Origin of the sequence: Herminiimonas aquatilis, assembly GCF_042665175.1 — a bacterium.
Taxonomy (GTDB): Bacteria; Pseudomonadota; Gammaproteobacteria; order Burkholderiales; family Burkholderiaceae_D; genus Oxalicibacterium; species Oxalicibacterium aquatilis.
On record NZ_JBHTCC010000003.1, the window covers coordinates 288,357 to 403,699 of the forward strand.

The window sequence follows — 115,343 nt, forward strand, 5'->3', positions numbered from 1 at the left end:
TTCGCCACGCGACATGACGATAAAGTTATCGGCCAGCTCACGCGCAAAATCGAAATACTGTTCGCACAATAAAATCCCGATATCGCCACGCTCGCGCAGCAGGCGAATCACGCGACCGATGTCCTTGATGATGGATGGTTGTATGCCTTCGGTCGGTTCATCCAGGATGATCAACTTGGGATCGGCCAGTAGCGCACGCGCAATCGCCAGTTGTTGCTGCTGACCGCCGGATAAATCGCCGCCACGTCTGTGCAACATTTCTTTCAACACCGGGAACAGTTCATACACTTCGCCGCGTATGGTCGAAGCCTTGCGGCCGGATTTGGTAGCCATCCCCATCAAGAGGTTTTCTTCCACCGTCAGTCGGGCAAAGATTTCGCGTCCTTGCGGGACATAGGCGATCCCGAGTTGCGCGCGTTGATGCGGTTTCAGTTTGGTGATGTCGCGGCCATCCAGCGAAACATTGCCGGCTGCCGTCGGCAAGACGCCCATCAGGCATTTCAGCAGGGTGGTTTTGCCGACGCCGTTGCGACCCAGCAGCGTCAGACATTTGCCTTTTTCCAGCGACAAGGACACACCACGCAAGGTATGCGCTGCGCCATAGTATTGATTCAATTGATCGACTTGCAGCATATTGTTTTCCCGTTCCTGTTTTCAGCGGCCCAGATACACTTCAATCACGCGTTCATCCGCCTGTACCTGCTGCATGGTTCCTTGTGCGAGTACCGAACCTTCATGTAGTACGGTGACCTTGCCGCCTTGTGCAATCTCTTCAACGAAGCCCATATCGTGTTCCACCACCATGATCGAATGCTTGCCGCGCAACTCGTTCAACAGCTCTGCGGTGCGCGCGGTTTCTGCATCCGACATGCCAGCGACAGGTTCATCCAGCAACAGTAATTGTGGTTCCTGCATCAACAGCATGCCGATTTCCAGCCATTGCTTTTGTCCATGTGACAGCAGGCCGGCGAGTCTATGTTCGCTGCCGTGCAGGCGTATCAACTTGAGAATTTCTTCGATCTTGCCTATTTGTTCGGAATTCAAGCGTGCAAACAAGGTGGTCTTGACGCGCTTGTCCATCTTCATCGCCAGCTCAAGATTCTCGAAGACGGTGTGGTGTTCGAACACGGTTGGGCGCTGGAACTTGCGGCCTATGCCGGCATGCGCGATTTCGTATTCGGTCATTTTGGTCAGGTCTATGCTTTGACCAAAAAATACCGTGCCAGAAGTAGGGCGGGTCTTGCCAGTAATGACATCCATCATCGTGGTTTTGCCGGCACCGTTAGGCCCGATGATGCAACGCAGTTCACCTACCGAAATATCCAGGTTCAGCTGGTTGATCGCCTTGAAGCCATCAAAGGAAACCGTGATGTCTTCCAGATACAGAATCGCACCGTGTGCGGTATCGACGCCTTCCGGCTTGATGCGACCGTAACTGACATCGCCTTCGCCCAGCTCGTTGTCTTCAAGCATGTGACCGGCGTGATCAATAGGATGCATGACCTTGTTAATGTTGCTCATGCTGCCTCCTCGGTTTTAGCGCGTTTCTTGAATTTCTTCGCCAGTCCCAGAATGCCTTGCGGCATGAATAGTGTGACCAGGATGAAAATCAGGCCCAGCGCGAACAGCCACAAGTCGGGGAAGGCGGCAGTGAACCAACTCTTCAAACCGTTGACAGTGAACGCACCTATGATCGGACCGATCAACGACCCGCGACCACCAACCGCAGCCCAGATCACCATTTCAATTGAATTGGCTGGCGACATTTCGGAAGGATTGATGATGCCGACTTGCGGCACATACAAGGCCCCGGCGATGCCGCACAAGACTGCCGACAAGGTCCAGACGAAAAGCTTGAACCACAGAGGGTTGTAGCCGATGAACATCAGGCGGGATTCGGAATCGCGTACGCCTTGCAGGACACGTCCAAGTTTGGACGTAACGATTGCGCGGCACAGGAATAGAGCGCCTAACAAGAACGCCAGTGTCACCAGATACAGCGCTGCCTTGGTCGATGGATCGGTGATCGTGAAGCCGAGTATGCGTTTGAAGTCGGTAAAGCCATTGTTGCCACCAAAACCGGTGTCATTACGGAAGAATAGCAACATGAAGGCGAAGGTCATCGCCTGCGTGATGATGGAGAAATACACGCCCTTGATGCGGGAACGGAAAGCGAAGTAGCCGAATACAAAAGCGAGTATGCCCGGCACCAGCACGACCAGCAGCATGGCAAACCAGAAGTGTTCGGTCATCCACCAGTACCACGGATATTCCTTCCAGTTCAGAAAGACCATGAAGTCAGGAAGATTGCTTTGATACACGCCATCACGCCCGATGGAACGCATTAGATACATGCCGTGCGCATAGCCGCCAAGTGCGAAAAATACGCCGTGCCCCAACGATAAAATCCCGGTGTAACCCCACACCAGATCAAGCGCCAGCGCCGCCATCGCGTAACACATGAACTTGCCTATCAATGCAATCGTGTAGCTGGAGATATGCAGCGCATGATCTGCAGGAAAAATCAGATTCAATACCGGCAGCAAGGCAAGAACGGCAGCGCAGAAGATGATGCCGCTCCATGCCGGGCGGGAAAAGAGCGCCGGTTTTGCCACCAGCGTCAAAGCGCCATTTGAATTCGAGATACTCATTCCACGCTCCTGCCTTTCAGCGCAAACAAGCCTTGCGGGCGCTTCTGGATAAAGATGATGATGAAGACGAGGATGGCGATTTTTGCCAGCACTGCGCCAGCGACAGGTTCCAGGAATTTATTGACTTCACCTAGGCCGAATGCCGCAATCACGGTGCCGGCTAATTGGCCGACGCCACCAAGTACCACCACCATGAAGGAATCGACGATATATCCCTGACCGAGGTCGGGACCGACATTGCCAAGCTGCGACAACGCGACGCCGCCGAGACCGGCGATGCCGCAACCGAGGCCGAAAGTCATCATGTCTATCTTGCCGGTCGATACGCCGACGCAATCGGCCATGCGGCGATTCTGCGTGACGGCACGTACGAATAAACCAAGTCGTGTTTTATTCAGGATCAGCCAAACCGCCAGCACAACAAATAATGCGAAGAAAATAATCACGATGCGGTTATAGGACAGCACCAATGATCCTAGTACGGTCACGCCGCCCGACATCCATGAGGGATTCGCGACTTCGACGTTTTGCGCGCCGAAGATGGTCCGCACGGTTTGCATCAGCATCAGGCTGATACCCCAGGTACACAACAGCGTTTCCAGCGGTCGGCCGTATAACCAGCGAATGACCAGTCGTTCCAGCAGGATGCCGACGGCGCCGGTCACGATGAAGGCCGCTGGCAGCGCAACCAGCAGATAGGCGTCGATCGCGTCGGGGAAGAAATTGCGGAAAAACAGTTGGCACAAATAGGTAGTGTAGGCACCGATCATCAGCATCTCGCCATGCGCCATATTGATGATGCCCATCAAGCCGAAGGTAATTGCCAATCCCAGAGCCGCCAGCAGCAGGACGCTCCCTAGCGAGATGCCATAGAACAGTTTGCCGACAAACTCTGTAATTGTCAGATGACGATTCAATGCTGTTAGCGTGCGCACGACTTCGATGCGGACTGCCTCATTCGGCTCGTTATACGTGCCGTCGGGATTCTTGACCAGCATGTGTTCCAGCACGGTTTTTAGGCTGGCGTTGGTCGTGCTCGCCAAAGTCTTAACCGCAGCACGACGCTGCTCGGCGTAAGGTGACTGCAGGTTGGCGGTGGCGACGACTTGCAGCAGAATCTGCTTGATCTCTTCATCGCCTTCTTTTTCAAGTGCCTTGTTGATCAGGGAGATTTGTGCCGGATCGGCACCTTTGAGCAAATCATTTGCCGCGCTCTTGCGCGTATCGCGATCGTCGGAAAACAGCTTCAACCCGGATAGCGCGGCTTGCACCACGCCTCGCAAACGGTTGTTGACGCTAATGCCTTCCGCATCATTGGGCGCAGGCGCAGTCTTGCCGGTGGCCGGATTATAGGCATCGGTGTCTTCGATGATCAGGACATCGCCGGCGGGTGTCGCGTACAGCGTATCGGTATCGAGCGCGGTCAGTATCTTGCGCGCATCATCATCGACCAGCGCGGCAATCTGGATGACGGCGGCGATGCGCGCATCCGGATCGTCGCCGGCGAGCGGCTTGAGCAAGGTCGCATCTATCGCGGCCTGCGCATGTACGCAGCAAGCTAACAAGGCTACTGCAAATAATTTTGGAAGAAGTGTCATGGTCTTTTCAATGGCCTGCAAGACGATGCATATGTGTCTGGCGTTTTGCGGGTGCAACTGGAACTCTACTTCTCGAATCTGTCGGACATCTGCACCGGATCAAAGTCTTGATACGGTGCAGTGCCACATTTTGTGAGCAGCACAATCAGTAACCGGAAGCATCAGTGATTAGCTGCATCCATTACTTTTCAGGCTTGTTGCTTACATTTTTTGCTTGCCTTCGTTACCGGCGATGTAGGGGCTCCAGGGTTGCGCACGGATGGTGGTCTTGGTTTTGTTGACGACATTGAACTGACCGTCAGCCTTGATTTCGCCGATCATGACTGGCTTGTGCAAGTGGTGATTGGTCGCATCCATGGTCAGTGTGTAGCCAGATGGAGCCTTGAAGGTCTGGCCCGCCATTGCTGCGATGACCTTGTCGGTATCGGTGGACTTGGCTTTTTCTACTGCCTGTTTCCACATGTACAAACCGACGTAGGTTGCTTCCATCGGATCGTTGGTGACGACCGTGTTCGCGTTAGGCAATTTCTTCGCGACTGCGTAGGCTTTCCATTTTTTGATGAAGGCTGCATTCACAGGATTCTTGACCGATTCAAAGTAGTTCCATGCCGCCAGGTGACCAACCAGAGGTTTGGTATCGACACCGCGCAGTTCTTCTTCACCAACCGAGAATGCAACGACAGGGACGTCGGTTGCCTTCAAGCCTGCATTACCCAACTCTTTGTAAAACGGTACGTTGGAGTCGCCATTGATGGTCGAGATCACCGCTGTCTTGCCGCCTGCTGCGAACTTCTTGATGTTAGCGACGATGGTTTGATAATCGGAGTGGCCGAACGGTGTATAGACTTCGCTGATGTCGCTGTCTTTGACGCCTTTGCTATTCAGGAACGAGCGCAGGATTTTGTTGGTGGTGCGTGGATACACATAGTCAGTGCCGAGCAGGACGAAACGCTTGGCGCCGCCGCCTTCTTTCGACATCAGGTATTCAGTCGCAGGGATCGCTTGCTGATTTGGTGCTGCACCAGTGTAGAACACGTTTTTCTCGAGCTCTTCACCTTCATATTGCACAGGGTAGAACAGCAGGCTGTTGAGCTCCTTGAAGACGGGCAAAACGGATTTGCGTGAGACAGAGGTCCAGCAGCCGAACACGACGGATACCTTGTCTTGCGAAATCAGCTGGCGTGCTTTCTCTGCGAATAATGGCCAGTTGGATGCCGGATCGACGATCACTGGTTCCAGCTTCTTGCCCATCACGCCGCCATTGGCATTGATCTCTTCGATCGTCATCAGCGCGACGTCTTTGAGCGAGGTTTCGGAAATAGCCATCGTGCCCGACAGGGAATGCAGAATGCCGACCTTGATCGTATCCGCGGCAAACGCAGCCGGGAGCCAGGATGAGGCGCAGAATGCGAATGCGCCTAGCGCTGTTGCTTTTAATAGTGTGCGACGTGACATTTTGGTGAGCTCCTAAAGTGAATGAAAAAATCAATACCAAAGACATAAAAACAAGCAATGCACAAACATGGAAAACAGCACAAAAAAACAGCAACAAAAAACAAACTTCAGATTCAAGTTCTTGATTCAAATCCCTACGTCAGTTCTTATTCAAAAAAACAGCAAATTCCAGACCATGCATTTGTTCGTCAAGCACTTGCGGAAAACTGACACAAATAACTAATACGGAAAACAATCATGCTTCCTCCCGACTGCCATAACGTTCACGTGCGGTCTGCAACATGAACAAAGTGATGCGTTTCACTTCGGCCTGACTCTCGGCGATGTGGCCGCAAATCATTTTTTGTGCGCCAGCGACATCCTTGGCAAAGATTTTTTTCAGGATTTCTGCATGCTCGCGGTAGGTCGCTTCGATGCGCGGCGCTTTGGTAAAGTCGAGGCGGCGAATGATGCGTATGCGCTCGGTGACGTCTTGATGGATGCGTACCATTTCATCGTTGCCGACGGCAGAAACGAGCCGTGCGTGAAAGGCCTCATCCAGCGCGGCAACCGTGGTTGGATCTGTCAGATATTCCGCTTCCGGAATCAGCCAGATATCACGCAAGGTCGCCAGGCGTTCGGTAAGGTCCTGTTCCACCAGCTTCGCGATGGCGTTGGTTTCCATCATGATGCGGATTTCATACAGGTCTTCGAAGTACTTGAAGTCGAAGGCACGCACTTGCCAGCCGCTGCGGAAGTTCACATCGACATAGCCTTCGCGCTGCAGCCAGAACAAAGCCTGACGCACAGGTGTCCGGCTGACTTGCATGCGGGTGGCGATATCGCCCTCGCTGAATTTGTCGCTAGGCAGCAAACGAAAATCGAAGATATCCGCTTTCAGTTGCGTATAAATCTGGATCGCCAGATTGTTCGCATTTTTTCCGGAAGAGGGCGGCGCTTTCAAATCGAGCATGATGGTTCCAGGTAAGAAGGGCGCTTGTTCAGCTTGTTCAATTCAGTTACTCAATCGAAACCAGCGGATCGCCGGCGTTGATCATCATGCCGGGCTGGCAATGGAAGCTCTTGACGATGCCGTCGTGTGGCGCCGAAATATGGAATTCCATTTTCATCGCTTCCAGTATCAATAGCGGATCGCCCATCTTGACCGTGCTGCCGGCTTCTGCGACCAGCTTCCAGACATTGCCGGTGATATCGGCCGAGACCACAGAACCGGTGAGCTCTGCCACATCGATGCTGATTCTTTCCACTTCGTGCGAACCGGCGTTGAAGCCTGCGCTGGCCCAATGCGCGACTTCGGTATCGAATGCGGTTTTCTGTTGCGCGCGGAAGGTCACCATTTCCGGTTCTATGCGTGCGAGGAATTCGTTGTACTTGCCGAGGTCGAAAATCTCTTCCTCGATCAAGACATTGCAGCGTCCTTCGCGGAAGTCATTGCGCAGTGTCGTGAGTTCTTCCTCGGAGACCGGATAGAAGCGCACCTGATCGAAGAAGCGCAACAGCCATGGCTTGTTGTCGACGAACATGGCGTGCTTCATGAACTTGTTCCAGATCGGCAGCGTGCGTCCAACCAGTTGATAACCGCCGGGTGAATCCATACCGTAAATGCACATGTAGACGCCGCCGATACCGACCGTGCCTTCAGCCGTGTAGGTGCGTGCCGGGTTGTACTTCGACGTCAGCAGGCGATGGCGCGGATCGACCGGTACTGCACAAGGCGCCCCAAGATAGACGTCGCCCAGACCGAGCACCATATAGCTGCTTTGATAAATGATGTCGCGCACTGCCTCATCCGATGCTAGGCCGTTGATGCGACGTATGAATTCGGTATTGCTGGGAAGCCATGGCGCGGTATCGCGCACAGACTGGCGATACTTGGCGACCGCGTCCAGCGTGGCGGAATCGTTGTAAGCCATAGGCAGATAGACGACGCGGCTCGATACCTGCATGGTTTCTATACCGGTCAGCGTGGCATCGGTTGCGACCAGTACATTCACCAGTTTTTTCTGGTGGATGATGCGGCTGTCGTAACGCACTTGCAGCGAACGCACGCCGGGTGACAGTTCCAGCACGCCTTCATGTGGATGCAGATTCAGCGCTTCCATCAAGGCATGGATGCGGAAGCGCAGGTTCAGGTCGAGAACGTTTTCGCCGTATTCGATCAGGATGTATTTGTCGCCAGCTTGACGAAAGACGGTTTTGGGGCGCCCTTGAGCAGCAGGTGCTTCAAACAGAATCGGTTCGCCGCGCTGTGTTGAAAGAACTGCTTCAGCAACGCCGCCTGCCCAATTTTCAATGAAGGCATCTTGTTGCTGCTCCAGTATCAGCGCGTCGTCAAAAGACATTTCGCGAAAGCGTATCTTGTCGCCCGGTTTGACCTGGCCGACTTTCCATAACTCGCCTTTGACGATGGTCGCGGCGCATACAAAGCCGCCCAGGCTGGGGCCGTCGCGTGTCAGGATGACCGGCATGTCACCGGTGAAGTTGATGCTGCCGATCGCGTATTCGCAGTCATGCACATTCGATGGGTGCAAGCCGGCTTCGCCGCCATCCGAGCGTGTCCATGTCGGCTTGGGACCATTCAAACGGATGCCGAGCCGATTCGAGTTGTAATGCACTTCCCATTCGCTGGCGAAGAATGTTTCTATCGATTCCGCGGTGAAGAAGTCAGGTGCGCCATGCGGGCCGTACAGCACTCCAATGTCCCAGGTTTTGCCATAGTTTGGAATCATCGAAACCGGTAAAGCAGCCGGCGCATACAGCGGCGCAGTGTCAGCCAGTGCAGGCAAGGAAGGATTCGCCAGCGGCAAAATATCTGCAGCACGCAAGGTGCGCCCGGCATGGCCGCCGAACTGGCCCAGCGCGAATGTCGCACGGCTGCCGAGATACAGAGGAAGGTCGAAGCCATTGCGCACCGCGAGATAGCTGCGGCAACCGCTGGTTGCCTTGCCTACCCGCAGGATCTGGCCGGCTCTGACGTCGATCGGCTTCCAGAAATCAACCGCGATGCCGTCCAGATCGGCCTTGGTGGGTGCACCGGTGAGCGCCACCACGGTGTCGCAATGAAAACGCAGCGTCGGTCCGAGCACCGTGGTTTCAATGCCTGCGGCTTGCGGATGATTGCCGACGATGCGATTGGCCAGACGGAATGCCCAGTCATCCATCGGGCCGGATGGCGGCACGCCGATATCCCAGTAACCGACACGACCCGGATAATCCTGCACCGTGGTGTAAGTGCCGCCGTCTATGATTTCCACCACGGCCGGGCGGTAATGAAAATGATCCAGATAGCGCGTAGAGACTTCGCCGGCTGCAAAGCCTGCGCTGGCCACCACCTGGCGCAGGTAGTCGAGATTGGTGGAAATGCCTGACAAACGGGTTTCGCTCAGGGCTCGCGACATCGCGGTAATCGCAGAGGCCCTGTCTTTGCCGTGCACGATCAGCTTGGCGATCATCGGATCGTACAGCGCCGACACTTCGGTGCCAGTCTCTACCCAGGTATCGATACGTGCGTTCGGCGGGAAATAAACTTCGGTCAGGGTGCCCGGGCTGGGGGCGAAATTGCGCAGAGGATTCTCTGCATAGATACGTACTTCTATCGATGCACCTACCGGTTCAATCAGGCGATCCAGCGACGGCGGCTTGCCGGCAGCCGTCAGTATCATCCATTCCACCAAATCGATGCCGGTCACGCTTTCAGTGATCGCATGTTCCACCTGCAGACGCGTATTCACTTCGAGAAAATAGAAAGCTTCCTTCTCGCTGTCGTAGATGAACTCGACAGTGCCGGCAGAACGATAGCCGACCGAGCGGCCAAGATTTTCCGCTGCCGCCCAGAGTTGGCGGCGTATTGTCTCTGGCAGATCAGGCGCAGGTGTTTCTTCGACTACTTTTTGATTGCGGCGTTGCAGGGAACAATCGCGCTCTCCGAGTGCGATCACGTGACCGCGACCATCGCCGAAAATTTGTACTTCGATATGGCGCGCTCTATCGACAAAGCGTTCGACAAATACGCCTGCATTCGAAAAGAATGATTGTCCCAGCCGTTGCACCGATTCAAATGCTGCGATCAATTCCGCTTCGTTATTGCAGCGGGTCAGGCCGATACCGCCGCCGCCCGCCGTGCTTTTCAGCATGACCGGATAACCGATGTCGGCCGCTGCATCCTGCGCGGCTGCCAAATTCGGCAGCAAGCCCGAACCAGGTACCAGCGGCACTTTCGCAAGCTCTGCCAGTTCACGTGCGGCATGCTTCAAGCCGAACTGTTCCATCTGCTGTGAAGTAGGGCCGACGAAGACGATGCCTTCCGCTTCGCATTGCGCAGCAAAGTCGGCATTCTCCGACAGGAAACCATAACCGGGGATGATCGCCTGCGCGCCTGTCTGTTTTGCTGCAGCGATAATCAGATCGCCGCGCAGATAACTTTCTGCTGCGCTCTGGCCGCCTAATGAAACGGCGACATCGGCCGCTGCCACGTGCAGGCTGTTGCGATCGGCGTCCGAGTAGACGGCGACCGACTGTATGTTCATCAGTTTGAGCGTGCGCGCGATGCGGCAGGCAATTTCGCCGCGATTGGCGATAAGGACGGTAGTGAACATAATGATCCCTGGTCAGTTTGTTATGGTTGTGCGGTCTTGTTCAGGCTGGCCAAATACGCCGCCCAGCCGCCGAATTCGGTGATGTCGTGTGCGCCAGCCAGGCCGGATGGTTCGCAGATAAACCCCTTGACTGTGCTGCCGTCAGCCAGCGTCACCGTGCCGATGCCGAGTGGCGCCGGTACACCGGCAACGAAAGAGCCGAATGCGGTCGATGGCACGTCCCACAGTTCGAGCTTGATTGCCGATCCGCTATCGCTGCGGACCAAACCAGGTTTTGGCGGTGTGGTATTGGCCAGTGCGTACAGGTGGTAGTTGTCTGCGCTGGTGGTACTGAGGACGAACTGCGCATCGCGGCTGGTCAGTTCATGATTCAAGGGCATGCCGCGCAGATGTGCACCGACCACGGCAACACGTATCATGTCGATGGACGTAGCATTACTTTTGATCGGTGCGGAAGGCGCGAGTGCGAGTCCGGTCGCGCCGCGTTTCAAGCCTGTGCCTTGATGCCACTGCGCAGCGAACACCGCAAGTGCCCGTTCCTGCCATGCATCGGCAATTAGTGTGATGCCGAACGGCAGGCCGTCCGGGCGCATGCTGGCTGGCACCGCGAGGGCACTCCAGTCCAGCAGATTGACGAAGTTGGTGTATTTGCCGAGATTGCTGTTCAGGCGCACAGGCTCGGCTTGCAGTTCGCTGATTTTGTAATGGGTAGGTGCAGTCGGCACGACCAGCGCATCAAATTGCGCGAGCAGGACGTCAGCCTTGCGTTTCAGGTCTGCCAGTTTGTACATCCCGATGAAGGCATCTGCCGCCGAAAAATTCTTCGCCTTGAAGATGATGTCGCGTACGACAGGATGGATATCTGCTTCATGTGCAGTGGCGAAGGCACGGATCGCCGCATACCGTTCGGCTACCCAAGGACCGTCGTACAAGAGTGCGGCGACTTCATCGAACAGCGAGAAATCGACAGGCACGCAGGTCGCACCTTGCGCTTCCAGTTGGTTGATCGCAGCGGTGAAAGCTTGCTCTGCCAGTGCATCGCCATAGAACTCAGGCTTGGCGGGAATTCCGAAGCGCGGTTTGGCTGGCAGGCTTTTATTTTTCGCTTCAGAAGGTATTGCACGCGATAAGCCATCTGTCAGATCGAGCTGCGCTGCCACGTCATAAACCATGACCGCATCTTCATTGGTCGTCGCGAAGACGGAGACGCAATCCAGCGTGCGGCAAGCGGGAACCACGCCTGTGTTGCTGAAAGCGCCGCGCGTAGGCTTCAGCCCGACAATGTTGTTAAGACCGGCAGGCACACGCCCCGAACCGGCGGTGTCCGTCCCCAGGGAGAACGGCACGATGCCACGGGCAACGACTGATGCCGAGCCGGAACTCGATCCGCCGGATACATATTCAGGATTGATCGTATTGGTCGGAATGCCGTAAGGCGAACGCACGCCAACCAGGCCGGTGGCAAACTGATCCAGATTGGTTTTGCCGATCACAATCGCCCCGGCATCCAGCAAGCGTTGGATGATCGTTGCATTCCGCGTCGGCGCATACGCAAATGCCGGGCAGGCTGCGGTGGTCGGCAGGCCTGCGACATCGATATTGTCCTTGGCAGCGAACGGCACACCATATAAAGGAAGACTGCTCAGATCGCCGTCGGCAGCTTTTAGCTGTGCCGCCAATTGCGTCAGGCGCGCATTCAGTGCCGTCTGGTCAATGATCGAGATCCATGCGGGATCGGGCGAGGGGAGTGAAGTGAGCAGGGCAGCCAGCAGTTCCGCAGGTTGAGCACCCGTGCGATAAGCGCTCTGCCATTCAGTAATTGTCCATCCGAGCATTTGGTATCCCTTCTTGTGTACAAGATGGGATATAGCAAAGGCCATGCCAATTGAACAAAACTCTGTGCGCGCCACTGTGGACGCGCTTTTAACGTATGAAGAGGGAATTTATCTGTTCAATTCCGCACCTGCATGGAGCGCATGCACAAGGCGAGGGCGAAGAGGGTGGTGCGATTTTGATGCAGGAGGCTACGCGCGATTCCTGTTAGTGCTCGATCTTTTCCAATGCCTTAGTCACGCTTTCTACAAGCTCATCTATCTGAAAAGGCTTTTTTAGAATTGCATGAACAGGCAAATCCCGTAGATCGCCGGGCAGAGCGCTCATCATGATCATCGGTATGCTGGAAGTGCGCTGGTCGGCGGATAAACGATGATAAAGCGCCATGCCATCCAGCCTGGGCATCATATAGTCACTAATGATCAAATCAATTTCATTTGATTTGACGACGTCAAGCGCCTGCTGGCCATCTTCTGCGATTAATACCGCATAACCATGATATTCAAGTATATTCGCGAGGACTTCGGCCAAAGCTAGTTGGTCGTCTACAACGAGGATGGTAAGTGCCATGAATGATGATTCCCATCGTTGATTCAACATTTCGCATCTTGCGTCGGAATCTGCATCACTAATAATGCCTTGGCAAAGGTAATCACACCGTGCGCTGCATCACATATGTGAATCACCTATGTGAATCATTCAGATATTTCCTTGATGAAGTCGTTTTTGAGAAACATGTGGTCCACCGGTCGAGCGGCAATAAGTTAAACAATGCCTCGATAAAAATGAAAGTAATAAATGCAAAAGTTCAACGCGACCAAAGAGCTTGCTGCTTTGATCAATGCTCACCAGGAAGCGCTGCTATCTTATTGGCGCATGAAAGTCCGTGAGTTACCCGCAGCCAAATCCTTGGACAAGCCGACTTTAAATGATCACATTCCTGTACTGCTGAAGGAATTAGCGGCCGCTTTGGCGCTTGCTGATGATGAAGCAATTATTACGCAAGTCACCGAAGGTTCATCGACGACGCACGGACTTCAACGTCTGGAAAATGGATTTGAAGTTGAGGAGGTTGTGGCTGAATACAATATCTTGCGCAATTGCATACACGAACTGGCCGAAAAATATGACGTGATACTGGTCGGTAGCGCAGTGCAATTCCTGAACAATACTTTGGACGCCGCCATTGCTACCGCCATTAAAGCGTATGTAATGCAGCAAGCCCTAGACACGCAAAGACGGCGCGAGGATTATCTTGCCTTCATCGCGCATGATTTGCGCACGCCATTAAATGCAATCATTTTGTCCTCACAACTTCTGGAAAGAGTGTGCTTGCAAGGCGATCCATCCGTCGACCGTATTAATCGCTCACTCAAAACCTTGCAGCGCAATGCCGGTTATCTCACTACGCAGATCAATAAGATACTGGAAGAGAACATCAATCTGGAAACCGAAACGGGCATTAAGCTGGAATGTCGGCGATTCGATCTTTGGCCACTGGTTGAGTCGCTGCTGCAGGATTTGCATCCTGTAGCAGGGTCAGGTAGCACGAACATTGTTAACAATGTTCCAGAAGACCTCGTCGTATTCGCCGATGCGTCTTTATTGCGCCGCGTGTTTCAGAATCTCATTGCCAACGCCATCAGGCATACACCGAACGGTGAAATAATTATCAGCGCCAACCAGATTGACGCGTTGGTAGAGTGTGCGGTTACAGATAACGGCAGCGGTATTTCGGAAGATCGAATCGGACAAGTATTTGAAAAGCTTGAAACCGAGAGCATGAATTTGTCTGATATGGGCTTAGGACTCACCATCTGTAAAACTTTTATCGACGCACATGGCGGAACGATCAGGGTGAACAGCGAGATTGGCAAAGGCGCACGCTTTTATTTCACGCTGCCGGATGCAGAACACTAACCCTGCGTTCAACATGCCAGTCCGCTTTATGTCTTGAATTCGACGACGGGATGCAAGCCTGCATCCAGGTCGGGGGGCGCAGGCCAGAAAAAAACCGGTACTCGATACCGTAAAAGATTTTAAAGCACCTGCCTTTGCAGGCAATTAGCTTATGCAAGAAATGCTGATTAAAGGGCTGTCGTTACCGATAGAAGGCTTCGACCTTGCCTTTTAATTTAGTCATCAAGGGATTGCCCTTGCGATCCAGCGCCTTGCCGGCCGGGACTTTAACCCATCCCTCGCTGATGCAATATTCTTCAACATCGGAGCGCTCTTTATCGTTCAGCTTAATGCCAACGTCATGTTCAAATATGGCAGCGTCGAAGTAAGGGCTGCGAGGATCGATCGAGAGTCTGTCGGGTAGCGTAGGGAGGTGTGCAGTATCGTTCATGCCCGCAATTATCAACTATAAGATTAAGCAAAACAAATTTTTTGTTACGCTTCGCCAATCATTCGTTAGCTGCTGGCAGTTGTATCCGCAGTCAAGGAGAGATATCTGCTCCTCTGATAAAAACTGCGATGGTTAAGACGCTTCATTAATATGCTTAAGTATCGGCTCCGGAGTGAGCGAAAGAATCCGGAACTAAACGCGCTTTTTTGACATCGCCAACTTCATGAATCAGATCTATCAGCGCACGTAGTCCGGCTGGTACGTGACGGTGACCAGAATAGTAAAGGCAAAGCCCTGGCATTGGCGCCATCCAGTCATCCAGGACGCGAATCAAGCGTCCGCTTGCCAAATCATCTGCAACGTACCATTCGGCCAGTTGAGCCAAGCCTATGCCTAGTCGAGCGGATTCCAGCATCATGATGGGGTTATCGAGCACGAGAGGCCCGGGTACATCTATGTTGAGAATATCGTTGCCTCGTACAAACTCCCAGGGCGATAAAATTCCGCTTGGAAGACGGGCGCGAATGCACGCATGCTGGGCGAGATCCATTGGCGTCGCAGGCTTGGGATGCCGGTCGAAATAGTTGGCAGATGCCACAACCACCATTGGGACATCTTCGCTGAGAGAAACGCGAATCATGTCACGCGGAACCCTCGGACTTAAACGGAGGCCGGCATCGAAACCTTCGGCCACGATGTCCACCAACCTTCCGTCTGTCACGATGTCGATCGTCATGCCGGGATATCGGAGCAAGAACGTCTGCATGATGGGTTGGAAGATCATGAGCGCTGCGCCAAGTGAACTGTTGATGCGTAAGGTCCCGCTCAGGCTCTTCTTTTGATCGCTGACGGCAATCATTGCATCCCGTATCTGTGTCACGGCGGGCTCAACCTGACTGACGAATTGCCGACCCGCTTCAGTGAGGGATACGCTGCGCGTAGTGCGGTGAAATAGCCGCGCACCTAACCTTGCCTCCAGACCTGCAACAGCATTACTGACAGCCGACGTAGACATATCCAATTCGACCGCAGCTGCGCGAAAGCCGTGACGTCTGGCTACGGCGAGCACCACTTCCAATTCTGTCAAACCACTTTTATTCATTGTTCCGATTTTCGAAATAACTCGTCCATATTTGACCATATTATCAAAACAATGGTTTGTCCCTAAACTTCAAGCATTAAGAACTTCAACAGCAAAAGTCGGGAGTTAAGGCCATGTGGAACATCAATCAGGCATACATTGGGGGTGCGTTTGTGCCCGTGCAAGGAACCGAGATTGTAGAAGTCATCAATCCGGCGACGGAACAGCTTATTGGCAATGTAACGCTGGCAAATCGGGATGATGCGAAGCGCGCAATCGCCGCCGCACAGTGTGCGCAACGAACGTTTGGCCGCAGTACCAAAGCTGAGCGCATCGACATGTTAAGGCGTCTTCAGTCTGCGGTGTTGGCGCGCACGGAGCTGATTCGGGAGACGGCTATTGAAGAATATGGCGCTCCTGTGGCTCGCGCCCAATGGGTCAGCCAATATGCTTCGCAGTGCTTTGCCAATGCCGCGCAAACACTGGAGCGCTATCAATTCGCACGACATGTAGATGCGACTACCGTCATCATGGAGCCGGTCGGCGTCGCGGGCCTCATCGCGCCCTGGAATAGTACCGCCGGCACGATTTGCAGCAAGCTGGCTTCGGCAATTGCAGCCGGTTGCGCGTCGGTCATTAAACCCAGTGAGTTGAGTCCTATCCAGACTCAGGTGGTCGCGGAGGCTCTGCATGATGCAGGTTTGCCAGCTGGCATCTTCAATATTCTGCTTGGTCGCGGTATGGATGTGGGTGATGAAATCAGTACCAGTCCTGGCATCTCAAAAATATCATTCACTGGTTCCACAGGGACCGGCAAGCTGATCGTCCGCGCGGGTGTGGACAGCATGAAACGGGTGAGCCTCGCCCTGACTGGCAAGTCCGCCGCCATCGTTTTGGATGATGCCGATCTCGCCAAGGCCATTCCTCTTGCATTGCATGCGGCCTTCATGAACAACGGTCAGGCTTGCGTCGCCGGTACACGCCTGCTGGTTCCGAGAAAAGATCTTAATGAAGTTATAGAACTGGTACATGACTTGGTCAGCGCTATGCGCGTGGGCGATCCGCGCGACCCGGCTACGCTCATCGGTCCACTCGTCAACCATGGCCAATATGAGCGCGTGCAACATTTCATTCGTCGCGGCCAGGAGCAGGGCGCTCGCCTGATTGTCGGCGGCGAAGGACGGCCGGACAATCTGGAAAAAGGTTACTTTGTAAGGCCTACCGTATTTGTCGATGTTCGCAATGACATGGACATTGCCCGTGAAGAAATTTTCGGGCCGGTGCTGTCTATCCTGACCTACGAGAGCGAGGATGAAGCGATCGCTGTTGCCAACGATTCTAACTACGGTTTGCAGGCGTATATTTTTTCGTCGCAACAGAATCGCGCCAGGCACATCGCGGCACAACTGGAAGCTGGCACTGTACTGATCAACCGCATTGGCCCCGACCTTCTCGCGCCATTCGGAGGCGTCAAGCAGTCAGGGATAGGCAGGGAGTTCGGCGTATTCGGTTTGGAAGCATTCCTCGAGCCGAAGGCTATCGTAACGGAATAGCCGGTGGTGTGAATCACTATCGGATATTGCGCATATCCGCCAAATCGTAATACGTGGAATTTATTCAGATCATCGTGCGTCAGACGTTAGAGCGCGACAACGCTCAGCTCACCTTAGCGAAGTGCATTTCTATTTATTTAGACACATTTTCTGAGATCACATTTCTTAATACTAGCCTGGCCTCCAGCCCGCCATCAGGGTGATTGCGCAAGGCCAGCGTTCCATTCATGGTGGCCGCGAGTTGCCGTGCAATTGCCAACCCCAAGCCTGATCCGCCAGTATCGCGATTGCGCGATGCCTCCAAGCGGTAAAACGGTTCAAATACTTTATCTAACTCCGTTTCAGGAATTCCGCTACCGTTGTCGCGCACTAAAATAACAATGCTACCGTCTGTTTCCGTTTCAATCGACAGTTGTGCCGCACCGGTATATTTGAGCGCATTGTCGACGAGATTGCCAAGAATCCGGCGCAGACCGTGAGGACGTGTCACTAATGATGTCTTGGCGCTACCGGTCAAGGTGACTGTGTGACCGACATCCTGATAATCGCCTACCAGACTCTCCAGCAGGGAATCAGGATCAATCCGACATGGCGTCTCTGGCGTACCAAACGAGGTACGTGCATAAGCAACGCCATCCCGCACCAAAACTTCCATCTCCTGCAGGTCGCGATTCATCTTTTCACGTTGGATCTCGTCGTCCATCATGTCAGCTCGCATGCGCATGCGGGTAATCGGCGTTTGCAGGTCGTGTGAAATCGCAGCGAGAATCTGCGTTCGTTCGGCCATGTACGCGCCGATGCGATCTTGCATGGAATTGAATGCCCGTGCTGCAAGCGTCACCTCAAGTGGCCCACTCTCTGGCAAGCGGTCCGTCTTCAGATCGGGGCCAAGGCCGTCGGCAGCATTCGCAAACCGCGCCAATGGGCGCGTTATCAGACGTACGCCTATCCATGTGAACACTGCCAGCAGCAACAGTTGCAAAGTCAGGACGACCGGCAACCATGGCGAAACAGGCAGGCCCGATGGCTGCATGTCGATTGTGAGCGGTGTGCCGTCACTGAGTTCAATATGCGCCTGGACGCGATCAGGGTGTCCAGGTACCGCGTTCGCAGTCACGCGATACTGCTTCCCGATTGCTTTTAAAAAGGAATCTGCAATCCGCTTCGATAATTTGCTGTCTGGTACATGACCGGATTCTCCCGCTTCCAGAGAAAAGCTGTAGGTGCGTCGTTCCAGCCGTGGAAGCCAGTCGGCTCGCTCGGCATTTGGCAGCCGATCGAGCAGCGCGACGGAACTGGCAACATCCTGCTCCAGATAGCCCAGCATGAGTCCGGTGGTAGCTTCGCGTCGTTCGTTGATGATGAGCCAGTACGACAAGGCATGCGCGGCAGCCAATCCGACGAAAAAAATCAGCGTCAGCCGCATGAACAAGGTGCGAGGCAAGCCCAGGCGCAGCTTCATCATGTCGGACCATCCATCACGTCCACTGCGGACGAGAATACATATCCCTCGCTGCGCAGGGTCTTGATATAGCGCGGTTCGCGTGCGTCATCGAGCAAACGCTGGCGCAAGCGGCTCACGAGCAAATCAATGGAACGATCAAACATATCAGAGTCGCGTCCCTGCGTGAGATTCAGCAATTGATCACGCGTCAATACGCGTTGCGGATGATCGAGAAAGACCCGCAGCAGCCGGTATTCGGCACCACTCAATGACACCATTGTGCCTTGCCGATCCAGCAAGTGACGAGCGACCGTATCAAGCTTCCAGTCGCCGAAGGCGATGAACTGCCCAGGCTCATTGATCTGCAGGTTGGGCGGCAGCATGCGCGCGCGCCGCAGTACGGAGCGAATACGTGCAAACAGCTCGCGTACCGCAAACGGTTTGGTCAAATAGTCATCGGCGCCCATCTCCAGTCCGACGATGCGATCCGTCTCTTCACTACGCGCTGTCAGCATCAAGACGGGCAACGCCCGCCATTTGCTGGCACGCAGCTCTCGACAGAGGGTAAGTCCGTCTTCTCCAGGCAGCATGAGATCGAGTATGACGAGGTCGAATTGGTGCTGCTCCAGCAACGCTCGCATCTGTCGCCCATTGGCAGCAACCGTGGCGCGCATGCCATTTTTTTCGAGATAGACGGCGAGCAGTTCACGGATCTCGCGATCGTCATCGACGATCAGGATGTGGTCAGTATTTTCCATTTTTAAATCTTAACTTAAGGCGGCAGGCACGCGATTGGCTGGAAGCCATCAGCGAACAGGTCAATGGGTTGGCGATTTCGGCCGTCATGCCACCGAACAAAAACGCCAAGGTTGCTAGAAAACGCTTCATAGGTGTTCTCCTTGAATTGGGATGTTGCCTTTATAACCCAGTGCACGCGTGACTTTGTATCGCAGTGTATCCGGCATGAGCGTCGATACAAAACATTGCACTAGCCCCTTTTTTTGACACATCCGGGATACGCACGGACGGTTAAATACGCTCATCCAACAAGGAGGATCGTATCGTGAACAATCTTATCGAAGCACCACTGGCTTTACTCGCAGGCGTATTGACCATCGCGTCGCCTTGTGTTCTGCCCATCCTGCCCATCGTTCTGGGCAGCACTTTGCAGCGCATCAATCGTACCCGTCCTCTCTTCATCGTTGCCGGTTTTGTTTTGACATTTGCCGCACTCGGCATGTTGCTGGCCAGTGCTTCCCGGCATGTAGTCATCGCGCATGAAACGCTGCGCCTCACCGGCATCGTCATGTTGATGTTGACGGGTCTGCTCATGCTGTGGCGACAACCTTATGAATGGGCGATGACGCGCGTCGGCGGCCTCCTGAATCGCGTTGGTCCCGCTGCAGGAACCAGCGATCACGGGAATCTTGGCGGTTTTCTTCTGGGCATGTCGCTCGGTGCTGTGTGGACACCCTGCGCGGGTCCTGTACTCGCCTCCATCCTGGTGCTCGTCGCCAAGGCACAAGACATCGGCTGGTCCGCCACCTTGCTCATTCTCTACGCAATCGGTGCCGGTATTCCGATGTTGATCATTGCCTACGGCGGGCAGTTCATCACCACCCGCGTACGTATTCTGGCTCGGCATACCCATAGGCTGCAACAGGTTTTCGGCGTACTGATTTTACTGACCGGCCTCGCCATTTACTTCCAGTACGACGTACTGATTTATGCATCGCTGGCTGACCTTTTTCCCACCTTGAAAGGATTCTGAAATGAAATCGAAAATTAAAACCATGCTGGCCATTACCGCGCTCTTTGCCGCAACCGCACATGCGGCTCCAGCCCCAGCCCTAGCTGATGCCACGAAGCAGACGCCCGAATTTGTCGGCATTGAAAAATGGCTGAATTCAGAGCCGCTGACCATGCAGCAACTGCGCGGCAAGGTCGTGCTAGTGGATTTCTGGACCTACACCTGTATCAACTGCATTCGTACTCTGCCGTACGTCAAGAGTTGGTATGAAAAATACAAGGATAAAGGCCTGGTGGTTATAGGCGTACATACGCCGGAGTATCCGTTCGAGCGTTCGACCGACAACGTGAAGAGTGCGATCAAGCGCTTTGGCATTACGTATCCGGTTGCGCAAGACAACCAGTACGCAACCTGGAATGCATACAGCAACCGTTACTGGCCGGCAGTTTATTTGACCAATAAAAAAGGACAGGTCGTCTACAAACATTTCGGTGAAGGCTCGTATCAGGAAACCGAAGCTGCAATCAAGGCCTTACTCGCGCAGCCGGAATGACATTCGTTTTATACACGGCGCCGTGTGGTAACGACGGCACAACACATATTATCTCAGCTGAAAGGAAGTCGTCATGAACAACATCTATAGAAACTTATTGAAGAGCACTTTCACCATTGCATTGGCCGCGTCAGGAGTAGCTCTGCCCGCAGCTTCCTTTGCTGGCGCTGCGTCTTCACCCAAGCCCACCATAGTTTTGGTGCATGGTGCCTTTGCCGAGTCGTCAAGCTGGGACGGCGTCAGCGCCAAGTTGATCGCCGACGGATACAAAGTAGTCGGCGCGGCCAATCCACTGCGTAGCGTAAAAAGCGATGCAGCATATATATCTGGCATTGTGAAAAACATCCCCGGGCCGGTGATCCTGGTTGGCCATTCCTATGGCGGCTCCGTCATCTCCACTGCAGCAAACGGCAATCAAAATGTTAAAGGCTTGGTCTATGTAGCGGCCTTTGCACCAGATACCGGTGAAACCGCAATTGGCCTGTCGTCGAAATATCCTGGCAGCACTTTGGGTTCTGCCTTGGCACAACCAGTCACTCTGGATGATGGCGGAAAGGATCTGTACATCGATCAGTCGAAATTCCGCGACCAGTTTGCGGCTGATGTGCCAGCTGGAAAAGCCAAATTAATGGCAGCGGCTCAGCGTCCTATTACGGAAGCCGCCATTGTCGAAGCATCTGGCGAGCCAGCATGGAAAAACATTCCATCCTGGTTTGTGTACGGCAAAGCCGATAAGAACATCCCGGAAGCTACATTGGACTTCATGGCTAAACGGGCCAATTCCCAAAAGACCGTCGCCATCAAAGGCGCATCGCACGTCGTGATGACATCACATCCGGTTGAGGTATCTCAGTTGATCGAAACAGCGGCCAAGGACGCGATTAAAAATACCAAGTAAAGCGCGATTCACGGGCGAAGAAATTTTCGTCCGTGAACACAAGCGATCCGACAGATGCAACCGTGATGAATCAATTGGTGTATCGAATCATCTTTTTGTATCCGTATGTATCAGCCCTTTTACAGATACACAGGCATACAAAACCCCGTGTTACAGACACAGCGAAGATACAAGCGCGTCTTAAAGTTTGTCCATGCGGATTGAAACGAAGCCCGCAATCGAACATGACTTTTCTTAATTGCCAAGCAAAAAACGTTTAATTTAAACAGGAGAACTACCGTGACCCAAACCACAAAAGTACTGTACACAGGCAAAACCCTTACATCCTCAGGTGGCCGTGATGGCTCCTCACAAAGTTCTGATGGTCGTCTCGACATCAAGCTGTCTTCGCCAGGTTCTGCTGGCAACGGTACCAATCCGGAACAACTATTCGCTGCCGGCTGGTCCGCATGTTTTATCGGCGCGATGGGACTGGCTGCCGGCCAATTGAAGATCAAACTGCCAGCCGATCTGTCCGTTGGTGCAGAGGTCGATTTGTGCAATGCGGACGGTGCTTACTTCCTGCAAGCGCGTCTGAATGTCAGCGTGCCGGGTTTTGAACGTGATGTGGTGCAGGCGTTGGTCGACGTAGCACATCAGACCTGTCCGTATTCCAAAGCCACGCGCGGCAACATCGACGTTGTGATCAATCTGATCTAAGTCAGCTATGTGCGCAGAGCTGCAGTAGAGCTCTGCGATAGCAATTCAATTCGACTAAGGAAATAATCGTGTCCAAAATTTCATCATCACTAACCCGTCGCAACTTTCTTGCTGGCGCCGCATTAGCCGGCGCCTCAAGCATGTTGCCGGGATCATTGTTTGCGGCAACCGCAGACAATTCGATCAGGCCGTTTCGCATCCATGTTCCTGAAGCAGCAATCATTGATCTGCGTCGCCGTCTGGCAGCGACGCGCTGGCCGGATCGGGAGACAGTCTCGGATCAATCCCAGGGCGTACAACTGGCAAAGCTCCAGCCACTCGTCCAGTACTGGGGAACAGAATACGACTGGCGCAAAGCCGAAGCGAAGCTGAACGCGCTGCCGCAATTCATTACGAAGATTGACGGACTTGACATTCAGTTTGCACATATCCGCTCACGCCATCCGAATGCCATGCCGCTGATCATGACCCATGGCTGGCCCGGTTCTATTTTCGAATTGCTGAAGACGGTGGGCCCACTGACCGATCCCACTGCTTATGGCGGACGCGCGGAGGACGCTTTTCACCTCGTCCTGCCCACCTATCCGGGTTACGGTTTTTCCGGCAAGCCAGCGAAGGGAGTCGAATGGACTCCTCCGAAGGTCGCCCGCGCTTGGCACGAACTGATGCAGCGCCTGGGATACAAACGCTATGTAGCTCAAGGCGGCGACTGGGGTGCAATCATTTCGGAAGTGATGGCAATTCAGGCACCCGCTGGATTACTGGGTGTCCACACCAACATGCCAGGTACTGTGCCCCCGGATGTCGTGCAGCTTGTCCGCACCCGTCAGCCGGTCCCGGCCGAGTTTTCCGCCGAGGAAAAGGCGGCCTATGCTTCACTCGATATCTTCTACAACCATGGTTTCGGGTATGCCGAGATGATGAACACTCGCCCGCAGACTCTTGGCTACTCGCTGGCGGATTCACCTGTCGGTATGGCGGCCTTTTTCTACGAGAAGTTTGCCACCTGGACCTATACCGGTGGGCAGCCAGAGCGGGCATTTACCCGTGATGAAATGCTCGACGATATTTCTTTGTACTGGCTCACCAACACAGGCACGTCGTCCTCTCGGTCCTACTGGGACGCTGCTCAACTGGGCGGCGGCCCCTTCACGGCCAGGGATGTCCCCAAGGTGCCCGTCGCGGTGACGGTTTTTCCAGGCGAAATTTATCAGGCGCCTCGGAGCTGGGCTACGCGCAACTACCACAACCTCATCTATTTCAACGTGGTTGAAAAGGGCGGTCACTTCGCAGCATGGGAAGAACCGGCGCTGTTTAGCGCAGAAATTCGGGCAGCTTTCAGATCCCTGCGCTGATTCCATTGCACTTGACTGCTACAAAAATCAGCTAGTGATAATTGAAACGCTAAGAAAGTACGGGGTTCGAGAGAAGTCCGTACTCCATTTCGTATTCATTAATTTACCAATCTCGCCCGTCGTGCGGATTGAGCGAAGAAACTTCATATGAATACCATCGACGGCCTTGCAATTGACGGTGGCATGTCTTCATCGCAATCAACCTTCAGGAGAAAGCCATGACTGAAACAACTAACTTTAAACGCAGACACTTCTTGAACACGGCAGCTCTCGGACTCGTGGCCGCACAAATGGGATTACTGACAAGCGCCAATGCTGCGTCTTCCGGCACCAGTTCCCTTAGTACCGCTGCAGGTATTTCACCGGGCACCAATTGTTTTTCAGATATCAAACAGATAAAAGCCGGCTTGCTTGATGTGGGCTACGTGGATGTTGGTCCAGCGCATGGTATTCCCGTGTTGCTGATACACGGCTGGCCGTATGACATTCATGCCTTTATCGATGTTGCACCGATCCTGGCCGCAGCCGGATATCGCGTCATCATTCCACACCTGCGGGGTTATGGCAGCACACGATTCCTATCGAATGACACGCTGCGCAATGGCCAGCAGGCGACGTTTACTGCCGATATGGTTGCCTTCATGGATGCGCTGAAAATCGATCAGGCCATTGTGGCCGGATTCGACTGGGGAGCCAGGATCGCCGCTACCTTGGCCGCTTTATGGCCGCAGCGTTTCAAAGCCTTGGTATCGGTCAGCGGCTATCTGATCGGCAGCCAGGAAATCAATCGCAAGCCGCTTTCTCCCAAGGCGGAGCTGCAATGGTGGTACCAGTATTACTTTGCAACGGAACGCGGCGAGCTCGGATACCGTGCGAATACCCATGAGTTTGCGCGCCTGATCTGGGAACTCGCTTCGCCGCAGTGGAAGTTTGACGATGCGACTTTTTTCCGTTCCGCAAAGTCTCTCGACAATCCGGATCATGTCGCCATTTCGATCAGTAACTACCGTTGGCGGTTGGGACTGGCACCAAGTGAAGCAAGGTATGACGAACTGGAAAAACAACTCGCCAAGTTTCCCGATATTAGCGTGCCTACCATTACGATGGAAGGCGATGCCAACGGCGCACCTCACCCAGATCCCAAAGCCTATGCGAAGAAATTTACTGGCAAATACGCACACAGATCGGTGAATGGCGGAATCGGACACAATCTTCCACAGGAAGCACCGCAAGCATTTGCGCAGGCGATTCTGGACGTGGCAAAGCTGATTTGAAAAGGACTTTCACTACCAAGGTGAATCGAAACGTTGCTGTGAACTGACAACCCGTCTTCGCGTAAGCAGGATCAGTTTGATCGTGGCAGTCGCCAAGTTGCTTACCCACGTTGCGTACTTTGACCTGGATTTTGTATCGCTATGTATCTATAGGTTTCTGCGATACAGAATCTTGCATAACTGCGTATTCGTGACACATGGCAGATACGACAGCTTGGTTGAATACAGGTACGTCATTGACGCAGCGATAGTGCATCAATGACCGGAACTATTTTATTTATCTGATAAGGAAACAATCATGACTCAAGACTCAAAAGTTCTGTACACCGGTAAAACACACACTACATCCGGTGGACGTGATGGCACTGCACGCAGCGCGGATGGTCGCCTGGATATCATGCTGTCTTCGCCAGGTTCCAAAGGCGAGGGCACGAATCCAGAGCAACTGTTCGCAGCAGGCTGGTCAGCCTGCTTCATTGGTGCAATGGGCAAGGCAGCTGGCAAAATGAATATCAAGTTGCCAGCTGACCTGACCGTCGATGCCGAGATAGATTTGTGCAATGCAGAAGGTGCCTATTTCCTGCAGGCCCGCCTGAATGTCAGTCTCCCAGGCGTTGAAAAGGACGTCGCACAGGCAGTCGTCGATGCAGCACATCAAACCTGTCCTTACTCCAAGATGACGCACGGCAATATCGATGTCGCAATCAACTTGGTCTAAACGGTACTGACGAACCTGCGCAATAGGTGGCGGGTTCAAAGAAAAGGGGGCCGGATCGTATCCAGCCTCGATTCATTTTTTACTCAAGATGCGCTCAGGTTCAACATGACTAAAAAAACCGCACTCGTGATACGCCACGTTGGATTCGAGGATCTTGGCAGCATGGCCAGTCCGCTTCTTCAGGCCGGATATCAGGTGGAATATATCGATTCGGCCGAGGTAGATTTGACCACCATCGATCCGTTCGCTGTCGACATTTTGTTGTCCTGGGTGGCCCGATCGGTGTCTATGATGGAGCCTCCTATCCCTTCATCACCCATGAGCTGCAGATACTCAAAAGTCGCATGGCGGCAGATATGCCGACAATGGGAATATGCCTCGGCGCACAGTTGATGGCACACGCGCTCGGCAGCCGTGTTTATCCCGGACCTGCAAAAGAAATCGGGTGGTCTTCGCTGAAATTATCTGATGCGGGAAATAACACTCCGCTTCGCCATCTGGAAGGGCATGCCGTATTGCATTGGCATGGCGATACGTTTGATCTTCCGGAACATTGTGATTTGCTGGCCTCTACCGAAATTTACAGAAATCAGGCGTTCGCTCGCGGAACGAAAATTCTCGGCCTGCAGTTTCATCCCGAGGTTGTGGCCACCAAGTTCGAAAGCTGGCTGATTGGTCACGCATGCGAACTCGCTGCCGCGAAAATCAGCCCGCAGATTCTGCGAGCAGAAACCCTGATGCACGGCAAAGGGCTTGCACAGGCAGCCGACCTTCTGTTCGCTGAATGGCTGTCGAAAATTAGATAGACATCTTCATGCAGTAGCGATTTTGGTGCCGCTCAGGCCAATAAGGGATTGGCGTCATCGCTTACTGGATAAGTATCGTCAAACAAGAGGCGCGCGACATTCGCTGTCGGCGCAAAAGCGGACACTCAATTTTTATTCCCGTCCTCAGATGAAGGTGAATGGGCTGGTGGCCGTACTGGGGAAGAGGGAAGGCTTGCGGTAGCAAGCCTTTAGCGAGTATTTAAAGCAAGCGACAGGCAATGTTGTCACTCGCTTTTATATTAGGCCCTGGAAATGTTCTCAACCTGCAGTTCAAGTTTGGCCTTCAGGTCCGGATCGAGTTTTAATTCTTTTGCCAATTGATCCAGATAGGCACGTTCCATGAAGGTTTCCTCATCGACGATGAGTAAGCTCGCCAGATACATCTCGGCCGCCATTTCCGGCGTGCTGGATGCACGCGCCACCGCGGCTGGATCAAGCGGGCGGGTCAATTCTTCATGCAGCCAACGCTGGTCGCTCGCTTCTTCCGAGAGCTTCGCCATTTCCTGTTCGAGCAACTGCGTTTCTTCAGGCCCGATATGACCATCTGCCTTGGCAGCACCGATCATGGCAATCAGAATTGCCGAACTGTGTTGTTCAGCCTGCGCGGCAGGCAGTCTATCCAGCGTTTGCGGTTCGACATTAACCGGACTGCCGGTTTGCTGTGCCTTGTCGCGCTGCCAGTCGCCATAAGCTTTGAAAGCCAACGCCCCCAATGCCGCCATGCCGCCATAGAGTGCAAGATTGCCACCCATTTTGCGCGCCTTTTTGCTGCTCAGAAGCATAGCTAGCGCACCACCACTGATGGCGCCGCCGCCAAATCCCGTCAATAACGAAGACAACCCATTGCCGCCCGACTGATTATTTCCGGATTGGCTGCCCCCGAGAAGGCCCCCTAGTTTGTCCTGTAGTCCATTCAAAGCGCCGCCACTTTGCTGGCCGTTACCCCATTGTTTGGCTAAATCCTGGCCGGACCGCAATAGTTGATCCAGTATGTGACGTGTACTCACTATGATTTCCTTGTGTATGTTGGGACAGGTTCATTGACCGGAAAATCCAGACTTTGTTCAATTTTCGTTAATAGTGGGAAAAGCCTTAGATTCATGGGATGGCAATGACCTGCTCCCCGAGATTGCGGTGACAATCAACAGAAAGGCCGTCTCCTTAACAAATGTTTCGATGCTGTTGCCATCAACATTCAGCAAGCAGAGAGCGAACCAATTTTTGCGTAAAAGGTGCCACCAGCATCACCACCGGAAATGCTACTAGCCACGCCGTAAGCCAGGCGCTAGTCCATAAGTCGAATAGCTCGCTGGATAAGCCCACGGCGCGAAACGTTGCAATCCCCGACACCAGAAGTGACATCAAACCAGAAAGAATCAGGCTGAATAGCATCGGTCCATACTTCTTTGGGATCATGGCATCACCTCCAGACACCGATCGGCAGCGGACACTCGGTGCAATGTTTCAGCGAAATTTTTCCCAAACAGCCGCGCCGTTTTTATGTCGCCGGGAACAAAAGAATCCGCTGATGCAGAGTGGCCTGCCTGCGCCATCAGGCCAGACCATGAGCCCAATCGATTTGCGGCCTCCTCATAGGGCACGCCTCGATGCTGTTCTGGAATGACTGGATTGCCGGCCCAAAGCATTCCATGCTGCATGCAAAAAGTGAACAGGGAGATTAATGTCGTTTGCTTGTCTCCCGCAGGCAACGACGACACAGTGAAGCCGGACGCCAATTTTCCCTTCAACTGCTGGCTGCGCCAAAGGCCACCAGTGGCGTCCATGAATATCTTGAATGTTCCGGATACTCCGCCCATGTAGGTCGGCGAGCCAAGCAGGAAGCCATCGAATTGCAGCATACCTTCAGGTATAGAGGTCAACTCTTCTGCGGTGAGGATGTGAACTTCGGTATCGGATACCATCCTGGCACCCTCGGCAACATGATGGGCAATGTGCTGCGTGTGGCCATGGGCACTGTGATAAATAACGGCAATTTTTTTCATTTCTCTGACTCCATATAATGTTGAGATTGATTGCTGCAGGACACCCCGTTCATCGCAATATCCATTCGATGATGCTGGCAGACAGGAAGAGGCCTATACCAAAAATGGTGTGATTGACTACGCTTCTGATACAACTCTTAATTGGTGTCGGGGTCTTCGATGCTGCGATCCCCAGGCCCATGGCTGGCTGCATGACCAGCAAAGGAATCAGAACGGTGCTCACACCAATCAGGAGCGCCGGCGTCAAAGAGGGGTTCGTTATCCAGACAGTGCCAAACACACTGACAAGTAGTCCTGCGAAGACGATCCCGACGGCATAGTGGATAAGCCATCCAAGCATGAGCTCCCCTGAAATGGGCGCCGCTTTCGCAATTGATTCGTGGGCAAACTTGCCTCTAAATAAATGGCCGCCCCATCGGCCAATGAAGGCAAAGTTGAGGGTTTGTACGCCGAATTGTTTCAGGAACATAAGCCAGATATCCATGATCAACGTAGCGCCGCAACCAACGATTACGATCCTCGAAATTACTTGCAGTGATGTCATGACGCACTCCTTGACGGTTGACGATTAAGCTTCTGAAGAGCATTCTAGAAGTTCAAGTCGACTTCAAGTCAAGGGGTGTTGGGATGGATATTGCAGAAGTGAGTAAACGTACTGGAGTGCCTTCATCGGCGCTGCGTTATTACGAACAGAAAGGGCTTATCACCGCTGTCCGTGAGCCGGGTGCCCGACGCCGATTTTCTACAAATGTGCTGGATCAACTGGCCTTGATTTCTTTAGGGCAGGTCGCCGGACTTTCTCTGGACGAAATTAGGTCCATGCTTTCGCAAAACGGAGCGCCTCAGATTGATAAACACACGCTGACAGCCAAGGCGGACGCAATTGATGCCCAGATCAAGCGACTGAGGGCTATGAGCAAAGGACTACGACATGCGGCTGCCTGTCCAGCCCCCAGTCATGTGGAGTGCCCGAGTTTTCAGAAGCTACTTAAAGCCGCGGCTTCCGGTGCTTTGGAGGAGCGCTGGGGTAAAACCAGATTCAACGCACTCCATAAGTAGGGAAGTTTCCCGACGCATACTGGAAATGCGGAGGCTGCGCAGTTACAAGCGGTCGGCTGTAACACCTGCAGCGCGAAAACTTAGTCAGCCATCTTTTTGCTGAAACACTCCAGCAGAAAATCGATGAAAGCCCGGGCGCGTGCGCTTTGATTGCGCCGGTTTGCGTAGTACACGAACAGGTCGGCAGATGGCAAGTTGTAATCTGGCAGGATGACTTTCAAGCGGCCACTTTCCAGATACTTGGCCAAATCCCATTCCGAACGGATGAGGATGCCGTGCCCGTCGAGCGCCCAGCCGAGGACGATGTCGCCGTCATTACTCGATAGCGCGCCCTGGACTTTCATCACTTCGTTTTGCTGATCGCGTGTGAAGCGCCAGATGCCGTAGGCTTCATCGTTTTGCCTGTGAATGATGCAGCGATGCTGCGCTAGATCGGCGAGGGTGGTGGGCGTACCGTGCTGCTCCAGATACCGCGGAGATGCGCACAAAAATCTTCTGTTGGTCATCAGGCATCGGGCATTCAGCCTTTGATCCGGCAATTCGCCAAAACGGATCGCCATATCAACACCGCTCTCGACCAGATCAACCGGCTTGTCGGTTAGTTCGACTTGCATCTCTACGTGTGGATGACGGTTGACGAACTCCGAGACCAGCGGAGCGATCGTCGTGCGGCCGAATCCCAGTGTGGCGTTCACGCGCAACAGGCCGCGCAAATCCGTCTTGCTGCTGGATACCGCATCTTCCATTTCGCGCAGCTGTTGCAGGATGCGCGTCGCATGCGATAGATACGTTTCGCCTTCATTGGTCAGACTGATGCTGCGGGTGGTGCGATTGATCAGGCGCACGCCGAGTCTGGCTTCTAGCTGCGCCAATCGCTTGGTGGCGGCGGGCGGCGTGATATCGAGCGCACGCGCAGCGGCAGACAGATTGCCGTGACGCGCGATCAGGATAAAAAATTCGAGTTCAGATGCAAGGTCGTTTTTCACTGAAGCAGTATTCACTAAAAGTTAATAATCAACTGATTTTGGGTGAAGCATAAGCGTACTTTCAGCGGATATGCTGACGACTATGTTGAAGATGCCGTGACCCGGCAGACACCGAATAGTGAGGAAACCCCATGAGAATCGTCGAAATCCGCGAAAAAACCCTGCCCATCAGCTCGCCCATACGCAATGCCTATATCGACTTCAGCAAGATGACACTGAGTCTGGTTGCTGTAATTACGGACGTCATCCGGGATGGCAAGCCGGTCGTCGGTTACGGTTTCAACTCAAACGGCCGCTACGGACAGGGCAAACTGATGCGCGAGCGCTTCATTCCGCGCTTGCTGGAAGCTGATACCGATTCCTTGATCAATGATGCCGGCGACAATTTCGACCCGCACAAAATCTGGGCGACCATGTTCACGAATGAAAAGCCGGGCGGTCATGGCGAGCGTTCTGTGGCGATCGGCACTATTGATATGGCCATTTGGGATGCCGTGGCCAAGATCGCAGGCCAACCGCTATTTCAATTGCTGGCAGATCGTTACGGTAACGGCACGCCGAATCGCGAAATTTTTGTCTACGCTGCCGGCGGTTATTACTATCCGGGCCAGAATCACGAAAAGCTCAAGGATGAGATGCGCAGTTACATCGACCGCGGTTATACGGTGGTCAAAAAGAAGATAGGTGGCGAGTCGCTGGATGAAGACTTGCGTCGTATCGATTCCGTGCTGAGTGTGCTGCAGGACGGGCAGAAACTCGCCGTCGATGCGAACGGTCGTTTTGATCTGGACACCGCGATCCGGTATGCCAAGGCGCTTTCGCAATACGATCTGTTCTGGTATGAAGAGGCAGGCGATCCGCTGGATTTCGAGTTGCAGGCGACCTTGCGCAACTACTACAAAAACCCGATGGCGACCGGGGAAAACCTGTTTTCGATGCAGGATGCGCGCAACCTGATCCGCTACGGCGGCATGCGTGCGGATCGTGATTACCTTCAATTCGACTGCGCCTTGAGTTATGGCCTGGTCGAATATCTTCGTACGCTAGACATGCTGCAAGAACACGGTTGGTCGAGAACCCGCTGCATTCCACACGGCGGGCATCAGATGTCCTTGAATATTGCAGCCGGCCTTGGGCTGGGCGGTAACGAATCGTACCCGGATTTGTTCCAGCCTTTTGGCGGGTTCCCGGATGGTGTGAAAGTACAGAACGGGTACATCACGATGCCGGATTTGCCGGGCATAGGTTTTGAAGGAAAGGCTGATCTCTATCTGCAGATGCAGAAACTGTTGGCTTGATTTGCCTCCAGCCACATCGATAACGTCGGTGTGGCATCGAGACGGGCGGGTGTTGAAATCGTCATGCCATCAAGCAAGATGGTGATTTTGGGTGCTAATAAAAAGTGATTGAAAACAAGGAAATGCATAAAGTGAATTATTAATTAAATTTTCTAATTATTTGATTTTAATAATACTTTTAACTTAAAAATAAATCACTTTAAGTATTCATCGTTGGTAATACCTGTCTCTTTGCAGGTTTCCTGCGGGAACATGTATTCATGCGCGATTGCTCGCGCTCGGTATTCGTTTTGCCGCTAGTGCTTGTATTGAAGTTGATGCAGATCGTGATCATTTTTGGCCGCGAAAACGAATCGGGATGCAAGATGTAAAGCGATGCAGTAGTGGACAGACTTACTTCGTCATCAACCGCCTGAGCATGAAGCTCACGCCATCTACCACCGCAACCATCAGCAACATGGCCACGATCACGCTGGCTGCCTGCTGCATCTGGAACAGCGATAGATGGAATTTCAGCATCTGCCCCAGACCGCCCGCGCCGACCACGCCGAGAATTGCCGCCGCCCGAATATTGTTCTCCCACCGATACAGCGTGTAAGACATCAATTGCGGGCTGCATTGCGGCAAGGTGGAATAAAGAAATGCCGCAACCGGATTGACGCCATTGGCACGCAAGGTTTCTTCCGGCAAGGGCGAGCAATTTTCAAATGCTTCAGCAAACAGGCGTCCCAGCACACCTATCGTATGCAAGGCCAAAGCCAGCGTCCCTGCAAACGGACCGAGTCCGGCCGCGATCAATAGCACCGATGCCCATACCAGTTCAGGTATGGAGCGCAGCACATTCAACACGGCGCGGGTCGCCAATCGAGCAGTGTTGCCAAAGCGACCGCTGGCGGGCAAGCCGATCAAGACGCCTAAGAAAGCGGCAATCAGAGTGCCGATCGCCGACATGGCGAGGGTCTCGAAGGTGGCGATACCGATTTTTTTGAGAAAGGCAGGAGCCGTTTCCGGCGGCGAAAATCCGCGTAAAAACTCAATGCTGGTGCGCACCGCTTCTGCGTCGAAAAAGGCATGCAATTTCAATGGCAGCGAAGCAAAGCTGGCCACCACCAGCAGCACGATACCGGCGAGCAGCGTAATGGTTGACCATTGCAGGGACGGTCGTACCGGGAAATTTTGGGCAAGCACAGGCTTCATTCCAACCTCCTGCGCAACATGCCTGACACACCGTCAGCCGCGGCAACCAGCAGCACGAAGACGATCAGCATGGTCGACAACTCGTCGCCGGCCATCATCTTGATGGATTCATCCATACGCTGGCCCAGACCGCCGGCACCGACAAAGCCCATGACGACCGAGCCGCGGATCGCACATTCCCACCGATAAACCGTGTAGGACACCAGTTCTGCCGCAGACTCGGGCAGGGCGCCATACAGAAAAGCTGCCAGCCGACCACTGCCGTTTTGCAGCAAATTATTGCAAGCCGTCGCATCCGATGATTCCAGTATGTCTGCATAGACCTTGCCGAGCATGCCGCAGTAAGTCAGCGCAATCGCGACGACGCCAGCGGTCGGGCCCAGACCGACGATACGTACCAGCAGTAGTGCCCATACCAGTTCCGGCACGCTGCGTAACAGGATCAGCAACCATCGCACTGCATTGCGGAATGCGGTCGGCATCAGGGATGCGCGGCCTTTGCCCAAACGTGAAATGGATAGCCGTTCGGTCGCCAGCAAGGTCAACGGTATCGCACCCAGCAATGCCAGCGTCATGCCGGCGGTTGCCATTGCAACCGTTTCCCAGGTGGCGCCCAATACCATTTGCAAGAATTCCAGCGTATGCGCCGGCGGGAAAAAGCTGGAAACGAAATTCCAGGTTGCGCGCAAGCTTTGTGCGTCGAACAGGATCCAGGGCTTGAACTCCGCCTGCACCAGCATTGGCCACAGTATCAGCAACACCACGCCGAAACCCAGCACGCGACCGCGCCATGCCGGATCAGGGCCGGCTTTGCGAAGGGGAAGTGTGTTCGACATAGTGCTGGCGTTAGCGGTGAAAGATGAAAAATGAAGGAAAAAGGGGCATGAGGTGTGTCAGTTGTGCAGCGTCTTTAGCGCAACATCAGCAGCGTGGTATCGGATCAATGACGGCCAATTTGGTCATGTCATCTGCAATATTTACCTCAGCTTCGTCCTGGCTGTTCTGGTACAGCGCTGCAATCATCGCATCGCTGACCTCGGCATTGGCTGCATCAAATACAACACGGCCATCGCGCAGCCCCACAATGCGCGGGAAGTTAGCACGCGCGAGTTCGACCTGATGCAAGCTGCAAACCAGCGTTGCATTGCGCTGTTGCGCTTCCTGCTGCAAGACCTTTAGCGTTTGCAGCGCAAGCGTTGGGTCGAGTGCCGATAGCGGTTCATCAACCAGAAAAGCTTCCGCTTTGGATACCAAAGCACGCGCCATCCCGCAGCGTTGACGCTCGCCACCAGACAGTCTATCGACGCGCGCATACAGTTTGTCTTGCAGATTAAAAGGCATCAAAGCTTGATAGGCGGCATCAACTTCTACCGGCTTGATCAAAGAGCGTACGGCTTGCCACACGCTCCACTGCGGCAACGCACCCGCCAATACCGCGTTCACGACGCGCTGACGCGGCGGCAACGGTGGCGTTTGCGGTGCGAGGAAAAGGCGCGCGCGCATCCGATGCCGTTCCGTACTGGCGATATGCCAAGGCTGGATATCGAATACCTGTAGCTCGCCTTGCACGGGCTTAAGCGCGCAGGCAAGGGTGTGCAGCAGGCTGGTTTTGCCAGCGCCGGAGGGGCCTATCAATGCGACTTGTTCGCCTTGCTGTATCGAGAGCGATACCTCACGCAAGGCAAAGGAATCCTGGGCAGCACCGCTGTGGCGTGTGCTGATTTTCTGAAGGTGAAATGTCATCCGTGGAAATGGGATAGGCCTGAGCCCATCTCTGCAAGCTTGCAGAGATGGGCTTCAAGATAGTTATTTCAGCAAACCGGCGTTACGTGCCGCGGCTTCGATCGCCTTGTAGTTTTCCGGCTTGGTAGGAATAAAACGGGTCGCGCGCTGCAGGTCCAGGATTTCCTTGTCTTGCGGATTCTTGGCATCCAGCGCCAGGAAAGCATCCGTCAATTTTTTGCGGACCACAGGATTCATGTCGGAACGCACACTCCAGTTGTAATCGTAATAGCCGGGTGTGGTGTAAAACACGCGCACCTGCTGCGGATCGACCTTACCGGCTGCGACCAGTTTTTCCCATACCGAGATATTCAGTGCGCCTGCATCAACCTTGCCGCCTGCCACTGCGGCGACGGTTGCATCATGTGCGCCAGAGAAGGCAACGCGCTTCATGTCGGTATCCGGATCGACTTTCGCATCCAGCAAGAAGGAACGTGGCATCAAATGACCGGATGTCGAGGACTCGGAACCAAAGCTGAAATTCTTACCTTTCAGGTCGCTGAGTTTGGTGATGGATTTGTCGGTGGTGATGAAGACGGATTTGAATTTTTCATCTTCTTCACGCTGCACCAGCGGCACAACCTTGCCGCCACTACGCACATTGGCCTGCACAAAGGTAAAGCCGCCAAACCAGACCATGTCCAGCTTGTTATTGATCAAGCCTTCGACTGATGCGGCGTAATCGGTCACAGGCGTAAATTCAACCTTCATGCCCAGTTTTTGCTCCAGATAATTACCCAGCGGCTTGAACTTGCGCTGCAATTCGGTCGGTGCCTCATCAGGGATTGCTGATACACGCAATACCTGCTGCGCCTGCGCGAAACCAGTCATGCCGATCGTGAGCGTAGCAAGGACCGCTGCCGCCAAGGCAGGGAATTTAGGAAGTGAAAGACGAGTCATGGAGTGCCATTCTTATAGTGAAAGGAAACGGATTGATAACAAGCCCAAAGAGCAGGGCCGTCTTACGATAATACTTATGCGACTTCGACACCGGGAACGCCTGCCTGCATCTCGCCTATCACCGCGGCATCGGTAAAACCTTCATCCCGGAACGCGGCCAGCACTTGCTCGACTGCTTCCGGCGCACAGGACACGAGCAGGCCGCCGGCGGTTTGCGGATCGGTCAGCAACGCTTGCTGTACAGGATTGATCGACGGGGCCAATACTACTTCATGACCGTAGCCTTGCCAATTTCGACCGGATGCACCGGTAATGCAGCCTTGCTCAGCCAGCTTTTGCACCTGCGGTAAAAACGGGATGCTGCCCATCTCCAGCTTTGCCGACAGCCGGGAACCGCGCGCCAGTTCCAGCAGATGGCCGAGCAAGCCAAAACCGGTTACATCAGTCATCGCATGGACGCCATCCAGTTGTGCCAATTTCTTGCCCGGCGTATTGAGTTTGGTCGTGTTGGCGATCATCGAAGCATAGCCGTCGGCATCCAGCATATTTTTCTTCAGTGCGGCCGACAGTACACCGACGCCGACAGGCTTGCCCAAAATCAGCTTATCGCCGGCACGTGCATCGGCATTACGCTTGATTCTGGACGGATGAATCAGCCCCATCACAACCAGCCCATAAATCGGCTCGACCGAATCGATCGTGTGACCACCGGCAATCGGGATGCCGGCTTGCGCGCAGATCGCTTCGCCACCCTTGAGAATCTGCGCAATCACTTCCACCGGCAATTGATTGACCGGCATACCGACCAGCGCAAGAGCCATGATAGGCGTGCCGCCCATCGCATACACATCGGAAATCGCATTGGTGGCGGCTATGCGGCCAAAGTCGAACGGGTCGTCGACGATGGGCATGAAAAAATCCGTCGTTGCTATCAGCGCCTGCTCGTCGTTGAGTTGGTAGACAGCGGCATCGTCTGATGTTTCTATCCCGACCAGCAGCTCTTTCGGCAGCGGGAAACCGCCTGTGCCTTTGAGTATCTGGGAAAGCACGCCGGGTGCAATCTTGCAGCCGCAACCGCCGCCGTGCGAAAACTCGGTCAACCGTATGGCGGGAGGGTTTATTGTCGTCATTTGAATCCTGTCTTGAAAATATCTGGGGTCAGGCTGAATGTGTAATCTCTGTCGCCTGATTCAACTGGCTGGCTGCGCGCTGGAAGGTCTCGTCAGAGATATCCGGCAGGTTCAGCGCAGTGGCCTGTTCCAGATGCATGAAATTGCGTTTGATTGATTGCAGGTAGCCCGGGTCGTAATGCTTGCGCAGCAACTCGTCCACCAGCTCAGTAGTTTGGCCGGACAGGGCGAGTTGATGCCATTGCGCGATTTTTTCCTTGCCATGCAGATGAGTGAGGAAATCCAGCTGTGTATTGAGGCTGATCGGATCGCTAATGAAGTGTGGATATTCCTGCATTAACAAGGCGACCCGATACAGAATCGGAAGATGGATGGTGGTGCAGGGCGACGCCCGCATTTTTTCCATCAGCAGATCGGGCACCCGCAACTTGCCCACTTTTTTACTCTCGGCCTCGACGAAAATCGGGTGCGCCGGATCGAAAGTCCGCAACAACTGCCACAACAGGCTCTCAAACCGTTTTTGTGAAGGTTGCGACGCTGTCGGCAAATCACCCAGTACAGAACCGCGGTGTGCGGCGAGTTTTTCCAGATCGAGTACCTGTGCGCCCTGACTAGCCAACACTTGCAGCAAGCGACTTTTGCCGCTGCCGGTTGGGCCGCACAGTACATTGAAGTTCAATCCCTGTGGCAACACGGCCAGTTCGGCATTGACATGATTGCGGTAGGCTTTGTAGCCGCCTTCGAGTTGCGTGACCGGCCAACCGATACGCGCCAGAATATGCGCCATCGCGCCGCTGCGGTTGCCGCCACGCCAGCAATACACTAGCGGTTTCCAGTCTTGCGGATAGGCGAGAAACTGTTGTTCGATATGCGTTGCGATGTTTTTTGCCACCAATGCCGCGCCCAATTTCTTCGCCTCGAACGCACTGACAGTCTTGTACATCGTCCCGACCTGTACCCGCTGACTATCATCCAGAACCGGGCAATTGATCGCTCCCGGCAAATGATCTTCGGCGTATTCCAGCGGACTACGTACATCGATGATGGCATCGTAGTGTGCGAGTTGCGGGAGAATTTCACTGAACGGCTGGAGGGAAGGGTACTTCATGTCATTTCGCTGCTTATGCATTACGGTGTGCGCATTATCCCTGATATGGGTTGCAGATGATGGAATTCCCTATTTTGCGAATCTCGTCGCCACTTTGCATGGATTCATCGCTTAGTCGACGTCGCACCGTGAAATTGCCCTTGCCGGGTTCAAATGTTTGCCTGCATCGCAGGAACCTTCTCGTGCAGGCGCATAGAGGGGGGATTTATTGATATAAGCGAAAAAGGTGTTTTCTGAAAAATCAGAAAACACCTTTTGGGTACTGCAAACAAATCGCGATTCAACTCAATATCAAACCCTGACGGTCCTGAATATGATCAGTGCATGCTCAACAATGCACTTTCAATTAACGCACGATCAAGAGCGGCACGTCTGTCGTTGCCAGCACTCTGCTGGTTACAGAGCCGAGCAGGATTGATCCAAGTGCGCTGTGCCCATGGGAACCCATTACGATCAGATCAACCTTGTGTTTCTTCGCATATTGCGCGATTTCTCCCGACGCATCGCCAATCTTGTATTCCGCTTCAAAGGCGATATCTTTTTTGCGCAGTACTTTTTCTGCGACGGCGAGCGATGCCATTGCCTCGTCCTTGTAATAGCTATCAACCACATCGGCACCCAGAAGGGCGCGTGCCCGGTGCTTGGCCAAACCGACAGGAATCGCTGCCTTGACATGGAGGAGATGCAATTCAGGCACTTCTTTGCATGTGCCGATATAGTCGATCAGAAATTTGGCAGCTTTGACAGTAAATTTTGAACCGTCTACGGCGAAAAGAATCTTCATGTGGCGTCTCCTGTTGGTTAATTAAATGGCGGTAAATGATCGGTAGAACGCTCAAGGTAATATGGCCGACGGCTATTTCTTGATTCTTTTAACTTTCATTCTTAAAGTAGCCGTTTCGGTGTGAATCTCACTCGTCCGCATCGACATCGCACCAAACTTCAGCATCTTCTATCCATCACACATGATCATCCTGACGTCTTTTCCATTAGTCATTTTGATTTACATCAAGCATTTCAATTGTTTCGCAGCAAGTAACAGGAGCGCAGACCACAGGCGCGATGCGCGCGCCATCCATACAAAACTGTGAATGGAAACACGAACTATCGTTTGCTTGCTGCATGCGTTCGGTACCAGGCAAGGGGGGCGTACCATAGAACACTGGCCACACCGATTGCCATGGCGATCAGGATTTCACTCGCTGATAGCGGCGCAAAGTTGAATATTTTTTGCAGCAGCGGATGTTGCAATATGACCAGAAGCAGGCAGACGGCGACAATAACCACACCCCACATGGCCGGATTGGGCTTGCGGAACATGGCAATCACGCCACCTTTCCACGAGCGATTGGAAAATATCAACATCAGGTTGGCAATGATCAGCGCAGTAAAAGCAAATGCACGTGCTGCCTGCTCCGGCATATTGCCGATGGCCCAGTGATACGCCAGTGCGACTGCAATCAGGACGCCGGTTCCTTCCAGCAATGCCATCAATAATGAGGATGCGTTAAACAAGGGAACCGTCGGATCGCGCGGAGGCTCATTCATGATGCCGTCTTCCGGCGCTTCGTTCTCAAAAGCCAGCGCGCAAGTGGGGTCGACAATCAATTCGAAAAAAACAATGTGCATCGGATATAGCATGATGGGCCAATCCAGCAGCAGCGGCGCCAGCGCCATGCCGGCAATCGGCACATGGATGGACAGTACATAGGTCATCGCTCTGCGCATGTTTGCGTAAATCGTTCGTCCCATGCGTATCGCCTGCACGATGGACGTAAATCTGTCATCCAGCAGCACCAGGCTGGACGCCTCCCGCGCAACCTCGGTGCCGCGTTTGCCCATTGCAATGCCGACATGCGCGGCTTTGAGTGCAGGCGCGTCATTGACGCCATCGCCTGTCATGGCGACGATTTCGCCGTCAGCTTTCAGTGCCTGCACAATGCGCAATTTTTGTTGTGGCGTGATGCGCGCACATACCGTCGTCGCCTTGATACGCTCGGACAACTGCGCATCGTCCAGCAGCGCCATTGTTTCGCCGGTGAGCACGATTCCTTCTGCCAGTCCCGCCTGGCGGGCAATCGTCATGGCGGTAACAGGGTAATCGCCGGTAATCATGATGATGCGTATCCCCGCGCTCCGACATTGTCTTATTGCCTCCGGTATGTCTCTGCGCAAAGGGTCCATCAAACCGATCAAGCCGGCAAAGGAAAACTGAAATGCACGCTGGTCTTGCGGCCATATCTCGCCATCAAAAGTCGCACGTGCTACACCGAGTACACGCAAACCATCGGTCGCCATGCGATCGGCCGCAGCCAGTATGCGCGAGCGGCGCAGGGTATCGAGGTTGCACAAATCGGCAATGGCTTCTGGCGCGCCCTTAGCCGCGATGAGATAGCCATCCTGATCGCCACTTTTCCAGCCTTGCGACATGGCGCGCAGTTCCGGCGTCAGGCCATATTCCTGGATCAATTGTTGTTCGTCTTGCGCTTCGGTACGCGGAAGAAATTCTTCTCCGGCGAGATGAAATGCCTTCTCCATCGGGTCCAGCGGTACCACGCGGCTTGCAAGAATTGAGATTTCCAGCAGGTGGTGAAACATGTGTGGCAGCTGCGTACCAGTCACCGCATCGATCTCTTCGTCATCGATATACAGGCGTGCCACGCTCATCATGTTTTCCGTCAGAGTACCGGTCTTGTCTGTGCATAACACCGAGGTCGTGCCCAAGGTTTCGATGGCTGATAAACGGCGCGTGAGAACCTTGGCACGTGCCAGACGCCACGCTCCCAACGCCGGGAAAACCGCCAGTATCACGGCAAACTCTTCCGGCATCATCGACATGGCGAGCGCAATACCGGCCAGCAATCCTTGCAGCCAGTCACCATGCACCCAGCCTTCCACCAGCGTGAGCAGTACGCTCAAGGAAATACCCAGCACCGCAAACATCTTGATCAAGAGGGACATTTGCTTGCGCAACACTGACGATTCCGGCGTGATGTCATTGAGCGCAGCACCGATGCGGCCCATTTCGCTGTGGGTGCCGGTTTTTGTTACTGCGGCAGTACCGTCGCCCTGAACTACCAGCGTGCCCGCATAGAGGTTGGCAGAAGAAAGCTCATCTGGATCGCCAGTGGTTGCATGCTGATCGCAGACTGTTTTATAGACCGGAACCGCTTCTCCGGTCAGCAGTGATTCGTCGACCTGCAGTCCGTTACCCGATATGAGTATGCAGTCAGCCGAGATGCGGTCGCCCTCAGACAACAGCAGCAAATCTCCACGCACCAGCGTTCTGCTATCAATATATTGTGGCAAACCATCGCGAATGACCAAGGCACGCGGCACACTCAGGTCACGCAATGCATCGAGGGCGCGCTCAGCTTTATCTTCCTGATAAAGCGTCAGACCCACGGTCAGCAAGACCATTGCCAACAAAAAAATGCCTTCGTGCAGCTCGCCAATGATCAAATAGAGAAGTGCCGCGCACAGCAGCAAAATGAACATGGGCTCGCGCAGTGCATCCAGCATGATCATTAAAAAATTACGATGCTGTTGGTCCGGCAAGGCGTTCCCGCCCTCATTCTTCAATCGACTCGCCGCTTCGGCGGCTGTCAATCCGGGGATTTTTTCAGCATGGTTCATGAGCTACCTATTTGACCTGTGACTTGGGGTTGTTGCCCTATATACAGCGGGCAACCTTCGTTGTAGAAAGCAGCTTCGAATCAAAAATTCTCTACGGCATGTTTCTGATAATGACAAAAAAGAGGCAGGGCAGGTGATGAAATTGAAAACGCTTTGATGCCTACTTGATGTAGATCAAAAGACTGGTCTCGCGCTCCAATACGATGAGTTTGTATTACTGGAAAGTAAGCATCATTTAATAGAGGAGGCAATTATGTTCAAGAAAATCTTGCTGGCAACCGATGGCTCAGAGTTGTCAGACAAAGCAGTTCAAGCGACATTGCAATTTGCAAAGGAGCACGGCAGCAAAGTCATCGGCTTGTCGGTGGCGACGATTTATCCCTATTTTCCTGTCTATGGCATGGAAGCAATCAGCGGAGAATTCGTCGATGCGATCAGCAAGGAAGCGGAGAAAAATGTACAAAAAATCGTTCCTCTCGCCGCTGCGCTAGGGGTGGATGCGGAAGTACATGCCGTCGAGGGAACCAGCGCTTCTGCCGAAATCATCAAGGCAGCCGACAAATATCAATGCGACGCCATCTTCATGGCATCACACGGGCGTACGGGATTGGACAAGCTTTTGCTGGGAAGTGAAGCGCAGAAAGTGCTGATATACAGCAAAATACCGGTCACTATATTCAAGTGAATCCCATGCCTGTGAATTTGAGGAAACCTTCATTTTCACAGGCTGGTTAAAGAATCTTCGTACGGAAGCCGTGCGCTACATCAAGCGAATTGGCAAGCGAGCGAAGGATATACAGTTATCAGATAAAAATATTTTGGTTGCGAGAATGCTCTGCTGAATAACTCGCAGGCTTTCGGCTACGATCAAAGCTGTTTGTATTTCAGCGCCGGGCATGATCCACAGTATCGGCCAACCACGATGAGCAGACACGACGCACATCATGTTCAACTTTACGAATATCAATTACTTTGAACGCTTTGTGCGAATAATGATTGGCCTCGTCTTGTTGTGCACTTTCCTCTTGTTGCCGGATCAATATGCGTTACTTGCGCTGATCGGATTGCTGCCTGTATTGATAGGGATCGTCGGCTGGTGCCCCGTCCAGGCATGGCTCGAAAAGTACCGCAATAACGGTTCCTGAAGCTCAAGCCTTCGCTACCTCGTTCATGCCAGAGCGCATCGAGTGCAAAAAATCAGAAGCTTTACTCTCTATTTGATGCAAGTCAAACATGCGTCTTCCGACTGCAATAGCATGTGCTTGTCATTCACGTATGGTTCAATTTCTTAGAGGGATTTTCATGTTCAAAAAGATTTTGCTGGCGACAGACGGTTCGGAGTTATCCGAGAAGGCAATTCGATCGACTGTAGAGTTTGCCAAAGAGAACGGCAGCAAAATTATCGGTTTGTCGGTAGCGACTATTTACCCCTATTTTCCCGTCTCGCCAGAAGGGATAAGCAGTCAGTTCATCAGCAAGATCAATAACGCCGCGCACAAACATGTGCATAAAATTTCTGTGCTTGCATCCGCCGCCGGAGTTGATGTCGAGGTGCATGTCGTAAGAGGCAGCAATACTTCTGAAGAGATCATCAAAGCGGCTACCCATCATCACTGTGATGCTATCTTCATGGCTTCGCATGGCTACAAAGGGGTGGACAGGTTTTTGCTGGGAAGCGAAGCGCAAAAAGTCTTGGCGCTGAGCAAACTGCCGGTTACGATCTTCAAGTAAAAAGTTAAGTCAGTCTTGTGTACGGGGACGTCATTTCGCTTTCAGCAAAGTATCCATTCAGCTTGCCCGTGAATGTTCAAATCCCAAAACCGCGTTTATGCCTATAAATGAATCGTCCTCAGAAGCAAACTTACGTTAGGCTAGGCGCAGTACCCACGATGAGCTGACTGAATAAAAAAGCTATCGATTTCATTAAGAATATTGTCTTGTTCTATCGTCCTTCCAAAATCTATACTGATTCGTGCAATAGATTCAGACAACTATCAAAGGAGAAAATCGTGTCCACAGAAACAAAATGCCCTTTCTCGGGTGGCGCTGGTAAACATACGATTGCGGGCGCAACGACCAATGCGACATGGTGGCCGAATCAAGTAAATTTGAAGATACTGCATCAGCATTCGCCACTGTCGAATCCGATGAAACCAGAGTTCAATTACGCGGAAGAATTCAAGAGTCTTGATCTGGATGCTGTGATCAGCGATCTCAAGGCCTTGATGACAGACTCTCAAGACTGGTGGCCCGCAGACTTCGGCCATTACGGTCCGTTTTTCATCCGCATGGCATGGCACAGCGCCGGCACCTACCGCATCGGCGATGGTCGTGGCGGCTCATCTTCAGGCGGGCAACGCTTCGCGCCGCTCAATAGCTGGCCAGACAATGTCAACCTCGACAAGGCGCGCAGGCTGATTTGGCCGATCAAGCAAAAATATGGTCGAAAAATTTCCTGGGCCGACCTGATTGTTTTGACCGGCAACGTCGCGCTCGAGTCGATGGGATTCAAAACCTTCGGTTTCGCAGGCGGTCGCGAAGACATCTGGGAACCTGAAGAAGATATTTACTGGGGCCCGGAAGGCAAGTGGCTGGAAGACCAGCGCTACACCGGCGACCGTGATCTGGAAAACCCGCTCGCCGCGGTGCAGATGGGTCTGATTTACGTCAATCCCGAAGGTCCGAACGGCAATCCCGATCCGCTCGCTGCGGCGCGCGACATACGCGAAACCTTCGCGCGCATGGCGATGGACGACGAAGAAACCGTCGCGTTGATCGCCGGCGGTCATACCTTCGGTAAAACCCACGGTGCCGGCAGTGCCAGCTATGTTGGGGTAGAGCCGGAAGCAGCAGGTATTGAAGAGCAAGGCCTCGGCTGGACCAATAGTTTTGGCACCGGCAAAGGTGGCGACACCATCGGTAGCGGTCTGGAAGTGACGTGGACCACCACGCCAACCAAGTGGAGCAATAACTTCTTCTGGAATTTGTTCGGCTACGAATGGGAACTGACCAAGAGCCCTGCCGGTGCCCATCAATGGGTGCCGAAACATGGCATGGGTGCAGGCACCGTACCGGATGCACATGACCCATCCAAGCATCATTCACCCGCCATGCTGACCACGGATCTGGCGTTGCGTATTGATCCGGCTTACGAAAAAATCTCAAGACGTTTTTATGAAAATCCGGATCAGTTTGCCGATGCGTTCGCCAGAGCCTGGTTCAAGCTGACGCATCGTGACATGGGCCCGATCGCCCGCTATCTGGGGCCCTTGGTACCGCAGGAAGAATTGATCTGGCAAGATCCGATTCCGGCAGTGGATCACCAGCTGATTGACGAGCAGGACATTGCGTCGCTCAAGGAAAAGATACTCGCATCCGGTCTTTCCACTTCCGAGCTGGTGACCACAGCCTGGGCTTCCGCTTCAACCTTCCGTGGCTCTGACAAGCGCGGCGGTGCGAACGGTGCGCGCATTCGTCTGGCCCCCCAAAAGGATTGGGAGGTCAATCAACCGGCCGAACTTACCAAGGTACTGACCAGACTTGGGTCGATCCAGAACGAGTTCAATGCTGCACAGTCTGGCGGCAAGAAGGTCTCGCTGGCAGACTTGATCGTGCTCGGCGGCTGCGCAGCGGTTGAGGCGGCAGCAGGCAAGGGCGGGCAAGACGTCAAGGTCCCGTTTTCGCCGGGTCGCATGGATGCTTCGCAAGAGCAAACCGATGTGGAATCGTTTGAAGTGATGGAGCCGGTGGCTGATGGTTTCCGCAATTACGTGCAAGCCGGGCGCGAGGAGTCTGCGGTTGAATTGCTGGTGGATAGAGCAAATCTGCTGCGCCTGACAGCACCCGAAATGACCGTTTTGATCGGTGGCTTGCGTGCGCTGAATGCTAACTTCGGCGAGTCCAAGCACGGTGTATTCACCAAACGCCCCGGCACATTGAGCAATGACTTCTTCGTGAACCTGCTCGACATGAATACGAAGTGGCAGAAATCCGCCACGACGAAAGGCTTGCTGGACGGACATGATCGGGCCACGGGTGAAGCCAGGTGGACAGGTACTCTGGTTGATCTTGTCTTCGGTTCAAACTCGCAGCTTCGCGCACTCGCGGAAGTTTATGCGAGCAGCGATGCGCAACAGGTATTCGTGCGTGATTTTATTGCGGCCTGGAACAAGGTGATGAACCATGATCGCTTCGATCTGAAGCAATCGACCTGAAGTAATCTTGTAGTACGGTCTTGAAGACCTATGGCGCCAGTCTCCAGAACGCTGTAGAGACTGGTGCTTTTTTATGTGCGCATATACCAAGAAGCTCTCATAAATCAAAGCATTAGAATCACTTCGAATAAATCGCATGAGATGCTAGGGTTCAGCTTCCCGTCACATTTTTTCAAAAAAACAAACCGATGATGGCGCTCACAACAATCACTTGCATCACGTTGCGCTTATAACGCAAATCGCCGCATGGTGAGTATTCGCATGAAGTGCGCCACCAATTGGCACTTCAAAATAGCCATGCTTTCGCATTCCAAAGTAGCCACCTAGCCGCATCTAAAGTAGCCACTACGGGTCATACTCATCTCCTTCACAGCCCGGGAGCCTGACGGCGCTATGCGCCGACACGCCCTGCGCTTGATGTGCGAACAGTTTGGCTCAGACCGTTCCCATTCATCTTTTATCGGTTCTTCGCGGCCTGAGCCAGCAGTTCATTAACCGACCACTGATCGTAGATGTGTGCTCCGTATTTGCAGGCGAGTATTCGTCCGTCGCTGGCGATAAGGAAATCGGCAGGGAGCCCCAGTTTGCCCCCCTCGGACTGGAGAGAAGTGACAGGCTGCCGACCGCGAAGAATTCGGCCGAGGCTGCGCAATACGCCACGCAGAATCGGAATCCAGGCGCGAGGATTTAGCAGCGCGCGCGGCGAGGCTTCTACGCCGAACTCCGCGTACAGCTTTTTCCTCGGATCAGCCACGACCGCGAACGGCAATTCCGTCGTGAAGGGGCGCAGGCCATCAGCGCTCGAATGGAATACCGCGATCTCCCGGATGCCAGCAGACACGATCTCCTCGTGCCGCTGCGCGATAGAGTGCAAGTGAAGATCGCAGACAGGGCAACCGGCAAAGCGCCGGAATTGCAGATGGATGAGCTGATTCGGATCAGGCAGCGCCATGATCTCGCCCAAAGCATGGAGTTGGCGAGCGGCAATGAGTTGACCGGGCTTGAGTTTCGGACGTGGCAGCGATATGGACATGACTTTTCTCCTTCGTAGGAGTACAGTGTACCCTTAAAAGATCAAACTCGTATCGTCCAACTATGCCGCGACCCCGTTCACTCACCTCCACCGACATTGCGACTGCTGTGCTCCAGATTATCGACCGTAGCGGATTGGCTGAACTTTCCATGCGAACCACGGCAGCGGAACTCGGTGTCGGAGCAATGTCGCTGTATCGCTACGTCAAAGACCGCGAAGCGCTGGAGCGGCTCGTAGTCGATCACGTATTGGCATCCGTCGACACGGAATCAACCCCACGCACATCATGGGATAAGCAGATAACGTGCCTCGCGGAGAACATGCGCAAAGCGGTTGGCGCACACCCATCGGTCGTGCCGCTGCTCATGCTCCACCGCCATGCTTCATCCGAAGTGAAACGGTGCTCCGAGGCGTTCCTGCGAATTCTTACGGAAGGCGGTTTCAATGGGCGGCAGAGGGCCATCGCTCTGCGGACCTTGGTCAGTTATCTCATGGGAGCGCTCCAGGCCCAGCACCTTGGCCCACTTGGCGGACCTGGCACCGAAGTCATGACTAAATTGCTTCCCGACGAGTACCCGCTACTGGCCGCAACGGCTAAAGTGGCGCGACGCATCGGGCCAGATGAGGAGTTTCGTAGCGGAATCGACATCGTCTTGCGGGGACTGGCGTACATACGAGAGCATGACTGAGGCGGATACGCGATCTAATGTGGTGCATCGCGGCACTCTTAACAAACATACCTACCGCGCGATCATGGGGCCCAGTAAGCCAGTTCATCGATTTGTGCCGAAACGTTCTTCGTAAGATCAAGTTGATTTAGAAAATCTAGTTATTTACAAGCGTTTCAGTGTAATCAAGCGGTCATGGCTCCTAGGCTAGCGAATAAGTGGCAACTTTGGAATGCGATTTAATGGCCACATTGATGCGCATACTCAGCATGGATCATATCCGGGACACCAACGGCCAGATGAAAACGATGCATGGTGCTGTCCGCTCATGGCCCGATTGCGCGGATGTAATTGTTATGGCTGTGCGTAAATAAAGCTGCGGAGTCTTTGAGGAACAGCGCGTTGCCATCGCCCGGGCAATGGTTGCCCGGCCGTCCATTTTAATCCTCGATGAGCCGACTCTTTCGCTGGATGGTGATGCAGTGCGCACGATTCTGGAGTTTGTTCATGAGCAGGTGCTGAATGAAAACACATGTGTTCTGATCGTTACCCAAGATGCGCGTATTTTCGAATTCGCCGATCGCATCATGTATATGGAGGACGGGAAAATAACGGGATTCTGTAAAGGCATAAAGTGAAAAATCATTCTATTTTTATTCGCTCCCGCAGCCCTCTACTTATTACACTTGTGAGTTATCTGAAGGGCACTTTAAGCCCTCAAAAATTCAATGTCTGATTTCTACCGACAAGCAGATACACAGAAATAATCACATCAACACCGCCATATTTTTGCCGTATTTCGCCTCGCTAACAAATAGGCTGCACCAACAAAAAAAAAGTTACAGCGCCATCTATTGCAACTCAGTTGCATATATGTATAATGCAACTGAATTGCATATCTTGAATTTTCAATGATTCGATTTTCAAAAGGGAAACGGCACTCGCAAACGCCGCATGAAAGAACTGCGGACGTTTGCGCCCTTGCATGTCGAGCACGCTGTCGGCATTCACTTTAAAAACAATGTACTCAAGAAATGAATGAAGTCGATATCCCTGACCTGTGCATCCGTGACCAGGGCGGATACAAGGGCGATGCAGAGTTGGCGTTCAGCAGACTCGGTTCGCGCTGGATAGCGTATTCATTTTCTTGTTGCCCGATTTCAATAACACCGTCATTTATTGCTAGGAAAAGTATGAATCAACTGCCAGTCACTGTTCTGTCAGGCTTCTTGGGTGCTGGAAAGACAACCTTGCTCAACCATATTCTGAATAATCGGGAAGGGCGTCGTATTGCCGTTATCGTCAACGATATGTCCGACGTCAATATCGACGCAGCGCTGGTCCGGGATGGCGGTGCTGAACTATCTCGCACCGATGAAAAATTGGTCGAGATGAGTAACGGTTGTATCTGCTGCACCTTGCGCGAAGATTTGCTGCTTGAAGTTGGCAAGCTTGCCAAAGAGGGGCGCTTCGACCAACTCGTGATCGAGTCCACCGGCATCTCGGAACCCTTGCCGGTCGCGGAAACTTTCACCTTCGTCGACGACAAGGGCGAAAGTCTTGCCGATGTAGCCCGTCTGGATACGATGGTCACGGTTGTAGATGCATTCAATTTCCTCAAGGATTACAGTTCGCAGGACAGCCTCCAGCAGCGCGGTGAATCGATGGGCGAAGAAGATGAACGCACCGTAGTTGATCTGCTGGTTGAACAGGTCGAGTTCTGTGATGTCCTTGTGTTGAACAAGATCGATCTGATCGGTGACGCAGATCGAGAACGCCTGATGGAGATTCTGCATCGCCTTAACCCGCGGGCAAAGATCGAGATTGCCGAATTTGGCAAGGTCGCGCTCGACAAGGTATTGAATACCGGATTGTTCAACTTGGAACAGGCATCCGAAGCGCCGGGCTGGTTGAAGGAGTTGCGTGGCGAGCACGTGCCCGAGACTGAAGAATATGGCATTTCCAGCTTTGCCTACCGCGCCCGCAGACCTTTTCATCCACAGCGGTTTTTCGACTTGGTCCAAATGGAATGGCCGGGCGTAGTACGTTCCAAAGGGTTTTTCTGGCTCGCCAGCCGTCCCACTTACGTGGCTTCATGGTCGCAGGCCGGCAGCATATGCCGCCATGGTTTGGCCGGCTTGTGGTGGGCGGCAGTGCCTCCTGAAAACTGGCCCGACGACGAGGAAAGTATCGCCCGCATCAAAAAGGATTGGTCGGACAGCGTGGGCGACGCACGTCAAGAACTCGTATTGATAGGCATCAAGATGGACGAGCCGACATTGCGTAAGCAACTCGATGATTGCCTGTTGACCGATGATGAAATGGCTGAAGGTCCGGCAGCCTGGGAAATCTATTCAGATCCCTTTCCGTGGTAATTCGATTGATACACGCGCTTTTTCCATATGAATAAATGCTTGCCGGATGTCGCGTCAAACGACGCGTCCATACATGCTCTGCCTCTTTCGTGGGTCGGCATGCAGCACATCGACTTGCCGCTCACGCTCGATGAGCCTGACGCTAGCCATCCGGTACATGCTGATGCAGAGGTATATGTTGACTTGCCGGATGAAGGAATCAAGGGCATTCATATGTCGAGACTCTATACCCTGCTGGATCAATTCTCCGAAAATGCAAAGTTGAATGCCGAATCCCTGAAGCTCCTTTTGCAGAAGATTATTGAGAGCCATATCGATTGCCACAGCACATCAGCGCGCGTGGCATTTGCATTCGATGCCTTGCGTCGCCGTCCTGCTCTGGTAAGCGAAAACCTTGGCGGCTGGCGCAAGTATCCAGCACGCGTAGAGGCGCAGTTGGACCAGACTGGCATGCAGATCAAGGTAGTCGTCAAAGTACTGTATGCATCGACATGCCCATGCTCAGCAGCGCTTTCCCGTCAGATTCTTGAGCAGGCATTCACTGCGGAATTTGGTGCGCACAGTGCGATAGACGCAACTGATGTGGCGAAATGGCTGAGTGTTCATGCAAGTATCGCCACACCGCATAGCCAGCGCAGCGAGGCAACAGTCACACTTGCCGTCGAGCCTGATGAAGCACTTGGGATTTTTGATTTGATCGACCAAATCGAGACTGTATTGGGAACACCCGTTCAAACTGCAGTGAAAAGAGCGGATGAGCAGGAATTTGCAAAACGCAATGGCAGCAATCTGATGTACGTAGAAGATGCTGCGCGCAAGATCAGGGCAGCTCTTTTGACGCACAACAAGCAGGCAGATGTACAGGTTCGGCATCTGGAGAGCCTGCATCCGCACGATGCGGTCGCAATCTCGGCCCACGGCAGGGAAGGCGCCTGCGACCTGACTGTCCACAACAAGATCACTACCGAGGTCACAGCATGAATGGGCTCGCCCAGAAAATCGCATTGTTACTGATCCGCGCCTACCAGATAGGCATCAGCCCCATGCTGGGACAAAACTGCCGGTTTCAACCGACTTGTTCGCAATATGCCCTGGAAGCAGTACAACGTCACGGCGCCGTGAAAGGGACGTGGCTGGCGCTAAGGCGATTATTGCGTTGCCATCCATGGCATGCCGGCGGCTACGATCCCGTTCCGGGAAAAAAGAAGCGGGCACTCGGAACGATACGCCAGAATCCTCGCGGCGATGTGCCGGTAATTCACGACAGCGCATTTGTCGATCCCACCGCCATCGTGTGCGGTCGCGTCGTCGTGGAGGAGAATGTATTTATAGGTCCGTATGCCGTGATACGCGCAGATGAGGTCGATGCCGACGGTCACATGGATCCGATCCTCATCGGTGCGCACTCCAATATTCAGGACGGCGTGGTGATTCACTCCAAATCGGGGGCGGCGGTCACCATAGGTGCATATACCTCGATTGCCCATCGCGCGATTGTGCACGGCCCCTGTCGTGTCGGCGGTCGCGTATTCATAGGATTCAACAGCGTGTTATTCAACTGCACCGTGGGTGAAGGTTGTGTCGTGCGGCACAATGCAGTGGTTGATGGATGCGATCTGCCGGCCGGATTCTATGTCCCGTCCACGGAAAGAATCGGTCCCAAAACAGACCTGAATGCCATTCCAAAGGTGAGTGCACAGGCATCTGAATTTTCAGAGGATGTCGCACGTACAAACAATGAACTGGTGCTTGGCTACAAGCGACTGGAATCGCACGCAGTCCAAACGGCATCGCGATGCTGATCCGCAAACTCTTTTCTTTTGAAGGTGCGCATGTGGTGCGCAATTGCACCTCGCAGCGTTGCGCCCGTTCGATTCACGGACATTCGTACAAGGTCGAGATATTCCTTGAATGCCACCAGCTCGATCGTGGCCAGATGGTCTACGATTTTGGATTACTCAAAGGCGATGTAAGAGAGTTGATCGATGCCTTTGATCACACGCTGGTGTTCTGGCAGGAGGACGACGCCGACTACATCGAGCAATGCAAGCAGCATTCGCTGCGCTGGATAGGCTTGCCGGTTTCTCCCAGCGCGGAGCAACTGTCGCGGGTATTTTTTGGTTTGATCGACACATTGCTGCAACAGACTGAGATGCACAATGGGGAAGGCAATGTGGTCCTGCAATCGGTCATCGTGCATGAAACAGCAACCGGCTATGCACAATGTTTTAGAGAAGATGCTGGGAACCCGCAGATGGGATTGATCGTGCCGTCTGCCATCACATATTCCCATCAGATTATCAACGAAGCCAGCGGCGGGGCGTTGACCAGACTTTCTGCGCTGCCATCATTATCCCGCGAGGCCACATGACTATGCAATCGGCGCATACAATAGCGACCAGCAGCAAACACGCGACCTTACTTATCCGTGGCGGCACGGTGGTAACCCCGAACGGCATGGAGCAGGTGGATATTGCCGCATTAAACGGTCGCATACGCGCGTTGGGCAATCTGGCTGGCTGGAGTGCCGATGAAGTGATTGATGCCAGAGGCCTGCATGTTTTACCTGGCGTCATCGATACCCAGGTTCACTTTCGCGAGCCGGGCCTGTGTCACAAGGAAAACCTGGAGGCCGGAACTCGTGGCGCAGTATTGGGGGGCGTGACATCCATCTTCGAGATGCCCAATACATCGCCACTGACCTTGCGTGCAGAGGATTTGAATGCAAAGGTTGCCGCTGCCCGGGGACGCGCCTGGTGTGACTTCGCCTTCTATATAGGAGGGTCAGCGGCAAATATAGAACAACTGGCGCAATTGGAAATGCTCCCAGCCTGTGCCGGCATCAAGGTATTCATGGGAAGTTCGTTTGGCGACTTGCTCGTCAGCGAAGAAGATATCCTGCAACAAATTCTGCGCAACGGCAGACGCCGGCTGGCTGTGCATGCCGAGGACGATGCACGGCTTCAGGCACGCAAGGCGATCGCTCTGGCATCCGGCGATGTGCGCGATCATCCGGTTTGGCGCGATGTGGAAAGTGCATTCAAGGCGACACATCGCATCGTCAGCCTGGCGCAGGAATGCAATCGCCGATTGCACGTGTTGCATGTCTCGACTGCGCAAGAGATCCGGTTTCTCGCACAGCACAAGGCGCGCACGACCGTCGAGGTGCTGCCGCATCACCTGACCCTTAGCGCGCCCGACTGCTATGAGCGCTTGGGTACGCTGGCGCAGATGAATCCGCCTGTGCGAGAAGCCATCCATCAACAGGCATTGTGGCAAGGCATACGCGATGGCGTGGTCGATGTACTGGGCAGCGACCATGCGCCGCATACGCTGGAAGAAAAAGCCCAGCCATATCCGCATTCGCCCAGTGGCATGACAGGGGTGCAAACGCTGCTGCCCATCATGCTCAATCACGTCCATCAAGGCCGCTTGAGCCTGGAACGTTTGGTAGACCTCACCAGTGCCGGTCCCGCACGTATTTTTGGCATAGCCGGCAAGGGAAGGATAGCGCTTGGATATGACGCCGACCTGACGCTAGTGGATCTGAAGGCGCAACGTGAAATCAGTAATCGCTGGATCGCCAGCGTAGTCGGCTGGACGCCTTACGATGGCATGCGAGTGACCGGATGGCCGGTCGCCACGTTCATCCGCGGACAAACTGTGATGCAGCAGGACGAAATGATAGGGACAGCGAACGGGCGTCCGGTCTCATTTGTAGAAACGCGCGATGCCGGCTTTAGTCGCTGCCTGGACTAAAGCCGGTATCGTTATACATAATTTTGCCTAGTACTGTTAAAGATATGACGACAAACGCCAACCAGATGCACAGCTCATTTTTTTCACAACGCTTGACGGTAGAACAGGTGGAGGAGGGCGATCAGCTCGCGCCTAAATTTGACGCGGATGGATTGATCGCCTGTGTAACGACTGATGCCACATCGGGAGAAGTCTTGATGCTGGGCTACATGAATGCCGAGGCGCTGGAAAAAACGCTGCAAACCGGCGAGGCGCACTATTGGAGCCGATCACGCCAGTTACTCTGGCACAAGGGAGCTAATAGCGGATTGACGCAAAAAGTTGTCGAACTGCGCATCGACGATGACCAGGACGCCATATGGCTACGCACAGAAGTGTCAGGCAACGGTGCTAGTTGCCACGTGGGCTATCGCTCATGTTTTTATCGACATGTAGTGCTGGAATATCCCGGCACCGGCACAACCGCAAAACTGGCCTTCAACGAAAGCGAAAAGGTATTTGATCCAATAAGCATCTATGGCGACGTGCCGAATCCAACCATTCTTTGAAGCCTTCGTTACTTGGTTAATTAATACCGGATTGGAAACTAGTCGGCCGTCGACAAGGACGCATCATTCATTCGATAGTAGAGTCCCATGGGATCGTTTTTCATGATTTCCATCTTGCCGGAAATGATCAATGGATCGAAGGTAAATTTAATCGGCTTTTTGGTTTTCACTTCGACCACCCCTTCAGGTCCTGCCGGCAGGCAATAAGAACAGGTCGGCGGCGTGTGGGAGATCAGAAAATGCTTCTGCTTCTCGCCCGGCTCCAGCGGCATCATGAATCCCTGTATCTTGATTTCCTGATCGTTGAGCGCAGCGACTTCTTTGGTGAATTGCGGAACGATACTATTCTTGGCCCGTACTTGCTTGACCTTGGCCAGCGTATTCCAGGACGTCACGCCTTTTTTATCCATAATCACCGGCATCTGCGCAGGATTCGGATTGCCGGTTTGAGCGTGCTCGGCACTCTGTTGCGACTTTTGTGCAAAGGCAGGGGCGCCAGCCATGACGACCAATGCTGATACCGCACAAAGACTGGTGAAAAAGCGATTCATAACGACGTACATACAACCTCCATCAAGCGATCTGCCTACGCAGCATATTAATGCGCGTGGCGCATTCCACATAGTTTGCCCAAAGCCAGACCCTTGCAGGACGCAGCCAGTTCGGTATGGCATACCTTTTCATCCTTGCCGCTGGCCAGGCATTGTGCTGCAGCCTGGTGCGCGGCCGCGATAGCCTGATGCTGGGCAATCGTTTCCTTCTTGTGTTCCGCCTTGCTTTCGGCATGGGCATGGAGCGCAGAAAAAGTCACGATTATCATTAGCAAATGTTTCATATTGTTCCTATTCGTAAAAGAATGATCGGTATAGCGTTTCGGCACCACTACGCTTAATGTGCGAGAGTCGCTGCAATATCCGTGCGGTAAGCGCGTATCGCCGGCAGCAATGCAGCGATCAAACCTATGGCGATTGCGAGCAGTAACAGCCAGGCTTCCTCAGCAATAAAAATAGAACCAGATAACACCAGATTCTGGTCGGCGGCCAGAATTTGTCCCAATACCTCAACCGCAATATGACCAGCAAACCAGCCGAGGAGGGCGCCGCCCAATGCCAGCAAACATCCCTCTGTCAGCAAAAGCATCAGCAACTTGAGCGGCGATGCGCCGAGCGTACGCAGAATCGCCAAATCCGTCTTGCGTTCTTCCAGTGCGTTATACAGCGCGACAAACATCGACAACGCCGCCGACAGCAAAACCATCATCGCAATGCCGCGCAAAACCTCTATCCCGACACCCATCAAACGGAACAGCTTGGCCGCCTCCAGCGCTGGTTGTGCTGCCTGCAACTCACTCTGGCTATTAATAAAACGTGGCATCGTCACAGCTGCCAGCGGCGATGAATACTGAACCAGCAGGGCGGTCAATTCGCGCGACTCTTCCATCGCCTCTTTTTCTTCCGGATCACTGGCGTCCAGGCCATTCGTCTTTTCGTGGACTACCCAGACCGATTCGACCGGCGTGACTATCAACCTGTCGAGAACAGTGCCGGTTGGCTTCAGTATTCCGACCACCTTGTAGGGCGCAGAGTCATGCACTTCGCCGCCACCTGACAAGCCATGTGAGCCGAAAAAGTCCTGTCCTACAACGACACCGCTGCGCCTGGCCACCTGCGAGCCAACCACGGCTTGCATAGGCTCGCGAAACATTTGGCCTTCTGCGATTTCGCCCTTGTAATGGGCTACATAGTCAAGCGATGTCCCCACAATACGGAAGCCTTGATAGCTATCGCCCAGTGCCAGCGGCAGCACTGTCTTGACCATCCTGTTTTGCTTCAAAAGAGCTTCGGATGAAAGTGGAATATTGCCCGTAGGCGAATCGACTTGATAGATGGACGAAAGAATCAACTGCAACGGCGATCCTTTTGCGCCAACCACCAGGTCTATGCCCTCAGCATCACGCGTGGCACTGGCCGCGAACTGGGAAGAAACGGACAAGATAAAAGTCATCATCGCCACACCGACCGCCATCAACAGCAGATTCAGCGCCGTCGAGAGCGGCCGGTGGCGTAATGATTTGAGACCAAGGGTAAAGGCGTTGAGTTTCATGCTGTTCATACGCCACCACCTTGCTGCTTGTGGACTGGCAGCCGCAGCGTTTTTGCCAGCGGCAATGCTGCCAACACCCGCGAATCGTGGGTTGCAATGACCAGCGACGCGCCAATTTCATTTGCCTGCGCCAGCAACAAATCGATCGCAGCGCGGCAGGAATCATCATCCAGATTTGCCGTAGGCTCATCTGCCAGCAATAATTGCGGCCGGTTGAACAAGGCGCGAGCCAGCGCAACACGTTGCCGCTGGCCCTGGCTTAATTCATGTGGCTTCGCGCGCTTTTTTTCACTGAGCCCCAGCGCATCGAGCAAGTGCTGCGCACGGGCATGACTTTGTTCGCGATTGCTGGCATAGGCCGCCAACAAGATGTTTTCCTCAACATTCAACGCGGCGACCAGTGCTAGTTTTTGCGGCATGAAGCCAACCGTAGTGCCACGCCAACGATCTGCATCTGCGGGAAGCAGGGTGGAAACATCCCTTCCGGCGACCAAGATGCTGCCATTTTGCGGCTTCAAGATGGCCGCGATCAGATGTAGCAAGGTCGACTTGCCGCTGCCGGAAGATCCCAGCAAAACAGCGTGTTCGCCAGCTTCGATACGGAATGAAAGAGAATTCAACTGATCCACATGTGCATGCGGATAGCGATGGCTTAAATTTGAGATGTGCAACATGGTTGCATATTACGTAAAAACGAAGGGCCTGCATAGGCTATGCAGGCATCCATTTGCGATACAGGGGGAATTTTTTAGTTTTAACGCTGCTTACTTTGATGCATCGAAAGGCATCGTCAAGACAAGAAGTCATGCATGGAAGTTGTCTGGTTCGCCACGGCTACTGGTCAAAGTCCGAACAGTCCTTTCGCGGCTCCATTTTGTTAGAATCGCCTGATAATAAAATTCAGGGATGCAGCATGCGATATATAGCTGGTTGTTTGTTTCTCGTCGCGCTATCTGCGTCTGCGCAAGTTAAGGTCTGCGTCGATGCAAAGGGCAAAAAGACTTTTACCGATTATGAGTGCGCCAAAATCGGCATGAAGGATGAGGCTGTTATTCAGGATATAAACATCACTCCTAAACAATGCGGCGCTATCAAGGACAGTATTACCAATACGAAAAATACAATTGCCAGATACGATTCTGACGTGATTTATTCTGTCTCGCCGGCCTCCAATATATTGCGTGCGTCACTGGTTAGTCAGCTCGAAGCAAGTCAGCTTCGCTATCATCGAGAGTGCGTTAGATAGTTGGTTTTCATATCCTATATTCATAGATTTGAATAATCACTAAGTTCTGAAACTAGGTAGTTACGGTCAAGTGTTGTGCTAATTTTCAGGATGTATAAACCAAAATTTCATCGATTTAGCGTTGCATGCTTTAAATTGTTCGATTCGTTGCGCTGGAGGTCGAAACTAACGCAACGCTATTCAGCGCAAAACTCTGGCGACTATTCAAACTTCCGCCAATGTATTTCCAGCATCGCCCCACAGGTGTTATTGCTGCGCGTATGCAAGGAGTTGAAACAATACGGGAGTTTATTGCCAGTGCGGCGGTCACTCTCATCCTCGACTTTCCATTTTTGCTGACCTTGGTACCAAAAGGTGAGCAACTATTTGCCGATGTAGAAATCAAGAACGACGATGTTGGCTTTGTGCAGGTTGGACAGAGCGCACACGTCAAATTAGCCTCTTATCCATTCCAAAAGTACGGAATGTTGACCGGAAAAGTTATAAGAATCAGCGCTGACGCAAGTGAAGTGAAACCAGCTACAAATCAATCAACAAGTACTGGTAGCCAAAGCAATAGTGAAAGCAATCCATTGACGAACGTCTCTACTTACAAGGTGCGCGTAAAGTTGGATCAGCAAGCATTGAGTGGGCCGAATGGTAGTGCACTTGTCATCACTCCCGGGATGCAAGCGGTAGCAGAAATTAATCAGGGTAAGCGAACTGTGCTTGAATACTTATTGTCGCCTGTACAGAAGGCAGTACAGGAAGCCGGTAGGGAGCGATAAATTGATAAAACTTAGCGACACGCTGGCATTGCATGCATTGTTTGACAGACTTGACCAAGCTGTAACGCAATTTTTCAACTGTCATGCATGACAAATAATCCGTCGAAAAGACACAGTAAAAACCAGGAGAAATTTTCCTCATGATTCATAAAAAAATAACGTATGTATTCGCCTTGTTATCTGTCGCTTTGATGCTTTCTGGCTGCGAGAAAGCGCGTGTTGATGCTCAGATGGAGGAGTTGTGCAAGCAGGATGGCGGAATGAAGATTTACGAGAAAGTGGTGTTGCCCAGGGAGCAGTTTACTCAGTATGGTGACGTTAGATTTTTTGAGACATCAAATACGGGTGGAGGGTATAGATTCATTAAGAAATTTGAACAACTCAAACTAAAAAAACCGACTTTAGATAAAACAACTTACACAGTCATTCGAGAGATAGACAATAAGGTTCTTGGAACGTATGTAGTTTATCTCCGAATTGGTGGTGACATTATTCCGAGATTGGGGCCCGATTCTGGAAAAAGTTGTCCATCTAATGCTAATTCAGTAAATTTTTTGAGAACAATTTTTGTACAAAAAAACTAGAGGCTATGAAATGACGACGATTATTGATCAAGCGCAGCAAGCAGAACTTGCATTGGCGGCATATGCAAATTTGATGCAAGGTGATCCCAACCCAGATGCACTGGAACTAATTGGTTTTTCGTCTTCATCAGGCTGATGAGTTCAAGAAAAAATACACCGTCGTTGACCAATTCAATCATGGTGACACCTATGAAATAACCGATCCAATGACAGGGGAAGTCATTGGATCAGGAACGAACAGCAACGGTCTTTCTGTTACGGTCTTTGAAGATAAAATTTCCCACATCCGCTATCTAGCTATACGGGGTACTGATGATCTAAGCGATGTGGTTACGGATAGCTTCCAGTCAGAGCACCTGAATAACGTAAACATAGGAGGTTTGTGTAAAACGTATATACGACATACGTTTACGTTATTTGTCAGCCTAGATTTACGTTAGCGCGCTCCTTTGCCCATAAAAAAAGCCACCATAAAGGGTGGCCGTTGGAATCAATCTGCAATGATTAACTTCGTATAATTTATATTATGTAAAATAGCTTGCCGCTAAAGCGCTCCGAACTAATCTTCTTACCTATCCGGAAGTAATCGTCTTACTTTTTGATTTTGCACTTCCGTTTGGTCTTTAGTTCCACGCTTATGGAGAGCTACAATCCCATCTTAGCAAGATTTAGATTGATATCAAGGATCGCCGTCGCAAGCACAGTGCTTCGAAGATTCCAGGGGAAGTCTTAGCTGTCGGCCGATCCAACCGGTAAATACAAGGTATATTGTTTGGTATCTGATTCGGCAACAGCAAGTAATGTATTTTTTATAAACCGAGTTGGGAGCTCAGGATTATCCTCGGCAGCCTTTCCTAGACGTGCCCAATATTCGATCTGCTTTGGAACTGAGCGACGTTCAGCAACGGCATATGGCTTGGCAAGTTCAATTAGCTCGTCCGATAATTTCAATGCTATAGCCATAGAGATTCCTTAACAGTCAGTTGATTTTGTGAAAGGCGCTTCCAGCTGATGCAGGCGTAGCGCTATCCTTCAATTCAAAGACACATTCTAAGTACGGTTTGACCAAGTCCCATGGCAAATTTTTATCCAGCATTGCGACCAGATTCCGGCCGACTTCAATCACTCCTCCCTGACTGGCGGCGCGAGCATAATTTAGAGCCTCGCCAGAATCTGCTTGCGCATGAAGATCAGTATCCTGATTGCCATAGGCATGAAACTGAGCAATAGTACCAGGCTTAAATAATGAACCAGATCCATTGCACTGCTTCCCATAGACAGGTTCAGCTCTCTCAACATGTCCTGAGGCGAAACTGTCTTCAACCACATGGAGTAAGCTGCCAAAAGCGACTTCGTCTATGTTGCGACGCAGTGCCACATTCCCTAGTGTGAATAAATCTTGAACATTCCATTCGGTTTTACCAAAATGTTCCGAAAAGCCTTCAATCTTCACATCACGCAAACGTGTATCCAGCCCGTATTCGCGTAGTGCGATACGCCAGCTAAACTCAGCCCACATGAAAATTTTCTTGCGCGTCACCTCAGGTGCTTCGCCGTCTTTAGATGCCATTGCATGCAGGAATTGAAGGTCACCAAAATGTGAGCGATGCAGCATCGAATAACCATTTGAGGCATCCATTGTCACTCCGCCCTTGGCCTTCTTTTCGGCATCCCAAAAAAGACCCGCCCAGCATTTCGGTTGGGTGATGAAACGTACTGTTTCATCAGTTTTGCATGACAAATTCTTGGCTTGATCAGGTAACAAGCGGAATGGTGGATCGTCATTCCATCTGACCCCGGCGATAACATATGGACTTGCCATACCGAGATCGGCGTCCTGACAATGGTTTGTATCACCTTCGCACCCATAGATACGTTGGGTTATTTCTTCGTGTACTGCTTCAGTAAATAGAGGTAGACCTTTTAGCGCCGCACCACTAAGTAGTTTGTCGAAAAATCCAGAATTCATTCGGCTTAACTTGCGTTCCATGGCCGTACCTTCAGTCGATAGCTTAAAGGCATACGCTGGTGCAGAGAACGCTAAAGCGAGAAAGAGAAAAGACCAGCTTGGCGGACAAAGTTTTAAGATCATTCCTATTTTTCCTCTTTTTTTAAACCTTCCTGGTTAGGCCGTTTTCAGTAAATTACGCCTAAACATACTTCCAAATGAAATGTCATTCGCAAGTTCTTTTGCATAATCACCTTTGCGAAAAACTATTTCTGCAGCGGCACCCGTCGAAGGCACTGGAAGTATTTTCGCCGTAGGATGCAGATTACGAAATAATTCGACCTCTTCGTGAATCCCATCCATGCCCCCGATGACAACGGCCGCATGGAACTTCCGGCTTTGTATCATGCTCATGCGCATAGAATAAATGCTTAAATTTCTATCTCCGTCGATTGCTGAAACATAGCGTTGGTCGATAAATTCATCGTTCTCGACTGGCATCATTTCGGTAAAAAATTTACTTTGAAAAATAGTAATTCGTTCTCGATCTATTTCTGCGTGTCGAGCGTACAGTGAAACTAGTGGTGTTATTGCAGGATGACCACCGAATGTAATTCGGCCTACCGGTAGCACTACTTCTATCAATGCTTTTATAGCTTCCCGGATTAAAAACACGTTGGCAGTATCAAAATATTTGCGATCCCGTTCTGGGAGAGGAACGCTCGCCGAAAGAAAAACATCGATCATATAAGATGTCCCTGCAAAGACGACAGCGCGTCCTTCATGCTTATTGTACGGACGGGTAAATGCGAGTCAAGCCAGCTCAGATGTTTGAGCCAATTTGGGTGTAGTCCCCTACTGTCATAGATAATCCAAATTTCATCGTCCACGCCTTTATGTTCTGAAATAGAGTCAAAGATTGCATTGATACGATCAGAAGTCGGACGACCCACAGCAGGGACTACCGCGAGAGACTTTTTAGAAATGGCCACGGATATCCAACGTTGAGGTTGAACGGTAGGATTGAGTGCAAGGTCTCGCGCCAAGTCGCAAAAATAATCAATTAAATGAGCATGACGTAAAGCCATTGCTTCAGCTCTTAATTCCTCTGCTCTATCGCAGATATTGCCTATTGCTTCAATAGTTATGCTTGCACCCTGCCCGGGCGTCTGGTCGGCAAAATCTGATAATTCAAGTTTCAGAAAACGGCTAAACGAATAGTTGCTATCTTCGGTTTGACCTGGCCATAGCAGATGCAGAGTTTGAATTCCCAATAAATTTGCCTGAGCTAATTCGGCACTGGTCCAGCGTCCTTCTCGAAAACCAGGTGTATCAATAAGGACGATCACGTCAACATCTGACATTCGATGCCACAGTTCAGCTTGAAAATCGACGGCTGGCGGAACTGATCTTACATCGATAAATACGTCAAATCCTCGCTTATCCAGTTCTTCATAAAGTAGATCGGCGAGCGGCTGAGATCCTATTCTTCTGTAGCTAATGAAAATCCCGCGCTCTTTGCGGAGCAAGCGAAATGTCTCAAAAACTAGCGATGTCAGACGGGTTACGTTCGTTTCATTCGAAGCGACTTCTATCGCGTTGATATGTTTTAATTCGTCCGGAATTTCGTCATTTACGGCATCTAATGAAGTGACAACTGGAGCGACTAATATTGAGTCTTGAAGTATTTGTTTTAAGAATGGCGATACATTTCTATCTGAATGACCAAAATAAATTCCCATTGCGGGCTTTTTTTTATCGTATTGATCGAACGTAGAGTCAGTAAGAAATGTAAGCTCAGTTGGAGAGATTCCAAGATTCACCGATCGTGCGATCACCGCAGATTTCAGCGCGTCGATGCGGGAGTCCAATTGTCCCATAACAATAATCTGGTACGACTGCTGCATTGTTTATTACCTCAAACGTAAATCGCTTAACCTATCGACGAAATATTTTAATATCGGTCGTAAATTAGTCCGGTTTTGTCGCTCAACTAATATTGCCTACGCTGAGATGATTCGTTGATACTTAGGTCAACGCCCAGCCAAGCCGGCAGCAGTTTCTATCCAGGAGCCGATATTCGTTCTACCGTTCTGTTCTACGAAGTCATAGCTCATGCAATGAGTAGATAGCTGAACGATGTTGGTTGTTCTAGGCGCGTCAAACCACAAATCTTTTTCGGGGATCGCAAGCGTATAGTCAGCATATTTAACCCACTTTCCTTCCTTCCACTCCGCTAGGAATATGCCGCTGGTAGTTCTGTAGAGCGCCATTTGGGCAAGTGGATTCGCTCCTTTAATCGAGCTCATTCCTTTGTCATTTTTTACGCCGTCTATATTGACAGTTAGTAAACCGTTACCTTTTACTACGCTACGAGCAATTTCGTACCGCACCCAGCGTCTGGACCATGTACTAGCTCCTGCAAGAACGCATGTAACCGAGGTGTTCTCTAGACCTTTTCGTAGGAATGCCTTAAGTACATCATCGCTTTCTTTTTGCGATGCTTCAAATACGCTGCCGTCGAAAAAACCTTCACTATTTTTTTCGTTCTGAACAACCCAGCTATTTCGTACGTTCCAGGCCCGCCAAACGTCAGGCGCGTAGTGGAAAGAGAAGAACGTTCTACGCATTAATACACTTTCATAAATGATTTATGACATTCACGATCGTCATCATGATGACGATCGGATTCTTGAAATGATGTAAATTAGCGAGCTTTCACAGCGTCATTTACCCAACTTTCTATGTTTTGTTTGATGTGATCGTAAACGTATGTGCTAGTTGAAAATGGCGGGTCATAAACTTTGCCGCTTACAGCTTTTCCATCAACAACAAGCCCAGTAAATGGGTTGGCACCTTTTGTTGATTGATTGCCGTCTGAATCCTTCAGATTATGAATGTGAATGGCGAGTACGCCGAGACCGTCTGCCCATGCTTTTTTTATTTCGTGTTTGACCCAACGTCGACTAGCGGTTTTTTCTCCTACTAGCACAACAAGACATTCTTTCCCTTTCATATTGTCCGCAATCCAATCTTCGATTGCTTTATCACCCTTCTTTTTTATCTCTTCCCACTTATTAGAGTCAAGCAAAGGTTGCTTCTCAATCGCGCCGATTTGTCGGACTTGCGATACACGCCAGTTGTCGTCTTTGTAATGAAAGCTGAGGAAGCATTTCTTGGCCATATTTTTCCCTGTTAGTTTTTAATTTTACGAATCGCCCGAATAAAGAGATGCAGACCACTGACAATTTTATCTCTACACATCGTCGCAACATAGGCAGCTAACCTGCGATCCGATTATAAGTCGCATACGCAGCCCTGCTTTATCTACGTATTGGCCAATTTATGTAATCCCATATTTATGGGATATAGCGTTTATTATCTTTTGTCGTGCGATGTTTGGTCGGTTTAGAATCCGGCAGGCCTAAATCGTGTCCCTATATGAGCATTTGCAGACAGTTATGAAGTCCATCACAAGCGGTATTTTTCCGTACGGATTGGCAGATAACATTACTATACGCTGTTTTTATATACAGTATAATGTGGTTGTCGAAACTCTCTCCTAGTGACCGTTATGACAGACCAAACTAGCTTGTCTTTGCCAGAAATTCGCACCTTTACCAGCATCGAAGAGATCCGCACACTTGCAGACTTCGAGGAAAACGCCCCGCTAACCGCAGAAAATTATAATCGGATATTTGGTGACTACCATTTGGCAGAAAAAGCACGTTGCTGTGTACAAAAGGATAATGGCAACCTCTGCGAGGAGCCACACAATCATGGTTGGATTGCACGTCGCATTGATGGGAAATTGACCTTGGTCGGGAGCGACTGTGGAGTCAAAAAATTTGGGGCAGATCGCCGATTGTTGAACGATCTAAACCATTATCGCAACGAAAAGCAGCGCAAAGCTCGCGTGGCATCTTTAGTTGAGGCGATCTCAAGCAAGGGAACACACATTGAGGCACTAAGCAAAATGCGGTTGGATGTAAAAACCCTTGAGTCGCGAATTCTACAAGTCGCAGCCCAATTCGGTCCGCTGTTACAACGCCGGCTTAAAGACATGGTGAGGACGCGACGCTATGAGGTCGTCATTAAGGTTACCAAACGCCGAGAATACATCGATCCCAAGGGTGAAAAGAGTTACGAAAATAGCTCCTTTCAACATGTGCTTGGCAGTTTGGCTGGACTCGAACTCACAACCGCAGGTGCCTTTGCCGCGATTTATGAGGCAATCAACGATATCGTTCGGGCATATCAGCAAGCTGAAAATTTGATGACGGAACCGGATCTGCGTCGCAAGTCGAAAGATGTCAATAATGTTGCCGGACGCCTTCAACGGTTTGGGGCAGTCGTTCAGGCTGGGCAACGATTGATTGATCTCGAACGCAGTTTTTTGGAAAACGATTTTTTCCTATTTTGCTTCCTGACAGGCGATATGACCGAGCGAGTGAATGCGGCCAAGCTCGCAATGGGTCGCGCTAAAGCAGAGAAAATGGCACCTGCTGAATGGCTGTCTCGCCGCGAAGCGATCATTAGACAGCAACTGCAGGCCGACAACATCTCAGTCCAATAAGTCCACCTATAGCTAGCCCTTTGCGTCAGCTTGTATAAGGTTGTTGTGCCCGCTTTGTGAAGAAAATCGTTCCTACCCCAGTCGGTTGAGTTGAATTAAAGCTTCTCCAAGCCATATGAATCCACTGTAGCTCATCCTTGTCTCAATGATCGTGGTAGGCTTCATCTTGATTCACGGAAAGTGTTTGTACTCGGTAAGCCACTGTATCTCTTAGATATACAACTTAGAGGAGATAAAGAATGGCCACTAAAACGACCGGCTCGAAGGCTGCATCGTCAGCATCCAAGGTTCTGTCCAGCGAATCGACTGGAGCAGCTTCAAAAACTTCTGCAGGAAGCGCGTTGACTCAAAAAGCTACTCCCAAAGAACAAACATCTGCAGGTGCCGCAACTGCAGCTTCCCAAGTACTTCGCGATGGCGTACCAATGCTGCCTCAAAGTCAGCGGCTGGTAGTGCACTGTCTCAAGCTCGATGCAAGAAGTAATTTCTAACATACATTAGCGTCGAAGATTGTGGAAAACCGGTAAATACTCGGTATGTTTTTTGGCATCTGATTCGTCAACAGCAAGTAAGATATTTTTTTATGAACCGAGTTGAGAGCTCAGGATTATCCCTAGCAGCCTTTCCTAGACGTGCCCAATATTCGATCTGCTTCGGAACTGAGCGACGCTCAGCGACGGCATATGGCTTCGCCAGTTCAATTAGCTAATCCGATAATTTCAATGCGATCGCCATACAAATTCCTTAGCAAGGGTTTTCTTGTAATTCACTAAAGTGAATTAGATTAGCCCAGTCAGCTAATCGCTTATATTTCGTACTCCCGAGCTCTCTACCTAGTGGGAGTTGTCTCAGAAAAAGTAACATAAAGACACCAATATATTTTGGAGCGGCTCAGTGCCAGCTAAGTCACCCTCCGTAGTCTCTCCATTGCGCAAATACCTGCGTTCTTTTAGGAGAAACATTATGAATCGCTACAGCAAATTTTCTCTACTGGCTGCGGCCATCGCCGCAGCCAGTACCTTCGCTTATGCCACACAAGGTGGCATGGAAAACGATGCGCAGTCCATCACCAAGGTCAAAATCCCGCTGGTTCAGGCTGTTACCACTGCCGAGCAACACGCCAACGGCAAGGCTGCACGTGCCGAGTACGAGAACTCGAAACATGGGTGGGTCTACGACGTGGAGGTCGTCAGTGGGGCCAAGGTCTTCGATGTCAAGGTAGATGCCTTCAAAGGCACGGTCATTTCGTCTGCCGAAGACAAAGCGGATCGCGATGACGACCACGACGAACAAGACTAACTACACGCCACAAGGCCGGGTCGCCCCAGTTGGGTGATTCGGCCCCGGATATCAAATGGAAGACCTCAATCACACGCTACTTTTCTGGCTTAATGCCCCAGAGCACCCAAGCACGTTGCAGCTGGTCATTGCCACCTTTTTCGCTGAATACGCCATTTGGGCGCTTCCGGGCATCATCGGGTTTGGTTGACCTTTCATCAAGTATGCATATATCTACCCTCCACTTACTGTCTTACCCTGAGCGTTCATCGAACGCTCTTCGGAAAGCCAAAACAAATTGGGTGGGGACGCGAGTGATTGGCCTATGGCAGGCCTAAGTTTGGCCGGTCATAATTCTCCCATGAACAACCCACCTTTGTAGGAACAACCCCATGAATATGCTGACCACGCCTTCCGCATCACACTGGCTCAATAAAGTTCCAGAAGTTACTCTCTCGTTCTGGGTCATCAAGATTATGTCCACGACGGTCGGAGAAACGGGGGCCGACTTTCTAGCTGTCAATGCAGGGATCGGCCAAGGCCTGACTCGTACAATGATGGGCGCATTTTTAACTATTGCCCTTTTCATGCAACTGCGCACGCGGCGCTACACGCCCTGGATTTACTGGCTGACGGTCGTACTGGTCAGCGTGGTCGGCACCCAGATTACTGACCTTCTCACCGATGGTCTAGGCTTTAGCCTGTATGTCAGCACATTGGCATTTGCCGTAGCGCTTGCGGGGATTTTTGTGATTTGGTTTTGGGTTGAACGCAGCTTGTCTATACATGAGATTTTCACGCGCCGTAGAGAGTTGTTTTATTGGGCGGCTATACTCTGCACGTTTGCATTGGGTACAGCGGCAGGTGACTTGGCGACCGAAGCGATCGGCATTGGCTTCACATGGGGGGCGCTGTCGTTCGGCGCACTGATCGCTTTAACCTATGCAGCATTCCGCTTCGGCGGTAACGCCGTACTAACTTTTTGGATTGGCTACATCCTGACTCGCCCCTTCGGTGCAGCGCTTGGTGACCTGCTGACCCAGACCAAAACATATGGCGGCCTTGGCATGGGTGCCATGTGGACCAGCGTTGTGTTCCTCACAGTGATTGTGATGTTGGTCGCCGTTGCTCAGTTCAGCGTCGGCAGCCGCATGAATGCACAAGCCGCCGAATAATCTCTACCAAATAACTCGAGGAAAAATCATGCGTCATTTCAATTTGCCATCCCGCCCTATCGCAGCAATATCGGCTATCGCTCTCTTGGCCCTTGCGGCTGGATGCTCAAAGTCCACCGACACCGGTACCGCAGGCTCTGCCGCAATAGCGACAAGTCAGACCACCTCCGCGCCGCAGGCAAAGGCAGCGTCCAAATTGGGGGACTTGTCTGCATTTCGGAGCATCGCCTCAGACGTCCTCGCCATCGTGGATAAGGGCGATCTGCCAGCAGCTAAAACACGGATCAAGGAGTTGGAGATCGCATGGGACGCGGCGGAGGCAGGCTTGAAGCCTCGTGCAGCGGATGATTGGCATATGCTAGACAAGTCGATCGACCGTGCCCTCAGGGCGCTACGTGCAGACGCACCCAACCAAACTGACTGCAAGAAGGCGATGTCTGATCTGCTGATCACTTTCGACGCCCTTCAAGGTAAGTTTTGACATACAAGGAAATCAACATGGATCTTTCAACAAAAAGCGCTTTGAGCAAAGTTCCAGAAGTCACATTGCTGTTTTGGGTAATCAAAATCGCGGCCACTACGCTCGGTGAAACAGGCGGCGATGCCGTTTCGATGTCAATGCATCTCGGCTATCTGATTGGTACAGGTATTTTCTCGGTGGTGTTTTTGGCGGCAGTCTTTGCGCAAATCAGAGCCAAGTTATTTCATCCCTTCCTTTACTGGACAACGATCATCGCTACAACTACGGTTGGCACGACACTGGCTGATTTCGCTGATCGCTCTCTTGGCATTGGGTATGCTGGTGGCTCGACCCTACTTTCAGCTTTGTTGATCGGATCTTTATTTATATGGTATCGAACGCTAGGCTCAGTTTCGGTTAACACGGTCAGTTCTCCGAAGGCCGAGATGTTCTATTGGGTAACCATCATGTTTTCCCAAACGCTCGGCACTGCGCTGGGCGATTGGACGGCAGATACAGCAGGACTCGGTTATACCGGCGCAGCTCTTGTCTTTGGTGCGTTGTTAGCCTTGGTCGCTGCCGCTTACTTTTGGACAAAAATATCGCGAACTCTGCTTTTTTGGGCAGCGTTCGTTCTGACCCGTCCTCTTGGTGCAGTGGTTGGGGATTTTCTGGACAAGCCGCTTAATGCAGGCGGGCTGGCTCTAAGTAGATATTCAGCATCGGCGGCATTGTTGGCATTTATTGTGATTTGCATGTTGCTGTTCAAACAGCGTGCAGCTAGATCACCACATTAAATATACGGACAAATTTAGCTGGTAGAAATTTTCAATCGAGTGACAACATGCAACAAAACAGTCTGAACCAGTACGACAAGCTAAGCAAAGCATTCCATTGGATTACAGCAATCGCTGTCGCAATAGCATTCGTTTTGGGTCCAGGTGACTTTGGCCGACTGCTGCACGACGGCATCGACCCAGGTGCACGAATCGACATCGTTTGGCATGAATCCTTGGGCATCACCGTTTTTACGCTCACACTACTACGCTTGGTCTGGGTTGCGGTGCGACCAGTTGCCCCTCGGCCCCAGATGACATCATGGATGCGACTTCTGTCGCAACTGGTGCACCTCGTATTGTGGTTTTTGCTTTTTGCGTTGCCTATTACTGCTTTGCTGGCTCTGGGAATGGAGGGACACCCGTTGACGTTGCTGGGTGGGTTTCGGATTAACGAATTGCCTCTCTTAGCAAACTCTCATTTGTCCGGTCTTGCGGATTGGGGTGAAGTACACAAATTTCTTGGTGATGTCATCATGTGGTTAGCCGGAATTCATGCGTTGGCCGCTGTGTATCACCACTTAAAACTGAAGGATGGAGTCCTCAAATCTATGTGGCCTTGAAGATGGAATGTATCTAGGGCGGGGTATGAGGCAATAACAATAGGAGGAGGAATGCGAGTATTGCTGATCGAAGACGACACCATGATTGGCGAAGCCATCCAAGGGGCGCTGAAAGACGCTTCGTACGCTGTCGATTGGGTAAAGAACGGCCAAACTGCCCTTACGACATCCGGTTGCCAGCACTATGACCTAGTGCTTCTCGATCTTGGCCTTCCAGGTAAGGATGGGCTGGAGGTGCTGACCAGCATTCGCGCCAAAGATAATCCGGTTCCATTACTCATCATCACCGCCCGCGACGGCCTTGATGATCGACTGCGCGGCTTGGATGGCGGAGCCGATGATTATTTGCTCAAGCCTTTTGCGATGGCCGAACTGCTGGCCCGCATGCGCGCAGTGATGCGACGTAAGGGAGGGAAAGCAACGCCTGTACTCAGCAACGGCGTCGTGTCGCTCGATCCGGTAACGCGGGAGGCGGCGGTCAACGAGAAAGCCTTGGTGCAACTTTCCAATCGTGAGTTTGCCTTGTTGCAAGCCTTGCTTGTACGCCCTGGTGCCATTCTTTCCCGCGGTGATCTTGAAGACCGTATCTACGGATGGGGCGAAGAGGTCGAGAGCAACGCCGTCGAATTCTTGATCCATGCACTGCGGCGCAAGTTAGGCAGCGAAGTCATCAAGAATGTCAGGGGGGCTGGATGGATGGTTTCAAAAAACGCTTGAACGAATCGGTTCAGCTCAAGCTGTCATTTTCTCTGTCGCTGACCATTTTGATCATCGCATTGATGGCGGGAATCTTTTCCTTCGCATCTGCATTCGACGAAGCTCACGAGCTGCAAGACGACATGCTGCGCCAAGTTGCAGCGCTGTTTGATCGGCAACACCCCCCGCTCGCACATCTTGGTGACGATGGCCGTGCCAAAGACAGCGATGAAGAGTCTCGCGTCATCGTCCAATATCTTGCAAACGACAGCAAGATTGACGGCAACGGGGGTACGAGAACACCGCTGCAGCTACCGATCACGCTACCCGATGGTCTACATACGCTTGAAGTCAACGGTGAGCCGTTTCGTATCCTGGTCAAAAGTACATCCAGTAGCGAGCGGATCGCTGTGGCGCAAGAAACCGGTGTTCGAGATGAAATCGCACGCGACAGTGCCATGCGCACTTTAATGCCTTTTCTGATTTTGGTTCCGATCCTGCTTTTGATCGTGGGTGACCTTGTGCGCAAGATATTCCGCCCCATCGTTTCTTTGTCGACAGAAATCGACCAACGCGCCGAACAAGAATTGCATCCCATTGAGGAAAGCCATCTTCCCGCCGAAGTGCGTCCGTTCGTCGTAGCGATCAACCGACTGCTTGCTCGCATTGACCAGTCAATGGAAACGCAACGCCGGTTTGTCGCAGATGCGGCGCATGAGCTTCGATCACCGTTGACAGCCTTATCATTGCAAGCGGAGCGACTAGATCAGGCGGATATGTCGGACCTCGCGCGTGAACGTCTCATGACACTGCGCCGGGGCATAGAGCGTGGCCGGAACCTGCTGGATCAACTTCTCAGCTTGGCCAAGGCTCAGGCTGCACTTGACCGCCCCAAGTCGTCTGTATCGGTGCAACACGTCTATCGACGCGTGCTGGAAGACCTTATGCCTCTGGCCGAGGACAAGCACATCGACATTGGAGTTGAAGGAAAGCAGGACGTCCAACTCTGGGTGAACGAACTGGATGTAATTGCGATCGTCAAGAATTTAGTCGATAACGCCATTCGCTACACGCCGGATGGTGGCAGGGTTGATCTTTCTGTCACCACAGAAGATGGACGTGCAATGCTGAGAATCGAAGATTCAGGGCCCGGGATTCAAGTCACTGAGCGAGAGCGGGTGTTTGACCCTTTCTATAGGACGCTTGGGAGCGATCAAGTCGGATCAGGTCTGGGTCTTTCCATCGTCAAGGCAGTCATAAACCGGATTGGCGCTGAGATTCAACTGAGGTTCTCAGACGAAGTGAGGCATTCCGGCCTGTGTGTCTGTGTGCTCATGCCGATGGCTAAAGCACTTTAAGAAATATATGGCGACATCAACACATCCTGTTGTGGAGCATGGACTAACTCGAGCACTCCACCAGTGCCATGCATTGCCACGGCAAGGCCCAATGACACACTGTTGCAATACGATAGGTCTTTTACAGCATCAACTATGTAGCGTGTTACTTGAACTTGGTGGGAAACGTAGGTCTTAGCTGGTCATCAAACACCTCTCCATTGCGAGTACTCTCGTCTAAATTGGTGTCCGCAATCATTAGACCACTACACTTTGAAATGCGCCTGAGTGGATATCTTGAAATGCTAATATTCAGTGGCAGTGAGAGCTGCCATTTTTATCTGTTTCCCCTGAGTGAGCAAAGGCAAACGAAGTGCCAGCAATTAGCAGTATTGTGAACAGTATTTTTTTCATGTTATAAATTCTTAGAAAATTTTAAACGGCTTTATATTCGAGAAGCGATAAGATAACTCCAGATTGCCCACCCCGTTGTAATCCAAAGTGTAATCACTAGCAAGACACCCCAATTATTTCGTGGCTTACGACCTTCACGTGCGATCCATTCATCGCCTTTCACCCTGCACTCTTCCAGAACATTTGTTGGTATTAGTCTAACTGCGATCCAGATCAAAGCAGGAAGCAACAAAACGTCATCAACATACCCAAGAATTGGAATGAAGTCCGGAATTAGATCGACCGGACTTAACGCGTATGCGACAACAAATACGCTCAATACCTTCGCTACAAAAGGGGTCTTGGGATGTCTATATGCAAACCATAATGTAACCCCATCTCGTTTAATACGACGTGCCCATTTTCGGATTTTTTCAGTTAATAACATTTCGCTATTTAATGCGGATCAAATTTTTATACTATTGTAGCCAAAGTCGATAATGCTTCCAAAACAGCTGTATCTGGCTAACATCTTAAGGAATTTGATATTGATACAAACTCATAAAGGCAAAACAGTGCAGTCAATTTTTAACGAGGTATTAAGAATTGCACACGAGAGCCGCTGCACTCTGGCAGGTATGGAGTTACCAGAAGGCCCGAGATGCCATCACTAGATGCCATTAATATCGCGTTCTTTCATTAATATGAATCGGACAACAACTCTTAATCCACCTAAATTACTATCACCCAGTTCTATCGAAGCACGATGTTGGTCTGCGATTGTTTTGGCGATGAAAAGTCCTAGGCCACTTCCCATTTGTCCCGTTCCCTCTCGCCTATAAAATCTATCGAAGACACGTGTTCTATCAGAGGGAGGAATACCAGATCCATTATCCGAAATAGTTATAAGCCCGACGTTGTCTTCATTATGAAATGCGACATCTACACGTCCACCCGATGGCGTATAGCGCACAGCATTGTCGAGCAAATTTCCTAACATGATCCGTAAGCTATCCTCATCACCCGCAATATATTGGGAGCTAAAATCAACATCCGTCCTACTTGTAACGCCAAGATCCACTCCTTTATTTTCCGCTTGCAAAACTTGGTCTGAAACAACATCAATCATCAAGTTAGACGGATTAATCTTTTTCAAACCGCACAACGGATTCAATCTCTCGTGAAGTGCTAACGTAAGTAATTGTTGAACGACATGCGTAGCGCGATTAAGACGTTCGTGAATTTTTGAGAAACCGATGGCCATTTTTTCGTTAGCTCCTTCCTTTTCAACTAATTGAAGTTGAAGTTTCAGTGCAGCTAGTGGAGTTCGTAATTCATGAGCAGCATCAGCAACGAATGCACGCTGAACATCTAATGTATTACTAAGACGAGCAAGAAGTGAGTTTAATGCGATAAGAATAGGTCTCAATTCGGGAGGATAGTCATCAATAGACAAGGCATCTAGTAAATCTGGTGATCGACTAGCAACCTCATCGGCTAGCCGCTGGACTGGACGGAGACCTTTACCGACTACAGACCAAATCAAAAAAGCTAGGATTGGTATCAAAACAATGAAAGGGATCAACGCTCTAGTAGCCATTGCCGTAGCGAGTTCTCTTCGCACCGCTCTTGGTTGAGCAATTTGAATCGTGCGGCCGTGATCATCTTCTGTATAGAGCCTCCAACCTACCCCATCAATAGCAATAGATACGAAACCGATTTGCCTGCTGTATGGAACCAGCTGTGTTGGTCCAGACGTGAACAAAAGCGTACCGTCTTTGTTCCACACCTGTACTGCTACTTCTTCGTCAGCTTCGCTATCAACAGGCAAGTTATGTCCCGAAGCGATTTCATCTGGAAGTGCCGCAGCAATTTGCTTAAGTTGATAATCGAAAAGTTCGTTAGTCTCGATCCTCACTTCGATGTAGGTAGCTATGCTCGCGATAATGGTCGCTGTTACCATCCCGCCGAACAAATAGATTAAAAGTTGCTGCCGAATTGTTCTCATCTACTTGTTTCAATCATATAACCAACACCCCTTACATTTTTGATGAAGTCGGCACCTAGTTTTTTTCTTAGACTATGTACATATACTTCAACGGTGTTACTTTCGATTTCTTCTGCCCATCCATACAATCTTTCTTCTAACTGACTCTTAGAAAGAACGCGACCGGGTGTGTCCAACAATGCCATCAATAAAGAAAACTCTCTGGCAGACAAATTAATCTCATTACCATTTAAAACAGCTTGATGACTCGCAGGATTAATTGTTAGTCCTCTATGGCTAAGCTCCGGCGCTACTCGCCCTGAGCGTCGTCTTGCTACCGCACGAATTCTGGCGAACAATTCATCAAGTTCAAAAGGCTTAGCAAGATAATCATCTGCACCGCTGTCAAGACCGTTGACGCGATCCATTTTTTTATCTCTAGCCGAAATGATGAGAACAGCGGCGTCTCCGCCTTTACGACGATAGCTTGATAGCACGTCAATACCAGACTTACTCGGCAACCCTAGGTCCAATAGGAGGATCTCGTATTCATGATTAAGAATGGCTATTTCTGCCATTTTCCCGTCGCGCACCCAATCGACGGCATGACCCTCTTTGCGCAAGCCTTCTTCCAAGCTTTCACCAATCATCGGATCATCTTCAATTAACAGGACGCGCATAGTTCACCTTCAAATGGAGAAAATATTCTATGAAGAGAATTTATGTAATCGCTCGTTAAGAGAGGGTGAATTCTTCTGGAGTAAACAGATGAGTCGAAATATGCCGTCAATTACCAGGCAAATGGTCCATATGAACCACAAAGTCCATAAATTGTGCGATAGAAAATGCGCACCTCGAACGATCTGCACAAAACTCATTAAGGATCCAAATAAAAATCCTGAAAACAAGAATGCGCTCGCCAAATGCGGACGATATTCTCTAAATGAAAAGTACCCAGCAATAAGTGCAAAGCCGCCGGAAGCGTGTCCTCCTGGCCAGCAATGACCTTGACTATTAGCAGTCAAAAACCCGGAAAAAAGTGGAAACCATTTGGCTTGACCTCCATACATCTGGAGGTCCCAAGGACATGAATGAATGCTGATTGATTTTAGGTACGATATAAACAACGCAGATGCGATTGCCATCACACAAAACCCAATCAACGGACGCCGCAATGGACGTAATGCCGCAATTACGTAACTAGCAATAGACAGCAAAATTCCAACTATTAAAATGCACGCCGTTAAATCTTTTAAAAATTTGTGGCCAATGCTTTCTAAAAATTTTGAATTTTGAAAAGAAAAAATATGTAATTCATCATCGTAGAAATGTTTTGTAATCCAGAAATCGATAGTTCCATTGTTTGAAAGCCAGACAAATAACAGACCTGTAATCGTTAGTCCGATCACATTGAAAATGTAAAAACTCTGGTAATTTTTTTTTAATATCACTTTTGTCTGCCTTGAAAAAACTTACGATGTTTTTTTGATTAAGTGGCAGTCAGAAGTAATATCAAACTCCTTTTCGTAGTACTTCGATTCAATCTGTAACATTCCAAGCAAAGAATGGAAGAGATTGTCGTGACTTACAGGATTGTCGGCTTTCTGCTTTAAACACTCATTGTTGATACTGAAGCTGTTCGAAAACCCTTTTGACATCCACAGCACCATCGGAATCTGAGTTTGTTCCTTGGGCGCAATTGAATATGGAAGGCCATGTAGAAATATTCCATTTTCGCCAAGTGATTCTCCGTGGTCTGACATGTATAGCATCGCGGTATCGTAGTTCGACTGATGCTTTAGAAAATCTATTGTCTTTGCAAGAAAATGGTCGGTATATAAAACGGTGTTGTCGTAGGTATTAACTATTTGTTCTTTCGTGCATTTACTTAAATCAGAGGTATCGCAAGTCGGAGTAAATTTGCGCATTTGGACAGGGTAACGACTAAAATATGCCGGGCCATGACTCCCCAGTTGGTGGAGTACTACAAACAAATTGCCATTCTTTGCCTTTTGAATTACCCCATCCATGTCGTTCAAAAGAATTTCATCAAGGCATCTCTCTGCATTGCATAAAGTTGGATGCTTACTGCTATCAAGACGCTGTTCTTCTAATCCATCGCAAACGCCTTTGCATCCACCTTGGTTATCACGCCAAACTGTATTCAAGCCAACGTGATTTATGATGTGCAACAAAGACTCATGACTATTTATTGCAGACTGGTCGTAATTTCTTCTACCGTAAATTGAAAACATGCACGGAACAGATACCTCGGTATTGGTACCGCATGATTTGGCGTGCGTGAAGTTCAAAACATTAAGTTTTTCTAGCTCTGGCGTTGTTTGATGTTCATAACCATTTAATCCCCAATTCGCAGCCCTTGTCGTTTCTCCTACGACGAGAACAAAAAGCACAGGTTTAGATCTAGTTTTCCAGGCAGAACCAAGTTTTGCGTCATCACTTATGTTGATTTTCGGTTGAGTTGCTTTTTCTGAATCTGTCGCGACGACACGTATGAAAGACGTGAGATAGGCAGCTGGCGTTATCAAAAACCGTACTTCTTTTTGATTCCGCATCAAAGATGAGAAATCCTGGAATACCAACATTACAGAACCAACTGTTACTAATAATGACGTAATGATCATCGCAATCCGTATGAGCACATTACGTTGCCAAGTGCGCCGAGTAAAATGAACTCTCGTCAAGGCGAGGATTGGTAGTCCAGCAGCGATCGCGATATAAAGCGCCATTTCCCAGGAAAATAATTCCTTCGCTTCCTTTACATCCGTTTGTAAAATATTTCTAATCATGTCCGTATTAAAAAATACGGTGTACTTGTTCATGTAGTACGTAGCGCTGGCAGTCACGATTAGTAATACTGCCAATAACGGTTTAGCCGTCCAGCGATTGAGAATTACGAGAAAAATTAGTGCGTGCAAGGCTGTAATCGCAACAAAAATCGATGCGGCGAATAGCCATGTTCCCGAGTTAGTCCAATCTCTATCGAATAACGCAGCTTTGAAAAAAAGAGTGTTGCAGATCAACGTAAAATACAAGCTAGCCATAACCGCCAACAGTTCAACGCTGATAGAAGGATGTGTTAGAAGTACCGGTGGTTGGCGTAATAATGCTGAAGTTTGAGTTGCTGCGACAGTCGTCGAAGACGAAGTTATTTTCAAGGCTCGTACCCTACTTCATTAATTGAAGTCATCACGTTAGCGATGAAACCGTTAACATGATGTTAAGGGCTAACAGCGAACGATGAGTTCGCGAAAATACTCTGCCATATAAAGCACGCCAGAGTATTTTCCTACTAAATTTAGCAGCTTGGGAATTAGGCTTCGGTGGATACTTGAGGGAAAAACAATGTAAATTTACTTCCACTAGTTTCTAGCGATTCGTATTCTATAGTCCACCCCATGTGATCAGCGACCCGCTTAACGATCGCCAGACCAAGTCCAGAGCCAACATACTCATCGCCATGCCCGCGTACATGTCTCGCAAACAATCGAACTCTGACATTCTCGGGGAGTCCGGGACCTTCGTCCTCAATCACGATTCGATCATCCCTAAGTGTTACACGCACTATTCCTTGCTGCGTGTACTGACAGGCATTACGAATAAGATTACCAATGGCAATTCCTGCCAATTCATTTCTTGCGAATACCCAAACGTCTTCGTTGATGTTATCGAACTCAATGCTTACCGGTTTTTCACCCAAAAATTGACGATAGCGATCTATCTCTCTGACCACAACGTGTGAGATTAACAATTGCGATACGTTCAGCACTTCCGGTGATTGTGACAATAACAGTAATGCGCTAACTCGTTCAGCAGACTCGGCAGCAACACGCGTTATACGTTTAGCGACAAATAAATCTTCCGGTAGATTTGCCAAACGAACCTCAAGCAATTCTGCCGCCCCTAACATGATTGTTAACGGAGTCCTTAATTCATGGCTGACGTCTCCGGTGAATAATTTTTCATCAGCAAGGAACTGCTGCATTTTTTTAGATCGCCTTGAAAAAGCACGAGCGAGTGTTCCGATTTCGTTCTCTTCATCCAATGATGGAAGCTCAGAACAATCTTCATTTTTTTCTACAGCAGCTGCCAGTTTTGTGACAGGTGCAACAATGAGCCAAGATAAATAAAGCCCTAGAATAATGGCAATTGATAAACTAGTTATAAATCCGGCTGCAATGGCAGAAAATATAAGCTTTTCAGTTTCTTCAAAAGCACTGGTGTCATTTGTTGACGCATAAATATCGCTGCCGACACGACGAATAAATACCGTTGTTTCATTACCGTCAATTTCAATTTCGTGTACTCCATCAGAAAGTGTCCGAAAGAGCTCTGGGATTTTTTCATTGATATAAAAATTATCTTCGGCAAATGATCCAACAATATTATTCTGATGGCGGTCGATTAATTGATTGGTATCATTTATAAGCCGCTCATCAATTAACTGCTCCTCCGATATCTCAACTGCCAGATAAGCGGCGACAGAGAAAAAAGTGCAAATCGCCAAGGCCATCAAGGCGAAAGCAACTGCAATCCGGGTACGAAAAGACCGATTCTTTATTAATTTTTTAATCATTGCTTTCTACAAGCTTGTATCCGTTTCCCGGCAAAGTAACTAACATCGCATGCACAAATGGGCGATCAATGGCAGTACGTAGCGCATGTATATGAGTTCGAAGTGCATCGCTATCTGGTGGATCATCGCCCCAGATCTCGCGCAACAAAGATTCTCGTGTAATGATGGCAGGTGCCTTGCGCATAAGTGATTCGAGTAATTTATAACCAATTGGTGTCAACGCCAGTTTTCGCCCAGCTCGCCTCACCTCACAACGACTCAAATCAAATTCTAAGTCGCCAAACTCTAGAACATGCTCAACAATTTGATTACGTGCACGACGCACAAGCGCCGTCAATCTCGCCTCAAGTTCTACAAGAGAAAATGGCTTAACAAGATAATCATCTGCGCCCACGTTAAACCCTGTTAGCTTGTCATTGACCGTATCTCGTGCGGTCAACATCAGAATTGGGGTGGCTAAACGCTGGTCTTTTCTTAGCTGGCGGCATACTTCTATCCCATCAATACCTGGCAATTCTAAGTCTAGGATAATTATGTCGTGATCGGAAGAGATGGCACGTTGAATGCCAACGACGCCATTCTGCGCGACGTCAAGCGTGTATCCAAGCGGCTCCAAAAAACCATACAGATTTGCAACGATGTCCGAATTGTCTTCAATAATGAGCACGTACATTGTGGCGAGTTCTCTTAATGTTTGAACACCCTAGCAACCGAACTATTCCCCGATCTCGTCTCGATCTATATAAAAGGAATAAGCATAGCTTCGCAATTTAACAAATTATAAGAGTACACGTAAAAAAATTTTAACTGGACAGCATATCGGCTGAACTAGTCGATTAACGAAATAATTAAGAATATTCCATCAACAAACAATGTAGAAATAAGCACAAAATTCAGTCTCGTATTTTATTTATAAGACGCAGTTTCTACGAAGGTTGTCGCCATCATCTTGATGACCAAAAATATTAATGCTGCTTCAGACACTATATTAAGGATTAATTATTTTTGACGTATTAGGTTGCGACATGCTGCATATGGATATCAACAAGATCAATATTCAGCACGACAACGCGTTCATTCTAATTTTCTAACACGAGAGAATGTCGAGTTCCTTGGTAGTAGACCTTTTTGTTTCCGACGCTATTAGTATCCACGACATCTAAGCCAGTCATATTTTCTGTTTTATTGTCGGAATCACTTAATACGCTAGGACGATATTCAAAATTACCGTGCGTGTAATAGCTCGACGAGTACCAAGGTTTAGTACGATATACAAGCGTTGCATTGGCTTTCGATATCTTAAGAAATGATGCCACTAGATCTCGATCAGAATTGCCATTCAAGTGTTTAATAATAAGAGGACTGCAAAGTACGGAAATTATGGCAAGTGTAGTTGCACCTATGCTTGTCCATCTAACCAGAGTAGCAGATACATTTTCCATCCAGCGTGCCACTAACACAGTGAATGGCACTAAAGCTGTTAAACCATAAGTCCAGATAATATTATGTGCGAAAGTAAAAAATACTAACGGCATCAATGTTGCGCACCAAAGGAAGCGCTCAAGTGGTTCAATGTGTGCGGTCTTTTTAAGCATGAATTTATAAATCTGCGATACAAATACACCGATCCAAGGAAATATGGCAGCAACCCAGAATATCCAAATCGTCCCCAGTGCTTCAACATGCGCGTTTCCATAGCGATCACCTTTCCAAGCAGGAATAAGGAATCGCGAAAAATGCTCTCCAACAATGAAATAGTTTAAAAAGCCAGGGTTGTAATACTCAGCTGCGATATACCACGGCATAAAAATGCAAATCGCAACACCCACGCCCAACCAATCAAAAACTTGCTTGAATAATGCAATCGGCTTGCGCACTGCAATTGCATAGGCAATCAAAGGCATACCGATTAATGCCCAATCAGCCAATCCTTTGCATAATGCACCAATCCCGACCATGCTCCAGAAAGCGATTCGCCATATACGACGAGCATCTCGACTTGCATCAGATTGAGGGTCTATGACGCGCCATGCAAAGTAAAGTGCCGCTGTGACGACGCACATTTGGATGGCATCCGTCATCACCGCGCCTGCACTTATGAAGAAAAGTGGGCAACTCGCAAGAATAGGAAATACTAACCACGTCTTCTTGATGTTGAAAGCCTTCGCGAAGGCTACGGTTGTTAATGCAGTCGCAATAGAAGCCAACAATGAGGGTAAGCGCGCTGAAAATTCCGAGACTCCAAAAATGAACATGGAAACAGCTGCGGCCCAAGTCGACAAAGGTGGCTTCGCAAAAAATGGCGTATTCAAATCAATATGCGGCATGAGCCAGAAGCCATGTGTCAAAGTCAGCCTAGCGATTTCACCATATCTGGCTTCTGTTGTGTCGGCCAGTGGGAGAATCGACATCAAGAATAATCTATAGAGCAAAAGTAGAAGCGGAACTGCAGCAAAAGCAATAAGAAAACCATCCCGAGATTTTGACACTGTCGCAGTATTTTTTGATAGATGTATTTCTCCAGCAGTAACTATGAGCATATTATTCAAACTCATAGTGCTCTCCCTATACCAATCCGGCGATCTGCACTCTTGAACATCAACCTGAGCATGCAGACCCATGCAATCGCCAAACTCCATCCTGCCAAAATATCGATTGGAAAATGCACGCCTAAATACATACGAGAGAAGCCTACCGCCGCAACAAATGCGACACAGGCGAGTTTATGAGCGGGGTCCCAAGACTGAGGAATTGAGATGGAAAATAATGCTAAAACAATCGACATCGACACGGCTGCATGTCCACTTGGAAAGCCATATGACGATTGATGTGAAATGACATCCCAGAGCTGAGGACGACTGTGGTGAAAAATATGTTTTGTGACTTGCGCGATCGCTTCTGTGCCCAATGTCGCCGCCAACAAAAATGTGCTTGCATACCAGGCGCGGCGATACACTAGAAATATAAGTACGATGACGCCAGCAACCGTCACAGACGCCGAAGCGATTAATGCCAGTTGATCGAAAAATGGCGAAGCATAACTATGCAGGGACAACAAAAGTGATGACTCAAAACTCCAAGGCCTACTTAGTTGTGTAAGTGCTGAAAGGAGAAAGAATCCTGCTAGAGAAACAAATATTCCAAATAGATACCGTGTATTGAATGAACATAAGCCGCGCTCTGATTCTGGTATATCGGAAATATTACGAAGTTGTAATGAATACGAAGTTAATTCGGCATTTGCGAAGTTCTTCATCTCTCGCCCATAAATATGATTAATGAGCAAAGAGTAGTGATCGATTCTTAAACGTTCCTTAAGAAAAAATTAAATTTATGTGCAAACCAATCGAGTGAATGAAGTTCGGGGCATGATCTTTACTTCGCCTTAACGTACTACTGTATATATTTTGACGATTAAAAAATTGCTTTTGATCTGTCACGGTCAACAGGGCAAGTTTACCAACAGTCTATGAACGGTAAAGTCCGGGCATCGCAGCAAACCGCACACAACCAGTAAAGGCAACATGCAATCATTCGTCGCATTCATCAATATCTGGTTTCTTCACCTAGACGTTCAACTTTCGACCTTGCTTGCCTTGCATGGAAGTTGGGTCTACCTAATTTTATTTAGTGTTATTTTTATCGAAACTGGTCTTGTGATCATGCCGTTTTTGCCAGGTGATTCACTCCTCTTTGTGGCAGGCGCATTATCGGCAAGTAGCTTGCTTGATCCATGGCTATTATTTGCTCTGCTTGTCATTGCTGCTGTAAGCGGGGATGCCGTTAATTTTTTTATGGGAACGTTTACGAGAGAAAGAGCAATTGATACTCGACGTATCCTCTTTCTGAAACAGGATCATATAAATCGCACTCATAATTTTTTTGAGCGGCATGGAGGAAAGACAATCGTCTTGGCGAGATTTGTTCCCATCATTCGAACGCTCGCACCATTTGTCGCGGCGTTAGGTCGCATGCCGCCGCGTATTTTCTTTGTCTACAACATCATTGGTGCTGTCTTGTGGGTGGGCTTACTTATCGCTTGTGGACATTTTTTTGGAAACATTCCTTGGGTTATAACCAATCTCACGATCGTTATTCTTGGCATTGTATTTATATCGATCCTACCCGTCATAATTAGCTGGTTATGCTCCCGTCAGTCGTACTGATTGTTGATTTATATCTAAACTTTTCTAGCTTAAAACACAAACGTAATTACTTAATTGTGGAGTTACCAGTCTGACTCTAGCTCTAACCTCACGTAGTTTTCAACACTCATACTTTCGCTATTAAAGCGAAACTCTTCTCTGCCATTTTCTTTCGCGCGATACATCGCAATTTGGTTTGTGTTTCATCAATTTGCAATCGACTCGCACAATTTTGCGTGCAAGCCGAAATGCCGGTATGAGGGTCGGCGGGAATTGAGGTTCGGCCGGGATTACGTTTTTTTTGCAGAAGCGCATTTAACTATATGATTTAAATGAGAAATTCAGATTTTTATTAGTAGCGTTCCAATGTTCATAAATGAATATCTATAACTTGCTATTGCACAGCGTGACATATGACGCACGGTTTGCCTCTTCCAGTATCTGTTCGCCTATCGGAATTGAGTTAGAAGGTTTGCGTATTCATGATGTTTTTCTTCTCAATAGCGTACCAGCCGCGTTTTCCTGGAACTGTCCTGCTTCCTCAATATAGCCCTGCACAGTACCGTCGTGGCGCCAACCGCCTTGCCGTTTGATGTCTTGGAAATCCGCGCCGGCGCGGTGCGCGCTGGTGGCCATGCCACGCCGTAAGCTATGGCTGGAGAGCTGCGGTACATAATTCAGTTTTACAAGCTTTGCGCAGCTTTCCAGTACTGCATTTACGCTGGACTCATGCAACGCTTCCTTACCAATTTCACCCCACTTCGTAATGGATCTGAAGATTGGTCCGGCCGTGATGCCTGCGGCATCGAGCCACGCGCGCAATGCCGTCGCCGGACAGCATGGTCCATCACCGAATGGAATGGCTTTGGTAATGCCTCGGCCAAGCTGATCCGTTTTTGATCGTGCCAGCGTGATCACGAGTCCTTCCTGTTCCCATGCGACATACGGTACCTCCAGCCCGACAAGTTCACTGCGCCGGTAGCCACCAAAATAGCCGATTTGCAGCAGCGCGTTGTCGCGCTTTGCCTTGATCGTGCCTAAGTCGGCCAGGTGCTCAACAATACGCTCCAGATCTTCGATCGGTAATGCTTTAGCCTTCTTTTTCGGCTTGCCATGCGTGCGGCCAATTCCTAGCAGCGTCCTGCGCACCGTTGGCGTTGATGCTGGATCAGGGAAGCCTTGATGGGCATGCCACTGGGAGAGAGCCGTTAAGCGCAATGCTAGTGTGCGGGAATTGAGTGACTGAGAAAATTCGAGCAAATATCGAATGATCACCACTTCATCGCAAGGCAAGACCCCGCCCCAAGTCAGAAAGTGACGGATCGCAGAACGATAAGTACGGCGCGTATTTTCGGAGGTGGCAGCAGCCAAGAATTCCCGATGCTTTTGCTGCAAAAGATCGACTGGAATGACCGTACTGCCGTTACGCGGCATTTCCTCGACAGCGCTTGGTGCGACGCGATCATTTTCAGGTAGATTTTCGTCAGTCATGTTTTGTCGCTAGATTTCGGCATTTGTACTCAATATTACATAGGCTAGCATAATCATCGTCAACATGACACGCGATAAGATACCTTATCGAAGGTATTTAATATGAATTTATATATAATTTAAATCGTTATTTAAGATAATATTACGTATCACGTAATGCATAATTTTATTTAAGGCTAACGATGGCGCGCGCAGGCATACTCTATTCACAAGTGGCGTCCGTTGCCGCCCAATTGGCCGGCCGCGGCATTAACGCGACAGTCGATAACGTGCGTGAAGCACTGGGCAACACCGGCAGCAAAAGTACAATTGCGCCCTTGTTAAAACGCTGGAAGAGCGAACAGGAGAAGCATGTCTCTGGCGCGCAAACTGGCTTGCCGGCGGATCTGGTCGCGGCGGTCAAAAATTTGTATGAACACCTACAGCATGAAGCCAGCCAAAATATTGAGGCCACCTTGGCCCAGTTGGCATCGGCCAAGGCAAGCTTCAATGAGCAAATGGAGGCGGCCCGCGATGCTACAAAGGTCTTGAAAACAGAGCGAGATAAGCTAGATGTGGCGCTGACTCAGGAGCGGAATGCACATGAAAAGCTCGGTGCTGCTTATCATAGCCTGCAAATAACTGAGGCTAAATTGCAGGCCGAAGCGGCCGGCATGGTGCAGCGATTACAAGATCACCGCACCGAGGTCGACAATCTAAAGCAGCAACTTCATCTAGCGAATACCCAATTTGAGTACTATCAAGAGTCCATTGCCAGCCAGCGTATGGAGGAACGACGTCAGTTCGAGCACTCCAAAGTAACACTGGATGCCGAAATAATGGAAATGCGCCACCAACTTGCCGCCAAACATGTGCTAATGACGCAGCAGGATCAGAAAATTGCGCAGTTGAAGCAAATCGATGAAGAATTGCAGTCGTTCAAATCGGATTATCGACGCCTTGAAAGAGAATTATTGATGGTGACTCAGACCTTAAGCACGCAAACTGCGCTTGCCACCGAGTTAAGCGCTCGATTTAAGATTGCATCCGAGGCGTTATCGGATGCTCAAACCAAATTGGCCGTCCTGGATCATGAACGATCGCAACTGCAGGCCCGCAGTATTGATTTGGAAGCAAAGACCACCGCCCTGGAAACGGTCTGTCAAGCTTTACGCATCGACAAGGCGACGCTGGAAGGTCAGCTTCAACAGATCGCTGCGCAGAAAACTCTGAATATCGAGGCTCACCGAGCAAATAATTCGTAATTTTTTCTCCCCCCATTTTTTGGAAAGCGCATGGCATTGCGGCATAGTCGTGACTAGACCCACATCATTGAGCGTGTCGTCGACAAAAGCAGTAAACAAATTGTTGTGGGGCGCCCCATGGCGTGGTGTGCACTTCCACGTTGCTTTCAATGAGGTCGAACGGCTCGCCGAACCGCGCATGCAACTCAGTTGGTGCGTAACGGGCTACCGGCAAACCACTACATTTGTCAGGTCCATCAGGTCCGAACGTGCCGACGATGGCAAAACCGCCTAGCTTAAGTGAATGAAGAACCTGAGCAACGTAACGCTCACGTTGAGCATTAGTTGTCAGAAAGTGAAAGACTGCCCTGTCGTGCCAAACATCAAATACCTCTTTGGGCAACTCCATTTCCAAGATGTCTGCTGCCGTCCATGTCACTTCCTTAGCTTGTATGCCAAGACGTTGCTTTGCGACTTCTAAACCGGTCGAAGATAGATCATTGACCGTCACGTTGCTATAGCCAGCAGCCAGAAGATCATCAACCAAGGTTGATTCGCCTCCACCTACATCAATGATGGAAGCATCCTGATTTGGAGCGGCCTTAGTCACATAGTGAAGCGACTGCAACAAGTGCGGAGCATACCAACTAACCGACTCCGGAGATTTGGTCTCGTAGACCGATTCCCAATGCGCTTTTGTATTCAAAATAATCACCCTTGTTCCCCGTCAAATCAAAGTTACTACATAATAATCAGATTTAGGGATCCCATTGATAAGGGGGCGGTATTGGACCACTTCGTACACAACTAAGTCATATTTTTGAAGAGCTCACTCAGCGATTTATAAGTATCAATCGCTTGTCCCATAGCGAACTCGTATCGAATTGCGGTATTAATAAACACTGCCTGTTCTGCATCCACATCGACGGTATTTCCGTCAACGCTCGACTGGGTTGGCATTCGATATAAAAGCTTGGGTGAGAACGCGCTATTAATTGACACTGCTTGTGGTGACGTTTCGAGTACGGCCAGTGCCTGCGCCAAGGCAGCTTTAAAATCAAAGTTCCGCGCCTTGTAGTTAGGGGTATCGGCATTTGCAATATTGGAAGCGACTAGCTCTAGTCGTTTCTCAAATAACTTCACCGAAGCTTCCCAATACCGATCGCCAGAAATCTCGCCAATTGGTATACGCCCATTATTTTTAATCCCGTCCATGCGACACCTCCCTATAAAGGACGACACACTTTCAAAATATCTAACGTAGAGTTGTAGAAAGCATTTTTGATATCGGCCATACCAAGAACGGTGTGGTAAATGTTGTCGTGACTAAATGGAAGATTTCTTAATGATTGGACGCAGCTAGACTGGATATTCTTGCGTTGGCGATAACCCTCTGACATCCACAGCAACATGGGAATGCGTGTCTGCATATCTGGGGCGAAATAATAAGGGGCCCCATGAAGATACAAACCGTTTTCACCTATAGATTCCCCGTGATCGGATACATATATAAAAACTGTGTCGTACCGGTCAGATAAATCTTGAAGCATCTCGATCATCTTGCTCAGTACATGATCTGTATAACGCACGGTGTTGTCATAGGCGTTGTGTATTTCATCAAGAGAGCAAGCGCCTAGATTGGTCGTACGGCAGGTAGGTTTGAAGTATTCAAACGATGCCGGATAGCGACGCCAGTATGCTGGTCCGTGACTGCCGATTTGGTGTAGTACTTTTAACTGATCAACAGGGTTATCAGTTATTGATTTAGATAAGCCAGAGAGCAAAATTTCGTCATGACAGTAGTCTTCCTGGCACAGCAACGGTGTAACTTCGGCTTGCATGGCGACTGCGGGAACCCTTGCACAGATCCCTTTGCACCCGCTGTTATTGTCTCGCCATTCAACAGCAATGCCGCCCTTGGTTAAAGTGTCGAGCAAATTTGTTCGGTTAGTGGCGTTAGCGACCTCAAACTTCTCACGCCCCAAACCAGAAAATATACAAGGCAATGAAATCGCGGTAGACGTACCGCAACTAGACATCTCGTTAAAGAGATAGAGATCGCCTACACCGCTCAACTTGGGATTCGTCGGACGAACGTGTCCTAACAATTCAAAATCAGCAGCCCTGGCTGTTTCCCCGATGACCAGAAAAATTAACAAGGGCTTGCTTCCCAATGGCGGTGGTACTCGACTTACTTTTCCATCCACATCGATTAACTGCGTAGTTGGGGCAGCGGATTCTTGCTTCATCAAGTTCCAGCTTGCATACAGCAGATTCCCCGGATTCATCATGTATCGTAGTGGCTTATGCTCACGCAAAAATGATGCAAATTTTCCAGATTGCGGGGACATAACGACAAACACGATCATTGCTCCGCCGACGATGAAAGCAATTCTTTGAAAAAAATATCTTCTATAAGGAGTTGGCGATAAGGTAATTTTCCAAAGCAACCAAGCTGGCAGAATTCAGAAAACTAGGATGTAGGTAATTAGTCTCGCGCTAAAAAGTCCAAGTGCTTCGGTGGCGTCTGTTTCCACGACATTGCGAACCATGTCGCGATCAATGCCTATTCCAAAGTTGTCCACAAAATATGCGCAAGCGGCGGCAAGAACCACTAGACATACGCCTGCGACACGCATAATCCGACGACCTGGCATCAGTAAAAGCAAGACCGCATACAGCCAAGAGAACAGCAAAAATAATGCGAAGATAAATGCACCGTCGGCAATGCCAGACAAATTCATAGCCTTGACAACGTTAAACCAAAACTGCCAATTGCTGAGCGCAACAAGTGCTATTGCAGTAAGCGATGCAAATGAAATATCCGGATATTTTGCAAATACTTTGGCTATTGAAATCCACGTTTTATCAGCACTATTTTTCAATAATAGTCTGACCCGATCAATGAAAATTGAGGAAATAGAAGCCATATCAGGACAAGGATTTAGAGTAGTGTGAAGTCACTTCCTTGTATGGCAAGACATTCGATTTCTCTTCCGACTGCACGAGAGCAGAAGGCTGATATCCCTCCAAAAGATAAAGTGGACGTCGCTTACTCTCGATAAAAAGTCTTCCCAGATATTCGCCTATGATTCCTATAGCCATCAATTGCAAACCACCCAAGATCATCACGGTGACGATTAAAGTAGGAAAGCCTTTGACAGACTCGCCTATAAATAATGTCTTGATGAGAAAGTAAGCGGCATAGATGAACGTGATACCTGCACAAGCTAAACCCACATACGTCGCGATTTTTAAAGGAGCGACCGAGAATCCAGTAATGCCTTCAAGAGCAAAATTCCAAAGACGCCAATAGCGCCATTTACTATGTCCGGCCGCTCGAGCATCTCGGCTGTAATTCAGTGTCACTTGCGGGAAACCTATCCAAGCGAACAGCCCTTTCATAAAGCGATTTCTCTCTTCCAAAAGATTAAGAGCGTCGATCGCCCGTCGACTTAGTAGGCGAAAGTCGCCGACATCTTCTGGAACAGGAACTTCGCTCAAACGATTAATCACACGATAGAAAGCGTGCGCAGTCGCTTTTTTAAACCATGATTCCCCGCTGCGATGGCTTCTCCGCATATTGACGATATCAACACCCTCTAGCCATGCGTCAACCATGCTCGGGATCAGCTCAGGAGGGTCTTGTAAATCTGCATCAATAATTACAACAGCGTCCCCACTCGCCAGCCTTAGTCCAGCACTCATGGCTTCTTCTTTCCCAAAATTTCTTGAAAAACGAGCCACGCCGACCTCCTGACTATTTGCTCGTAGCTGTTGCAGAATGAAATGCGTTCTATCAGTGCTACCGTCGTCAACGTAAATAACTTCCCATTCATGATTTAACGCAGAGAGTGCATTTACCAAGCGATCATGGAATATCGGGAGGACACTTTCCTCATTGAACACGGGAACGACGACGGTCAAAGTATATGAGGGCAACTCTCTCCCCTCGGCACGGGCAATCGGATGCAAGTTTTTCATCGCAGGCTTCTCTATCTTTTTAATGAAAACTTTGGCCGACACGAATGGGCGCTATTTAAAAAGCGTGCAACCACACATTTCCAAATGGGTGATTTCCAAAAGTGCCTAGGCAAAGGCATGCATTTGGCGTGAAATTAATCCACGCTATGCGCTGCATTTTTGATAATTAATACCTCGTTACCACGGCACAAAGACCGAAGACAAAGTATTAGATTGACAGGGATTTAAAGCCGAGGAGGACGAAAAGGTGCGTCGAATGCCAGAAGAAGAATTTCGACATAATTGAAATAAAATTCTGCAGATTGCGTTAGAGGCAGAAAAGAAAAGTCTAGGTCGACACCTAGAAAAAGTTGAAGATGGCTCGCGGCGTGAAGCAACTCGTGCTCGACTGCTACGGAACTTGTTGCAATGCTGATGTCCAAATGATCAGTGTCATGCAATGACACATACTCAGCGGTCTTTGTCATTGGGGTGACATTGGCACTATGCTCAAGTTCATGGTTAAGCCAGTTTGAATGGTCACTCCATAGGCCAACGTTAGTCATAAATAAAAACATGACTAACATCGTAAACGCAAAGGATCTAGTAACCAGCGTGCCCATATTATGATTTCGTGACTATCCGTATTTTTATAAAATATCGTATGACATAGATGACTTAATGAGATTTACCGCACTACCTCTTTTTTCGCGCACTATGTTTCTTTGTATTCGGTACCTGCTGCTTTATATTTCGCGCCTTCTTAGCCGACGGGTCTGAACGACTCAACCAATACAACGTGCCAAAAATAACTAATATGATCAGAAGCGTTACAACAAGCAGCGTATTTGCTAGTGCCATCGGCACCCAACGATTTCCTATATACATAATTTATTAAAAGATATTTGTTGTCCAATGAGTGTCTGTCCGCATCAATCACGATTCTTTCTTAACTGGAAGGACCGAAAGAATGCTCTACTGCGGCCTGTTCACAAGGCTGCTTCTCGATTTGTATGGTGGTGTGATGGATTTCAAATTGTTCAGCAAGTAACGATTGAATAGTCGCTATCAGTACGGGATGAAGATTTTCGGAATCATCACTAACTACATGCATCGTCAAACTTACTTTCCCGCTTGAAATTGACCATACGTGTAAGTCATGCACACTTTGGACACTTGGGATCTCAAGGACAGACTTCTGAAGTTTTTCCAAATCCATGCCTTCGGGCACTCCTTCGAGCAACACATTGATGCTCTCTCTCAGCAATACCCAAGTTCTTGGCAACACCCAAAAACCAATCCCAACTGCAATCACTGAATCCACCCAAGTCCAGCCTGTATAACGAATAATGAGTGCTCCGGCAATTACGCCGACAGAACCCAACATATCGCTCCAGACCTCTAAGTACGCGCCTTTAACGTTGAGACTGGAATCCTTTCCAGCACTAAGCAATCGCATACTGATTAAATTAATAATCAATCCAAGCGAGGCAATGATCAGCATGCCCGTGGACTCTATTTCCATCGGCGAACGAAATCTTTGATAGGCCTCATACAGGATGTACATCGCCACCAAAAAAAGTAGGATCGCGTTAAATGCAGCTGCTAGTATTTCAAAGCGAAGATAACCAAACGTTCTACGCTTATCTGCTGGTCGCTTACCTATCTGAATGGCGACCAATGCAATAGCTAGCGCGCTTGCATCGGTCAACATATGTGCGGCGTCTGACAACAGTGCGAGACTGCCAGTAATAAAACCTCCTATCACTTCTGCGATAAGAAAAGTTGACGTCAGCAAGAACGCAATCAGCAAGTACTTTTGGTTTTGCCCTTTGGGCAATGCATGGGTATGGCCAGCGCTCATGAGAATCCTCGGTTCAATCAAACAAAATTAACGTTACATATGTCAGTGCAATTTATTTGCGCTCCATCCCACACTTGCCGCAAAACTTCATTCCCCCCAACATGTCTGCCTTGCAGCCCTCACATTGCACCGGGATCAAAGACGTACCGCATTGCTGGCAAAACCGCGCAGTCGCAGTATTTGCCGTCCCACATGCTATACATGTCATCGTCGGCACCGCTGCCGATTGAGGCGCTCGTCCCCAAGTCTCGGTTTGATTCGCTGGCGGGCCATTGTCATAGCGTTCGTGGTGTCCACCTCCATGGCGACGACCATGCCCACCACCCATTAATTTTTCAAAGATACTCATTTTTTCTCCTTCATTTGTGACTCAATTCACAGTCAATAATCTATTAAGTTAGCGATTGCATTCCGACGAATCTGGAGACGGCTCCTTTCGCGTAAATTTTTTCCAGCCTGGAACATGGCGGAGTGCCAATATTCCATATATAAGAATCGTCGTTAATATCGCGAGTACATACATGCCGAATGCACAGGCCATTCCGATTGATGCGGTAGCCCATAAAGTTGCAGCCGTCGTCAACCCTTCAATGCGTCCATGCACATGCAAAATTACCCCAGCGCCCAAAAAACCGATACCAGTTACTACTTGTGCGGCAATTCTGGTCGGGTCTCCACCTATGACATGAAGCGAGATCAGGCTAAAGGCACAGGATCCTATCGAAATCGCCATGCATGTGCGAACTCCCGCATCACTTCCCTGGCGTTCGCGGTCCAGACCAATGACTGCGCCAAGAAGGGCAGCAAGGACAATCCGGCCAGAAAATAGCAATTCCATTTTCCAATCCAATGTTCACTCCATCTTTATGAAAAATACGTTCATGACAATTCGTTTTTCAATTAGGAAACTGGATCAAGTTGATGATCCAGTCCCTGCAAAGAAATAGTTAAACAACATGCAATATCAGCGCTACGCGAATCATTTCCAAAACGCGAGTCGATGGATGAAACCGCGATTTTCAGTATCGCGAGCATGCGGTTCATCTTCATCACGTTGGTGTGCCATTTGGTAAAGCAGTGGCAACACCAACAAGGTCAGCAACGTCGATGACAAGATGCCCCCGATAACGACTGTTGCTAGTGGACGTTGCACCTCTGCACCGGTACCCATCGCCAAAGCCATAGGCACAAATCCCAATGAAGCAACCAATGCCGTCATCAACACCGGCCGCAGTCGGGTCAATGCCCCCTCATGAATAGCCTCATCAAGCGTTCGCCCTTCCTCACGAAGACTACGTATGAAGGAAATCATCACCAGTCCATTAAGTACCGCGACGCCTGACAGCGCAATGAATCCGACCCCTGCCGAAATAGACAATGGAATATCACGCAACCATAAAGCGGCAATCCCGCCAGTTAATGCGAAAGGCACACCGGTGAAGACCAACAAGCCATCCTTCACGTTACCGAACATGGCAAACAAGAGTAGAAAGACCAGCAGCAGTGCCAGAGGCACGACGATTTTCAAACGATCTGTAGCGGACTGCAGCTGTTCAAAGGTGCCGCCCCAGTTAATCCAGTAGCCGGTGGGTACTTTCACTGTTTGCTGGACCTTTTGCTGTGCCTCAGTAACGAAGGAGCCGATATCACGTCCCCGCACGTTGGCCGTCACAATGACAAGACGTTTACCATTCTCACGGCTGATCTGGTTTGGTCCAGGTGCCAATGTGAAAGTGGCGACGTCGCCGAGTTGTGTATAGCCGGGGGCATTCGATTCCATGCCTTCTCTTGCCGGCAAACGAATCGGGATTTTCTTGATGGCCTCTATATCGTTGCGTACTGAATCTGGTAGGCGAACGAGAATATCGAAACGCCTATCTCCCTCAAATAGTACGCCCGCCTCCCGGCCACCAACTGCGATGGACAAGGCTTCCTGTACATCTCCTACGTTGACGCCCAGCCGCGCAACTCTTTCTCTATCAATCTGAACAGTAAGCATCGGCAAACCAGTGGTTTGCTCAACTTTCACATCCGCAGCACCGGATACGCTGGTCAGCACATCGGAGATTTGATCTGCCGTTACATTCATCGCATTCATATCATCGCCAAACACTTTGACAGCAACATCGCTACGCACACCAGAGATTAATTCATTGAAACGCATTTGAATCGGTTGTGTGAATTCGTAGTTATTGCCTGGTACTTTGGCCACAGCTTCCTGCATTGCGACAATCAACTCCGCCTTGCTTCGCTTGGGCTCTGGCCATTCCGATTCCGGCTTCAAGATAACGAAGGTATCGGCAACATTCGGTGGCATAGGATCCGTTGCGATTTCTGCCGTGCCTAGTTTTGCAAAAATGCGACTGACTTCCGGAAAGCTCTTGATGTTACGTTCCAGCTCCATTTGCATGTCAATCGCTTGCGTTAAACTGGTGCCCGGTATGCGCAAGGCATGCAATGCAATATCACCTTCATTCAGACTAGGGATAAACTCGCTACCCATGCGCGTCATCAACAAACCGCTCAACACGACGACGACGCCGACGACAGTCAGAACCAAAGGTTTACTGATCATTACCCAGTTCAACATAGGCTCGTAACGACGCTTGGACCATGCCATCAGGCGATTTTCTTTTTCGCTGACTTTGTCGCCAATCAACAAGGCAACGGCAGCAGGAATAAACGTCAGCGACAATATCATCGCGCCTATCAGCGCAATCACCACCGTGAACGCCATAGGATGGAACATCTTTCCTTCCACGCCGGATAAGGCAAAGATAGGCAGGTACACCACCATGATGATCAACTGACCGAAAATCAGCGGACGGCGCGCTTCTTTCGATGCGGCAAATACTTCGTGAAACCGCTCGTTGCGTGTCAATGCCCGTCCAGCAATTGCTTGTGCATGGGATAACCGACGTATGCAGTTTTCAACAATCACAACTGCACCATCGATAATGATGCCGAAATCTAGCGCACCCAGACTCATCAGATTTGCACTGACCTTGTTATTGACCATGCCGGTAAAGGTAAACAACATGGCCAGTGGAATGACCATCGCGGTAATAATCGCAGCACGAATATTTCCAAGAAAGAGAAACAGAATGGCGATGACCAATAACGCGCCTTCCATCAGGTTTTTCTTCACGGTAGCGATTGCTTTATCGACTAAAACAGTTCGGTCATAGACCGTGTCGGCCACAATGCCTTTAGGCAAAGTCAGGTTGATTTCCTTCATCTTTTTATCAACCGCTGCTGCCACTGAACGACTGTTTTCACCAATCAGCATGAACACGGTACCCAGCACGACCTCTTTTCCATTCTCGGTCGCAGCACCAGTACGCAGTTCCTTGCCGATTACAACGTCCGCTACATCGCGTATGCGCAAAGGAACGCCCTGACGGGTGCTAATCACAATGTTGCCGATATCGTTGATATCTGTCACTTGGCCCGGTGCACGAATCAGGTATTGTTCACCGCTTTTCTCGATATAGCCTGCTCCAACATTGTTATTGTTGCGCTCGAGGGCCGTGATCAAATCGTCCAGCGACAGACCATGTGCTATCAACCTGTCAGGGAACGGTGCCACCTGAAACTCCTTGGCATTACCACCGATCGTATTAATTTCGGTCACGCCTGGCACATTGCGTAACTGTGGTTTGATAATCCAGTCCTGGATTTCTCGCAGATCAGTTGGCGTGTAAGGCTTGCCGTCTGGCTTCAGCGCACCTGGCTTGGATTCCACCGTCCACATGTAAATCTCGCCGAGCCCGGTCGAAATCGGGCCCATGCTTGGCGTCACACCTGATGGCAGTTTCTCTTTCGCTTCTTGGATGCGTTCATTGACCATTTGCCGCGCAAAATAGATATCCGTTCCTTCCTTAAAAATGACGGTGACCTGGGAGAGGCCGTAACGCGATATGGAACGGGTCTGTTCCAGCAATGGCAGACCAGCCATCACTGTTTCGATAGGAAAGGTAATGCGTTGTTCTGTCTCAAGTGGTGAGTAGCCCGGAGCACTGCTATTGATTTGCACCTGTACATTTGTAATGTCAGGTACCGCATCGATAGGCAACTTCTGATAGTTGTAAATGCCTAGTGCAGCGATACCGATAGTCATCAACATGACCAGCCAGCGCTGATCAATCGCAAAGCGAATAATTTTCTCAAACATGAATTTTCCTTGAACTAGAGGGCCGCGTCGCCGCGTTCGCCACTATGAATGCGCACCATGTCTTCGACTGCCGTAACAGCAATCAGACCGTCGCCGCGATTGCCTGTATGGGACGCGGCACGAATAGCTTCAACAGCATCTTGTGCAATATCGTCAGGACAAAACATCAGCAGCACGATGTGTTCGTGCGTATCGGGGTTCCACTCATCCGCTGTAAAGGTATGCTGAGCACCATGGCCGCGAGCATGTCCTCTTGCAGGGAATAAAGTAAAGCCAGGTAAATGACTCATGCCATGCAAGGCTAGCTCAACCATCTCGAGTCGATGCGGTTGAATGATTGCAATAATCTGTTTCATATCGATCTCCTTAGTGGTCGTGGCTGGCACTTGCCTTGCCAAGTTCTGCTTTGATCAGGAAACTATTGGTGCCGGCATATTTTTCGTCAACACTCAGGCCATTGAGTACTTCGATTAACTTGCCGTCGCTACGACCCAGCTCAAGCGGGCGTGCTTCCAGCAAGTTGCCATAGCGACCGAATACGACAGTCCAATCGCGCACTGTTTGAATGGCGTCTGCAGATACAGCAACCGGCACGTCCACTTCGCCTGCAACCAGATTCACATTCACAGGCAAGCCTGGACGCCAGAGGCCTTTAGGGTTGGCAAGGACAAGTCGTGCCTTGGCAGTACGCGTTTGTTCCCCAACCAATGCACCGATATACGACACTGTTCCTGTATCTTGTGCATCGAAAGCACTGGATTTGACGGTGCCTTTTTGCCCGGTCTTCAATACATTGATATCCTCTGCGCGAACCGTCAGATCGACCCACACGGTAGATAAATCGGAGATGACGAAGATATTGGCATCTTCTTTGGTGACCGTGCCTGTGGAAATACTCTTGTTGGTAATGACACCATCGATAGGCGAACGAATTTCATACTGCGTCAGGTTGGAAGATGAAGGTGATGCGCCCAATGCTGCCAGTTTCTGCTGCGCACTCTGGGCCATGATTTGGGCTTCCTGCAAGGTGGTGCGAGCTTGCAGATAATCCTGTTCAGCCGATATCTTTTCTTCCCATAAAGTCTTTTCACGCTCATAGGTCGTGCGTGCAAGACTCAAGCGTTTCTGCGCTGCCAGTAGTTCGCTACGCTGATCTGACAGCGATTGACTGGAAATGACAGCGAGCACCTGGCCTTTCTTTACTTGGTCGCCGGCATTGGCGCGAACCGATTCAACTATGCCGGACAAGCGTGGCACTACATGAACAGTACGGTCTTCATTCAGACGGATTTCACCTATCAGTTGCAGACTTGTTTTGATACGCGCCGGGCCTGCAGTTAGTATCTGTACGCCATTTTGTTTCAGTTGCTCGTCACTCATGGTGACCCTTGCTTCTTCCTGCGAGTAAGCAAACTGATATGGCTTATCGCCATAGCGAGCATTGATAGTCACTTTGAACGAATGCGGCTCTTCAACGATGGCGTTCCCTTTCAGGTAATCGCCTTCTTTCACAAAAGTGAACATCTGCGGTTTGCGACCCAGACGTTCCAGAGTCACGCTGACTTGGCTAGCACCTGGGTCGAGTGGCTTGCCGTTCTTGTAGGCGTACAAACGGAACTCGGGTTCCACATCTTTTTCAAAAATGGTCACTTCAAGCGCGTAATCATCTTTGGTAAACAACTTGCCACCGTGTGGACCTTTTTGCGGTTCGGTTGAGGCATGGCCCTTTTCATCAACATGCTCTTTTGTTTCAGTGTGTCCAGATTCCTGTTCTGCACCCGGCGGTTGTGCTTTACCCATGCCCAAGATCAGGCCGCCTAGCAATAGGCCAACGACGACTACGATAATGATGATGGTGGTTTGTTTTTTACGTGGTTTAAATTTCATCATGGCCTCTATTACTTGATGGCAGAAAATGGTTCGCCCAGCAGACGGTCTATGTCAGTTGCGGCACGGTAGGTCTCAGCTAAGGAGCGCAAGTACTGCGATTTGGCTTGGAAAAAAGTACGTTGCGCGTCGAGCACTTCTAGGAAGCTAAATTTTCCGAGCTCGAAACCTTTCGTCGTTGCGTCGTAGTTGCTTTGCGCACCAGGTAAGATTTCCGTCTTGATTAACTCTGCTTCGATCAGCGACTTACTTAAGCGGCCATGTGCTTGTCCAAGCTCCATGTTCAAATTAACTTCCGTCGCAACCAGCTCATCGCGTGCCTTGTCCGTGCGGCGAAGTGACTCCAAAACGTTGCCTTGATTACGATCAAACACAGGTATCGGTATCGACAGTCCTATCACTGCCTGGTTACGGCCCATCTGCTCATCCCGCTTTGCACCAAGCGTCACCGTAACATCGGGAATCCGTCGCGATCGCTCAACTTGCGCTATTGCTTTCCTGCGTTCGACTTCAATTTTTGCGCGCAGCAAAAACGGAGACTGCTGCAAACGTTGGGCCAATTCAGGTAAGGGCCAAAGGGTTGGTAGATCGCTTTCCGTATTTTCAACAAGCTCAAAGCCCGGAGTGACACCTCCCCACGTTGCCGCTAATTGGCGACGAGCTGTTTCTAACTCATTTACAGCTTGCGCCAGTTCGACTCGAACACCTGCTTCGGCCACGCGTGCGCGCGTTTCTTCTACTGGGGATATTTTTCCAGACATCACTCGTCTTGATGCTATCAATGTGGCTCGTTTAGCTAACTCGACTGACCCCTCAGCTAAGCGAATGCGTTCCTGACCAACCAATACGTCATAGAAAGCTGAAATAACCTTCGCACGTATGTCGGCTTGTTTAGCCGCTAGATCCATGAGAGCGAAATCACGGCCGCGCTCAGCAGCACTGATACGCGCACCGCGCTTTCCACCCAATTCAATAACTTGATTTATCTGTACGGTGGTCGTGCGTGTTTCGCGCTTGGTATCTTCGACCAAGGTTGCCAACTCTGGATTAGGGATGAGTCCAGCTTGCTGAACCGTCCCTTCAATTGCTTCTACTTCGCGACGCGCGACCGCAATATCGGGATTGGCGTTATACGCCAGCTCCAACGCCGCCGCTAGCGTAAGACTTGGGAAAGCCGACCCTGCAGGCGTAGATCGAGTCGCCATATTGGAATAAACAGAGGTATGCGACATCGGTTGCGCATACGCTGGAAGTGCAATTGAGCTTAGTGTGGATGCCGCAATTAAAAGCGGCAGTAATACCTTTTGCATCGAATCTCCTTGTGGAACAGACAAAGGGGATCCGACGACCTGCGCTGGAAACTACATCAAAAGTAGGGAAATAGAACGAGCAGGCGCCGGATCAGGAAGCGGCGTTTGCCCATTTAGGCCGTTCAGGTCTTGAAGGACGACTTGAGGCAAGAAGAGGATTGCCACCAATAATTGATGGCGCACTGATAAGGTCCAACGCCATCATTTGTACTGGCATACTCAGGATTGCGATGCCACCCAGATGGCAGGTAGTGCAATCGCCGTCAACCGCTGCAGCCGATTTTGATGTATCGGCTTTTTCATCAGCGGACGCAATGTGTTTATGCTCGTGATGACCAAAATGCACCGTAGATGGATTAGTTTCATGTTCGCAATAGGCTGCAGCCGCTGCCCAGCTAAGCTGGAGCGGAACAATCAAAAACATTAAAATAATCAGTAGGCGTTTCATATCTAGCCGGATTCTAACTTATTTTTAAAATTTTCTAGCAAAGAATTATGTTGTAAAAGATGTGTAAGCAACATTAATAGCTTTGATAGCTATGACGTTTAGTCAGTTTCGAAATCAGACGTAAGATTTTTTCAACAGCCTTAATCCATTGAAAACAACCAGGAGACTTGCACCCACGTCGGCGAACACAGCCATCCAAAGCGTTGCTATACCCATAAAAGCCAAGACAAAGAATACTGCTTTAATACCAATCGCAGCACTGATGTTTTGAATCAGAATGCTGCGGGTTGCACGACTCAGTTTTATAAAAACGGGAAGTTTTCCAAGGTCATCATTCATCAGCGCGACATCAGCCGTTTCAATCGCGGTATCGCTACCTGCTGCCCCCATCGCGAAGCCGACATCAGCTTGCGCCAACGCTGGCGCATCGTTAATACCATCGCCGAGCATGCCTACTACACCGTAGCTTGATTGAAGGCTTTTGATTTCCGTCAGTTTATCTTCTGGCAACAGTTCCGCCTTGATCACATTGATACCAACATGAGCACCTATCTGCTGCGCTGTACGATTGTTATCGCCGGTCAGCATGACAGTTGTAATGCCGAGTTGATTCAGTTGCCGCACACCTTCAATGGCGCTCTCGCGCAAGCTATCGGCAATGGCAATAATACCCACGACCGTTTTGTCCGTTGCGAGCATTACAGCGGTTTGTGCAGCACCTTCTATTTCATCCAGCAGCGCTTCAATCGCTGGACTACAAACCTTTAGCTCTTCGATCAGACGGTGATTTCCTAGATAGTAAATTGTGCCGTCGATCTCACCCTTAACACCTCGCCCCGGCAAGGCTTCGAAATTGGTAACGACTTTATGCAGAGAGCTTTCAGGACCGGCTTTGACGATAGCATTTGCCAAAGGGTGATCTGAGTTCGCATCCAGACTAGCCGCAAGTAACAAGACACCTTCACGTTCACTATTACCTATGGTTTTCACATCAACCACAGATGGCTGACCGGCTGTCAGCGTACCTGTCTTGTCCAATGCAATAGCTTTTAACTTGTAACCTACCTCAAGAAACTCTCCACCCTTGATAAGAATCCCGAGTCTTGCTGCAGCGGTCAGGCCGCTCACCACGGTTACCGGCGTAGAAATGACCAGCGCACATGGGCAGGCGATTACCAGCATGACCAAAGCCTTGTAAAGCCAAGGTGTAAATGCCGCGCCGAATACCAACGGTGGTATGACCGCAACTAGGATAGCCATCACCACTACTGCAGGCGTGTAATAACGGGCGAACGTATCGACAAAACGTTGCGTTGCGGCCTTGTTGTTTTGCGTCTCTTCAATGACGCGAACAATTTTCGCCAAGGTGCTGTTACCGCTATTGGTGGATACCTTTATATCCAGCAAACCACGCTCATTGATACTCCCCGCATAAACAGGATCTCCTGTGCGTTTGTCCACCGGCATGCTCTCACCAGTGATGGGGGCCTGATTAACCGAAGACTCGCCACTTGTGACGACGCCATCGAGGGCGATACGCTCGCCTGGCTTGACGCGCATCATGTCGCCAACAACAGCAGATTCCACCGGCTTTTCTTGCCAGCCACCATTGGCGTCCTGCAAGGTCACGACATCTGGCGCCAGTTTCAACAAGCCATGCACCGCATTTCGTGCACGATTCAGAGAAAGACTCTCAATCAATTCTGCGACCGCAAAGAGAAATACCACCATCGCAGCTTCAGGCCATTGTCCGATTGCCATAGCGCCGATAACGGCCAAACTCATCAGGAAATTGATATTGAGCGTGAATGTTTTTAATGCAATCCAGCCCTTTTTCAATGTCGGCAATCCGCCGCTTGCGATCGAAATAAAGGCCAGTGCAATGACTAGAGGCGATCCATCGGTATGAGTTGTCCATGCAAGCACTTCTGCTGCGAGTGCTGCAACACCGGAAATAGCCAGCAATATCTTTTGGACCGACGATAACGACGCTGATTCTTGGGCTTTTGACTGATGCGCTTCGCTATCGACTAACTGCGCATCCATACCGATAGCTTTTAGTGCTGAGGTAACGGATTCGAGACTATTTAATTGATGGTGAACATTCAGGATTCGATTTATCAGATTAAAGTCGAGACGAACAATTCCATTCATGCCTTCCAGCTTGTTACGAATCAATTTTTCTTCGACCGGGCAATCCATGTTTGAGATACGGTATTGGACCGATTGTGCATTGGATGGAACTTCCGATGAAGTTGGTTGGGTGGCAGTATTGTATACAGTCTGGCAATCACTAATTGAACAGCAATCCGCAATACCCTGCTTATTCTGAGGACGATGTATTTCAGCCATTCTTTGCTCCACTTTCCAGATGATGTATGCTGAGTAGACACCCTGTAGCCGCTACAGGGTCAAGCATTTTTGGAGACTCTTATGAAAATCGGGGAATTGGCTACGAAGACCGGCTGTGATGTGGAGACTATTCGGTACTACGAAAAATCGGGAATATTGGCTGCTCCTGAACGCACAAGCAATGGATATCGAGAGTATCAAGCACATCACCAAGAGCGACTTCAGTTCATCCGACACTGTCGCTCATTGCAAATGAGTTTGGCTGACATACGTATTCTGCTCGATCTGCAAAGTAACGCTGCTGCAGGCTGCCAGAGCGTCGATAATTTATTGGACTCGCATATTGTAGAAGTTCAAGCACGCGTCAAAATGCTGCTAAATCTCGAACAACAGTTGCTTACGTTGCGGGATCAATGTTCAGGGCCACATTCAACCCGCGACTGCGGCATTCTTCAAAATCTGAATGTGCCGACGGACGAACATGGATGCGTTTGCCACGACAAATTTCAGTAAATGAATAGTCCTCTTGTCAGACCTCAGCGCGGCCAGCGTTGGTGTATCTCATCGATGACATATTCGTGGGAATGTTTATCAGCGTCCCCATTGAGATGCGGGTGAGATTGGGGAAGATCAACGTGACTGTGTTCGACAGACATTGGATCGTCCTGTGGCCATACCTTGGTTGCGACAATTAACGCCAATCCTGCAAATATTCCCAATCCAGCGAAAGTGACGGAGAAACCGGTTTTTGCGCCCAACCAACCGGCTATCGGATAGGTTAGCAGCCAACAAGCATGCGATAACGCGAACTGTGCGGCAAATAATGCAGGTCTGTCTTCAGCATGCGCTGAGCGGCGCAGTAAGCGGCCGGAAGGCGTTTGCGCCAGCGAATAACCTAATCCCAACAGCATCCACAACGGTAGCAGCAATGCGTAGCTTCTGACAAACGTACCGGCTAACATGCCGATAACAAGAATCGAAGCGCCCCACAGCATTGCCTTGCGGTCGGCTATATTGCGTAACAATTTTGGCAGGGCCAGCGCAGCAATCATGGAGCCGCCGCCAAACGCAGCCAATGCCCACGCGGTCGCAAGCTGCGTCAATCCGAAACGCGATTGCACCATTACCACTGTGTTGACAATTACCATCGCGCTAGCCGCTGCAATCACGAAATTCAAAGCTAGCAAGCCTCTCAATCGTGGCGTCGATAAGTAAATACGAATGCCACGAGTCGTGCGATCGTAAATGCCTCGCCGTTTCGGGAGTATCGCTTTTGGCAGGATCACGGAGACAACCAACGCTGCTGAAAAAAGAAAGCCAACAGCAGTACCAGCGAATAGCATATGAAAACTGATGACGGACAGCAAAGCTGCCGCCAGCATAGGACTGACGACACTTTCCAAATCGTAAGCGAGTCGGGATAGCGACAACGCTCGCGTGTAGTCATCCTCATTAGGTAAAACATCGGGAATGGTGGCCTGAAACGTCGGTGTAAATGCAGCCGAAGCGGATTGCAAAACGAAAATCAATACGTAGATTTCCCAAATCTGCGTGACAAATGGTAGTACCACCGCTACGGCGGCTCGAATTAGATCCAGTGTTACGAGCATGGCCCGACGCGGCAAGCGCTCTGCAAATGCGGCCGCGATAGGAGCGACACCGATATAGGCCAGCATCTTGATTGCCAGCGCCGTACCAAGCACCGTACCGGCCTGCGCTCCTGCCAAGTCATAGGCCAGCAGACCCAAGGCGACGGTCGCTAGCCCGGTTCCGATCAAGGCAACGATCTGCGCGCAAAACAGATGCCGGTAAGTACGATTGGCAAGTACGTTTAACATTGTCCGTCCTGATGTATGCAGAGTGGTGATGCTGCTTAAGGCAGCGCTATCCAGCCGTGATAGCCGACGTACAGCCCAACCGAAATGATCAAGGCACTGGAAAAATATGGTGCCTTGCGCGCGATTTCACCAAAGCCCGACCAGCGCTTGCTCGCATGACGTACGCTGATGGCCGCAATCACACCGGATAACACCATCGTCAGAGCAAGCCCAATGCTAAAGGACAGCACAAGCGTTGCGCCCAAGGCTACTTTCTTTAATTGCAGACACAGCACTAGAACCGTGATCGCCGCAGGACAAGGTATTAAGCCGCCCGTAATACCAAACATCACAATTTGACCGTTGGTTACATTACGATTCGTGAACTGACGTTTGATGTCGTTGGCGTGAGCTAATTCGTGCGCATCCTGATAGTCAGACGTATCCAGATTCGCGTTTGCAGCATGTGCGTGTCCGTGGGAATGTTCAGTGTAGGTAAGCTCATAATCGTGTGCATGGCCGCCATGCGTCAGGGTGAGTAGTCCCGTAAATTCATGCGGTTCAGGAATTTCGTCTATCGATTCAAGAAAACCGTCGCGCTGTGTAAAGGCAAATGATTGCCTCACACTCCCGGCGCGGATCGTAAGCATTGCAATCTCACCAGCTTGCCATGAATGTGCCTGGGGTCCTTCTTCATAAAGACGGAATCGCGGAGGCACACCTTCCTCAAAAACTTCCACTCGAATGACACCATGTCCCGTATCGATCCGTTTAGTTTCCTCATCTGCATGCGTATGCGTGTCGTCATGCGAATGGGCGTGCGCTTTCTGAACTTGTGATTCACGCCAAGTTCGCCAAGCCATCCAGATAGCAATACCGATGATGAGTACGGACGAAGCTAGTTGGAGATACGGTTCTGTCGCCTCTGCGTTCCATTTACTGCCGAAATACATGCCGACAAAAGCAATCAACCAGACTACGGCTGTATGTGAAATTGTCGCAGCGAAGCCGAGCATCACTGCTTGCCCGACAGTGCCGCGGATGGCCACGATGAACGCGGCCATCATCGTTTTGGAATGTCCTGGCTCCAATCCATGCAAGGCCCCTAGCAAAATGGCGCTGGGGATGAAAAGCCAGGCATTGTTTGCCCCTTGCTGCAATAGCGTCGAAAAGTCTGTCATGAATCACTGCCTTATAGATATTTGGTAATTTCTTTGGATTCACGAATGGCCGCTGCGGAATCCATCGCGCTGTCACCGATCGCAACCACCGCTAAGGTGTTTCTCTCGGCTAAAGGATTGCCCTCATTGAAGACGTGGGAATGCGTCCAATTTTCACGTGTGGTGGATTGCATGATATCTTAGCTTTTCGGATAAAATATATACTATACCCCAGTATATATAAAATTACATAAAGCCTATGTCACACGCCATCAAAAGCAAGAAGTCACTCCTCACCCGGGTCCGTCGCATTAAAGGGCAGGCCGAAGCATTGGAAAAAGCTTTGGAAAATGAAGCTGAATGTATGGCGATACTTCAGCAGATTGCCGCAGTTCGTGGTGCGGTCAACGGGCTAATGGCTGAAGTCCTGGAAGGACATATACGAGAGCATCTCGGTCCAGATGCAACTGACGCTGAAGAACGCCATGCAGATTTAGAAGAAGTTGTAACAATTCTCCGCTCTTATCTCAAATAGCTACATAGATATGACGAAGGGGGTGTTCGCTTAACCTACAAATTATTGACAAGATCGGTAGCACGTTTCTATTTAACATAGTCCGATGAATCGCATGCGAGTTAAAGAGGATTAAGCATTCCCAAGCACGCTATCAGAACCAGGATCAGCAAAGCGCAGCCAGATTCCAAAACTAAACTACCTCTTAAAGCTGCTATAGCTGGACCGTGATTATCACTTGCAATCGAAGCTTCGAGCTTAGGCGTCAATCGATAACGGTTGGCCGCCGCTAGCGCAAGCATGACGAGAAATAAAACCAACTTTATCGTTAGCAGAATGCCGTATGTCGTGGCAAATATACTGCCGAAATTAAATCCTGAAATCATCAAATAGTTTATCGTGCCCGTTACGAGCAGAGCGGAAACTATAACGCTTCCCATTATTGCGAATCCATTCAACATTCGGCCCAGTTGCTCCACTTCGGCGCGTCCGCCCTTTAGGGTCCAACTTAGGATCAACAGAAAAGATGCTAGCGCCCCGATCCAGGCACCCGCCGCGATCAGGTGGACAATATCAGCTCCCAAATGTACGAAACCTTTAACATCTTCATTCATGACACCGTGCCCGCCCCAAGCCAAAGTTGCCAGAGCTATGCCACCAAAAACAGTCATTAAAACAAGCTGATAAGACGATCTTGTAGTTAAGATACTAGTGCCAAGAGCGACAAATAAAGCCAATGCTGCCAAACGGATGAGCAATGCAGTACCAAAACTCATCTCAAATAGAGCCATAGAAAATGCATCCGGTGCTATATCAAAATAGCTTTCCGCTCCACTCATCATTTTGGTGGAAACAATGAACCCGGCAATTGAAAGAACGATTGCAATTATCGCTAGCACCTTGCTTTTTGCTACAAATCGCTTAGCCGTAATTGACTCTCGCTCCAAGGAATTCAGTGAGTAAAGGGCGAATAATGGCAGTCCGAAAACCAACATCAAATCCAGATACAAAGAAAAGCGGACGATCACATTTGCCCAATCCATCACTTTCTCACTTTACGGTAAACGTAATCTTGCCCGTAATTGGATGAGTGTCTGCCGACACAGCGCGCCATTCAACGTTGTATTTTCCCGGCGTTAAAGGTTGATTGGGCGTCAACACCATGACTTTAGGGTCATCAGTGCCGGCGATCTTAGCGGCAATTTTCATCGCCCCCATGCCAGGCATTTCCGCCATGATCAAGTTGGCGCCAGAAAACTGCTTTGTGAGAGTTTCAGAGAAACGCAATTCGATTTTTGCTGGCGCTGGGCCTTCAGAATTATCCTTAGGAGTGGAGTCAACCAAACTAGGGTGCGCGAATGCAGCAGTAGCAATCAAGGTAGCCAGAGAAGCAACGCCGATCCGACGTAAATTACGAATATTAAACATGAAGTTTCCTTTGTTAGTTTTGTGAAAAATTGTGAAGCGCTTAAAACCAGAATCTCAAGCCTGCGACGACCTGAGTCTGCTGGGCATCCCCTCCTGCATTACGCACTAAAGTCGCAGTGCGACCAAAACGCGCGCTGTGCTCAATACCTATATAAGGCGCAAATTGGCGGCTGAATTCGTAACGTAACCGTACTCCGAACGTTGCACTGGAAAGTCCGCGCCCTACTCCTACTTCAGGATCGTCTTTGCCATATACGTTCGCTTCCAGTCGAGGTTGCAAGATTAGCCGCTGGGTCAGCATAAGCTCGTATTCAGTCGACAATCGGAATGCTGTGCGCCCTTCAGTTCCGAGGTAAGCCGTAGCATCTACTTCAAACCAATAGGGAGCCAACCCCTGCACCCCGAATGCCAACCAATTTCGCGAGGGGCCATCAGCGCTTATATCGTTGCGTATACCGGCTTGTACATCCCAGTATGGATGGAAGGCCTTAGCCCACAGGAGCTCAGTACGTGCGTCTTGGACGCGTCCTTGAGCGAATTCGCCTTCAGCTTTCACCGTAAGCTTGTTGTAACTGTCTCCATACCAAGCTTGTAGTTCATAAGAATTTGAATCGCCGCCGTTGCTATAGACGCGCTCGAAACGATCAACCAATAGCGAAGCGAACTTGTGCTCGTCAGCCATCATCAAAGAGCGTTGCTCGCCAACCGCGTATAGCCCGGTTCCCAACTCATATCCGCCTGAATAGGCATGAGGGTCTCGCGCATCTGCAGGCGCAGAACTGCCTCCCATGTCAGACATTCCCGTCATACCGTCCATTTGCATATTTCCATGATCGGCGGCATTTGATGCTGGGGTTACAGCACTGTCGTCCATCGTCCCAAAGCCAGCATCCGCAGCACTTTGAGTGCTCGTTTGGCCGTGGCCGCTATGACTCTCTTGAGCACTTTGTGCCAATGCGGTTGATGAGAGGACGCAAACCACCGAAGCAATGAGAGTCTTTCTAAGTGAGAAGTTATGCATACCGGCGATCCTTGGTTTAGTAATGGTAATCATGCGATGATCACTTCCCGGAACATGCCAGCATCCATGTGCATCATGAGGTGGCAATGCCAAGCCCAGCGTCCTAGCGCGTCCGCAGTCACCAAAAAGCTGATCCTTTGTGCAGGCTGGACCGGAATGGTATGGCGTCTCGCCAGGAACTCGCCTTCTGGTGTCTCGAGTTCGCTCCACACTCCATGTAAATGCATCGGATGCGTCATCATGGTGTCGTTCTGCAAGATGACTCTCACTCGCTCACCATATTTGAATTGCACGGGGCTTGATTTGCCGAACTCCAAGCCGTCAAACGACCAAGTGTATCTCTCCATATTTCCGGTCAAGTGCAGCTCAATCTCGCGACCAGGCCCGCGCGGATCCAAAGGACCTCCGATCGTATGCATATCTGCCAGCGTAAGTACGCGACGACCATTGTTACGCAGTCCGACGCCAGGATCGTTCAAAGTAGTACGTGGTGAGTCGATACGATTGTCCGTGCTGGCGCCATATTCGGTACTGGCATGACGGGGCTTTTTGCTCGGTGTCTTGAGCGGATCAGCGTTCGCTGCATGTTTGGAATGATCCATGGCCATGCCACCGTGCTGCATGCCCATTGCACTATGATCCATACCAGCCATATTAGGCATCTGGGCCATGCTGTCGCCTTCCATACTCGACATGCCAGACATGTCCATCTTGTCCATACTCATGCCACCCATATTCATCGCACCGTGGTCCATGCCAGCCATGTTGGACATATCGCCCATCATGTCCTCCATGCTCAACCATTCCAACTTGTCGATTGCAGGAACAGGAGCGCGCAAACCTGACTTGACTGCCAGCGTACCAAGCGCATAACCCGTTCTATCCATTGTTTGAGAAAAGACGGTATATGCGTCATCCTTAGGTTCGACGACCACGTCACAGGTTTCTCCAGGGCCGAAACGGAACTCATCTACTGAGATCGGCTCAATGTTGATACCGTCAACCTGAACCACTTTTAATTTCAACCCAGGAATGCGTACGTCATAAAAAGTATTGCCTGACCCATTGATACAACGCAGGCGAACCTTTTCTCCTTTCTGGAAAAGTCCAGTCCAGTTACCTGCGGGCGTAATACCATTAGTCAGGAAGGTCAAGACGGCTGCCGACAAATCTCCCATGTCGGTGGGATTCATCCGCATTTCGTTCCACATCTTCCGTTTCGAGAGGGCTGCTTTCCAACCATCTTTCGATACATCGCTGAAGAACCCTCCCGCTGTCAGTTGGCCGTAGTTGTAATAGTCGCCTTGTTTTTTTAGGCGTCCCAGCACAGTCATGGGATCATCATCCATCCAATCCGAGAGCAATAAGATATGTTCGCGATCAGCCGCAATATCTTTTCCTTGAGCCGGATCGATAATAATCGCACCGAACATACCGGTCTGCTCCTGAAAACCAGAATGAGAGTGATACCAGTAAGTGCCACTTTGCTGAACTTTAAAACGATAAGTAAACGTTTCTCCTGGAGCAATACCGTTAAAGCTAATGCCTGGCACACCATCCATTTGGAAAGGAAGAATGATGCCGTGCCAGTGGATCGACGTTGGGACAGCCAAGCGATTAGTCACCCGAATAGTGACTGTTTCGCCCTCTTTCCAGCGAAGCGTAGGTGCCGGCAGCGTGCCGTTGATAGTAGTAGCAACCGCTGCCTTGCCTGTGAAATTGACTGGCGATTCGGCTACGACCAGATCGAACTGGGTTCCCCGGAGTACGGGGGCAGCAGTTCCTGATGCAATGACGTCTTGCGCTAAAACGTGACGCAGAGGAGCCGAAACTCCAAGCAAAACTCCTCCTGCGGCAAGGCCTTGAACAAAACGACGACGAGATACAGACATGGTTGAACGGGCTGACATAGATGAGAGTCTCCAAACCAAAAAAGGAAGTTTTTTGATGAAGGTAATCTTAATTCAAACATATTATCTTTAGCATTACCGGCTCATTACAATCGTGTAATGAACCGGTAATCTAGAGAGAGTTAGCGTATCGTTTGGCTTACAAGCTAGCTCGCACAGGCGACCAGCACTCCGCACGGATTGGAAAATGAAATTATTAATCGTCGAAGATGAAGTAAAGACTGGCGAATACCTACAGCAAGGGCTCATGGAAGCTGGCTTCGCAGTGGATTACGCTAATAATGGGCTGGATGGGCACCATCTCGCCGTTACCGGAAACTATGACCTCATCATTCTGGATGTGATGCTGCCAGATATAGACGGATGGAAAATTTTGCAAGCATTGCGCAGTGTCGGCAATAATGTTCCAGCTCTTTTTTTAACCGCCCGTGACGGTGTTGCAGATAGAGTGAAAGGTCTTGAGCTGGGCGCTGATGACTACGTGGTCAAACCATTCGCGTTCTCAGAACTGCTGGCCCGAGTAAGAACATTACTACGTAGAGGAATTCCCAGCCCATTAGTGGATCGGATGCAAGTATCAGATTTGGTTCTCGATCTTGCTCGACGAGCAGCTACCCGTGCGGGAAAACGATTAACCTTAACTAACAAGGAGTTCCTTCTGTTGGAATTCTTAGTAAGACACAAAGGCGAAGTTCTGCCTCGTTCCCTTATCGCCTCTCAAATTTGGGATATTAATTTTAATAGCGACACTAATGTTATTGATGTCGCTATTCGCCGCTTGCGCGCCAAAATGGATGATGATTACGAACCTAAATTAATCTCCACGATTCGGGGCGTCGGATATGTTCTTGAAGATCCAGATGACGCTCGGGTCGCATAATGTTTAAAATTTCACTGACAGGACGTCTGACGACCTTGTTTGCTGCCACATCTGTCGCGGTCTTGGTTGGTTTTGGCACGTTCATTTCATCGGCTATCGAGGAACACTTTTCAGAGCAAGACCAGTTATTGCTTCAAAATGAATTGCAGTTGATTCAGAAAGTCATTGAGGAAAAAGGAGTAGATTCGATCAGTCAGACTTTTGGCGAAGCGTTGCATAATCACCCTGATTTCTACGTGGACGTACGTGACCTCAACGGTAAGGAAATTTATTCCACGTTCGGTGCATTTCGCGATGCAATTCTGTCACGCGTACCTAGTAGTAAGACCAAGAACGGCTTTGATGTAAAGATAGACGAGCATCGAGAGTTTCAAGCCATTCGTGCTGAACTTAAAGCGTCTGCCGGCTTACCAGTCATTGTGGTTATTGCGGTCGATAAGGCTATCCATACTCATTTTATGAGCATGTTCCGAACCACGTTAATGCTATACGTTATGGTCGCGGCAATTGCCACAGTTATGCTGGGCTGGTGGGCAGCAAGGCAAGGTCTCTCCCCTTTGCGAACTATGGCAGCACGCGCCCAAACTGTTACGTCGCAGAACATGCGGGAACGCATGCCTGTCGATGCAGTGCCGACAGAAATGACAGATCTCGCTGTCAAACTCAATGCCATGCTTGATCGCCTTCAGAACGATATCGCCAGGCTAACGGAATTTTCCGCAGACCTTGCACATGAACTCCGTACTCCGATCAGTAATATGCTGACACAAACTCACGTTGTCTTAAATCAGAGTCGTAGTGCTGCGGATTACAGGGATTCTCTCAGCTCAAATGCAGAAGAGCTTCAGCGACTGGGGAATACCATCTCGGACATGCTCTTTCTGGCGCAAACAGAAAACGGACTTGCGCTTCCGTCCGTAGCCAAACTGAACATGGCGCGAGAGTGCCAAGCTTTGTTGGAATTCTACGAAGCCTTAGCCGATGAAAAAAAAGTGGTCTTACGGTGCGAGGGCGACGCTGTTGTTATCGGAGATCAGCTCATGTTTCGCCGCGCGTTAAACAACTTGCTATCGAATGCCATCCGCTACACACCATCGTACGGGACCATTTCAATAAAGATTATGTCAGTGGGATCGGGCACCACCATTACCGTGGAAAACGACGGCGAGGAGATACCAGCCGAAATTCAATCGCATCTTTTCGATCGCTTTTTTCGGGCCGACAAATCCCGCAAAAAATCTGAATCTGACTCGGCCGGCTTGGGCCTTTCCATAACGCGTGCCATCATGCAGGCACATGGAGGCAGTGTCTCTGTGGTCTCTCGGGATAGCAAGACTGCATTTAGTCTCTATTTTTCGTCACCACAACAAACATAGTTCGAAATTCTCGAAAATGGCATACTAAAAGCGCATGCCAAATTCTTCTGAGTTACTTGCTCGATCAGCGACGTATTCGTCCCGGCAAAGTTATTTTTGCACAGACAAAACAGTTACTGTCGCGGTACCTTCGATGTTCTCGACAGTGAATTTCACCTTGTCACCCGCTTTTACATTGGAAAGCAGAATTTTGTCTTTCACTGCAAATTGCATGGTCATCGGGCTCATCTCAACAGTCGAACTTTTAATTCGTCCATGTTTCAGCGTAATACTTTTGTTGTCTTTGTCGACGGCTCTCACTTCGCCATCCGATAAGGCGGTTGCGCTGGTTGTTTTCGCTGGCATCTTGTCCATTTTCATACCTTCCATCTTCATTCCTGCCATGTCCATACCTGTGCTGTTTTGCTCAGCATAGGCATTAACCGCGAGTAAAGAAAATCCACAGACTGCCACTAGATTTAAAAGCGATTTTTTCATTTGATACTCCTTAGTAGTTAAATTGATTTGAATTTATTTGTTTAGTACTGCTAAACGTAATTTGCGTTCTTGAAGCAAACGCCATGCTGCTGGAATCACAAAAAGCGACAACAATGGTGCGGTGATCATGCCGCCGACCATCGGTGCGGCAATCCGTTGCATTACTTCAGAGCCAGCGCCACTACCGAACATAATTGGGATAAGGCCAGCCAATATAACTGCCACGGTCATGGCTTTGGGGCGCACACGTTGTACGGCCCCTTCCCGTATCGCTTCCGCTATGAGTTCCTTGCTTAACGGCAGCCCGGACTGCAATCGCTGATTCAATGAATTGCGTAGATACACCAGCATCACGACGCCAAACTCAGCCGCCAATCCTGACAAGGCGATAAAGCCGACCGCTGTGGCAACCGAAACGGCATGACCTAGTAACCACACGAACCAGAAGCCGCCAATGAGCGCAAAAGGCACAGTCAGCATAAGTAGTAATGCTTCTGATACGGAACGAAACGCCAAATACAGAAGGATAAGGATGACGGCCAAAGTAAGAGGAATGACCGTTTGCAACTTGGCGACGGCTCGCTCCAGATATTCAAATTGGCCTGCCCAGCCTATCGAATATCCAGGTGGAAGCTTTATTTCTTTTGCCACCGCTGCCTGCATTGCCGTTACGGCTGTATGCAAGTCCGTTCCTCGCACATCGACATAGACCCAACCAGAAAGCCGTGCGTTCTCGCTACGTATCATTGGCGGCCCATCGGTTACCTTAATGCTCGTAATATCACCCAGCCTTACCTGCGCACCTCTCTCTGTGACAATAGGAAAGTCACGTAGTGTCTGCACAGAATTACGGTAGTCCTGAGGATAACGGACATTGATAGGAAAACGCTGGCGCCCGTCCACAACTTCACCAATGTTTTCTCCACCAATCGCAGACGAAATCACCGATTGCACATCCGTCACTGCAAGGCCGTAGCGCGCTGCTTTGGCTCGGTCGATATCAACATCGATATAACGTCCGCCACTTACACGCTCTGCCAGTGCAGAAGTTACCCCCGGCACTTTTTTAACGACAGCTTCGATTTGCGTGGCGATTTTATCGATTTCCGCTAGCTCCGCACCAGATACCTTCACGCCGACCGGCGTTTTGATTCCGGTTGAAAGCATGTCGATACGATTGCGAATAGGCGGTACCCAAACATTCGATAGTCCAGGGACCTTCACTATTCGGTCCAGTTCTTCAATGAGTTTTTCAGACGTCATGCCGGGGCGCCATTGGTCTTTTGGCTTGAACTGAATAGTCGTTTCAAACATCTCCAAAGGTGCAGGGTCTGTCGCGGATTCAGCGCGACCAGCTTTACCAAATACCGTTGCCACTTCCGGCACCGTCTTGATGAGACGGTCTGTCTGTTGCAACAATTCACTAGCCTTAGACGCAGACAATCCGGGGAGCGCAGAAGGCATATACAGCAAATCACCTTCGTCCAAAGGTGGCAAGAACTCCCCTCCCACATTGGACAGGGGAATAACTGTCAGAACAAGAGCGATAGATGCAATGGCAATCGTCCATTTTGGATGCTCCAGACTCGCATTCAACCATGGCCGATACATCCGTATCAGTGCGCGGTTAATCGGATTCGATGCTTCGCTGGGAATACGCCCACGAATCATGTAGCCCATCAATACTGGTATCAATGTAATCGCCAGACCGGCCGCAGCTGCCAGCGTGTAGGTCTTTGTATAAGCAAGTGGCGCAAATAATTTACCTTCTTGCGCTTCCAATGCAAAGACAGGAATGAAAGATAAGGTGACGATGAGTAAGGAGAAAAATAGCGCAGGCCCAACTTCAATAGCCGACTCTGCAATCAAGTCCCAGCGCTCTTTCCCACTTATTTCCTGATTCGGATGCATATGAGAATAAGCTTCCAGATGTTTGTGCGCATTTTCAATCATGACAATTGCCGCATCGACCATCGCACCCACGGCAATGGCAATGCCACCCAACGACATCAGATTGGCATTGACGCCTTGGTAGCGCATCACAATGAAAGCCGCGAGCACACCTAAAGGTAGCGAGATGATGGCAACCAAGGCACTGCGCAGATGAAATAAGAATATCGCGCAGACCAGTGCGACCACGACAAACTCTTCAATCAATTTGTCACGAAGGTTGGTCACTGCGGCCGTAATCAGTTTGGAGCGGTCGTAGGTCGTGACCACTTCCACACCCTTCGGAAGTGAACTTTGCAAAGTGGCGAGCTTTGCCTTCACCGCTTTAATAGTTTCCAGCGCGTTCTTACCGGAGCGCATGACGACAACACCACCAGCCACCTCACCTTCCCCATTCAACTCCGCAATTCCACGACGCATTTCAGGGCCAATTCGAACTGTCGCTACATCCCTGAGCAATACCGGCGTACCGGCATCATTTGCGTTTAATAGAACATTACGAAAATCTTCCAGTGAATGCAAATACCCGTTAGAGCGCACCATATATTCGGTTTCGGCCATTTCGACGACCGAACCACCTGACTCCTGGTTTGCTTTCGCCAAGGCACCAAGCACCTTGGCATGCGAAATACCGAAGGCACGTAACTTGTCTGGGTCGAGGATGACTTGGTACTGCTTTACCATGCCACCGATGCTGGCGACCTCGGCTACATCTTGAACGGTTTTTAGCTCAAATTTCAAAAACCAATCGTTTAATGTCCGTAACTGACCGAGGTCGTTTTGCCCCGTACGGTCGACCAGTGCATATTCAAATATCCAGCCCACCCCGGTTCCATCTGGACCAAGTTCCGCCTGTACACCTTGCGGCAAACGGCTTTGCACCTGACTGATATATTCCAACACTCTGGAGCGTGCCCAGTATTGATCCGTCGCATCGTCAAAAAGAACATAGACAAACGAGTCACCAAAGAAGGAATAGCCACGTACAGTCTTGGCACCCGGAACAGCTAACAGTGCGGTAGTTAGTGGATAGGTAACTTGGTCTTCCACTAGCTGCGGAGCCTTGCCAGGATACTG

The 115,343-nt window shown here is 50.4% G+C and carries 114 protein-coding genes and 3 pseudogenes (2 of these 117 cut by a window edge); 44 read left to right on the plus strand and 73 right to left on the minus strand.

Features of this window, described 5'->3' with window-relative positions:
• The 9 genes from urtE to ACFQO0_RS13815 form a co-directional block, all read right to left on the minus strand.
• On the minus strand, positions 1–633 hold the 5' portion of the coding sequence (urtE, locus tag ACFQO0_RS13775; protein ID WP_382235583.1) for an urea ABC transporter ATP-binding subunit UrtE. The gene continues 66 nt to the left of window position 1, outside the view; the window shows 633 of its 699 coding nt (coding positions 1–633); its start codon is at positions 631–633; the stop codon falls past the left edge of the window.
• A 21-nt stretch (positions 634–654) separates the two neighbouring features.
• On the minus strand, positions 655–1,473 hold the full coding sequence (gene urtD, locus ACFQO0_RS13780) for an urea ABC transporter ATP-binding protein UrtD (RefSeq protein WP_382235937.1): 819 nt from the start codon (positions 1,471–1,473) through the stop codon (positions 655–657).
• Positions 1,474–1,517: 44 nt separating this feature from the next.
• Complete coding sequence (gene urtC / locus ACFQO0_RS13785) at positions 1,518–2,651, minus strand: urea ABC transporter permease subunit UrtC (RefSeq protein ID WP_382235585.1); 1,134 nt, start codon at positions 2,649–2,651, stop codon at positions 1,518–1,520.
• A complete protein-coding gene (gene urtB, locus ACFQO0_RS13790; protein WP_382235587.1) occupies positions 2,648–4,249 on the minus strand; it encodes an urea ABC transporter permease subunit UrtB in 1,602 nt (533 codons plus the stop codon). The genes urtC and urtB overlap by 4 nt, the downstream gene beginning before the upstream one ends.
• Positions 4,250–4,450: 201 nt before the next feature.
• On the minus strand, positions 4,451–5,704 hold the full coding sequence (gene urtA / locus ACFQO0_RS13795; RefSeq protein ID WP_382235589.1) for an urea ABC transporter substrate-binding protein: 1,254 nt from the start codon (positions 5,702–5,704) through the stop codon (positions 4,451–4,453).
• Positions 5,705–5,939: 235 nt separating this feature from the next.
• Positions 5,940–6,656 carry a GntR family transcriptional regulator gene (locus ACFQO0_RS13800; RefSeq protein ID WP_382235591.1) on the minus strand — a complete coding sequence of 239 codons (717 nt, stop codon included), beginning with the start codon at positions 6,654–6,656 and terminating at the stop codon, positions 5,940–5,942.
• 46 nt (positions 6,657–6,702) lie between these two features.
• The gene (gene uca, locus ACFQO0_RS13805) at positions 6,703–10,299 is read right to left on the minus strand and encodes an urea carboxylase (RefSeq protein ID WP_382235593.1); all 3,597 of its coding nucleotides are present in this window, start codon (positions 10,297–10,299) and stop codon (positions 6,703–6,705) included.
• Positions 10,300–10,319: 20 nt separating this feature from the next.
• Entirely contained in the window at positions 10,320–12,134 is a 1,815-nt protein-coding gene (atzF, locus tag ACFQO0_RS13810; RefSeq protein ID WP_382235595.1) for an allophanate hydrolase, read from the minus strand.
• 205 nt (positions 12,135–12,339) lie between these two features.
• Entirely contained in the window at positions 12,340–12,702 is a 363-nt protein-coding gene (locus ACFQO0_RS13815) for a response regulator (protein ID WP_382235597.1), read from the minus strand.
• A gap of 228 nt (positions 12,703–12,930) precedes the next feature.
• Here ACFQO0_RS13815 and ACFQO0_RS13820 point away from each other — a divergent pair, with 228 nt between their 5' ends.
• Entirely contained in the window at positions 12,931–14,052 is a 1,122-nt protein-coding gene (locus ACFQO0_RS13820) for a sensor histidine kinase (RefSeq protein ID WP_382235599.1), read from the plus strand.
• Positions 14,053–14,233: 181 nt separating this feature from the next.
• On the opposite strand, the gene ACFQO0_RS13825 is transcribed toward ACFQO0_RS13820, so the two are convergent.
• Together ACFQO0_RS13825 and ACFQO0_RS13830 are read right to left on the minus strand one after the other, a co-directional pair.
• Positions 14,234–14,482 (minus strand): DUF3297 family protein, encoded by a 249-nt coding sequence (locus tag ACFQO0_RS13825; RefSeq protein ID WP_382235601.1) that lies wholly within the window; start codon positions 14,480–14,482, stop codon positions 14,234–14,236.
• Between the two features lie 154 nt (positions 14,483–14,636).
• On the minus strand, positions 14,637–15,584 hold the full coding sequence (locus ACFQO0_RS13830) for a LysR family transcriptional regulator (RefSeq protein WP_382235603.1): 948 nt from the start codon (positions 15,582–15,584) through the stop codon (positions 14,637–14,639).
• A gap of 113 nt (positions 15,585–15,697) precedes the next feature.
• Between ACFQO0_RS13830 and ACFQO0_RS13835 the strand changes: the two genes are divergently transcribed.
• Positions 15,698–17,116: an aldehyde dehydrogenase family protein gene (locus tag ACFQO0_RS13835; protein ID WP_382235604.1), complete on the plus strand. Its 1,419-nt coding sequence runs from the start codon at positions 15,698–15,700 to the stop codon at positions 17,114–17,116.
• 133 nt (positions 17,117–17,249) lie between these two features.
• Here the strand turns inward: ACFQO0_RS13835 and ACFQO0_RS13840 are convergent, their stop codons facing one another.
• The 3 genes from ACFQO0_RS13840 to ACFQO0_RS13850 are packed head-to-tail and all read right to left on the minus strand — an operon-like array spanning position 17,250 to position 19,448.
• Positions 17,250–18,581: an ATP-binding protein gene (locus tag ACFQO0_RS13840; RefSeq protein ID WP_382235605.1), complete on the minus strand. Its 1,332-nt coding sequence runs from the start codon at positions 18,579–18,581 to the stop codon at positions 17,250–17,252.
• Complete coding sequence (locus ACFQO0_RS13845) at positions 18,578–19,318, minus strand: response regulator (protein WP_382235607.1); 741 nt, start codon at positions 19,316–19,318, stop codon at positions 18,578–18,580. The genes ACFQO0_RS13840 and ACFQO0_RS13845 overlap by 4 nt, the downstream gene beginning before the upstream one ends.
• On the minus strand, positions 19,305–19,448 hold the full coding sequence (locus tag ACFQO0_RS13850; protein ID WP_382235609.1) for a hypothetical protein: 144 nt from the start codon (positions 19,446–19,448) through the stop codon (positions 19,305–19,307). The genes ACFQO0_RS13845 and ACFQO0_RS13850 overlap by 14 nt, the downstream gene beginning before the upstream one ends.
• Positions 19,449–19,623: 175 nt before the next feature.
• On the opposite strand from ACFQO0_RS13850, the gene ACFQO0_RS13855 reads away from it, so the two are divergent.
• The 8 genes from ACFQO0_RS13855 (at position 19,624) to ACFQO0_RS13890 (ending at position 26,613) form a co-directional block, all read left to right on the plus strand.
• Positions 19,624–20,331 carry a cytochrome c biogenesis CcdA family protein gene (locus tag ACFQO0_RS13855; protein WP_382235611.1) on the plus strand — a complete coding sequence of 236 codons (708 nt, stop codon included), beginning with the start codon at positions 19,624–19,626 and terminating at the stop codon, positions 20,329–20,331.
• 1 nt (position 20,332) lies between these two features.
• Positions 20,333–20,863: a thioredoxin family protein gene (locus tag ACFQO0_RS13860; protein WP_382235613.1), complete on the plus strand. Its 531-nt coding sequence runs from the start codon at positions 20,333–20,335 to the stop codon at positions 20,861–20,863.
• 73 nt (positions 20,864–20,936) lie between these two features.
• A complete protein-coding gene (locus ACFQO0_RS13865) occupies positions 20,937–21,761 on the plus strand; it encodes an alpha/beta fold hydrolase (protein ID WP_382235615.1) in 825 nt (274 codons plus the stop codon).
• A 279-nt stretch (positions 21,762–22,040) separates the two neighbouring features.
• On the plus strand, positions 22,041–22,460 hold the full coding sequence (locus ACFQO0_RS13870) for an organic hydroperoxide resistance protein (RefSeq protein WP_382235617.1): 420 nt from the start codon (positions 22,041–22,043) through the stop codon (positions 22,458–22,460).
• Between the two features lie 68 nt (positions 22,461–22,528).
• Positions 22,529–23,815 carry an epoxide hydrolase family protein gene (locus ACFQO0_RS13875; RefSeq protein WP_382235619.1) on the plus strand — a complete coding sequence of 429 codons (1,287 nt, stop codon included), beginning with the start codon at positions 22,529–22,531 and terminating at the stop codon, positions 23,813–23,815.
• Between the two features lie 218 nt (positions 23,816–24,033).
• Positions 24,034–25,089: an alpha/beta fold hydrolase gene (locus ACFQO0_RS13880; RefSeq protein WP_382235621.1), complete on the plus strand. Its 1,056-nt coding sequence runs from the start codon at positions 24,034–24,036 to the stop codon at positions 25,087–25,089.
• 298 nt (positions 25,090–25,387) lie between these two features.
• Positions 25,388–25,807: an organic hydroperoxide resistance protein gene (locus tag ACFQO0_RS13885; RefSeq protein ID WP_382235623.1), complete on the plus strand. Its 420-nt coding sequence runs from the start codon at positions 25,388–25,390 to the stop codon at positions 25,805–25,807.
• Between the two features lie 278 nt (positions 25,808–26,085).
• Positions 26,086–26,613, plus strand: coding sequence for a glutamine amidotransferase (locus ACFQO0_RS13890; RefSeq protein WP_382235940.1), 528 nt, complete (start codon positions 26,086–26,088; stop codon positions 26,611–26,613).
• A 260-nt stretch (positions 26,614–26,873) separates the two neighbouring features.
• On the opposite strand, the gene ACFQO0_RS13895 is transcribed toward ACFQO0_RS13890, so the two are convergent.
• The 4 genes from ACFQO0_RS13895 to ACFQO0_RS13910 form a co-directional block, all read right to left on the minus strand.
• Positions 26,874–27,641 (minus strand): tellurite resistance TerB family protein, encoded by a 768-nt coding sequence (locus tag ACFQO0_RS13895; protein ID WP_382235625.1) that lies wholly within the window; start codon positions 27,639–27,641, stop codon positions 26,874–26,876.
• 181 nt (positions 27,642–27,822) lie between these two features.
• Positions 27,823–28,050, minus strand: a complete 228-nt coding sequence (locus tag ACFQO0_RS13900) for a DUF2798 domain-containing protein (protein ID WP_382235627.1) — start codon at positions 28,048–28,050, stop codon at positions 27,823–27,825.
• On the minus strand, positions 28,047–28,637 hold the full coding sequence (locus ACFQO0_RS13905; RefSeq protein ID WP_382235629.1) for a flavodoxin family protein: 591 nt from the start codon (positions 28,635–28,637) through the stop codon (positions 28,047–28,049). Before ACFQO0_RS13905 ends, ACFQO0_RS13900 begins: the two co-directional genes overlap by 4 nt.
• 49 nt (positions 28,638–28,686) lie before the next feature.
• Positions 28,687–29,181, minus strand: coding sequence for a DUF2938 domain-containing protein (locus tag ACFQO0_RS13910; protein ID WP_382235631.1), 495 nt, complete (start codon positions 29,179–29,181; stop codon positions 28,687–28,689).
• Positions 29,182–29,264: 83 nt separating this feature from the next.
• On the opposite strand from ACFQO0_RS13910, the gene ACFQO0_RS13915 reads away from it, so the two are divergent.
• Positions 29,265–29,696, plus strand: a complete 432-nt coding sequence (locus ACFQO0_RS13915) for a helix-turn-helix domain-containing protein (protein WP_382235632.1) — start codon at positions 29,265–29,267, stop codon at positions 29,694–29,696.
• Positions 29,697–29,776: 80 nt separating this feature from the next.
• Here the strand turns inward: ACFQO0_RS13915 and ACFQO0_RS13920 are convergent, their stop codons facing one another.
• Entirely contained in the window at positions 29,777–30,682 is a 906-nt protein-coding gene (locus ACFQO0_RS13920) for a LysR family transcriptional regulator (protein WP_382235634.1), read from the minus strand.
• Positions 30,683–30,813: 131 nt separating this feature from the next.
• Between ACFQO0_RS13920 and ACFQO0_RS13925 the strand changes: the two genes are divergently transcribed.
• The gene (locus ACFQO0_RS13925; protein ID WP_382235636.1) at positions 30,814–31,980 is read left to right on the plus strand and encodes a mandelate racemase/muconate lactonizing enzyme family protein; all 1,167 of its coding nucleotides are present in this window, start codon (positions 30,814–30,816) and stop codon (positions 31,978–31,980) included.
• A gap of 393 nt (positions 31,981–32,373) precedes the next feature.
• Here ACFQO0_RS13925 and phnE read toward each other — a convergent pair whose 3' ends face one another.
• From phnE to ACFQO0_RS13965, 8 genes are all read right to left on the minus strand, one after another.
• The gene (phnE, locus tag ACFQO0_RS13930; protein WP_382235638.1) at positions 32,374–33,177 is read right to left on the minus strand and encodes a phosphonate ABC transporter, permease protein PhnE; all 804 of its coding nucleotides are present in this window, start codon (positions 33,175–33,177) and stop codon (positions 32,374–32,376) included.
• On the minus strand, positions 33,174–34,013 hold the full coding sequence (locus ACFQO0_RS13935) for a PhnE/PtxC family ABC transporter permease (RefSeq protein ID WP_382235640.1): 840 nt from the start codon (positions 34,011–34,013) through the stop codon (positions 33,174–33,176). The genes phnE and ACFQO0_RS13935 overlap by 4 nt, the downstream gene beginning before the upstream one ends.
• 85 nt (positions 34,014–34,098) lie before the next feature.
• Complete coding sequence (locus ACFQO0_RS13940; RefSeq protein ID WP_382235642.1) at positions 34,099–34,920, minus strand: phosphonate ABC transporter ATP-binding protein; 822 nt, start codon at positions 34,918–34,920, stop codon at positions 34,099–34,101.
• 63 nt (positions 34,921–34,983) lie between these two features.
• The gene (locus ACFQO0_RS13945; protein ID WP_382235644.1) at positions 34,984–35,859 is read right to left on the minus strand and encodes a putative selenate ABC transporter substrate-binding protein; all 876 of its coding nucleotides are present in this window, start codon (positions 35,857–35,859) and stop codon (positions 34,984–34,986) included.
• 74 nt (positions 35,860–35,933) lie between these two features.
• The gene (gene selD / locus ACFQO0_RS13950) at positions 35,934–36,989 is read right to left on the minus strand and encodes a selenide, water dikinase SelD (RefSeq protein ID WP_382235645.1); all 1,056 of its coding nucleotides are present in this window, start codon (positions 36,987–36,989) and stop codon (positions 35,934–35,936) included.
• A gap of 28 nt (positions 36,990–37,017) precedes the next feature.
• Entirely contained in the window at positions 37,018–38,097 is a 1,080-nt protein-coding gene (gene mnmH / locus ACFQO0_RS13955) for a tRNA 2-selenouridine(34) synthase MnmH (protein WP_382235647.1), read from the minus strand.
• A 346-nt stretch (positions 38,098–38,443) separates the two neighbouring features.
• Complete coding sequence (locus tag ACFQO0_RS13960; RefSeq protein WP_382235649.1) at positions 38,444–38,881, minus strand: universal stress protein; 438 nt, start codon at positions 38,879–38,881, stop codon at positions 38,444–38,446.
• Positions 38,882–39,201: 320 nt separating this feature from the next.
• Positions 39,202–41,733 (minus strand): cation-translocating P-type ATPase, encoded by a 2,532-nt coding sequence (locus ACFQO0_RS13965; RefSeq protein WP_382235651.1) that lies wholly within the window; start codon positions 41,731–41,733, stop codon positions 39,202–39,204.
• Positions 41,734–41,986: 253 nt separating this feature from the next.
• On the opposite strand from ACFQO0_RS13965, the gene ACFQO0_RS13970 reads away from it, so the two are divergent.
• The 4 genes from ACFQO0_RS13970 (at position 41,987) to katG (ending at position 45,947) form a co-directional block, all read left to right on the plus strand.
• Positions 41,987–42,418 carry a universal stress protein gene (locus tag ACFQO0_RS13970; RefSeq protein WP_382235653.1) on the plus strand — a complete coding sequence of 144 codons (432 nt, stop codon included), beginning with the start codon at positions 41,987–41,989 and terminating at the stop codon, positions 42,416–42,418.
• Positions 42,419–42,677: 259 nt separating this feature from the next.
• Positions 42,678–42,878 carry a YgaP family membrane protein gene (locus ACFQO0_RS13975; RefSeq protein ID WP_382235655.1) on the plus strand — a complete coding sequence of 67 codons (201 nt, stop codon included), beginning with the start codon at positions 42,678–42,680 and terminating at the stop codon, positions 42,876–42,878.
• 88 nt (positions 42,879–42,966) lie between these two features.
• The gene (locus ACFQO0_RS13980) at positions 42,967–43,464 is read left to right on the plus strand and encodes a universal stress protein (protein ID WP_382235657.1); all 498 of its coding nucleotides are present in this window, start codon (positions 42,967–42,969) and stop codon (positions 43,462–43,464) included.
• Between the two features lie 278 nt (positions 43,465–43,742).
• Positions 43,743–45,947 (plus strand): catalase/peroxidase HPI, encoded by a 2,205-nt coding sequence (katG, locus tag ACFQO0_RS13985; protein WP_382235659.1) that lies wholly within the window; start codon positions 43,743–43,745, stop codon positions 45,945–45,947.
• Positions 45,948–46,404: 457 nt separating this feature from the next.
• Here katG and ACFQO0_RS13990 read toward each other — a convergent pair whose 3' ends face one another.
• Entirely contained in the window at positions 46,405–46,980 is a 576-nt protein-coding gene (locus tag ACFQO0_RS13990; protein WP_382235661.1) for a peroxiredoxin-like family protein, read from the minus strand.
• 134 nt (positions 46,981–47,114) lie between these two features.
• On the opposite strand from ACFQO0_RS13990, the gene ACFQO0_RS13995 reads away from it, so the two are divergent.
• The 9 genes and pseudogenes from ACFQO0_RS13995 to hisI all read left to right on the plus strand — a co-directional run bounded on the left by ACFQO0_RS13995 (position 47,115) and on the right by hisI (position 54,330).
• The gene (locus ACFQO0_RS13995) at positions 47,115–47,669 is read left to right on the plus strand and encodes a TetR/AcrR family transcriptional regulator C-terminal domain-containing protein (protein WP_382235663.1); all 555 of its coding nucleotides are present in this window, start codon (positions 47,115–47,117) and stop codon (positions 47,667–47,669) included.
• Between the two features lie 368 nt (positions 47,670–48,037).
• Positions 48,038–48,286: pseudogene (locus tag ACFQO0_RS14000) on the plus strand (ATP-binding cassette domain-containing protein); the annotation flags it as partial.
• A gap of 555 nt (positions 48,287–48,841) precedes the next feature.
• Positions 48,842–50,023 carry a zinc metallochaperone GTPase ZigA gene (zigA, locus tag ACFQO0_RS14005; protein ID WP_382235665.1) on the plus strand — a complete coding sequence of 394 codons (1,182 nt, stop codon included), beginning with the start codon at positions 48,842–48,844 and terminating at the stop codon, positions 50,021–50,023.
• Positions 50,024–50,050: 27 nt separating this feature from the next.
• Positions 50,051–51,004, plus strand: coding sequence for a GTP cyclohydrolase FolE2 (gene folE2 / locus ACFQO0_RS14010; RefSeq protein ID WP_382235667.1), 954 nt, complete (start codon positions 50,051–50,053; stop codon positions 51,002–51,004).
• Positions 51,001–51,204, plus strand: a pseudogene (gene yidD / locus ACFQO0_RS14015) (membrane protein insertion efficiency factor YidD); the annotation flags it as partial. The gene folE2 and the pseudogene yidD, both read left to right, overlap by 4 nt.
• Before the next feature lie 42 nt (positions 51,205–51,246).
• Entirely contained in the window at positions 51,247–51,825 is a 579-nt protein-coding gene (locus tag ACFQO0_RS14020) for a gamma carbonic anhydrase family protein (RefSeq protein ID WP_382235943.1), read from the plus strand.
• On the plus strand, positions 51,819–52,394 hold the full coding sequence (locus ACFQO0_RS14025; RefSeq protein ID WP_382235669.1) for a 6-pyruvoyl trahydropterin synthase family protein: 576 nt from the start codon (positions 51,819–51,821) through the stop codon (positions 52,392–52,394). The genes ACFQO0_RS14020 and ACFQO0_RS14025 overlap by 7 nt, the downstream gene beginning before the upstream one ends.
• Positions 52,391–53,782, plus strand: a complete 1,392-nt coding sequence (locus ACFQO0_RS14030; protein WP_382235671.1) for a dihydroorotase — start codon at positions 52,391–52,393, stop codon at positions 53,780–53,782. The genes ACFQO0_RS14025 and ACFQO0_RS14030 overlap by 4 nt, the downstream gene beginning before the upstream one ends.
• 44 nt (positions 53,783–53,826) lie before the next feature.
• A complete protein-coding gene (hisI, locus tag ACFQO0_RS14035; protein WP_382235673.1) occupies positions 53,827–54,330 on the plus strand; it encodes a phosphoribosyl-AMP cyclohydrolase in 504 nt (167 codons plus the stop codon).
• Between the two features lie 38 nt (positions 54,331–54,368).
• On the opposite strand, the gene ACFQO0_RS14040 is transcribed toward hisI, so the two are convergent.
• From ACFQO0_RS14040 to ACFQO0_RS14055, 4 genes are read right to left on the minus strand one after another with little or no spacing between them, the layout of a single operon-like run.
• Positions 54,369–54,893: a DUF3299 domain-containing protein gene (locus ACFQO0_RS14040; RefSeq protein ID WP_382235675.1), complete on the minus strand. Its 525-nt coding sequence runs from the start codon at positions 54,891–54,893 to the stop codon at positions 54,369–54,371.
• A 35-nt stretch (positions 54,894–54,928) separates the two neighbouring features.
• Positions 54,929–55,165 (minus strand): hypothetical protein, encoded by a 237-nt coding sequence (locus ACFQO0_RS14045; RefSeq protein WP_382235677.1) that lies wholly within the window; start codon positions 55,163–55,165, stop codon positions 54,929–54,931.
• Positions 55,166–55,218: 53 nt separating this feature from the next.
• Positions 55,219–56,442, minus strand: coding sequence for an ABC transporter permease (locus ACFQO0_RS14050; RefSeq protein ID WP_382235679.1), 1,224 nt, complete (start codon positions 56,440–56,442; stop codon positions 55,219–55,221).
• Positions 56,439–57,107 carry an ABC transporter ATP-binding protein gene (locus ACFQO0_RS14055; RefSeq protein WP_382235681.1) on the minus strand — a complete coding sequence of 223 codons (669 nt, stop codon included), beginning with the start codon at positions 57,105–57,107 and terminating at the stop codon, positions 56,439–56,441. The genes ACFQO0_RS14050 and ACFQO0_RS14055 overlap by 4 nt, the downstream gene beginning before the upstream one ends.
• Before the next feature lie 239 nt (positions 57,108–57,346).
• Here ACFQO0_RS14055 and ACFQO0_RS14060 point away from each other — a divergent pair, with 239 nt between their 5' ends.
• The 3 genes from ACFQO0_RS14060 (at position 57,347) to ACFQO0_RS14070 (ending at position 59,030) form a co-directional block, all read left to right on the plus strand.
• Positions 57,347–57,679, plus strand: a complete 333-nt coding sequence (locus ACFQO0_RS14060; protein ID WP_382235683.1) for a hypothetical protein — start codon at positions 57,347–57,349, stop codon at positions 57,677–57,679.
• A gap of 260 nt (positions 57,680–57,939) precedes the next feature.
• Positions 57,940–58,446, plus strand: coding sequence for an HlyD family secretion protein (locus tag ACFQO0_RS14065; RefSeq protein ID WP_382235685.1), 507 nt, complete (start codon positions 57,940–57,942; stop codon positions 58,444–58,446).
• A 140-nt stretch (positions 58,447–58,586) separates the two neighbouring features.
• The gene (locus ACFQO0_RS14070) at positions 58,587–59,030 is read left to right on the plus strand and encodes a hypothetical protein (RefSeq protein WP_382235687.1); all 444 of its coding nucleotides are present in this window, start codon (positions 58,587–58,589) and stop codon (positions 59,028–59,030) included.
• 20 nt (positions 59,031–59,050) lie between these two features.
• On the opposite strand, the gene ACFQO0_RS14075 is transcribed toward ACFQO0_RS14070, so the two are convergent.
• From ACFQO0_RS14075 to ACFQO0_RS14105, 7 genes are all read right to left on the minus strand, one after another.
• The gene (locus ACFQO0_RS14075; protein WP_382235689.1) at positions 59,051–59,209 is read right to left on the minus strand and encodes a hypothetical protein; all 159 of its coding nucleotides are present in this window, start codon (positions 59,207–59,209) and stop codon (positions 59,051–59,053) included.
• A 550-nt stretch (positions 59,210–59,759) separates the two neighbouring features.
• Positions 59,760–59,993, minus strand: coding sequence for a TA system antitoxin ParD family protein (locus tag ACFQO0_RS14080; protein WP_382235691.1), 234 nt, complete (start codon positions 59,991–59,993; stop codon positions 59,760–59,762).
• A gap of 16 nt (positions 59,994–60,009) precedes the next feature.
• Positions 60,010–61,122: a hypothetical protein gene (locus tag ACFQO0_RS14085; RefSeq protein ID WP_382235693.1), complete on the minus strand. Its 1,113-nt coding sequence runs from the start codon at positions 61,120–61,122 to the stop codon at positions 60,010–60,012.
• Positions 61,123–61,155: 33 nt separating this feature from the next.
• A complete protein-coding gene (locus tag ACFQO0_RS14090) occupies positions 61,156–61,725 on the minus strand; it encodes an SLOG domain-containing protein (protein ID WP_382235695.1) in 570 nt (189 codons plus the stop codon).
• Positions 61,722–62,885 (minus strand): toll/interleukin-1 receptor domain-containing protein, encoded by a 1,164-nt coding sequence (locus ACFQO0_RS14095; RefSeq protein ID WP_382235697.1) that lies wholly within the window; start codon positions 62,883–62,885, stop codon positions 61,722–61,724. Before ACFQO0_RS14095 ends, ACFQO0_RS14090 begins: the two co-directional genes overlap by 4 nt.
• 126 nt (positions 62,886–63,011) lie before the next feature.
• On the minus strand, positions 63,012–63,608 hold the full coding sequence (locus tag ACFQO0_RS14100) for a TIR domain-containing protein (RefSeq protein WP_011871031.1): 597 nt from the start codon (positions 63,606–63,608) through the stop codon (positions 63,012–63,014).
• 77 nt (positions 63,609–63,685) lie between these two features.
• Positions 63,686–64,162: a TIR domain-containing protein gene (locus ACFQO0_RS14105; RefSeq protein ID WP_382235699.1), complete on the minus strand. Its 477-nt coding sequence runs from the start codon at positions 64,160–64,162 to the stop codon at positions 63,686–63,688.
• Between the two features lie 390 nt (positions 64,163–64,552).
• Between ACFQO0_RS14105 and ACFQO0_RS14110 the strand changes: the two genes are divergently transcribed.
• Complete coding sequence (locus ACFQO0_RS14110) at positions 64,553–65,554, plus strand: hypothetical protein (protein ID WP_382235701.1); 1,002 nt, start codon at positions 64,553–64,555, stop codon at positions 65,552–65,554.
• A 239-nt stretch (positions 65,555–65,793) separates the two neighbouring features.
• The gene (locus ACFQO0_RS14115; protein ID WP_382235703.1) at positions 65,794–66,045 is read left to right on the plus strand and encodes a hypothetical protein; all 252 of its coding nucleotides are present in this window, start codon (positions 65,794–65,796) and stop codon (positions 66,043–66,045) included.
• A gap of 67 nt (positions 66,046–66,112) precedes the next feature.
• Here ACFQO0_RS14115 and ACFQO0_RS14120 read toward each other — a convergent pair whose 3' ends face one another.
• The gene (locus tag ACFQO0_RS14120; protein WP_382235946.1) at positions 66,113–66,256 is read right to left on the minus strand and encodes a TA system antitoxin ParD family protein; all 144 of its coding nucleotides are present in this window, start codon (positions 66,254–66,256) and stop codon (positions 66,113–66,115) included.
• 261 nt (positions 66,257–66,517) lie between these two features.
• Between ACFQO0_RS14120 and ACFQO0_RS14125 the strand changes: the two genes are divergently transcribed.
• The 8 genes from ACFQO0_RS14125 (at position 66,518) to ACFQO0_RS14160 (ending at position 71,920) form a co-directional block, all read left to right on the plus strand.
• Entirely contained in the window at positions 66,518–66,853 is a 336-nt protein-coding gene (locus ACFQO0_RS14125; RefSeq protein ID WP_382235705.1) for a PepSY domain-containing protein, read from the plus strand.
• Positions 66,854–66,908: 55 nt separating this feature from the next.
• Complete coding sequence (locus tag ACFQO0_RS14130; protein ID WP_382235707.1) at positions 66,909–67,043, plus strand: phosphatase PAP2 family protein; 135 nt, start codon at positions 66,909–66,911, stop codon at positions 67,041–67,043.
• A gap of 181 nt (positions 67,044–67,224) precedes the next feature.
• The gene (locus tag ACFQO0_RS14135; protein ID WP_382235709.1) at positions 67,225–68,007 is read left to right on the plus strand and encodes a COG4705 family protein; all 783 of its coding nucleotides are present in this window, start codon (positions 67,225–67,227) and stop codon (positions 68,005–68,007) included.
• Positions 68,008–68,035: 28 nt separating this feature from the next.
• Positions 68,036–68,488, plus strand: coding sequence for a hypothetical protein (locus tag ACFQO0_RS14140; protein WP_382235711.1), 453 nt, complete (start codon positions 68,036–68,038; stop codon positions 68,486–68,488).
• A gap of 17 nt (positions 68,489–68,505) precedes the next feature.
• Positions 68,506–69,264 (plus strand): COG4705 family protein, encoded by a 759-nt coding sequence (locus ACFQO0_RS14145; protein ID WP_382235712.1) that lies wholly within the window; start codon positions 68,506–68,508, stop codon positions 69,262–69,264.
• 47 nt (positions 69,265–69,311) lie between these two features.
• Positions 69,312–69,866 carry a cytochrome b gene (locus ACFQO0_RS14150; protein ID WP_382235714.1) on the plus strand — a complete coding sequence of 185 codons (555 nt, stop codon included), beginning with the start codon at positions 69,312–69,314 and terminating at the stop codon, positions 69,864–69,866.
• A gap of 51 nt (positions 69,867–69,917) precedes the next feature.
• Positions 69,918–70,583, plus strand: coding sequence for a response regulator (locus tag ACFQO0_RS14155; RefSeq protein WP_382235716.1), 666 nt, complete (start codon positions 69,918–69,920; stop codon positions 70,581–70,583).
• Positions 70,559–71,920 carry a sensor histidine kinase gene (locus tag ACFQO0_RS14160; protein WP_382235718.1) on the plus strand — a complete coding sequence of 454 codons (1,362 nt, stop codon included), beginning with the start codon at positions 70,559–70,561 and terminating at the stop codon, positions 71,918–71,920. Before ACFQO0_RS14155 ends, ACFQO0_RS14160 begins: the two co-directional genes overlap by 25 nt.
• 424 nt (positions 71,921–72,344) lie before the next feature.
• Here ACFQO0_RS14160 and ACFQO0_RS14165 read toward each other — a convergent pair whose 3' ends face one another.
• From ACFQO0_RS14165 to ACFQO0_RS14205, 9 genes are all read right to left on the minus strand, one after another.
• Positions 72,345–72,740 carry a YkvA family protein gene (locus ACFQO0_RS14165; RefSeq protein WP_382235720.1) on the minus strand — a complete coding sequence of 132 codons (396 nt, stop codon included), beginning with the start codon at positions 72,738–72,740 and terminating at the stop codon, positions 72,345–72,347.
• Positions 72,741–72,962: 222 nt separating this feature from the next.
• Positions 72,963–74,300, minus strand: coding sequence for an ATP-binding protein (locus tag ACFQO0_RS14170; protein WP_382235722.1), 1,338 nt, complete (start codon positions 74,298–74,300; stop codon positions 72,963–72,965).
• The gene (locus tag ACFQO0_RS14175) at positions 74,297–74,959 is read right to left on the minus strand and encodes a response regulator (protein WP_382235724.1); all 663 of its coding nucleotides are present in this window, start codon (positions 74,957–74,959) and stop codon (positions 74,297–74,299) included. The genes ACFQO0_RS14170 and ACFQO0_RS14175 overlap by 4 nt, the downstream gene beginning before the upstream one ends.
• Positions 74,960–74,986: 27 nt before the next feature.
• Complete coding sequence (locus tag ACFQO0_RS14180) at positions 74,987–75,730, minus strand: phosphatase PAP2 family protein (RefSeq protein WP_382235725.1); 744 nt, start codon at positions 75,728–75,730, stop codon at positions 74,987–74,989.
• Between the two features lie 21 nt (positions 75,731–75,751).
• Positions 75,752–77,458 (minus strand): phosphoethanolamine transferase, encoded by a 1,707-nt coding sequence (locus tag ACFQO0_RS14185; RefSeq protein ID WP_382235726.1) that lies wholly within the window; start codon positions 77,456–77,458, stop codon positions 75,752–75,754.
• Positions 77,459–77,613: 155 nt separating this feature from the next.
• Positions 77,614–78,876 carry a sensor histidine kinase gene (locus tag ACFQO0_RS14190; protein ID WP_382235728.1) on the minus strand — a complete coding sequence of 421 codons (1,263 nt, stop codon included), beginning with the start codon at positions 78,874–78,876 and terminating at the stop codon, positions 77,614–77,616.
• A complete protein-coding gene (locus tag ACFQO0_RS14195; RefSeq protein WP_382235730.1) occupies positions 78,869–79,549 on the minus strand; it encodes a response regulator transcription factor in 681 nt (226 codons plus the stop codon). Before ACFQO0_RS14195 ends, ACFQO0_RS14190 begins: the two co-directional genes overlap by 8 nt.
• Positions 79,550–79,955: 406 nt before the next feature.
• Positions 79,956–81,431 carry an ArnT family glycosyltransferase gene (locus ACFQO0_RS14200; protein ID WP_382235732.1) on the minus strand — a complete coding sequence of 492 codons (1,476 nt, stop codon included), beginning with the start codon at positions 81,429–81,431 and terminating at the stop codon, positions 79,956–79,958.
• The gene (locus tag ACFQO0_RS14205; protein WP_382235734.1) at positions 81,428–82,132 is read right to left on the minus strand and encodes a phosphatase PAP2 family protein; all 705 of its coding nucleotides are present in this window, start codon (positions 82,130–82,132) and stop codon (positions 81,428–81,430) included. The genes ACFQO0_RS14200 and ACFQO0_RS14205 overlap by 4 nt, the downstream gene beginning before the upstream one ends.
• Positions 82,133–82,400: 268 nt before the next feature.
• On the opposite strand from ACFQO0_RS14205, the gene ACFQO0_RS14210 reads away from it, so the two are divergent.
• Positions 82,401–83,042: a VTT domain-containing protein gene (locus ACFQO0_RS14210; RefSeq protein ID WP_382235736.1), complete on the plus strand. Its 642-nt coding sequence runs from the start codon at positions 82,401–82,403 to the stop codon at positions 83,040–83,042.
• Between the two features lie 459 nt (positions 83,043–83,501).
• On the opposite strand, the gene ACFQO0_RS14215 is transcribed toward ACFQO0_RS14210, so the two are convergent.
• Positions 83,502–84,512: a site-specific integrase gene (locus ACFQO0_RS14215; RefSeq protein ID WP_465261969.1), complete on the minus strand. Its 1,011-nt coding sequence runs from the start codon at positions 84,510–84,512 to the stop codon at positions 83,502–83,504.
• Positions 84,513–84,694: 182 nt separating this feature from the next.
• Here ACFQO0_RS14215 and ACFQO0_RS14220 point away from each other — a divergent pair, with 182 nt between their 5' ends.
• Complete coding sequence (locus ACFQO0_RS14220; RefSeq protein ID WP_382235738.1) at positions 84,695–85,756, plus strand: DNA-binding protein; 1,062 nt, start codon at positions 84,695–84,697, stop codon at positions 85,754–85,756.
• A 64-nt stretch (positions 85,757–85,820) separates the two neighbouring features.
• Here ACFQO0_RS14220 and ACFQO0_RS14225 read toward each other — a convergent pair whose 3' ends face one another.
• The 14 genes and pseudogenes from ACFQO0_RS14225 to ACFQO0_RS14290 form a co-directional block, all read right to left on the minus strand.
• Positions 85,821–86,441, minus strand: a complete 621-nt coding sequence (locus tag ACFQO0_RS14225) for a class I SAM-dependent methyltransferase (protein WP_382235952.1) — start codon at positions 86,439–86,441, stop codon at positions 85,821–85,823.
• Between the two features lie 101 nt (positions 86,442–86,542).
• Positions 86,543–86,950: a flagellar basal body rod protein FlgB gene (gene flgB / locus ACFQO0_RS14230; protein ID WP_382235740.1), complete on the minus strand. Its 408-nt coding sequence runs from the start codon at positions 86,948–86,950 to the stop codon at positions 86,543–86,545.
• Positions 86,951–86,961: 11 nt separating this feature from the next.
• A complete protein-coding gene (locus ACFQO0_RS14235; RefSeq protein WP_382235955.1) occupies positions 86,962–87,984 on the minus strand; it encodes a phosphoethanolamine transferase in 1,023 nt (340 codons plus the stop codon).
• Positions 87,985–88,665 (minus strand): annotated as a pseudogene (locus tag ACFQO0_RS14240) (phosphoethanolamine transferase domain-containing protein); the annotation flags it as partial.
• Between the two features lies 1 nt (position 88,666).
• A complete protein-coding gene (locus ACFQO0_RS14245) occupies positions 88,667–89,719 on the minus strand; it encodes a glycosyltransferase family 2 protein (RefSeq protein ID WP_382235958.1) in 1,053 nt (350 codons plus the stop codon).
• A 928-nt stretch (positions 89,720–90,647) separates the two neighbouring features.
• A complete protein-coding gene (locus tag ACFQO0_RS14250) occupies positions 90,648–91,562 on the minus strand; it encodes a cation diffusion facilitator family transporter (RefSeq protein ID WP_382235742.1) in 915 nt (304 codons plus the stop codon).
• Between the two features lie 52 nt (positions 91,563–91,614).
• The gene (locus tag ACFQO0_RS14255; RefSeq protein ID WP_382235744.1) at positions 91,615–91,911 is read right to left on the minus strand and encodes a zinc ribbon domain-containing protein; all 297 of its coding nucleotides are present in this window, start codon (positions 91,909–91,911) and stop codon (positions 91,615–91,617) included.
• 48 nt (positions 91,912–91,959) lie between these two features.
• Positions 91,960–92,400 (minus strand): MgtC/SapB family protein, encoded by a 441-nt coding sequence (locus ACFQO0_RS14260; RefSeq protein WP_382235746.1) that lies wholly within the window; start codon positions 92,398–92,400, stop codon positions 91,960–91,962.
• A 141-nt stretch (positions 92,401–92,541) separates the two neighbouring features.
• Entirely contained in the window at positions 92,542–95,736 is a 3,195-nt protein-coding gene (locus ACFQO0_RS14265; protein ID WP_382235748.1) for a CusA/CzcA family heavy metal efflux RND transporter, read from the minus strand.
• A gap of 14 nt (positions 95,737–95,750) precedes the next feature.
• Complete coding sequence (locus ACFQO0_RS14270; protein WP_382235750.1) at positions 95,751–96,092, minus strand: P-II family nitrogen regulator; 342 nt, start codon at positions 96,090–96,092, stop codon at positions 95,751–95,753.
• A 10-nt stretch (positions 96,093–96,102) separates the two neighbouring features.
• Complete coding sequence (locus ACFQO0_RS14275) at positions 96,103–97,623, minus strand: efflux RND transporter periplasmic adaptor subunit (protein ID WP_382235961.1); 1,521 nt, start codon at positions 97,621–97,623, stop codon at positions 96,103–96,105.
• A gap of 11 nt (positions 97,624–97,634) precedes the next feature.
• A complete protein-coding gene (locus ACFQO0_RS14280) occupies positions 97,635–98,933 on the minus strand; it encodes a TolC family protein (RefSeq protein ID WP_382235963.1) in 1,299 nt (432 codons plus the stop codon).
• A 91-nt stretch (positions 98,934–99,024) separates the two neighbouring features.
• Entirely contained in the window at positions 99,025–99,381 is a 357-nt protein-coding gene (gene czcI, locus ACFQO0_RS14285) for a cation efflux protein, CzcI family (protein ID WP_382235752.1), read from the minus strand.
• A 114-nt stretch (positions 99,382–99,495) separates the two neighbouring features.
• Complete coding sequence (locus ACFQO0_RS14290) at positions 99,496–101,733, minus strand: heavy metal translocating P-type ATPase (RefSeq protein WP_382235754.1); 2,238 nt, start codon at positions 101,731–101,733, stop codon at positions 99,496–99,498.
• An 81-nt stretch (positions 101,734–101,814) separates the two neighbouring features.
• Here ACFQO0_RS14290 and cadR point away from each other — a divergent pair, with 81 nt between their 5' ends.
• Positions 101,815–102,246, plus strand: a complete 432-nt coding sequence (gene cadR, locus ACFQO0_RS14295) for a Cd(II)/Pb(II)-responsive transcriptional regulator (protein ID WP_382235756.1) — start codon at positions 101,815–101,817, stop codon at positions 102,244–102,246.
• 23 nt (positions 102,247–102,269) lie between these two features.
• On the opposite strand, the gene ACFQO0_RS14300 is transcribed toward cadR, so the two are convergent.
• From ACFQO0_RS14300 to ACFQO0_RS14310, 3 genes are read right to left on the minus strand one after another with little or no spacing between them, the layout of a single operon-like run.
• The gene (locus tag ACFQO0_RS14300; protein ID WP_382235758.1) at positions 102,270–103,571 is read right to left on the minus strand and encodes an MFS transporter; all 1,302 of its coding nucleotides are present in this window, start codon (positions 103,569–103,571) and stop codon (positions 102,270–102,272) included.
• A 35-nt stretch (positions 103,572–103,606) separates the two neighbouring features.
• A complete protein-coding gene (locus ACFQO0_RS14305; RefSeq protein WP_382235760.1) occupies positions 103,607–104,731 on the minus strand; it encodes a nickel/cobalt efflux protein RcnA in 1,125 nt (374 codons plus the stop codon).
• Positions 104,732–104,742: 11 nt separating this feature from the next.
• Positions 104,743–104,904: a hypothetical protein gene (locus tag ACFQO0_RS14310; RefSeq protein ID WP_382235762.1), complete on the minus strand. Its 162-nt coding sequence runs from the start codon at positions 104,902–104,904 to the stop codon at positions 104,743–104,745.
• 65 nt (positions 104,905–104,969) lie between these two features.
• Here ACFQO0_RS14310 and ACFQO0_RS14315 point away from each other — a divergent pair, with 65 nt between their 5' ends.
• A complete protein-coding gene (locus ACFQO0_RS14315) occupies positions 104,970–105,245 on the plus strand; it encodes a metal/formaldehyde-sensitive transcriptional repressor (protein ID WP_382235764.1) in 276 nt (91 codons plus the stop codon).
• 101 nt (positions 105,246–105,346) lie between these two features.
• Here ACFQO0_RS14315 and copD read toward each other — a convergent pair whose 3' ends face one another.
• From copD to ACFQO0_RS14335, 4 genes are read right to left on the minus strand one after another with little or no spacing between them, the layout of a single operon-like run.
• Complete coding sequence (gene copD, locus ACFQO0_RS14320; RefSeq protein WP_382235766.1) at positions 105,347–106,267, minus strand: copper homeostasis membrane protein CopD; 921 nt, start codon at positions 106,265–106,267, stop codon at positions 105,347–105,349.
• Between the two features lie 7 nt (positions 106,268–106,274).
• Positions 106,275–106,652: a copper homeostasis periplasmic binding protein CopC gene (copC, locus tag ACFQO0_RS14325; protein WP_382235768.1), complete on the minus strand. Its 378-nt coding sequence runs from the start codon at positions 106,650–106,652 to the stop codon at positions 106,275–106,277.
• A 40-nt stretch (positions 106,653–106,692) separates the two neighbouring features.
• Positions 106,693–107,673: a copper resistance protein B gene (locus ACFQO0_RS14330; protein WP_382235965.1), complete on the minus strand. Its 981-nt coding sequence runs from the start codon at positions 107,671–107,673 to the stop codon at positions 106,693–106,695.
• Positions 107,674–107,702: 29 nt separating this feature from the next.
• Positions 107,703–109,583 carry a copper resistance system multicopper oxidase gene (locus ACFQO0_RS14335; RefSeq protein WP_382235770.1) on the minus strand — a complete coding sequence of 627 codons (1,881 nt, stop codon included), beginning with the start codon at positions 109,581–109,583 and terminating at the stop codon, positions 107,703–107,705.
• A gap of 187 nt (positions 109,584–109,770) precedes the next feature.
• Between ACFQO0_RS14335 and ACFQO0_RS14340 the strand changes: the two genes are divergently transcribed.
• Together ACFQO0_RS14340 and ACFQO0_RS14345 are read left to right on the plus strand one after the other, a co-directional pair.
• The gene (locus tag ACFQO0_RS14340; protein WP_382235772.1) at positions 109,771–110,463 is read left to right on the plus strand and encodes a heavy metal response regulator transcription factor; all 693 of its coding nucleotides are present in this window, start codon (positions 109,771–109,773) and stop codon (positions 110,461–110,463) included.
• Positions 110,463–111,839, plus strand: coding sequence for a heavy metal sensor histidine kinase (locus tag ACFQO0_RS14345; protein ID WP_382235774.1), 1,377 nt, complete (start codon positions 110,463–110,465; stop codon positions 111,837–111,839). Before ACFQO0_RS14340 ends, ACFQO0_RS14345 begins: the two co-directional genes overlap by 1 nt.
• A 90-nt stretch (positions 111,840–111,929) precedes the next feature.
• On the opposite strand, the gene ACFQO0_RS14350 is transcribed toward ACFQO0_RS14345, so the two are convergent.
• On the minus strand, positions 111,930–112,316 hold the full coding sequence (locus ACFQO0_RS14350) for a copper-binding protein (protein ID WP_382235776.1): 387 nt from the start codon (positions 112,314–112,316) through the stop codon (positions 111,930–111,932).
• Positions 112,317–112,349: 33 nt separating this feature from the next.
• A protein-coding gene (locus tag ACFQO0_RS14355) for an efflux RND transporter permease subunit (RefSeq protein ID WP_382235778.1) crosses the window boundary here: on the minus strand, positions 112,350–115,343 show its 3' portion. Its footprint extends 153 nt past the window's final position; only the last 2,994 of its 3,147 coding nucleotides appear in the window; the start codon falls outside the window, past its right edge; its stop codon occupies positions 112,350–112,352.

Coding starts and splice junctions, on each gene's coding strand:
- ACFQO0_RS14235 (WP_382235955.1), bottom strand. CDS start 87,984: ATGAAGCAAGAATCCGCTGCCCCAACTACGCAGTTAATCGATGTGGAT.
- ACFQO0_RS14200 (WP_382235732.1), bottom strand. CDS start 81,431: ATGAGTTTGAATAATATGCTCATAGTTACTGCTGGAGAAATACATCTA.
- ACFQO0_RS14270 (WP_382235750.1), bottom strand. CDS start 96,092: ATGAAACAGATTATTGCAATCATTCAACCGCATCGACTCGAGATGGTT.
- ACFQO0_RS14065 (WP_382235685.1), top strand. CDS start 57,940: ATGCAAGGAGTTGAAACAATACGGGAGTTTATTGCCAGTGCGGCGGTC.
- ACFQO0_RS14265 (WP_382235748.1), bottom strand. CDS start 95,736: ATGTTTGAGAAAATTATTCGCTTTGCGATTGATCAGCGCTGGCTGGTC.
- ACFQO0_RS13960 (WP_382235649.1), bottom strand. CDS start 38,881: ATGAAGATTCTTTTCGCCGTAGACGGTTCAAAATTTACTGTCAAAGCT.
- ACFQO0_RS13865 (WP_382235615.1), top strand. CDS start 20,937: ATGAACAACATCTATAGAAACTTATTGAAGAGCACTTTCACCATTGCA.
- ACFQO0_RS14330 (WP_382235965.1), bottom strand. CDS start 107,673: ATGCATAACTTCTCACTTAGAAAGACTCTCATTGCTTCGGTGGTTTGC.
- ACFQO0_RS14215 (WP_465261969.1), bottom strand. CDS start 84,512: ATGACTGACGAAAATCTACCTGAAAATGATCGCGTCGCACCAAGCGCT.
- urtD (WP_382235937.1), bottom strand. CDS start 1,473: ATGCTTGAAGACAACGAGCTGGGCGAAGGCGATGTCAGTTACGGTCGC.
- ACFQO0_RS14095 (WP_382235697.1), bottom strand. CDS start 62,885: ATGCAGCAGTCGTACCAGATTATTGTTATGGGACAATTGGACTCCCGC.
- ACFQO0_RS14075 (WP_382235689.1), bottom strand. CDS start 59,209: ATGATTGAATTGGTCAACGACGGTGTATTTTTTCTTGAACTCATCAGC.
- ACFQO0_RS13845 (WP_382235607.1), bottom strand. CDS start 19,318: ATGGAAAATACTGACCACATCCTGATCGTCGATGACGATCGCGAGATC.
- ACFQO0_RS14250 (WP_382235742.1), bottom strand. CDS start 91,562: ATGAGCGCTGGCCATACCCATGCATTGCCCAAAGGGCAAAACCAAAAG.
- copC (WP_382235768.1), bottom strand. CDS start 106,652: ATGTTTAATATTCGTAATTTACGTCGGATCGGCGTTGCTTCTCTGGCT.
- ACFQO0_RS14040 (WP_382235675.1), bottom strand. CDS start 54,893: ATGTACGTCGTTATGAATCGCTTTTTCACCAGTCTTTGTGCGGTATCA.
- ACFQO0_RS13910 (WP_382235631.1), bottom strand. CDS start 29,181: ATGACATCACTGCAAGTAATTTCGAGGATCGTAATCGTTGGTTGCGGC.
- ACFQO0_RS14060 (WP_382235683.1), top strand. CDS start 57,347: ATGCGATATATAGCTGGTTGTTTGTTTCTCGTCGCGCTATCTGCGTCT.
- ACFQO0_RS14280 (WP_382235963.1), bottom strand. CDS start 98,933: ATGCAAAAGGTATTACTGCCGCTTTTAATTGCGGCATCCACACTAAGC.
- ACFQO0_RS14135 (WP_382235709.1), top strand. CDS start 67,225: ATGAATATGCTGACCACGCCTTCCGCATCACACTGGCTCAATAAAGTT.
- ACFQO0_RS13830 (WP_382235603.1), bottom strand. CDS start 15,584: ATGAATAAAAGTGGTTTGACAGAATTGGAAGTGGTGCTCGCCGTAGCC.
- ACFQO0_RS14275 (WP_382235961.1), bottom strand. CDS start 97,623: ATGAAATTTAAACCACGTAAAAAACAAACCACCATCATCATTATCGTA.
- ACFQO0_RS13860 (WP_382235613.1), top strand. CDS start 20,333: ATGAAATCGAAAATTAAAACCATGCTGGCCATTACCGCGCTCTTTGCC.
- ACFQO0_RS14085 (WP_382235693.1), bottom strand. CDS start 61,122: ATGATCTTAAAACTTTGTCCGCCAAGCTGGTCTTTTCTCTTTCTCGCT.
- ACFQO0_RS14025 (WP_382235669.1), top strand. CDS start 51,819: ATGCTGATCCGCAAACTCTTTTCTTTTGAAGGTGCGCATGTGGTGCGC.
- ACFQO0_RS14130 (WP_382235707.1), top strand. CDS start 66,909: ATGGAAGACCTCAATCACACGCTACTTTTCTGGCTTAATGCCCCAGAG.
- ACFQO0_RS13880 (WP_382235621.1), top strand. CDS start 24,034: ATGACTGAAACAACTAACTTTAAACGCAGACACTTCTTGAACACGGCA.
- ACFQO0_RS13990 (WP_382235661.1), bottom strand. CDS start 46,980: ATGTCCATATCGCTGCCACGTCCGAAACTCAAGCCCGGTCAACTCATT.
- folE2 (WP_382235667.1), top strand. CDS start 50,051: ATGAATAAATGCTTGCCGGATGTCGCGTCAAACGACGCGTCCATACAT.
- ACFQO0_RS14090 (WP_382235695.1), bottom strand. CDS start 61,725: ATGATCGATGTTTTTCTTTCGGCGAGCGTTCCTCTCCCAGAACGGGAT.
- ACFQO0_RS13975 (WP_382235655.1), top strand. CDS start 42,678: ATGTTCAACTTTACGAATATCAATTACTTTGAACGCTTTGTGCGAATA.
- ACFQO0_RS14210 (WP_382235736.1), top strand. CDS start 82,401: ATGCAATCATTCGTCGCATTCATCAATATCTGGTTTCTTCACCTAGAC.
- mnmH (WP_382235647.1), bottom strand. CDS start 38,097: ATGAAGTACCCTTCCCTCCAGCCGTTCAGTGAAATTCTCCCGCAACTC.
- ACFQO0_RS14140 (WP_382235711.1), top strand. CDS start 68,036: ATGCGTCATTTCAATTTGCCATCCCGCCCTATCGCAGCAATATCGGCT.
- ACFQO0_RS14165 (WP_382235720.1), bottom strand. CDS start 72,740: ATGTTATTAACTGAAAAAATCCGAAAATGGGCACGTCGTATTAAACGA.
- ACFQO0_RS13980 (WP_382235657.1), top strand. CDS start 42,967: ATGCGTCTTCCGACTGCAATAGCATGTGCTTGTCATTCACGTATGGTT.
- ACFQO0_RS14305 (WP_382235760.1), bottom strand. CDS start 104,731: ATGACAGACTTTTCGACGCTATTGCAGCAAGGGGCAAACAATGCCTGG.
- ACFQO0_RS13800 (WP_382235591.1), bottom strand. CDS start 6,656: ATGCTCGATTTGAAAGCGCCGCCCTCTTCCGGAAAAAATGCGAACAAT.
- ACFQO0_RS14115 (WP_382235703.1), top strand. CDS start 65,794: ATGGCCACTAAAACGACCGGCTCGAAGGCTGCATCGTCAGCATCCAAG.
- czcI (WP_382235752.1), bottom strand. CDS start 99,381: ATGAAACGCCTACTGATTATTTTAATGTTTTTGATTGTTCCGCTCCAG.
- ACFQO0_RS14070 (WP_382235687.1), top strand. CDS start 58,587: ATGATTCATAAAAAAATAACGTATGTATTCGCCTTGTTATCTGTCGCT.
- ACFQO0_RS14310 (WP_382235762.1), bottom strand. CDS start 104,904: ATGCAATCCACCACACGTGAAAATTGGACGCATTCCCACGTCTTCAAT.
- ACFQO0_RS14030 (WP_382235671.1), top strand. CDS start 52,391: ATGACTATGCAATCGGCGCATACAATAGCGACCAGCAGCAAACACGCG.
- ACFQO0_RS14290 (WP_382235754.1), bottom strand. CDS start 101,733: ATGGCTGAAATACATCGTCCTCAGAATAAGCAGGGTATTGCGGATTGC.
- ACFQO0_RS14055 (WP_382235681.1), bottom strand. CDS start 57,107: ATGTTGCACATCTCAAATTTAAGCCATCGCTATCCGCATGCACATGTG.
- ACFQO0_RS13935 (WP_382235640.1), bottom strand. CDS start 34,013: ATGTCGAACACACTTCCCCTTCGCAAAGCCGGCCCTGATCCGGCATGG.
- ACFQO0_RS14205 (WP_382235734.1), bottom strand. CDS start 82,132: ATGAAGAACTTCGCAAATGCCGAATTAACTTCGTATTCATTACAACTT.
- ACFQO0_RS14300 (WP_382235758.1), bottom strand. CDS start 103,571: ATGTTAAACGTACTTGCCAATCGTACTTACCGGCATCTGTTTTGCGCG.
- ACFQO0_RS14160 (WP_382235718.1), top strand. CDS start 70,559: ATGGATGGTTTCAAAAAACGCTTGAACGAATCGGTTCAGCTCAAGCTG.
- selD (WP_382235645.1), bottom strand. CDS start 36,989: ATGACGACAATAAACCCTCCCGCCATACGGTTGACCGAGTTTTCGCAC.
- ACFQO0_RS14195 (WP_382235730.1), bottom strand. CDS start 79,549: ATGTACGTGCTCATTATTGAAGACAATTCGGACATCGTTGCAAATCTG.
- zigA (WP_382235665.1), top strand. CDS start 48,842: ATGAATCAACTGCCAGTCACTGTTCTGTCAGGCTTCTTGGGTGCTGGA.
- ACFQO0_RS14350 (WP_382235776.1), bottom strand. CDS start 112,316: ATGAAAAAATCGCTTTTAAATCTAGTGGCAGTCTGTGGATTTTCTTTA.
- ACFQO0_RS13945 (WP_382235644.1), bottom strand. CDS start 35,859: ATGACTCGTCTTTCACTTCCTAAATTCCCTGCCTTGGCGGCAGCGGTC.
- ACFQO0_RS13850 (WP_382235609.1), bottom strand. CDS start 19,448: ATGAAGCGTTTTCTAGCAACCTTGGCGTTTTTGTTCGGTGGCATGACG.
- ACFQO0_RS13825 (WP_382235601.1), bottom strand. CDS start 14,482: ATGAACGATACTGCACACCTCCCTACGCTACCCGACAGACTCTCGATC.
- ACFQO0_RS14255 (WP_382235744.1), bottom strand. CDS start 91,911: ATGAGTATCTTTGAAAAATTAATGGGTGGTGGGCATGGTCGTCGCCAT.
- ACFQO0_RS13900 (WP_382235627.1), bottom strand. CDS start 28,050: ATGATCCCAAAGAAGTATGGACCGATGCTATTCAGCCTGATTCTTTCT.
- ACFQO0_RS13885 (WP_382235623.1), top strand. CDS start 25,388: ATGACTCAAGACTCAAAAGTTCTGTACACCGGTAAAACACACACTACA.
- ACFQO0_RS13925 (WP_382235636.1), top strand. CDS start 30,814: ATGAGAATCGTCGAAATCCGCGAAAAAACCCTGCCCATCAGCTCGCCC.
- ACFQO0_RS14100 (WP_011871031.1), bottom strand. CDS start 63,608: ATGCGTAGAACGTTCTTCTCTTTCCACTACGCGCCTGACGTTTGGCGG.
- atzF (WP_382235595.1), bottom strand. CDS start 12,134: ATGCTCGGATGGACAATTACTGAATGGCAGAGCGCTTATCGCACGGGT.
- ACFQO0_RS13915 (WP_382235632.1), top strand. CDS start 29,265: ATGGATATTGCAGAAGTGAGTAAACGTACTGGAGTGCCTTCATCGGCG.
- hisI (WP_382235673.1), top strand. CDS start 53,827: ATGACGACAAACGCCAACCAGATGCACAGCTCATTTTTTTCACAACGC.
- ACFQO0_RS14335 (WP_382235770.1), bottom strand. CDS start 109,583: ATGTCAGCCCGTTCAACCATGTCTGTATCTCGTCGTCGTTTTGTTCAA.
- uca (WP_382235593.1), bottom strand. CDS start 10,299: ATGTTCACTACCGTCCTTATCGCCAATCGCGGCGAAATTGCCTGCCGC.
- ACFQO0_RS14175 (WP_382235724.1), bottom strand. CDS start 74,959: ATGCGCGTCCTGTTAATTGAAGATGATCCGATGATTGGTGAAAGCTTG.
- ACFQO0_RS13970 (WP_382235653.1), top strand. CDS start 41,987: ATGTTCAAGAAAATCTTGCTGGCAACCGATGGCTCAGAGTTGTCAGAC.
- ACFQO0_RS14220 (WP_382235738.1), top strand. CDS start 84,695: ATGGCGCGCGCAGGCATACTCTATTCACAAGTGGCGTCCGTTGCCGCC.
- ACFQO0_RS13940 (WP_382235642.1), bottom strand. CDS start 34,920: ATGACATTTCACCTTCAGAAAATCAGCACACGCCACAGCGGTGCTGCC.
- urtB (WP_382235587.1), bottom strand. CDS start 4,249: ATGACACTTCTTCCAAAATTATTTGCAGTAGCCTTGTTAGCTTGCTGC.
- ACFQO0_RS14155 (WP_382235716.1), top strand. CDS start 69,918: ATGCGAGTATTGCTGATCGAAGACGACACCATGATTGGCGAAGCCATC.
- urtC (WP_382235585.1), bottom strand. CDS start 2,651: ATGAGTATCTCGAATTCAAATGGCGCTTTGACGCTGGTGGCAAAACCG.
- ACFQO0_RS14050 (WP_382235679.1), bottom strand. CDS start 56,442: ATGAACAGCATGAAACTCAACGCCTTTACCCTTGGTCTCAAATCATTA.
- ACFQO0_RS14105 (WP_382235699.1), bottom strand. CDS start 64,162: ATGGCCAAGAAATGCTTCCTCAGCTTTCATTACAAAGACGACAACTGG.
- copD (WP_382235766.1), bottom strand. CDS start 106,267: ATGGATTGGGCAAATGTGATCGTCCGCTTTTCTTTGTATCTGGATTTG.
- ACFQO0_RS14345 (WP_382235774.1), top strand. CDS start 110,463: ATGTTTAAAATTTCACTGACAGGACGTCTGACGACCTTGTTTGCTGCC.
- ACFQO0_RS14190 (WP_382235728.1), bottom strand. CDS start 78,876: ATGATTAAAAAATTAATAAAGAATCGGTCTTTTCGTACCCGGATTGCA.
- ACFQO0_RS13820 (WP_382235599.1), top strand. CDS start 12,931: ATGCAAAAGTTCAACGCGACCAAAGAGCTTGCTGCTTTGATCAATGCT.
- ACFQO0_RS14045 (WP_382235677.1), bottom strand. CDS start 55,165: ATGAAACATTTGCTAATGATAATCGTGACTTTTTCTGCGCTCCATGCC.
- ACFQO0_RS14315 (WP_382235764.1), top strand. CDS start 104,970: ATGTCACACGCCATCAAAAGCAAGAAGTCACTCCTCACCCGGGTCCGT.
- ACFQO0_RS13835 (WP_382235604.1), top strand. CDS start 15,698: ATGTGGAACATCAATCAGGCATACATTGGGGGTGCGTTTGTGCCCGTG.
- flgB (WP_382235740.1), bottom strand. CDS start 86,950: ATGGACGGGATTAAAAATAATGGGCGTATACCAATTGGCGAGATTTCT.
- ACFQO0_RS14340 (WP_382235772.1), top strand. CDS start 109,771: ATGAAATTATTAATCGTCGAAGATGAAGTAAAGACTGGCGAATACCTA.
- ACFQO0_RS13905 (WP_382235629.1), bottom strand. CDS start 28,637: ATGAAAAAAATTGCCGTTATTTATCACAGTGCCCATGGCCACACGCAG.
- ACFQO0_RS14150 (WP_382235714.1), top strand. CDS start 69,312: ATGCAACAAAACAGTCTGAACCAGTACGACAAGCTAAGCAAAGCATTC.
- ACFQO0_RS14125 (WP_382235705.1), top strand. CDS start 66,518: ATGAATCGCTACAGCAAATTTTCTCTACTGGCTGCGGCCATCGCCGCA.
- ACFQO0_RS14110 (WP_382235701.1), top strand. CDS start 64,553: ATGACAGACCAAACTAGCTTGTCTTTGCCAGAAATTCGCACCTTTACC.
- ACFQO0_RS14080 (WP_382235691.1), bottom strand. CDS start 59,993: ATGGCTATAGCATTGAAATTATCGGACGAGCTAATTGAACTTGCCAAG.
- ACFQO0_RS13965 (WP_382235651.1), bottom strand. CDS start 41,733: ATGAACCATGCTGAAAAAATCCCCGGATTGACAGCCGCCGAAGCGGCG.
- ACFQO0_RS14245 (WP_382235958.1), bottom strand. CDS start 89,719: ATGAAAAACTTGCATCCGATTGCCCGTGCCGAGGGGAGAGAGTTGCCC.
- ACFQO0_RS13815 (WP_382235597.1), bottom strand. CDS start 12,702: ATGGCACTTACCATCCTCGTTGTAGACGACCAACTAGCTTTGGCCGAA.
- ACFQO0_RS14260 (WP_382235746.1), bottom strand. CDS start 92,400: ATGGAATTGCTATTTTCTGGCCGGATTGTCCTTGCTGCCCTTCTTGGC.
- ACFQO0_RS13840 (WP_382235605.1), bottom strand. CDS start 18,581: ATGATGAAGCTGCGCCTGGGCTTGCCTCGCACCTTGTTCATGCGGCTG.
- ACFQO0_RS14170 (WP_382235722.1), bottom strand. CDS start 74,300: ATGAGAACAATTCGGCAGCAACTTTTAATCTATTTGTTCGGCGGGATG.
- cadR (WP_382235756.1), top strand. CDS start 101,815: ATGAAAATCGGGGAATTGGCTACGAAGACCGGCTGTGATGTGGAGACT.
- phnE (WP_382235638.1), bottom strand. CDS start 33,177: ATGAAGCCTGTGCTTGCCCAAAATTTCCCGGTACGACCGTCCCTGCAA.
- ACFQO0_RS14145 (WP_382235712.1), top strand. CDS start 68,506: ATGGATCTTTCAACAAAAAGCGCTTTGAGCAAAGTTCCAGAAGTCACA.
- urtA (WP_382235589.1), bottom strand. CDS start 5,704: ATGTCACGTCGCACACTATTAAAAGCAACAGCGCTAGGCGCATTCGCA.